Genomic DNA, 111,499 nt, shown 5'->3' on the forward strand with positions numbered 1-111,499 from the left:
CGTCACCGGCGTCCACGCACCCGGCCACCCCGGCGGTGGCGGCGACCGCGAGAACGACGGCGACCAGGGCGCGTACGGTGCCGCGGCGGGTCTCGGCGGTCATGGGCGGTCTCCGTATCCGTTCGGCGGGGCTGCTCGGCGAGGCCCTGCCGACGCTATGGATTCCCGCCTGCCGACGGCATCCGGCGCCCCACCGGGCCCGGGGCGGGGACAGCCCCCGCCCCCGCGTTTGTGGCGCGCACGGTGCGGCACGGTACGCTGTGGGCTCACCCCGGGCGCATAGCTCAGCGGTAGAGCGCTGCCCTTACAAGGCAGATGTCGGCGGTTCGAACCCGTCTGCGCCCACCAGGGAGAAGCCCCCCGGCCCACCAGGGCCGGGGGTCTCCCGCGTCACCCCTGACACCCGGGCTTCCGAGCGGTCCGGGAGCCTGGCGAGTTCCTTCCGCGACAGACCTCTGCACCTGCGGTGGGAGGCGATCCCGCGGCCTGGGGTCTTCTCGTGGTCAGCGCTCATGGCCGATCCGGGGGAAGGCCGAAGACCGTACCGTCCAGCGCCGTCAGCCGCAGATTCCGCCGGAACGCCCGCGGAGTGCGCTCATCGCCCATCGGGGCTGAGACCTCGTCGAACAGGTTCCGCGGCGGCGCCTCACCGAGCCGGTGACGGGCCTGCGAGATCGCCCCGTCCGTGGGCACCCTCCAGCCGTCCCATTGCCGTTACGGGCGGAACCGGGGTCGTGGGCGCCGAGGAGTGCGCCTACCAGGACGAATGAGACCAGGACCGGCACGGGCATGAGTCCACCCGGGCGGTCGACGTCGTCGACGTACGTCAAGGAGACGCCGGTCCACAGCAGTGTGCCGAGGAGGATCTGGAGCCGGGTGCGCCGTTCGCCGAGGACGCGCATCCCGATCCCCAGCACCAGGGGCATGAGTATCCACGTGGCGAGGACGGTGGCACCGAATTCGAGCACACCGGCCCAGTCGTCCGGGTGGTCCGGTTCCTGGCCGCGGGCCCACGCGAACCCGGCGTTCATCGTGAGGTGGCAGGCCGCTGTGGCGATGATCGTGACCGCGGCTGCCTTCAGGGGGCGTGCGTAAACCATGGTCGCTCCAAAGCGAGAGGTCGGGCCTCCAGCGCTGTCGCTGCCCGGTGGAGGCCCGATTCGTGGGTTCGACGGCCGGCCGAGCCGTGGGTGAGCGTACGGTTCGGCCGAGGCCCCCACCAGACGGCGTGCGGTCCGGGCTGTGGCGGAGGTGTCCGCCCAGTCGTCCACAAAGGGCACCCGGTGTGCGGAGCACAGCCGACGGCGCCGTATGCCCCACTCGACGGTACGGCTCAGGTAGTTCCGGTGGCGTGCTGCGCAGCAGGACCTGGCCCCCAGCTCCGCCTCGCTCGGTCCCCCGCGCATCTCGACGAAGCCCGCCCCCAGGGAGGCCGCCACCAGAGGCCCGGGAAGAAACCCCGTTGCCTCGGGCGCGAGTACGGTCGTGATCCCCTCACGTGAGGAGCACAGACCGGCGAGCGCGGGCCCCAGCTCGCCCAGGAGGGACGCGTCGGCCCACCGCTGGGAAACATCCGCGCCCCTCCTCGCTCCGTCAGGTGAACGCCGTTCGGAGACGGTGCCGAAGATCATGATGTTTGTGCTGCTCGCCCACGCGCGGCGTGGTCTCATCGTCTCGGCAGCCACACGGGGGAAGCCGGACGGGCTGAACATCCGTCCGTCGCGCGGATGCGGATCCGGCCTGAAGGCTGGAACACCCTGGAAGATCCCGGTGGCGTGGTGCCGGTCCGGTGTTCACGTCGGGATACCCCCCCGTGCGCCGTAGCCGACGAGGAGCAGGAAGCCACCGAGCGGGCCGCCGGCGGCGAGGGGGCTGGTCCTCCGGCCCGCCGGGAACACGGCGACTCCCGCTGCGAGGATGAGGCGGGCGACTACGGCGAGTGCCGCCGCGAGCAGCGTCTCGCCGACGAATTCGGCCACGTGCTCGCCTGTCCTTCTGGCCGCGTGTGCGACGCGTCCCCCCCGCCACGTGACCGCACCCCTCCCGCTCGGAACGGTGACCCCGTACAGGAGGGCACTGCCGATCGCGTGCCAGGAGTTCCCGCCACGGGCGGGTCAGCTCCGCTGCCGGGGCCGTCGTCCGGACCGGCATCGTCGCCGGCGCCGACGGCCACATCGACCAGCCCGAGCAGCAGGCCGTCCGGGAGGCCTGCGCCGCGCCGGGGCTCCCCGCGGCGGAGTTCGGCGTGCAGGGACCGGCCGGTGTCTAACCCCGCTCCGGGGCGGCGGGGTCCCGGGGGCCGTCGGGGAGGTCGGCGAAGGTGTACGGCGGCCAGGGGCCGAGGAAGCGGATGCGGGCGGCGGGCTGTTCGTCCCGGACGGCCGCCAGCACGGCGCCGACCGCCTCGATGTCCTCCGTGCGCACCAGCAGGGCCGCCGAGAGGACGTCCGCCTCGCCCGGGTCGCGTACGCCGCGCGCCCGCTCCCGCATGTCCTCGGCCACGGCCAGCAGCCTGCGGCGCACATCCGCGTGGAGGACGTCGGCCAGGCGCTCGGAGGACTCCCGGCGCAGCTGTTCGAGCTGCTTGGCCAGCAGACGGCGCAGCCCGGGGGAGCGGCTTGCCATCTCCGCCTCCAGGGCGCGGGCGCGTTCGTCGTCGCGGGCGGACTCCGTGCGGTCGACCGTGATCTCCACCCTCAGCTCCGCGCGGCCGTCCAGCGCCTCCAGCCGGGAGCGGAGCCCGGCCGCGCGGGAGGTGAGCCAGTCGCGCAGGCGCTCCTCGGCGGTGCGGGGGTCCTGCGGCGAGGGGGCGGGGGCGACCAGCATGTTGAACGTCATCGGAAGGAGCGCGCCGGTGCGCTCCCACACGGCCACCACCGCCCGGTCCTGCTCGGCCACCCGGCGCCGCACGTCCTCGTCCGAACCCTGGTAGGGGACCGGTTCCGCGTCGTGGACCAGCGCGGCCAGTCCCGTGCCGGGGGCGGCCGGCAGGCGCAGGGGGCGCCCGTCGATCCCGGTGACGTCGTCGGCGGCGCCGGGCCGGTCGGGCACCACCGCGTACACGTACAGGGCAGGCTCCGTCACCGCCGTGCCTCCTCGGCCCAGCGGGCGGGGTTGACCAGCTTGTCCACCACGTCGTCCACCACCTCGTCCAGGCCCCGGTGCAGGTCGGCGACGGAGTCGGTGATGCCGTGGTCGGACTTGATCTCCTCGATCGCCTCGTCCAGCTCCAGCAGGGCGTCGCCCAGGCGTTCGAGCTCCTCCCCGGTCAGGTCGCCGCCGTTCATCCGGCGCAGCGCCTGCCGCTCCAGGGCCTCCTGGATCACCTCGACCAGGGTGACGACCAGGGAGAGCACCCCCTGTTTGAGGCTCTTCTCGTCGACTGTGATGGCCATGATCTTCTCCGTCCTTCTCTTCCCGCCCGCTTCCCGCCCGCTGTCCTACGGGGGCCGCCGTACGCGTGTGTCAGGCCGAGGCCAGCGGTGCCGCGCCGCGCAGCGAGTCCAGTGCCCCGGCCCAGCGCCGCGGTTCGTCGGCCGTGAGCGTCACCGGTCCCTGCGAGGCCGTCTCCACGGTGATCACCGTCCCCCCGCCGGCCGGTGAGCGCTCCGGCGCGGTGTGGACGGCGGTGATGTCGTCGGCGGGCAGGACCAGGGCGGGACGGGCGTCCAGCGGGGACTTCCACACCAGCCCGTCCGGGGTGAGCCGCCCCTGCCCGCCGCGCCACAGCGGGCCGCCGCGGCGCGGCTCGTGGTACCAGAGGTGGCCTTCGAGGACCGTTCTGCCGTCGTGGCCGTCCTCCTGTTCCGGGCCGGCGGGGGACGTCTCCAGCGGGCCGGGGCACGTACCGGCCAGCAGGGCTCGCAGCCTCTCCGGCTCGGTGCAGGACAGCAGTGCCCGACGGCCGCCGGCCAGGACGACGCGCAGCCTGGTGCGCTGTTCGCCGCCGATGGTCCGCTCGGTCTCCGGCCGCACCGCGCGCACCGCCGCCAGCTCCGTCTCCCACAGCACCTCGCGCGGCTCGCGGCGCAGTACGACCAGCCGCCGGTCGGTGAGGTGGACGGTGCCGGGCCGCCAGGTGGTCTGGAAGCCGTCCTCCAGCAGATGTCCGCCGCGCATGTGGACGACGTGCCTCTCCCCGGCGCGCGGTTCGAGCTCGCGGCGTCCGGTGGAGCGCTCGGCCCAGGCGCGGGTGTCCTCGTCCCACCGGCGCAGCATGCCGTACTCCAGCATGGTCTCCATGCCCGCTATCGCGGCGCGCAGACTGACGCCGATCAGCGGGATGTCGGCCACCGAGACGATGAGGTCCAGGTGGAGGACGGCGCCCTTGTTCAGCAGGACCTCGACGAGGTCGTCCAGCGTCACGCGCGGGTCCCTGGTGGGCTTCATCGGCGGGCGTTCAGCCGTCACGGCCACCGCTCCCGCCGTCCTTTGGGTCTCCGCCGTCTCCGGGGGCACCGTCGCCCGGGCCTGCGTCGTCGGGGAGGGCGCGCGGGTCGGCGCGGCTCCCGGTCAGCCGGGCCTGGGCGCTGCGCCAGCCGCACCACGGGCACATGTCCTCCAGCAGCTGGCGCACCGGCGAACGCTTTCCGCACTCGGGACAGGTGTCCCTCTCCTCGCGGGCCTCGCGCCAGGCGGCCGTCTCGACATCGGTGCCGGAGGGGAACTCCAGGCCGTAGCGCGCGGCGGTCTCGAAGGAGGCCAGCGCCGCCCGCAGCCGGATGCCGAGGAGTTCGACACCGGCCACCGACACCATGATGTCCGCGTTGAGCACCAGCCCCTTGTCGAGGAGGGTCTCCACCACGTGGGCGAGGCTGCCCTCGCCGTCCCGCCGCGGCTCAAGCGGCTGGGGTGTCAGCGTCCGGGCCCGCGGCGCCGCGGGTACGCGCGGCGCCGCGGGCCGGACCGCGTCGGCCTCGGCGGGAACGCCTCTCTCCTGGTAATCGCTCACCCGTTACGCCTATCCGGGTGACCGCTTCCCATGCGTCCGCGGTGCGGGCTCAGCCGGGCGTACGGCCCAACGCCCCTGTCACCCGGGGGTTTCCGCGGCCTTGGCCGCCTTGGCCGCCTTGGCCGCCGCGGCGGCGGCGCGGGCCTCGGCGTAGGCGTCACGGAGGTCGGGCCCCCAGGCGGGCGACCGGTCCGAAGGGCGGACGATCCAGCCCCGATCGCCGATCAGGTCCGGTTCCACGACGTCCGGGTGCGGCAGCAGCACCAGGGTGCCGCGGCACAGGACGGACATGCCGGCGACCTCCCAGCCGTCCGCCGATCCCAGGGCGACGACGAAGTCCGCGCCGAGCGGGGTGGAGAGCACGGGGCCGAGCGGGGCCCGCGCCGCCCGCATCCTGCGGACCGTCTCCCGGGCGAGGGGCAGCGGGACGCGGACCACGTCCCAGGCGATCCCCGTGGGCACTTCGCCCAGTGCGCCGTGCTCCCAGGCGGCCAGGACTGCGGGTACGCGGCCGGTGGGGTCCAGCCAGCCGGTCGGCGGGGGCTGGACGGCGGCGCCGGCCGGTGCGGAGTGCGGGGAGATGGTCACGGGGTCGCCTTCCTGTTCCACTCGGGGGTCTGCCGCAGCAGCCATCGGCAGTCGTGTGCGAGGGACCTCACCTGCTGCCGGGCGGAGTGCAGTCCGCCGTCCAGTCCCCGCCCGGCCTGGTTGGTGATCCAGTCCAGCCGCGCCCGGTAGCGCAGCCACTGGGCGGTGCTGGGGCGCAGGACGGCGGCGCGGGCCCGCGCGATCGGCAGCAGCAGCCGGATGTGGTCGCGTAACTGGGCCTCCAGCTCCACCAGTTCCCCGTGGTGCAGGGGCGCGCTGCCGTGGGCCAGGGCGCGGCCGATGGTGTGCTGGACGGCGGCGGCGTCCACCAGGACGGCCGCCTCCGGCAGGTCGGCATCGGCCGCCGGATCCCGCGGCTCGGTCTCCTCCGGGCCGGCCTGGCCGAACGGGCTGACCCGGCCGGGCGGTTCACCGGTCACGGGCGGGGCCGCAGGTGGGATGGCGTCTGGTGTCGTCTGCACGAGGTCCCCCGGACTTGTTCATGGTCGCTTACGGAGACAGCGTGGCGGCGTGACCGGTCCTCAACTGTCACTCTTCGGTGACAGGTACCGTCGGCGGGTGCGCGCGGACGCACACGTCCCGGCGTCCGCGGTCAGCCGTCACGTGCCGTCACGCGCCGACCCACGCGGCCATTCGGGTCAGGGTGTCCGGCGACCTGCGGCGCAGGTTCAGCAGGCCGCGCACCGTCTCCCGCACCCGGGGGTGGAAGCGGGTCTGCTGGGGCGCCAGCGCGCGCGCCTGCGCCAGTGAGGCCAGTGCCGCCTCGATCCGGCCGGTCTCCATCTCCGCACGGGCCCGGTCGACCAGCAGGGCGGCCCGCCGGGAGGCGGCCCAGCCGCGCGGCGGGTGCACCGCGCGCGCCGCGCCCAGCGCCGCGTCGTACTGGTGCAGCTCCAGCCGGGCGAACACCTCGTGCGCTCCGACGTTCGCCGGGCCGAAGGACAGCCAGTGCACCGCTCCCACCTCGCCGGTGCGCCTGGCGATCTCCCCGGCCCGCGCGAGATGGGACTCCACGGCCGCTCCGTCGCCCGCGCGTGCCGCGATCACGGCCGCGCCCAGATGGAGCTGCCCGGCCACCGCGAGGCTCTCGGTGCTCTCCCCGGTCTGGCGCAGCAGATCGTGCCCGACCGCCACCATGCGCAGGCCGATGCGGTGTTCGGCGTCCCGGCTGCGGTAGGACAGGGCCCGTTTGTACTGGCGGATCGCGCCGAGCAGCGGGTCGCCGGCGTGCTCGGCGGCCCAGCCCATCCGGTCCAGCGCCACGGCGGCCAGGTCGTAGCTGCCGAGTTTCGTCGTCACGTCGTGCGCGCTGCGGTACGCCGACGCCAGGGCGCACCACAGCTCGGTGCTCGGGTGCTCCCGGCAGGAGGCGGTCAGGTCCGTCAGGAGGCCCGGCAGGCCGGCGGCCGCCTGGTACAGCCGGGCGCCGCGTACGTCGCGGCACAGCGTGTCTGCGGCCGCCACCAGTTCGGGCGCGGGCAGGTCGGTGCCGCGGGAGTCGGGCGGCAGGTCGTACAGGTCGAGCGCCTCGCGGATGGGCCGGACCAGGCTGTCGACGCGGTCGGGCCGGGCGGAGTGCGCGGGTTGCCCCGTCAGGGTGGCGACATCGGTGCGCAGCGCTCTGGCCACGGCGGCCACGAACTGCGGGGAGGCACTCTTGTGGCCGCTCTCGACATGGCGCAGAAGGCTGTAGGAGTAGGGGATGCGCTGGGCGAGTCCCTGCTGTGTGAGTCCGGCGCGCTTGCGCTGGGCGGCGATCCGGTTACCGATGTGCTCGTCGTCGGATGCGGGCATACCGGGTCCCTCCGTTTCTCGCGGCATCTGAACGGTACCCGCGACCCGCCGCCCGTCCCAGTGAGTTCGCACTGATCAGGTGTGGTGAACTGCGGAGCATGAGGAACCGAGTCATGTACCTGTTCGGTTGCGCCTCCCCGCCCGTCGTCTACGTCGACCGCGCGATCCGTGACGCGCAGGCGCGGGGGTGGCAGGTGTGCCTGGGGCTGACGCCGAGCGCGCGGGAGTGGCTGGAGGACCGGCTGCCGGAGCTGGAGGAGCTGACCGGCCACCCGGTGCGCAGCGCCTACCGGCCCTACGGCCGGCCCGAGACGTGGCCCAGGACGGATGTCGTGGTGGTGGCACCGGCGACCCTGCACACGGTCAACGCCTTCGCGCTGGGCATCACTTCGACGTTCGTCGTGGGCTTCGCCGCGGAGGCGATGGGCAAGCGCATCCCGCTGGTGGTGATGCCGTGCCTGAACTCCACCTACGCCCGGCATCCGCAGTTCGAGCGCTCGCTGGAGGTGCTGCGCGGGGAGGGCGTGCGGGTGCTGTACGGCCCCGGCGGCTTCGTGCCCAACCCGCCGGGACAGGGGCGCCCCGAGGAGTACCCGTGGCACCTCGCGCTGGACGCGGCGCACGAGGCGGTGGAACGGGGCTGACCGGCGGCGCGCTCCGCCCCGGTGCGCCTGTTCAGCCGGCGCGCCTCCCGCGGTGGTCGCCGGTACCGGGGCAGGTGCGCCTGCGGCTGCACGGGCGCACCTGCCCCGGTACCCCTCCCGGGCCGCCGCGTCCGGGACGGAGCGGTCGGAGGCGAAACCGTGGTGGTGGAGCAGGCGCGCCACGGAACCGCCGTACCGGGCCGCGAGCAGCGCTGCCTCAGCCGTCTTGTCCTGGCCGGGGGCGGAGGAGGAGCCGGAGCCGGCCGGGGTGCCGCAGCCGCACCGGCAGGTGCCGACCGGGGCGAGCCACGGCTGGTCGCCGTTCGTCATACCGCCGAAGGTGGTGCCGGGAGACCGGCCGCGGGGGGAGGAACCGGCGGAAAGATCCCGGGCCGGTGCCGGCCGTCGGGGACTCGTGGGACGAAGGCCGGCAGGGGGAAGGCCCGAGCCGCCCCCACGCGGCTCGGGCCTGGTCCTTTCCGCAGGGCCCGGGTCTCCTCCCCTCGCCGGGAGGGGACCCGGGCCCTTGCGGTCATCCGGCTCCGGACGGCTCAGGGCCGGATGACGGCCCACACGATGTGGCCCAGTCCGAGTCCTGCGGACTCCACCCCCCAGGCCTGTGTGAGCGATTCGATCAGCTGTAGTCCCCGGCCGCGCTCCTCGTCGGCCCGGGGGAAGCACAGGACCGGGGTGCTGGCGTAGCTGCCCTGGTCGCGCACCTCGATGCGTATCTGGCCGTCGGCGACGTACAGCAGGCAGCCGATGCGGTCGCTGTCCGTGTGCAGCACGGCGTTGGTGAACAGTTCGGAGACCACCAGCCGCGCCGTGCGGCAGACCTCCGGGGCGAAGCCCCACTGGAGCAGGCGCTCGAAGGCGCGGTCACGGGCGTCGGCGACGGAGAAGGGCTGGGCCGGCAGCTCGAATGTCTCCTGGCGCAGGTCGTGGCACACGCCGACCGGTCCCGGGAGCGTCATCGTGCCTGGGGAGAGCGCCACGGCCACCCGCCTTTCCGTACTTCTGCCTGTGGGGGCCCTCACTATCCTCGCTGCGGTAGGCAGAAGGCAAGAGGCGTCTTGCAAATTGCAGAATATTCGAGGCAGGCTGCATACGTCATAGACGGTGTGTCAGACTCTCTGTCCGACCAGGGGTTTCGAGGGAGGGAACGTGGCGACCGTCGGGCGGATCGTGCTCGGTCTGCGACTCCGCGACCTGCGGGAAAAGGCCGGGTACTCCTTCGAGGAGGCCGCTGCCGCGCTCAGCGTCAACGCCGCGACGGTACGACGGATGGAGAAGGCCGAAGTCGGCCTGAAACCGCTGTTCGTGGAGAAGCTGCTGGAGACGTACGGCGTCGGACGGCAGGAGACCGACTCCTTCCTGGCGCTGGTGGAGGAGTCGCGCAGGCCGGGATGGTGGCACCGGTTCCGTGACGTACTGCCCGACTGGTTCGGCCTGTACGTCAGCCTGGAGGGCTCCGCCTCCGTCATCCGCGGCTACGAGCCACACTGCGTCCCCGGCCTGCTCCAGACCGAGGACTACGCCCGCGCCCTGCTGCGCACCGGGTTCCCCAACGCGGCCGACGACGAGCTCGAGCGCCGGGTCGCGCTGCGCACGGGCCGGCAGCGGCTCCTGGCCGGACCGGGCGCCCCGCGGTTGTGGGTCGTGGTTGATGAAACGGTCCTTCACCGGCCCGTCGGGGGGCCTCAGATCATGCGGGCGCAGATCGACCGGCTCACGGAGGCGGCCGCGCTGCCGAACGTCACCCTCCAGATCCTGACGTTCGGGGCGGGCCCGCACCCGGGCATGTTCGGGCCCTTCCAGCTGTTCCGCTTCGACATACCGGAACTGCCGGACATCGTCTACACCGAGAGCCTCACAGGGGCCGTCTACCTGGACGAACACCCTGAAACGGCCGTCTACCTGGAGGTCCTGGACCGCATGGGCGCGCAGGCCGTATCAGTACGACACACCGAGGAGCTGCTCGGTGACATTCGCAAGGAGTTCTGACCGATGGGTCACATTTACAACGGGATGCCGGCCAAGGAGCTAGGGACCGAGGGCTGGCACAAGCCGTGGAGCGGGACCAACGGCGGCAACTGCGTGGAGGCGATGAAGCTCGGCGACGGACGGGTGGCCCTGCGGCAGTCCAGCGACCCCGACGGCCCCGCGCTGATCTACACCTACCAGGAGATCGAGTCCTTCATCCGGGGGGCCAAGCTCGGGGAAGCCGACTTCCTGCTCGCCTGAACCGCACCGCCGCCGACCGCGATCACCCCCCACGGGAGACCACATGACCGCCCAGGGCTTCTCCGCCGACGACATCGACACCAGCAGACCGCACTCGGCGCGTATGTACGACTACTTCCTCGGAGGAAAGACCAACTACGAGGCCGACATCCAGGGTGCCGAGGCGGTCATCTCCTTCTGGCCGGGGGTACGCACCGGAGCCCGCGTCAACCGCGCCTTCATGCACCGGGCGTCCCGGTGGCTGGTGCGCGAGGCGGGCATCCGGCAGTTCCTGGACATCGGCACCGGCATACCCACCGAGCCCAACCTGCACCAGGTCGTCCAGGCCATCGCGCCCGAGGCCCGGGTCGTCTACGCCGACAACGACCCCATCGTGCTGCGCTACGCGCAGGCGCTGCTGCGCAGCACCCCCGAGGGCCGCACCGCGTACCTGCACGCGGACGCGACCGACCCCGACTCGCTCCTGAGCCACCCCGAGCTCCACGGGGCCCTGGACCTGAGCCGGCCGGTCGGGCTCTCCCTCAACGCGCTGCTCCACTACATCAGCGACGAGAGCGGGCCGCACGAGATCGTCGCACGGCTGGTGGACGCGATGCCGTCGGGCAGCTACCTCACCCTCACCCACTGCACCCCCGACCTCGCCCCCGAGACCTGGGAGCGCCTCGGCAGCCTCTCCATGTCCGGCTCCGCGGCCTCCGCCAAGGCCCGGACGCGTGAGGAGATCCTGAGGTTCTTCGACGGGCTGGAGCTCGTCGATCCCGGCCTGACCGTGCCGCACCGCTGGCGGCCGGAGCCGGACCAGCCGCTCGCGGACGCCTCCGACGCAGAGGTGTCCCTCTACGCGGCCGTCGCCCGCAAGCCCTGACGGGCGGGCGCCGCACGCCCCGCACCGCACGCCGTCGCCTCCGCCCGGAGGTGGCGTACGCGTACGGCCCGGGCGCCCGGCGGGCCGTCACCTCCGGCTCCGGGGACGTGCGGTCCGTCCCCGGGCGCCGCCCCCGCGTGGGTGGGGGCGCTTCAGGACGACTGTGCCGCCGATGCCGATGCCGATGCCGATGCCGGTGCCGGTGCCGGTCCGCGCCGCACCAGGAAGGCGGCCAGGGCCCCCGCGCCGAAGAGGGCCAGCGCCGAGACCGCCGTCCCCAGCCACGTCGCCCCGAGCCACTGACCGCCCACATAGCCGGCGCCGACCCCGTACCCGGCCCAGGCCAGGCCCGCCAGGGCCGACCACGGCAGGAACTCCCTGGTGCGCCGCTGTTCCACACCGGCGACCAGGCTGATCACCGAGCGCCCGCCCGGAGCGAACCGGGCGAGCACGACCAGGGGACCCCCGCCGTGCGCCAGCGCGTGGCCCAGCCGCTCCCGCGCGCCGGCCAGTTGCCGTGAGCGGGTGACGGCCCGGGCGAAGCGGTCACCGCCGCGCCGGGCCAGCCGGTACACCGCCAGGTCGCCCAGGACCGACGCCGCGGCCGCGCACAGCACCAGCGCGCCCACGGTCGGAAGCGGGGCGTCCGGGGCCGGCGCGGCGATCGCGGCCGCGTCGGCCGCCGTGCCCGCGGCGGTGGCCGCCGCCGCGATCACGATGACGCCGCTGGGCAGGAAGGGGAGGAAGACGTCGAGCAGCACCGACAGCGCTATGAGCACGTAGACCCAGGGGGCGTAGATCAACTCCCCCAGTGTTTCCTGCACGTTCACCCCCCGGTGCGGCCCCTGCCGCGAGGCGGCCTACCGCCGATCAGCGTACGCCCGCGTCACCCGTGAGGATCAGCTGGGGTGCCGCGGCACGTCATCTCCCCACCGTCCGGCCGGAGTCGGCGGAGCATGGGCGGCCGTACGGAACGACACGACGAACCGAGCAGGAGGGGCCGACATGCTCAGGGGCAGGAAACCGGCGGACAGGACGGCGAACAGGGCCGCGGGCAGGAAACCGGTGGGCAGGAAACCGGCGGGCGGGACCGCCGGCAGGGCGGTGGCCGCGGCGGTCGCGACGGCGGCACTGCTGACCGCCGCGGGGCCGGCGGGCGGCGCGGGAGCGGCCGAACCCGCCGAGACGGCGGAGCTCCTCGGCGCCGTCGAGTCGGCCGCCGACATCGGCATCGGCGGTCTCGGGATCGGGGGCAGGCACCGGGTGGCGTGGGCGGGCGCCGAGTTCGCCCCGCCGGGGAAGTCCACCGTGCCGGCCGCGGTGACGTACGACCGGGCCCTCGTCCCCGTCGGAGCCGGGATCTCGGTGGCCCGGTACGACAGCCGCCGGAGCATGACGGTCGCGCTGGGCGTGCGCGGGCTGCCGGAGGAGCGCGGATACGGAGCGCACGTCCACACCGGGCCGTGCGGTGTCCGGCCCGGGGACTCGGGCCCGCGCTACCGGAACGTCCCCGTCCCGCGTGGCTCGTCCGCCGGCCCCCGCCACGTCAACCCCGAGAACGAGGTCTGGCTCGACTTCACCACCGACGAGCACGGCGAGGGCAGAGCACTGTCCAGCCACATGTGGCGCTTCCGCGTCGGCGAGGCGCGGTCCGTGGTGATCTACGAGCACCGCACGCGGCACGAGCCGGGGCGCGCCGGTGACGCGGGCAGGCGGGTGGCCTGCGTCACCGTGGGGCTCGACCCGGAGCCCCGGAGTTAGAGGCGGCGGCTGTGGGCGGGGCCCGGCCGGGGCGTTCGGCCGGGCCCCGCCGACTTCCGGCCGCGGGTTTCAGCCGCGGGTGCCGCGCCCGGTCAGCAGCCGCTCAGCACGCTGCCGAGCCTGCTCTTCTCGGCGGAGTCCACGGACAGGCCGTAGCTGTACTTCACCCAGACCCACATCCGGGCGTAGGTGCAGTGGTAGGTGGAGCGCGGCGGCATCCACTCCGCGGGGTCCTTGTCGCCCTTGGACTGGTTGACGTTGTCGGTCACGGCGATGAGCTGGGCGATGGACAGGTTGTTGGCGAACGACTGCCGCTTGGAGGTGGTCCAGGAGTTCGCGCCCGAGCGCCACGCCTCGGCCAGCGGCACGACGTGGTCGATGTCCACGTCGGAGGCCGCGTACCAGGTGGCGCCGTCGTAGGGCGAGTACCAGCGGCCGCTGACGGCCGCGCACCTGCCGTCCTGCACCACGTTGGTGCCGTCGCGTTCGAGGACGACCTCGCGGGTGTTGCAGGTGCCGCTCTGGGTGATCCAGTGCGGGAACTTGTCGCGGCTGTAGCCGTCCGACGAGCCCTCGGCGCGCACCGTCAGGGAGGCGAGGTAGGAGCGGGCGGTGGACGCGCTCGGCGGGGTGGGAGGCGCGGCCTGGGCGGTGGGAGCGCTCAGGAACAGCAGACCGGCGCAGAGAGCGATGAGCGCGCCGAGGGTGGTGGATCGACGCGCGTAGAAGCTGCGCCGCGAAGCGGGCAGGCGCATGCCGTGCATACGGACTCCCTGGTGATGGGGGAAGTTGAGTGGAAGGAACGCCGTCAGGGTGGCGCCGAAAGGTTTCCTCCCGGCGGGTGCCAGATGACAGGATGACGACATGAGCACGTCAGATCAAGACCGCTGCCCGCACTGGTCGACGCGCTCGAAGCGCCGGGTCCGCGTGCGGAGCCGGCGCGGAGCGCCGGAGCCGCCGGTCGCGGGGCCGTCGCGGCCCGCCCCGGTCGCCGTTCGGCCCGGGGCCGGGCCCGGGTCCGGCGCGGCCGTGGTGCCGGTCACGCCGGCGGCGCGCCGCACCGCCGGGCGGGCGCGGACGTCGTACCGGCGTCCGCGCCGGTCACGGCGGTGCGGCGCGGACCGGGAGACCGTCATGCGCGGGCGGCCCGGCCGGCGGCGGGCGCGGGGGCGCGCGGGGCATCGCGTACGCTGGTCGGCGTCTGAAGGGGAGTAGCTCTTCGCCGGACCGTCGACATACTGGCCGCGCCGTACCCGTACGGCCGGCCCGGCGCCCGGAGCCGGTGTTCGCGCACCGTGCCAGCGAGACCTTCGGCCGCAGTGTCCACGGCTTGACACAAGCCGCCCACGACGCTGCCGTGCCGAAGCGTGCTCGCCCCCGCGGGCCCCTCGGCAGGGCGGCCCGACCGACGAGGGGTTCTTCCCGCATGTTCAGCATCACCGCCGCCGCAGTGACCTTCGGCGTCGTCTTCCTCGCCGAACTGCCCGACAAGACGGCGCTCGCCGGGCTGGTACTCGGCACCCGCTACCGGGCCTCGTACGTCTTCGCCGGAGTCGCGGCCGCCTTCGTGCTGCACGTCGCGCTGGCCGTCGCCGCGGGCAGCGTGCTGACCCTGCTTCCGCGGCAACTGGTGCAGGGGATCACCGGCGCGCTGTTCCTGGCGGGCGCGCTGATGCTGCTGCTGAGGAAGGACGACGGTGACGAGGAGGTCCGCAGGCCCTCCGACCAGTCCTTCTGGAAGGTGGCGGGCAGCGGCTTCATGCTGATCCTGGTCGCGGAGTTCGGTGACCTCACCCAGATCATGACGGCCAACCTCGCCGCCCGCTACGACAACCCGCTCTCGGTCGCCCTCGGTGCGGTGATCGCCCTGTGGTCGGTCGCGGCCATCGGCATCCTGGGCGGGCGCGCGCTGATGCGCCGTGTGCCCCTGCGCCTGATCTCCCGGATCGCGGCGGGCGTGATGCTGGTGCTCTCCGCTCTCAGCTTCTACGAGGCGTTCACCGGCTGACCGGTGGCAGGCCGGGCGGACCGCCCGGCCTGCCACCGCCGGTGCCCCGGCCGGGCGGCCGGGGCACCGTGAGTGACCACGCCCCCGCCCGGAACCGGCGGGGAGGAAGGTTCCAGGCGGAGGGCGTGCGCTCGGGGGGAGGGGAGGCGGTGCGGGCTCAGCGGGCCCCGGACGACAGGTGCAGGCGCAGTCCGCCGCCGGGCAGGGGCTCCACGCGCACTCCCTCCAGCGTCGGCACATGGGCGGTCGGTCCGAAGGCCGCCGCCCGGGGCCCGACGCCGACCACCCGCATCCCGGCCGCGCGGCCCGCCGCGACACCGGCCCCGGAGTCCTCGAAGACCACGCAGTCCTCCGGTGCGAAGCCCAGTTCGGCCGCGGCCTTCAGGAAGCCCTCCGGATGCGGCTTGCCGGCGCCGACCGACTCCGCGGTGACCCGCACCGGCGGCGTCCGCAGGCCCGCCGCGTTCATCCGGGCGGTGGCCAGGGGGGCGCTGGCCGAGGTCACCAGCGCGTGGGGGAGGTCCTCGATCGCCGCGAGGAAGGCGCGGGCGCCCGGCACCGGCACCACGCCCTCGGTGTCGGCGGTCTCCCGCTCCAGCAGGCGCCGGTTCTCGGCGTGGTTGATCTCCATCGGGCGGTCGGGCAGCAGCTCGGCCATCGTGGCGTGGCCCTGCCGGCCGTGCACCACCTTCATGACCTCGTCCCCGTCCAGGCCGTGCCCGGCGGCCCAGTCGCGCCAGACGCGCTCGACGGCGGTGTCGGAGTCGACCAGGGTGCCGTCCATGTCCAGCAGCAGTGCGCGGGCCGCCATCGGCGCGGTGGGCGTGCCGCCGGTGTGCCGGGCGTCCTGGACGTCCTGGACGTCCTGGGCTTTCGGGGAGTCCGGGGTGTCCGAGGGCATGACAGGTGGCTCCAGCGGCTGGGAAGGCAGGACAAGTGGCCCGCCCGCCGGGTCAGGGGCCCCCGTCGCCAGGGACGGGGAACGGGCGGAGCCACTTTGTTCCTCCACGATACAAAGCATTCCGCGTTTGCGCCACTCCGCACGGCGTCAACTTCTCCGCGTGGCCCTCTCCAGGGCGCGCCGGGTGTGCGGCCCGTAGACGCCCTCCGGGTCGCCCCGCACCCCGTACCAGGTCTGGAACGTGGACACCCCTTCGGTGACATCGCGGTCGTACGCGCCGTCCACGCCGTGCTTCTGGGCGTCGTAGGTGCCCACCGCGGCCAGCCGGTACTGCAGCTCGGTGACCTCCGGACCCGAGTCGCCCTCGCGCAGCGTGCGCGGCGGGCCGCCGTCGTCGTCCCAGTCGTCGTCCCAGCCGTCCCCGCCCGGAGTGGTGGGGGCTGAGGACGCCGGGGAGGTGCTCGCGGAGGCCTGTGCGGTACGGGAGGGGGTGGGGGAGGAGGACGGCGTACGGCTCCGCGGGGGACTCGCGGACACGGAGGGGGGCGCCGTGGCCGACGGTGAGGCCGATGGGGACACGGAACCGCCGGGACCGGCGTCGGCCGACTCCCGGCCCTTGCCGTCGGTGGGCACCACCGCTGTCGGGGCGCCGCCGCGATCGCCGAACCTGGCCTCGTCGAAGGGGTCGCCCCCCCGTGTGAACAGCCCGGCCACGAGTACGCCGGAACCCACCACGGCCACCGCGGTGCCGCCCACGGCCAGCGCCATGCCGCGTCCGATGCGGCGGCGCGGGGCGGCCCGGCCACCGGTCACCAGTGGCAGGGGCGCGGTGTCGCCGTCCGCCCGCCGGGCGCCCTCGGGGAACATCGCCAGGTCGGCCGGGTCCGGCCCCCGGTCCGGCTGTGTCACCGGCCGCGGCAGCACCTCGACCCCGGCGCAACGGCAGCTCGCCCGGCCGGAGTCGTCCGCGGGCCTGTGGCATATGGGGCAGATGGGCGTATCCGCCACTGCGAGCTCCCCTCCATCGGAAAGTGCCACAGAGGTTACTGGACGCCCTCCGCCCCCTCTGTACCCGCCGGTCACCTCCGTCCGCCCGGGCCCCGCAGGACCCGCCCGGCACGCTGCCGACGGTCCCGGCCCCGGGCACCCCGCCCGGGGCCGGGACCGGGTCTCAGCCCCCCGCCCCGGGCTTCGGAGCCGCCTGCTGGACGACCTCGAAGGTCCAGACGTCGGAGTCGGACGCCGCCGGGCCCCGGCCCGCGCCGCCGCCCGGGCGGCCTCCGCCCCCGCCCTGGTGCGCCGACTTCATCGGGCCCGACATCCATGCCTGGAACGCGGCCTCGTCGCGCCAGCGGGTGTAGACGAGGTAGCGGTCGGTCCCCTCCAGGGGGCGGAGCAGCTCGAACCACTCGAAACCGTCGGAGGACTCCACCGCTCCCGCCCGGGAGGCGAACCGCCGCTCGAGTTCCTCCCGCTGTTCGGAGGGGACGGTCAGGACGTTGATCTTCACGATGCTCATACCCCCATCGTGCCTCCCGCCCCGGTCCGCGGAGGCCGCGGCACGGCGGCCGGTCCGGCTTGTGGTGCTGTGCGGTGGGCGCTCCGGGGAACGGCCGTCTCCGCGGCCCTTCGCGTACGCGCCCGCGCGGGCGCGTACGGGCACACGGCGGCGGGCCGGCCCCGATCGGGGCCGGCCCGCCGGGTGCGGCTGCCGGATCACGGCCTTCGGGCCACGGTCTCCGGGTCAGAGCCGCAGAAGCCGGTCGGCGGCGTCGCGGTACTCCCGCAGCGCCCTGCGCAGATCCTCCGTGCGCTCCGCGGAGTCCTCGCCGTGCCAGGGCTCGCGAAGTTCGCGGTGGTGTTCGGCGAGCAGTTCGGTGATGCGGCGGGAGATCTCCTCGAACACGGTGTCCGCCTCCTCGACCGAGCGCCGCGGCCCGTCGACGAAACCCGTCACCGCGTCGTGCAGCCGCCTGCCGAACCGCTCGCGCTCCTCGGGGGTCAGCAGGCCGGTGCCGCCGTTCCCGCCTCCCGGGCGGTGTCCGTTCGCGTCACCGTGCGCCGCCGCCCCCGGCCCCGTTTCCGTCCCCGGTCCCGCCGCCGTCCCGGTGTTCCTCTCGGGCGGCCCGTGCGGGGAGGAGGCGGGCGGGGCCTGCCCGTCCGCCCGGTCCGCGGACCCGGCCGGCGTCACCGGTTCCACCGCCGCCATCGGCTCCGTCCGGCCGGCGCGGTCGGCCGGGGGCGCGTCGTCCGTCCACTCGGGCCGGCCGGCGCGGTCGGCCAGTGGGGCCCGGCGTTCCTGGGGGATGTGTCCGTTGTTGCTCATGCCCTGCCTCCGGAGGTGTCGTGGCGGCGCACCGCTCCGGGCAGGTGCAGCCGCTCGGAGAGGCGGCCGTGGTTCCGCGATCCGGAACCGTCGGCGTGCTCGTGCTCACGGCCGTGCTCACGGCCGCGCTCGTGGTCGTGGTCGTGCCGCCCACCGCCGTGGGAGTCGTGCGCGGACTGCTCCATCAAGTCCTCGTACAGGGCGCGGGCGTGCACCAGCGCCTCGCGCAGCCGCTCGGTGTCGGCCTGGCCCTCTCGGGCCAGTACGGCCACGGCGTGCACCTCGCGGTAGCCCTGGACGCGCCGGGGGTGGTGGACGGAGAGCGCGGAGACCTGCTCGTCGTATCCGTCGCCGGGGAAGCCGCGCGCCTCGGCCAGCCGGCTCAGCAGCCGGTCGGCGGAGACGACCGCCTCGACCGGCGCGTCGACGAACCGCTCCTGCACGGCGGCCCACTGGGCCGCGTACTCCTCGCGCTCCTGCGGGGCCAGAGGCTTCGTCCGCAGCTCGCCGTGGCGCTGGAGCCGCTCACTCAGCTCCCGCTCGGCGGCCTTGGTGTCGCCGTTGTGCTGGGCGACGGTCCGCTCGTACTCCGGACCGAACCGCCGCTTGACGGAGCGCGGTCCGCCGCCGCGCCTGGCGAGGAAAGCGGCGATCGCGAGGACGACGACCGCCGCCACGATCAACGTGATGATCAAACCTGTGGACATGGCTCGCCTTCCACGAGTGTCCCCTTGCTCGGGCTGTCAACTCTCCGCGTTGCCGCCCTCGCTGCGCGCAAACGGGGCCCCGGTGAAGGACGCCGGCGCGTCGAACGCCGCCCGACGTGTGGCGCGGCGCAGCGCCCGCAGCACCGTGCCGCCCACGGTGAGGGTGAGCACCACGGTCAGCAGGGCGCGCGGCAGGTCCCAGCCCAGGGAGGTGGCCAGGACGTAGGCGGCGAACTTGGCCAGCTTCACCTCCAGCGGATCCCCGGGGACATGGGAGATCCCACTGGCCAGTCCGCCGATGAACGGCCAGCCCTGGAGGTTCATCACCACGCCGTACAGCACCGAGGCGACGGCCCCGTACGCGGCGAGCAGCGCCAGCTCCCGCCGCCCGCGCAGACTGTGGGGGCCGGGCAGCAGGCCCGCGCCCATCGCCACCCAGCCCATCGACAGCATCTGGAACGGCAGCCACGGCCCGACCCCGCCGGTCAGCAGCGCCGAGGCGAACATCGACACCGCGCCCAGGACGAACCCGAAGCCCGGCCCCAGCACCCGGCCGGAGAGCACCATCAGGAAGAACATCGGCTCCAGGCCCGCCGTGCCCGCCCCCAGCGGGCGCAGCGCGGCGCCCGCGGCGGCCAGCACGCCGAGCATCGCGACGGCCTTGGCGTCCAGCCCGGTGTCGGCGACGGCCGCCACCGCCACGGCCAGCAGCAGTGGCAGCAGCGCCGCGAACAGCCAGGGCGCGTCCCCCGAGTGGGCCAGCCCGGAGGCGGAGTCGGCCAGCAGCGGCCAGCCGAAGGCGGCCACCCCGATGGCCGAGACGATGCCCAGGGCCGCGGCGGAGCGCGGCCCGATCCGTACGGCGCGCACCTGGCGGTCGGTCCGGTCGGTTCGTTCGGCCCGCCCGGTGCCCGGGGTGTCCGGGGCGCCGGTCACACGCCCACCCCCGCTTCCTCCAGCGCGGCCCGCACCTGGCCGACCGTGAGCCAGCGCCGGGGGGCGAGGATCTTCGCGGTCTGCGGGGCGAAGGCGGGGGAGGAGGTGACGACCTCGGTGCTGGGGCCGTCCGCGACGATCTCGCCGTCGGCCAGGATCACCACCCGGCGGGCGAGTTCGGCGGCGAGTTCCACGTCGTGGGTGGCCAGGACGACGGCGTGGCCGTCGTCCGCCAGTGCGCGCAGCACATCCGTCAGCCGCTCCTTGGCCGCGTAGTCCAGGCCGCGCGTCGGCTCGTCCAGGAGCAGCAGGGGAGGAGCCGCGGTGAGGACGACGGCGAGCGCCAGGGCCAGGCGCTGGCCCTCCGACAGATCACGCGGGTGGGTGCCGTCGTGGACGTCCGGCAGCAGGGCGGAGACCAGGGCGCGGCAGGTGCCGGGCTCGGCGCCCGCGTCGCGGTCCGCGCCGGCGCACTCGGCGGCGACGGTGTCCGCGTACAGCAGGTCGCGCGGGTCCTGCGGCACCAGGCCGACTCGGCGCAGCAGTTCGGAGGGCCGGGTGCGGTGCGGCACGGCGCCGGACGCACCGCCCAGGCGCACCGTGCCGCGCGCGGGCTCGTACATGCCGACCAGGGTGTTCAGCAGGGTGGACTTGCCCGCGCCGTTGCGGCCCATCAGCGCGATCGTCTCGCCCGGCCGCACCGTCAGGTCCACCTTCTCCAGGGCGGTGATCCGGCCGCGGCGCACGGACAGCGAGGAGACCTGGGCCAGCGGTTCGGCGCCGTCCGGCCCGCCGCGCCCGTCCGGCCCGCCGCGTTCGGCGGGCTGCTCCAGCGCGTCCAGCCGCTCCCGCAGCACCGACGCCCTGCGGCGCGCGTCCCGCACCGACAGCGGCAGCGGGGACCAGCCGGCCAGCCGCCCCAGGGCGACGACGGGCGGACGGACCGGTGAGAGCGCCATCACCTCGGCCGGCTCGCCCAGCACCGGCGCGGCGCCGGGCGCGGGCAGCAGCAGCACCTGGTCCGCGTACTGCACCACGCGCTCCAGACGGTGCTCGGCCATCAGCACGGTGGTGCCCAGGTCGTGCACCAGCCGCTGGAGGACGGCCAGCACCTCCTCGGCGGCGGCCGGGTCGAGCGCGGAGGTCGGCTCGTCCAGCACCAGCACCCTGGGGTGGGTGGTCAGCACCGAGCCGATGGCGACGCGCTGCATCTGTCCGCCGGAGAGGGCGGCGACGGGGCGGTCGCGCAGATCGGCCAGGCCCAGCAGGTCCAGGGTCTCCTCGACGCGGCGGCGCATGGTGTCCGGCGGCAGGCCCAGGCACTCCATGCCGTAGGCGAGTTCGTCCTCGACGGTGTCGGTGACGAAGTGGGCCAGCGGGTCCTGGCCCACGGTGCCGACGACGTCGGCCAGTTCGCGCGGCCGGTGCGCGCGGGTGTCGCGGCCGTCCACGGTCACCCGGCCGTGCAGGGTGCCGCCGGTGAAGTGCGGCACCAGCCCGCAGACGGTGCCCAGCAGCGTGGACTTGCCCACGCCGGACGGGCCGACGACGAGCACCAGCTCGCCCTCGGGCACGGTGAGGTCCACCCCGTGCACGGCGGGGGCGGCACCGTCCCCGTAGGTGACGGAGACCTGGTCGAATCGGATCATGCGCGGGTCGTCTCCTTCGCCGGCGGGGTCTGCCCGGTGCGGGAGACGGACCCGGCGTCGGTTTCGGTTCGGGGGGCGGGTACGGGGGCGACGAAGGCCGGGAGCAGCCCGGCCAGTACGGCCGCGGCGGGCCACAGCGGCAGTTCGGGCGCGGTCAGCGGCACCGGGGGCGGGGTGAGGGCCTCCGGGGCGAGGCCGGCGGCCCAGGCCACGGCCGCGCCGACCGCCGCGCCGGAGGCCGACACCAGCCAGGCGCGCGTTCCCCAGCGGTCGGGCCGGTAGCGGCTGCGCACCGCGCGGCGCCCGCCCAGCCACAGCCCGCCGAGCGCGGCGGCCAGCCCGAGCAGCAGCACCGGCAGTCCGTAGACCGCGCCCTGGGCGGCCAGCAGCCCGTACGTCCCGGCGCACACGCCCAGCAGCCCGCCCAGGGTGAGGGCGGCGGTGGTGCGGCGCACGGCGGGCGGCACCCGCGCGGTACGGCCGTAGCCGCGCGCGTCCATGGAGGCGGCCAGCGCCACCGAGCGCTCCATCGCGCCCTCCAGGACCGGCAGCCCGATCCGCAGCACCGCCCTGATCCCCTTGTCGTCGCGGCCGCGCAGCCGGCGGGCGGCCCGCAGCCGGCGGACGTCGGCGACCAGATGGGGTGCGAACGTCATCGCCACGACCACGGCCATCCCCGCCTCGTACAGCGCGGCGGGCAGGGACTTGAGCAGCCGGGCGGGGCTGGCCAGGGCGTTGGCCGCGCCGACGCACACCAGCATGGTGGCGAGCTTCAGCCCGTCGCGCAGCGCGAACACCAGCCCCTCGGCCGTGACCCGGCCGCCGATGCGCACGCCCCGCGCCCAGTCGGGCAGCGGTACCTCGGGGAGGGTGAACAGCACGGTGGTGCCGGGGATCGGGGAGCCGAGGAAGACGGCGAAGACCAGCCTGATCACCAGCACCGCCAGGGCGATCTTCAGGAAGGCGCCGTAACCGCGTGCCCAGGGCGCGTCGGTGCGGCGGGCCGCGACGACGTACGCCGTGACCGCGATGATCAGGGTCAGCAGCAGCGGGTTGGTGGTGCGGGAGGCGGCCGTGGCCAGCCCCAGCGCCCACAGCCACCACGCGCCCGCGTGCAGCGCGTTGGAGCGCGTCGCGCGCGGGGCGCGCAGGGCCGACAGGGGCTGCCGGGGGGTCATGACCGTCGCCGGCGGGCCTGCCAGACGGCCGCGGCGGCGAGCACGGCGACGACGGCGCCGCCCCCGATCAGCCCGGCGGAGGGGCCGCCGCCGTCCCCGGAGGCGGTGTCCTCGGGAGCGGAGGAGTCCCCGGAGGCGCCGGCCGTCTTCGCCGCGGAGCCGGAGACCTGCTCACCGCAGCCGGTGCGCGGATAGCCGGCGATGGCGCACAGCAGCGAGTCGGAGTTGTACCGCAGCGGCTTCAGCACGGCGGCCAGCGCTTCGGCGGCGGTCCCGTCCTCGGGCACGCGCGCGCACTCGGTGCGGCCCCGGGGCGGCCCCTCGCCCTCGGGCGCGTCGGCCCGGGTGCCGAAGTCGACGCTCAGCGCGATCCGCTTGCTCCCCTCCCCGGCCTCGGCGTTGCCGCAGATCTCCCCGAAGCCGCCGGCCCCGCGGGGCCTGTCGGCCTCGGCGGAGTCCTCGCTGACGGCGAACCGGAAGCCCAGTACGTCGCCGTCCTCGGGCCGCAGTGTGCCCGGTCCCTGCGTGGCGTACGTCCACCGGTCGCCGTCGTGCTCCCAGAAGGACCAGTAGCGGTAGCCCGCGGCGTGCGCGGGGGCCGAGCCCACCGCCGCCGGCACGGCGGTGAAGACGGTGGCGAGCACGGTGGTGAACACGCCGGCGAGCACGGTGCGCGGCGCGGTCACCGCGCCCGCCTCTTCCGGACGCTGATCAGGAAGCCGACGCCCGCTCCGGCGGCCAGGCCCGCGCCGATGAGGGACCACATCACCGGCGAGCCGCTGCCGCCGTCGCCGTCCTCCGCGGCGTCCTGCCGGCCGCCGTCCTCGCCGCCGTCGGTACCGGAGGGGACGGACACCGGGGCCGGGCCGGTGTCGTTCAGCCGCTCGACGAGGTTCACCCCGCCGAAGTCGGCCGGGTCGCCGCCCGCGGCGCGGGCGGCCAGGACGAGCTGGCCCAGGGCGGCCGGGCTGCCGGTGGTCTTGTCCCAGGAGCCGAGGTTCTTCTCCAGCCAGGCAAGGGACTTCCCGGCGGCGTCGAGGTGGCCGCCCGCGGCCAGGGCGATCACGGCGTCGGCGGTGTTGCCGTAGTCCGGCTGCTCCTCGGCGCCGGGCATGGCGGACTTCAGGTGCCCGCCGCCCGCCTCCAGCACCCGCGTCAGATAGGCGGCGCCGGCGTCCGCGGCCCGGGCCGGGGTGCGCTCCGCGCCGCCCTCGTCGTTCTTCCCGCACTCCAGGGCCTCCGCGGCCCCGCGGTCCCCGCCGCCGGTCCGGACGGCCGGGCCCTCGCCCCGGGCGGCCAGTACGGCGGCGGCCGTCGCGTCGTCGTTCGCGGCGAGGCGGCCCTTCTCGTCGGGCTGGTAGGCGAAGGCGCCGCGCTCGTCCTCCTCGGCGTCGCAGCCGAGCTGGAAGCCGAGCAGGGAGTCGTAGGGGGATCTCTCCTCCTTCGACGAGAGCGTCTTCGCCGGGTCCTCGCCCGCGGCGTCCAGGGCGCCGATCACGACGGAGACGGAGTTGGCGTCGCTGGGGCTGCCGGGGTTGAAGCCCCAGCCGCCGTCGTCGTTCTGGACCAGCCGCAGCCACTCCACGGCCCGCTCCACCCGCTCACCGTGGCCGCCGAGGGCGGCCAGCGCCTGGACGGCGGCGGCCGTGGCGTTGACGTCGGCCACCGTCTTCGCGGTGCACGCCTCGGCGGGGTCGGGGCGGTGGGAGGCGAAGGAGCCGTCCTCGCACTGCTGGCCGGTCAGCCACTCCACGGCCTCGGACGCGGGCTTCACCCCGACCGCGTCCTGGGCCAGCAGGGCCGTCGACTGGCGCCACACACCGTCGTACTGCGGGTCGTCCTTCCCGTACAGCCCGGACGGCAGGTCCCGCTGTGCCGGGGCCTGCGCGGACGGCGACTCGTCGGCGGCGGCGACGGGGGCCGCGACCGCGCAGAGCACGGTGGAGGCGGCCAGGGCCGCGGTGGTGCGGCGCAGGGACATGGGCGGGTGCCTTTCTCGTGGCGCAGCCGTGCACGGACGGCCGGCCGCGCTCACCGCACGGGGCACACCGGGCTCGGCTCCGCATTCCTCGACGGTGCCGGTGCCGGGACCGCGCCCCGCCGTGCGGCGGGGACGGCTCCGGGAGCCTTGCGTGCCCGGGCGGGTGCTCCGGCTGTACGGCGGACGGTTCGGTGTCCGCCTGCTCACGGTTGCGGGTCAGCGCCGGATTCGCACCGGCTTCCCCCACTCGGGCACAGGACGTTTCGCGGTTCACTCTAACGGGCGTGGTTCCGGCCGGGCCGCGGGTGGGAGCGGGATCACACCGGCGACCCGGCCCGTGGCGCGCAACGGGGTGTTCCGGCGCGGTTCTCCCATCCGTTCCGTGGTTCTTTCCAGTGGTTCATACCAAAGAACCCCTGTGCTTCCCTGCGCATTTCGTTGACGCGCGTAGCGCGGGTCCGCCACTCTCGGCGGGGCGCGAATGCCCCCGGCGCGGGGACGGTCGCGCCGGGGGCCGTCCGCCCAGGCCGTGACGGCCGTCCGGGTGGCCGGGTGCTCCTTTCCGGACTTTTCCGGGGTCCTGTGCGGAATTCCTGTCGACGGTGGACGGAATCGCTGGGGAAATCCGGGAAATTATTGACGTGTACATGACTTTCGGGGTAGGAATTCCTTCCGACCACCGGCGTGAGCGAGCAGTCGATGCTCACCCCCACGCACATGCTGACCGGGAGGAAGAATGTTCCGACGCCTCACCACCTGGAGACGGACGGGCACACCCGTGCTCGCCGCACTGGCCGCCGCGGCGCTGATCGCCACGGGCCAGCCCGCGAGCGCCGCCCCCGCCGACCCGGCGCCGCGTGCCCCGGTGAACCGGGCCTTCGAGCGGGCGGCCGACCAGTTCCAGGTCCCGCGCGACCTGCTGGTCGCGGTGGGCTACGGGGAGACCCACCTCGACGGCCACGGCGGCGATCCCAGCCACGCGGGCGGCTACGGCGTGATGCACCTGGTCAGCAACCCCGAGCGCCGCACCCTGGAGAAGGCCGCCGCACTGACCGGCGAGCCGGCCGCCGACCTCAGGAAGGACACCGCCGCCAACATCCTCGGTGGCGCCGCCGTCCTGCGCTCCTACGCCGACGAGCTGGGCCTGGACGCCGCCGACCGCCGCGACGCGGACGCCTGGTACCCGGTGGTGGCCCGCTACGGCGGCGCGGACGACGACCGCACCGCCCGGCTGTACGCCGACACCGTCTACGACTTCCTGGAGGACGGCTTCAGCGCCCTGACCCCGGCCGGCGAGCGGGTCACCGTACGGCCGCGGGAGACCGAGCCGGAACTCGGCCGCTACGCGAAGGTCCGCCCGCCGGGCGCCTCGTCCGGGGCCGGCACGCTGAGCACCGACTACCCGCCCGCGCTGTGGGCGGCGGCGCACTCCAGCAACTACACCCCCGGCCGCTCGTCGGCGATCACCCATGTGGTCGTCCACGTCACCCAGGGCTCCTACGCCGGCTCGATCAGCTGGTTCCAGAACCCCAGCTCCAACGTCAGCGCCCACTACGTGATCCGCTCCTCGGACGGCGAGGTCACCCAGACGGTCCGCGACCGCGACACCGCCTGGCACGCCAGGTCCGGCAACCCGTACTCCATCGGCCTCGAACACGAGGGCTACGTCGACAACCCCTCCTGGTTCACCGACGCCATGTACCGCTCCTCGGCCGCGCTGACCCGGCACCTGTGCGACCGCTACGGCATTCCCAAGGACCGGTCGCACATCGTGGGCCACGTCGAGGTGCCCGGCAACGACCACACCGACCCCGGCCCCAACTGGAACTGGACCTACTACATGCAGCTGGTCCGCGACGGCGACGCCACCGCCCCCGTCCAGCTGAACTTCACCTCCTACAGCACCCTGCGCAGCGGCTCGACCGGCGCCCAGGTGAAGGCCGCCCAGCACCTGCTCAACAGCCACGGCTTCGACGCCGGCACGGTGGACGGCGTCTTCGGCTCCGGCACCGAGAGCGCGGTGCGGGCCTTCCAGAACAACCGCTCCCTGACCGCCGACGGCGTCGTGGGCGCCCGCACCTGGACCGCCCTGCTGTCGGCCGGCACCAAGCCCGTTCTCAAGCAGGGGAGTTCGGGCGCGGACGTGGAGCGGCTGCAGCGCTCCCTGACCGCCGCGCTCGGCCGCACCGTGGACATCGACGGCGCCTTCGGCCCCAACACCGAGACCGCCGTGCGCGACTACCAGAGCAGCCGCGGCCTGGCCGTGGACGGCATCGTCGGCAGCGGCACCTGGGGCGCGCTCCAGGCCGGCCGCTGAGCCCGGGAACCACCGCGGGACCCGTCGACGTCACACCGGTCCGCACCGCCGCCCGGCGGTGCGGACCGGTGCTTTTCCACGGGCCCGCGGCACCCCCACCCGCCACGGGAACCACTCGTGCGTTCCTCACGGCCGACTCGTGACAGGTGTGACTGTTCCGCCCCTCCGGCGCCGTGGAAAGGTCTTCCCCAGACGCCGCCGGTGACCGAGAAGGCCGAAGGGGGAACGATGAGCAAGGGCTACGCCGTCTTCTGCGACGCCGACCGCCACTTCTACGACGCCCCCCACCGCCTCTCGGACGAGGCCGGACGGGCCGGCACCTACGAGGCCGCCCGCCGCCCGGCCCCCGCCGGCTGGCAGCGCCACCGCTTTGGCGACTGGCTGGCCCTGCGCCCGCTGGAGGCCGAACTCCCCGCCCAGGGCTGGAAGATCCACGTCTCGGCCTGCCTGGACAACGCCGAGCGGATCCTGGAGAAGGTGTGGGACTACTGCGTGTCCCGGGGCGTGGCCTTCAAGTTCATGCCCAGCCGCTACCTCCTGCACAACCGCAACGCCAAGTACGCCGACCGCGGCGCCAGCGGGAAGTTCGTCACCGTCTACCCGGCCGGCGACGAGCAGTGCCGCACCATCGCCGGGGACCTCGACGCACTGCTGGCCGGCGAGAGCGGGCCGTACATCCTCAGCGACCTGCGCTGGGGGAACGGTCCGGTGCACGTGCGCTGGGGCAGTTTCACCGAGCGGCACTGCTACGAGGACGGCGAACTGCGCCCCGCCGTCGAGGACGCCGAGGGCCGCCTGGTGCCCGACCGCAGGGACCCGGCCTTCCACGTCCCCGATTGGATCACGCTCCCCGACTTCCTGCGGCCCCATCTGGAGGCCCGCGGCGCGGCGAAGGTCGCCGACATCCCCTACCGCATCGAGAAGGCACTGCACTTCTCCAACGGCGGAGGCGTGTACGTCGGCACCGACACCCGCACCGGCGAGAAGGTCGTCCTCAAGGAGGGCCGCCCCCACGCCGGCCTCGCCGCCGACGGCGCCGACGCCGTGACCCGCCTGCGCCGCGAGAAGGAGGCGCTGGAGAGGCTGTCCGGCCTGCCCCAGACCCCCGAGGTGCGCGACTGGTTCCAGCTCGGCGACCACTGGTTCCTGGTGCTGGAGTACGTCGACGGCCGGCCGCTCAACAGCTTCTTCGCCCTGCGCCACCCGCTGATCGAGGCGGACCCCGGTCCGGAGGGCATCGCCGGGTACACCGAGTGGGCCCTGCGCATCCACCGGCTGGTGGAGGAGGCCGTCGAGGCCGTCCACGCCCGCGGCGTGGTCTTCAACGACCTGCACCTGTTCAACATCATGGTCGCCGAGGACGAGCGGTCGGTGACCCTGCTGGACTTCGAGGCCGCCGCCCACATCGACGAGGGCCGCCGCCAGGTCATCGCCAACCCCGGCTTCGTGGCCCCCGCCGACCGCAGGGGGTTCGACGTCGACCGCTACGCCCTGGCCTGCCTGCGCATCGCGCTCTTCCTGCCGCAGACCAGTCTGCTGGCGATCGACCGGGGCAAGGCGGCGCACCTGGCCGAGCTGGTGGCCGAGGAGTTCCCCGTACCGCGCGAGTTCCTCGACGAGGCCGTGGCGGAGATCCTCCGCGGCTGGGAGCCCCCGGAGCCGGACGGCGCCGGGCGCGGGCCGGGCGGCACGGCCCAGGAGGGGACGGCGGGTGCCGCGACGGGCGCGCCCGGGCGGGGCTACCTGCCCGTCCACCCCGCCGACTGGCCGCGCAGCCGCGACTCGATGGCGCGGGCGGTGCTCGCCTCGGCCACCCCCGAACGTGAGGACCGCTTCTTCCCCGGCGACATAGCCCAGTTCGCCGCCGGCGGCGGCGCGTCCTTCGCCAACGGCGCGGCCGGCGTGCTCCACGCCCTGGCCGAGACCGGCTGCGAGAGGTGCCCGGACGCCGAGGACTGGCTGCTGCGCAGGACCAAGGAGCCCGCCTCCGGCACTCCGCTGGGCTTCTACGACGGGTTGTCCGGCATCGCCTGGACCCTGGAGCGCTTCGGCCACACCGACCGGGCCCTGGAACTGGCCGGGACGGTCGTGGAACAGCCCTGGGAGGACCTGGCCCCCGACCTGCACGGCGGACTGTCCGGCATCGGCCTGGCACTGGACTCCCTGGCCGCCTCCACCGGCGAGAGCACCCTGCGCGAAGCGGCGCTGCGCTGCGCCCGCCTGGTCGCCGACAAGGGCGTGCGGGAGGCCGGACGCGCCGCGGACCGGTCGTCGGCCGGGCGCGGCCCCCGGGCCGGGCTGCTGTACGGCTCGGCCGGCCAGGCCCTGCTCTTCCTGCGGCTGCACGAGCGCACCGGCGAGCCCGGACTGCTCGACCTCGCCGCCGACGCCCTGCGGCGCGACCTCGACCACTGCGTGACGAGCGCCGGCGGCGCCCTCCAGGTGGACGAGGGCTGGCGCACCATGCCCTACCTGGGCGAGGGCAGCGTCGGCATCGGGATGGTGCTGGACGACTACGCCGCCCACCGCGACGACGAGCGGTTCGAGCGGGCGCGGCACGACATCCTCAGGGCCGCCCGCTCCAGGTTCTACGCCCAGCCGGCCCTGTTCCGGGGCACGGCCGGGATGATCCTGCACCTGAGCCGCACCACCGTCGGCGACCCCGTAGCCCACGGGGCCGGCCTGCGCCGCCAGATCGCCTCGCTGACCCGGGCCGCCGTCCCGTACCAGGGCCTGCTGGCCTTCCCCGGCGAGCAGATGATGCGCCTGTCGATGGACCTCGCCACCGGCACGGCCGGCTGTCTGCTGGCCCTGGGCAGCGCGCTGCACGACGACCCCGTGCACCTGCCCTTCCTCCCGCCGCCCTCCGGGCGGCCCCAGAGCCGGTCTCTCGTCAGGGAGGCCGTACCGGAAAATCCCGTCCCCACGGAAACGAAAGGAACAGAGAAATGACGCTTCTCGACCTGCAGACCCTGGAGACCTCCGAGGACAAGGGCACCGTCGCCGGCGGCGGCTCCGAGGCCAGCCTGCTGCTGTGCGGTGACAGCTCCCTGAGCGTCACCACCTGCAACTGACCTCGCCACCGCGGGATCCGGTCCCGCGGTTGTGAAACGGTCGACGCGGTCCCGGGCGGTCACAGCGCCCGGGACCGTGTCGCCGTATCCCGGGTCTACCCCGGCCGCCCCGCGCGTACCCCTGCCGCGCCGCCCACGGACGCGAGGAGCCCACCGCCCATGGCGCCCCAGCCCGCAGCCGATCCCGCTGCCGCAGACGCCGCCGACAGGACCGGTACGGCCGGTACCGGCGTTCCGGCCGGCCGCGTCCTGACGGCCGCCATCCGCCACAGCGCCGGACGCGCCGCGGTGATCTGCCTGCTCGCAGCCGCGTCCGCCGCCGCGGCCGTCGCCCTGCCCGCCGCGCTCGGGCACACCCTCGACCTGGCGCTGGACGGCGCCGGGGAGGCCGCCCGCTGGACGGCGCTGTGCGCGCTGCTGGTCGCGGCCGAGGTGCTGCTGGACGCGGTGAGTGCGCGTCTCACCGGCACCACCGACGCCCGCTCCACCGCCTGGCTGCGCCGCCGCGGACTGGGGCACCTGCTGGCCGTGGGCCCCCGGCGGGCGGCCCGCTTCACCCACGGCGACCTGGTGACCCGGCTGTCGGGCAACGCGGCCGAGGCCGGCGCGGCCCCCACCGCCGCCGCCACCGCCGTCTCCTCGCTCCTCACCCCGCTCGGCGCCCTGGTGGCGCTGGTGCTGGTGGACCCCTGGCCCGCCGCCGCCTTCTGCGCCGGAGTCCCACTGCTGGTGCTGCTGCTGCGCGCCTTCGCCCGCGGCTCCTCCGACAGCGTCTCGCGCTACCAGCGCGTCCAGGGCGAGATCGCCGCGCGCCTGGTCGAGGCCCTCGCCGGCGCCCGTACCCTCGCAGCCGCGGGCACCGCCGACCGCGAGAGCACCCGCGTTCTGGCCCCGCTGCCCGAACTGGCCGCCCATGGACGGCGGATGTGGCATGTCTACGGGCAGGCCATGGTCGGCGGCGGTGTCCTGGTCCCCCTGCTGACGATCGCCGTCGTGGCGGTGGGCGGGGTACGGCTGGCCGCCGGGGAGCTGAGCGTCGGCGAACTGCTGGCCGCCTCCCGCTACGCGGCCCTGGCCGCCGGGATCGGCGCGGTCACCGGCCGGCTCGGCGCCCTGGTGCGCAGCCGCGCCGCGGCCCGCCGCGTCGGCGAGCTGCTGGCCGTGCCCCCGGTCGCGTACGGCTGCCGCGACCTGCCGCCGGACGGCACCGGACGGCTGGAGCTGCGCCGCGTCACCGCCGTGCGCGGCGGGCGCGAGGTGCTGCGCGGCGTCGATCTGGTGGTGCCCGGCGGCGCCACGATGGCCGTGGTGGGGCGGTCCGGTTCGGGCAAGTCCACCCTCGCCGCGCTCGCCGGGCGCCTGGCCGACCCCGACGGGGGGCGGGTGCTGCTCGACGGCGTTCCGCTGGACGGGCTCGACCCCGCCGCACTGCGCCGCGAGGTCGGCTACGCCTTCGAGCGGCCGGCCCTGTTCGGGCGGACCGTGGGCGAGGCCGTCGCCTTCGGCGCGTACGACCCGGGCCCCGGCGCCGTCGAGGACGCCGCGCGGGCGGCCAGCGCGGACGCCTTCGTCCGCCGCCTGCCCGCCGGGTACGGCACCGCGCTCGCGAACGCGCCGCTGTCCGGCGGCGAGTTCCAGCGCCTGGGCCTGGCCCGTGCCTTCGCCCACGCGGGACGGCTGCTGGTGCTGGACGACGCCACCTCCAGCCTGGACAGCGTCACCGAACTCCAGGTGAGCCGGGCGCTGACGGGCCGGGTGCGGGCCGGCACCCGCCTGCTGATCGCGCACCGCGTCTCCTCCGCGGCCCGCGCGGACCTGGTCGCCTGGCTGGAGGACGGCCGGGTGCGGGCCGTCGGACCGCACGAGGCGCTGTGGGAACTGCCGGACTACCGGGCGGTTTTCGCGGCCGGGGAAGGCCCGGAGAGCCGGGAGGTACCGGAGGGCCGGGAGGTCCCGAGGACCCCGGCGGCCCGCGCCGCGGCGGAGGAGGGGCGGTGAGCCCGGTGAGCCGTACCGCCCCGGGCCCGGCCCGCCGCCTCCTGCCGCACGCCGCGCGCTTCCTGCGCCGCCGCCGGCGCGTCCTGGTCCGGCTCGGCGGCTGGTCGCTGCTGGAATCCGCGCAGACCTTCCTGGTCGGCTACGGCGTCGCCCAGGCCCTGGACCGCGGCTTCCTGGCCGGGAACACCGGAACGGGACTGGCCTGGCTGGCGGTGGCCGCCGCGGCGACCGTCGTCGGCGGCCTGGCCGTACGGGGGGTCTTCCGCGGGCTGGCCGACCTCGTGGAGCCGCTGCGCGACGGGCTGCTGCGCCGGGTGGTGACCCGCGCCCTGCACGGGGCGGTGGCCGAGCCCGCCCGGGCGGACAGCTCATCGGTCTCCCGCCTCACCCACCAGACCGAGCTGGCCCGGGACAGCTTCGCCGGGCTGGTGCTGGTGCTGCGCTCCTTCGTCTTCACCGCGGCCGGGGCGCTGGCCGGGCTGGCCTCCCTCCACCCCCTGCTGCTCCTGGTGGTGCTGCCGCCCCTGGTGCTGGGGCTGCTGCTCTTCACGGCCACACTGGTGCCGATGGCATCGCGCCAGCGGGACTTCCTCGACGCGGACGAGGCCCTCTCCACGCGCTACGGAGCCGTCGCCGCCGGGCTGCGGGACGTCGTGGCGTGCGGAGCCGAGCGGCGCACCGCCGGGGAGGCGGACGCGCTGGTGGCCACCGAGGTGGGGGCGGCCCGGTCGCTGGCCCGGTGGGCCGCCGCCCGCACCGTGGCGCTGGGCGTGGCCGGGCATCTGCCGATCGTGCTGCTGCTGTTCGCCACCCCGTGGCTGCTGGACCGGGGGCTCACGGCGGGCGCGCTGCTGGGCGCGTTGACGTATCTGACCCAGTCGCTGCTGCCCGCCCTGCGGACCCTGATGAGCGCTCTGGGGGCGGCGGGCACCCGGCTGCTGGTGATCCTGGACCGGCTCGTCGGCGCGGAACCGCCGCGGGAGAGCGCGCCGGCCGCCGCGGAACCGTCTCCCGCGACCTCCGCCGCGAAGCCCGCCACGCCTCCCGCGCCCCCCGTGCCCGCGCCCGCCGCGCCCGCCTCCGCCCGGTGCGCGGCGGGCTCCCGGGTGGAGCTGCGCTCGGTGACCTTCGCCTACGGCCCCGGCGCCCAGCCGGTGCTGCGCGAGGTGGACCTCACGGTCGAACCCGGCGAGCACCTGGTCGTCGTGGGTCCCAGCGGCATCGGCAAGTCCACGCTCGCCGGGCTGGTGGCGGGCCTGCTCATCCCCGGCCGGGGCGAGGTGCTGGTGGACGGTGCCCCTCCCCGTGCCGCCGGGAGGGGAGCGGGCGAGCCGGCGCGGCGGCGTGTGCTGATCCCGCAGCAGGCGTACGTGTTCACCGGCACCCTCCGCGAGAACCTGCTCTACCTGTGCCCGGACGATCCGCCCGGCGAACCGCCGGAGAGCGGCCCGGAGGAGAGGGTGGCCGCCTCGGTGGCGGCGGTCGGGCTCGGACCGCTGGCCGCCGGGCTGGGCGGGCTGGACGCGGTGGTCGACCCGGCAGCCCTCTCCCAGGGGGAGCGGCAGCTCATCGCGCTGTGCCGGGCCCATCTGTCGCCCGCGCCCCTGGTGCTGCTGGACGAGGCCACCTGCCACCTGGACCCGGAGGCGGAGGCGCGCGCCGAGCGGGCGTTCGCGGACCGGCCCGGCACGCTGGTGGTGATCGCCCACCGGATCAGCTCGGCGCACCGGGCCGACCGGGTACTGGTGATGGACGGCGCCCGCGCCACCGCCGGCAGCCACCGCGAACTGCTCGGCCGCTCACCCCTGTACCGCGATCTGGTGGGGCGCTGGCACGCCGGCCGCGACGGCCGGCCCGCCTCCCGGCCCGGCCGGGAGAGCACCCCGGCCTGAGGCCCCGTCCGGGCCCGGACGGGCGCACGCGTGCCCGCGCACACGTGCGCCCGGCCGGACGGCGGTCCGGTCGGGCCTCGTCCTGCCGGCGCCTACACCCAGCCCGCGCCCTGCGATATCCGTATGGCGTCGATTCTGTTGCGCGCCCCGGTCTTACGGGTGATCGCCGACATGTAGTTGCGTATGGTGCCGTGCGAGAGATGCAGCCGCCCGGCTATCTCGGAGACCGTCGCGCCCCTGGCGGCCAGTGACAGAACGCTCAGCTCCCGTGCGGTCAGGGGCATGTCGGCGGCGCGCAGCAGGTCGTGGGCGAGGGATTCGTCCACATATCTCTTTCCCGCGGCGACGTGCCTGATCCCCTCGAGCAGCCGCTGCGGAGTGGCGTCCTTGTTGACGAAACCCAGCGCTTGCGCGTCATACGCCCGGCGCAGTGCGCCGGGCCGTCCGGGAGTGGCCAGAACCAATAGCCCGCATTTTGCCGATGTCATATGCCGACACAGTTCCGCCATGCCGGCCACATCCGGGGCCCCGGGGCCGTCCATGTCCACGACGCACACGTCCGCCCGCGGGGTCCGGAGCCGGCCGGGGTCGTTCGACCAGGGGGCGTCGCGCACCTCCAGGTCGGGTGCATCGTTGAGCAACGCTGCCAGGCCGGACCGCAGCAGGCCGAGGTGGTGCACCAGCAATACCTGAATCACGTTCGGCTCCTCCAGTGCCCTGATCGGGGGACGTTCGTCGAACACCCGTCAACAGATACCTACAAATGACACCGGTTAACGCAGAGTTTCAGCCAGTACCGGTGAGTAGTAGGAGCGTTGGGGGCATTCGGGGGGCGCGCGGAGCGCAGACCCGGATTACCGGCGCACGCCGTCGATCGTTTCCGAGGCGATCAATATGCAAACCGTTTCGATGTCTTCTTGGACTTGTTCGATCGAAATGCGTCCGGAGAGCCATCCGATCAGTGCCGAATGCCAGGTGTGCGCTATGACGCGGACCGCCGAGAGCCGCTCCGGCGTCGGCGCGCCCCGCGCTCCCACGGCGTCCAGGATGATCTCGGTGGTGAGCCGGGAGACCGCGTCGACCTCCGCGCCGGCCGAGCGGTCGGCGAAGGTGAACGCCCGCAGCATGGCCTCCGCCAGGTTCGGCTCCCGCTGGAGCGCGCGGAAGGCGCGCATCAGCGTCACCGCGACCCGGGCGGCCGGCTCCGGCTCCTGCGGGGGGTGCCGGTGCAGCGTCTCGTGCAGCCGTTCCAGCTGGTCGTACATGGTGGCGACCAGCAGGTGCACCTTGGAGGGGAAGTAGCGGTAGAGCGTGCCCAGCGCGACGCCCGCGGCCTCGGCGACCTCGCGCATCTGCACCGCGCCGAAGCCTCCGCGCCGGGCCAGCCCGGTGCTGGCCGCCAGGATGCGGCGGCGGCGTGCCTCCTGGCGCTCGGTGAGCGCAGGAGCGGAGGGGAAGCCGGTATGTGCCGTCAAGTCTCTCCTGCCGTCTGTCCCGTCGGGTCCGGGCGGCTCCCGCGCGGACCCGGGCCGCGAGAGGGCCCGGGAGACCGCATCCTCGCAGGACGGAGCCGTGGCGTGAATCACCCGGACCGGCTCGGTCCGGGACTTCTACCGGCCGGTAATCTTGCGAGCCGGACCCGCCCGGCCCCCGGAGGCGGACGGGGCCGGGGGCCGGGCCGAGCGTGCCCGGGGCATCATTGAAACTTGTTGCAGAATATCGCCGGCGGTTACGCTCCGGCGGAAATTCGCCGCGAGGACCTTCGAGAAGGGGGCCGTGAGTGACGGCAGAGGCCACCTGGGGCGCCGCGCCCGGACCCCTGGCGGGCGAGGCCGCCGACGGCGGCCGGTCGCTGCGGATCGCGCTGCTCACCTACAAGGGGAACCCGTTCTGCGGCGGCCAGGGCGTCTATGTGCGCCACCTGTCGCGCGAGCTGGCCCGGCTCGGTCACCGCGTCGAGGTGATCGGCGCCCAGCCCTACCCCGTCCTGGACCGGGAGGACGGTCTGCCGGGGGAGATCGCCCTCACCCGCCTGCCCAGCCTCGACCTCTACCGGCAGCCCGACCCCTTCCGCAACCCGGGGCCCGGCGAGTACCGCGACTGGGTCGACGCGCTGGAGGTCGCCACCATGCGGACCGGGGGCTTCCCCGAGCCGCTGACCTTCTCACTGCGCGCCCGCCGCCACCTGGCCGCCCGGCGCGGCGAGTTCGACGTCGTCCACGACAACCAGACCCTCGGCTACGGCCTGCTCGGCCTGGACCGGCTCGGCTTCCCCCTGGTCACCACCGTCCACCACCCCATCACCGTCGACCGCCGCCTGGACCTGGCCGCGGCCGAGGGCTGGAGACGCCGGGTCTCGGTGCGCCGCTGGTACGGCTTCACCCGTATGCAGAAGCGCGTCGCCCGGCGGCTGCCCACCGTGCTGACCGTCTCCGGGTCCTCCCGCCGGGAGATCACCGAGGACCTCGGAGTGCTCCCCGAACGCGTCCACGTCGTGCCCATCGGCGCCGACACCCGGCTGTTCTCGCCCGACGCGGCCGTCCCCGAGATCCCCGGCCGCATCGTCACCACATCCAGCGCCGACGTCCCCCTCAAAGGGCTGGTCCACCTCGTCGAAGCCCTGGCCAAGGTCCGCACCGAGCACCAGAGCGCGCATCTGGTCGTCGTCGGCAAGCGCCCGGAGAAGGGGCCGGTGGCCGAGGCGATGGAGCGCTACGGGCTCGGCGGCGCGGTGGAGTTCGTCAAGGGCATCAGCGACCGGGAACTGGCCGGCCTGGTACGCGGCGCCCAGATCGCCTGCGTGCCCTCCCTCTACGAGGGCTTCTCCCTGCCGGCGGCCGAGGCCATGGCCACCGGCACCCCCCTGGTGGCCACCACCGGCGGCGCCATCCCCGAGGTCGCCGGCCCCGACGGCGAGACATGCCTGGCGGTGGAGCCGGCCGACGCCGGCGCGCTCGCCGCGGCGCTGGGCAGGCTGCTCGGCGACGCGGAACTGCGGGCGCGCCTGGGCGCGGCCGGACGGGAGAGGGTGCTGCGCCGCTTCACCTGGGAACAGGCCGCCCGCGGCACGGTGGAGCACTACCGTGCCGCCGTCGCGGCCCGCACCCTCGCCGCGACCGCCTTCGGCTAGCCGCCGCCCGCCGCTTCCGGCCCGTCACCGCATAGCACCGCACCGAGGAAGGCAGACACCAGTGCTGACCGTGGACTTCTCCCGCTTCCCGCTCGCCCCCGGGGACCGGGTCCTGGACCTGGGGTGCGGCGCCGGACGCCATGCCTTCGAGTGCTACCGGCGCGGCGCCCGCGTCGTCGCGCTGGACCGCAACGCCGAGGAGATCCGCGAGGTCGCCGAGTGGTTCGCCGCCATGAAGGAGGCCTGCGAGGCCCCGGCGGGCGCCGAGGCCACCGCGATGGAGGGCGACGCCCTGGCCCTGCCCTTCCCCGACGGCAGCTTCGACGCCGTGATCATCTCCGAGGTGATGGAGCACATCCCCGACGACAAGGGCGTCCTGGCCGAGATGGTCCGGGTGCTGCGCCCCGGCGGCCGGATCGCGGTGACCGTGCCGCGCTACGGACCGGAGAAGGTGTGCTGGACGCTGTCCGACGCCTACCACGAGGTCGAGGGCGGCCACATCCGCATCTACCGTGCCCGCGAACTGCTGGCGAAGATGCGCGGAGCGGGCCTGAAGCCGTACGGCACCCACCACGCGCACGCCCTGCACTCCCCGTACTGGTGGCTCAAGTGCGCCTTCGGGGTGAACCGGGACGGCGACGACGCCGCGCTGCCGGTGCGCGCATACCACAAACTGCTGGTCTGGGACATCATGAAGAAACCGCTGGCCACCCGCCTCGCCGAGGACCTGCTCAACCCGGTGTTGGGCAAGAGTTTCGTGGCCTACGCCACCAAGCCGCACCTGCCCTCCGGCGCCGTCTCCGGTCAGGAGACGGCGTGACGAGCCCGGGCCGCACCGAACGGCTGGTCCTGCCCGGCGTCCTGACCGCCGAACAGGCCGAGCGGACCGTCGCGGGCATCGCCGCCCTCCAGCGGGAGGACGGCGCGATCCCGTGGTTCCGGGGCCACCACCTCGACCCCTGGGATCACGTCGAGGCCGCCATGGCGCTGGACGCGGCCGGGGAGCACGAGCGGGCCGAGGCCGCCTACCGCTGGCTGGCCGGGCACCAGAACGCGGACGGTTCCTGGTACGCCGCCTACGCCGACGGGGACGCGGCCCGCCCCACCGACCTGGGCAAGGAGACCAACTTCTGCGCCTACGTGGCCGTCGGGGTGTGGCACCACTACCTGGCCACCGGCGACGACACCTTCGTGGACCGCATGTGGCCGGTGGTCCACGCGGCCGTGGAGTTCGTCCTGGAACTCCAGCAGCCCGGCGGGCAGATCGGCTGGAAGCGCAAGGCCGACGGCACCCCCGTCGCCGACGCCCTGCTGACCGGCTGCTCCTCGATCCACCAGGCGCTGCGCTGCGCGCTGGCCCTGGCCGAGCACCGCGAGGAACCGCAGCCGGACTGGGAGCTGGCACTGGGCTGGCTGGGCCACGCGGTGCGCCGCCACCCCGAGCGCTTCCTGGACAAGGACCGCTACTCGATGGACTGGTACTACCCCGTCCTGGGCGGCGCGGTGACCGGAGCCGAGGCCAAGGAGCGCATCGAGTCCGGCTGGGAACGCTTCGTCGTCCCCGGCCTGGGTGTGCGCTGCGTGCTGCCCAACCCCTGGGTGACCGGCGGCGAGAGCGCCGAACTGGCCCTGGCCCTGTGGGTGATGGGGGAGTCCGACCGGGCGCTGGAGATCCTGCGCTGGATGCAGCACCTGCGCGCCGAGGACGGCCTGTACTGGACCGGCTACGTCTTCGACGACGAGGCCTTCTGGCCGGAGGAACTGACCTCCTGGACCGCCGGTTCGCTGCTGCTGGCCGTGGCCGCGCTCGGCGGCGACGAGGCCACGGTGTCGGTCTTCGGCGGCGAGGGGCTGCCGGCCGGACTGGAGCCGGACTGCTGCTGAACCGCTGCTGGGCCGGAGCCGTTCCGCGTGGTGGCGGCCGGACGCGGCGAACGGTCCGCCGGTCGTCCCGCACCGCTTCCCGCCGCACGCATGCGGCAGGCCCCGCCCGGTACCGGGCGGGGCCTGCCGCATGTCTGCTCGGGCGTCCGCCCGCGTGTCCGCCGCGCGACCGCGCGGGGAATCAGCCGCGCTGGATGCCGGAGGTGTCCTGCAGGACGCCGCGGCGGCCGTCCTGCGTCTGCGCCACCAGCGCCTGGCCGCGCTGCTCCACCGCCAGGTACCAGGTGCCCGGGGCCAGTTCGGCCACCGGGGCGGGGGAACCGTCCTCGCCGTACAGCGGCCGGGCGACCGGCACGGCGAACCAGAACGGCTGGAAGTTCGGGTCGGCCGGAGCGCCGCCGCCCGCCGGGGCCGCCTGCTGCTGCGGAGCCGGCCGGCCCCCGCCGTACGGCTGCTGCGGCTGTCCCTGCTGCGGCTGTCCCTGCATGTGCTGACCGGGCTGACCCGGCTGCGGGCCGCCCGGGTAGCCGTAACCGCCCTGCGGCTGCATCGGCTGGCCGGCCTGGCCGGGCTGTCCCTGCATGTGCTGGCCGGGCTGGCCCGGCTGGGCGCCGGGGTAGCCGTAGCCGCCGGTCTGCGGACCCGGGCCGTAGGGGGTCGGGGTCTGCGGGGAGGGGGCCGGCAGCAGTGGGGCCCTGAGCGCGCCCACGGTGCTGCCCAGGACGGCGAAGGCCGCCATGAGCAGGCCGCCGAGGAGGGTCAGCCAGGCGCCCGCGCCCAGGTCGATGCCGCGGTTGAGGTTCTGGCCCTCCGGGTCCGGCGCGATGGTGGCGAACATCGACCACAGTGCCGCCCAGCCGACGAAGACCGCCAGCGCGGTGCCCCACTGGTCGAGGCCGAGCCCCGCCACCTTGCGGTCGCCGGGCAGTATCCGCCCGAAGACGACCAGCGCGGCCGCGATCAGCGCGGCGAGCGTCACGGTCGGCAGCAGCGGGAAGAGCGCGGGCTCCCAGCTGCTGACCGTGCAGTTCTCGGCGCAGTCGTCGGCCTTGAAGAAGGCGAGGAACGAGGCGATGAACAGCAGCACCGCTGCTCCGACAACCGCGCCATCGCTTCGGGTGAGCGAGCGGATGTTCACGTAATATCCTTAATCGGTTTCGTCATGGTCTGGTCAGACGGGGGCGGGCCCCATCGTACGGAAGGACGCTCCGCGCAGTCAGGCGGGTTCTCCGGCCCGGCCCCGGTCCGTCCCGCCGGCTTGCCCACCGGTTCGCGCTCCGCCTCACGCACCGCCCCGGGCACCGCTTCGCGCACCGTCGCGCTCGCCGAGCAGGAAGGCCCTGACGCCCTCGGCGACGCCGCGGGCCGCACGCTGCCGCCACTCGGGGTCGGCCAGCCGCCGGGCCTCCCGCGGATCGCGCATGTTGCCGCACTCCAGGAAGACCTTGGGCACCCGGGAGAGGTTCAGCCCGCCCAGATCGTCGCGGACGGTCAGACCGGTCTCGGCCACCGGGCCCCCCAGATAGTCGGCGGGCCCGGAGCCCGTGGCCTCGGCGAAGGCGCGGACGAGGTGTTCGCCCAGCCGGCGCGAGGGGCCGGTGACCGGCCGGGTGTCCGCGGAGCCCTCGGTCACCCGCGCCGGGAGGATGACGTGGAAACCCCGGTCGCCCTCACCCGATCCGTCGGCGTGTACCGAGACCACCGCGTCGGCCCCCGCCTCGTTCCCGGTCCGGGCGCGTTCGTCCACGCACGGCCCGTACGGGCGGTCGCCGTCGTGGGTGAACTCCACCTTCGCGCCCAGCCCTTGGAGAAGGGTGCGGGCGCGGCGCGCGACATCGAGGGTGAAGGACGCCTCGGCGTAGCCGGATTCGGTGGCCGTGCCGGTGGTGTCGCACTCCTTGCGGTGCGTGCCGGCGTCGACCGGGCGCTCGATCTCGCGGGTGTGCTCGCGGTTGCCCGGGTTGTGCCCGGGATCGAGCACCACCACGGTGCCGTCCAGGGGTCTTTCCTCCCCGTCCGGCTCCATGCTCTCCTCCGGCCTCTCGGGAGAGACGCCGGGAGAGGATGCCCCGGACGCGCCGGGAGCACCGGGCGCGTCGTCGGCGTCCGTCTCCCGCGCCGACCGCCACACCAGCAGGCCCGCCAGGAGGACGGACAGCACGATCACGAGGATCACGGCAGGAGCGGACAGCCGTCGACCGAGGGACATGATCGGATCGTAGCGCCGCGTCCTACAGGCCCGGGCCCGTACGCCGCAGAACGCGCAGTGAGCGGACCGCGCACTCCTCGGCGAAGGCGCCGGACTCCAGCGCGCGGCGGTAGACGCGGCAGGGCGCCTGACCGCCGTCGGCCGGGTCCGGGAAGACGTCGTGGACGGCGAGCAGGCCGCCCTCGGCCAGGTGCGGGACCCAGCCCTCGTAGTCGGCGCTCGCGTGCTCGTCGGTGTGCCCGCCGTCGACGAAGACCAGACCGAGCCGCCCGCCCCACACCGACGCCGCCCGCGGTGAGCGTCCGACGAGCGCGACGACGTACTCCTCCAGCCCGGCGGCGTACAGGGTGCGGCGGAAGAAGGGCAGGGTGTCCATCAGCCCCGCCTCGGGATCCACCAGGGAGGGGTCGTGGTACTCCCAGCCCGGCTGCTGCTCCTCGCTGCCCCGGTGGTGATCGAGGGTCAGGACGGTCACGTCGCCGTCCGCGCGGCGGGCGGCGTCGGCCAGCAGGATGGTGGAGCGGCCGCAGTACGTGCCGATCTCCAGCAGCGGCAGCCCCAGCCGCGCCGCGTCGCGGGCGGCGGCGTACAGAGCCATCCCCTCGTCGGCGGGCATGAAGCCCTTGGCCGCCTCGAAGGCGGCGACGACCTCGGGCGCGGGTCGCGCTGCGGAATCCATGGGCTCGGCCTCCCTGACCTGTGGTGCGGCGCACCATGCTGCCGTACGCGGGTCCCGGCCGGTGAGGCGGGTGGGCGCGGCGCAGGGGGAGCGGTCCCGCCCCCGGCACGGGACCGCCCCGGGCGCCGCGGAAGACCGCGGCACCCGGGGCCGGGGCCCGGAAGGACGTGCCGGAGCGGGGCGGGATCAGTCCTCCCGCGGCTCCTGCCGGGCGGGGCTGCGGTGGCGCCCCCGCACGGGCACCGAGGCCTCCTCGCCGACGGCGGCCGGGCCGCGGTGCCGGCCGTGGTGCTCGCCGGTCTCGGCGCTCGTCTCGCTGCTCGTCTCGGTCTGGGTCTGGGACATCGCGGGAACACTCCGTGGATTCGAGGCTTCTTCCTCCGTACCCGACCAGATCGTAGTAGTTCTACGATCTTCGCTCCGCCTCGTTTCGGGCCAGCGGCGCCTGCTGGAGCGGCACCGGTGTGAAGGCCGCCGCCCGCACCGCCGGCGGACCGCCGCCCTCCGCCGAACCGCTCTCCGCCGGGCCGCCGTCCCCCGCCGGACAGTCCCCCTCCGGGGCGTGCTCCGCGCGCTGCCGGGGCAGCGGTTCGGGCTCCGGCGACGGCGTGATCCGGGCCAGACCGCACTGCGTCCGGCCCGCCCGGCCGCCGGCGCAGGGCAGCCGCAGTTCGCCCCCCGCCGTCCACAGACCCGTCCCCCGCACCCAGCCCACCGGGGCGGGCAGATGCCGCAGCCGCCGCTGGGAGGGGCGCCACACGGCCACCCACGTCCCGTTCGGCCCGTCCGCGCGCAGCGCCACCGCGCAGCCCTCGGGGGTGAGGGCCTGGCCGGGCTGGACGGCGAACGGGGTCAGCGCGACGCCCGGCGGGCGCAGGGCGTCGGGGAAGCGCACGGGCCGCTGGCTGCCGAGCACACCCCAGCCCAGCCGCGCCTCGCCCGGCGCGTCGGAGCGCAGGAGCAGCAGACCGCTGTCCGGGTCGGCCAGCAGTAGCCGGTCGTCGCTGTCGTCGGTGAGCTCCAGCAGCGGGAAGACCTCGCCGCCGCGCCCCAGATCGACGGCGACGGTCTTGGTGCGGCCGGCGGCGTCGGTGCGGTCCAGGGCCAGCAGGCACCCCTCGCGGTCCAGCCAGGCGCCGCCCGAGCACCGGCCGGGCACCTCGGCGACCGGCTCCGGGCCGCGGGCACCGCCGTGCACCAGCCACACCGTCGCGCCGTGCTCGCCGGGAGCGAGCGCGTGGACCTGCGAGCCGTGCGGGGCGGGCGGCAGCAGCCGCAGCCGCTCGCAGTCCACCGAGCCCAGCGGGAGTTCGCCGGTGCCCGGGCCGGTGGGGTAGAGCAGCGCGAGGTGGTGCCGGCCGCCGGCCGCACGGCGGATCAGCACCCGCCCGTCGGGCAGCGGCAGCACCTCGGCGTCCGCCCCCTCCGGGCGGGGCCCCGGCAGCGGGACCGCGTACGGCTCCGGGCCGTCCAGCGTCCAGCGCTCCGGGATCCCGCCGCGCCCGTCCCCGGCCGGCGCGAGCCGGGCCGCGTAGGAGCCGTCCGCGGCGATCGTGAGGCCGGGGTGCGCCGCTCCCGCGCCCTCGCTCCGGGCAGCCTCGACGGTACTGATGGTCATCAGCCCATCACCTCCGGTGAGGACGGTAGTTTTCGCGCCCCCCGACGGACGGTCCGGGCCGGACGCCTTCACACGTACGGGGGACGACGGGTCGTTTCACGGGCAGAAGAGGCGTCCGGTGTGCTCCGCCCGGCCCCGCACACCGGGGCGCACGGCAGGTAACCTCTCACCCGTGCCTGCACTCTCCGATGTAATCGCCGCACTCGACGAACTGTGGCCCCCCGAGCGGGCCGAGCAGTGGGACGCCGTCGGAACGGTCTGCGGAGACCCCGGCGCCGAGGTCGGCCGGGTGCTGGTCGCCGTCGACCCGGTGCAGGAGGTCGCCGACGAGGCGGTCGAGCTCGGCGCCGGGCTGCTGCTGACCCACCACCCCCTCTACCTGCGCGGCACCACCACGGTCTTCGCCGGTGCCTTCAAGGGCCGGGTCGTGCACGACCTGATCCGCGCCGGTACCGCCCTCCACGTGGCGCACACCAACGCCGACCGCGCCGACCCCGGCGTCTCCGACGCCCTCGCCCGGGCCCTCGGCCTGCGGATCACCGGCCCACTGATGCCCGACCACACCGACCCGGCCGGACGGCGGGGCCTGGGCCGGATCTGCGAACTGGACGCCCCCGAGCCGCTGGCCCGCTTCGCCGAGCGGGTGGCCGCACGGCTGCCCGCCACCGCGCAGGGCGTCCGGGCCGCGGGGGACCCGGACCGGCCGGTCCGCACCGTCGCGGTCTGCGGCGGCTCCGGCGACAGCCTCCTCGACCAGGTGCGGGCCGCCGGGGCCGACGCCTACGTCACCGCCGACCTGCGCCACCACCCGGCCTCCGAGGCCGTGCAGCACGGCGGCCCCCACGCGGGGCCGGCGCTGGTGGACGCCGCGCACTGGGCCACCGAATGGCCCTGGTGCGGGCAGGCCGCCGCCCAGCTCGACGCGGTGTCCCAGCGGCACGGCTGGGGGCTGCGCGTCCATGTCTCCCGTACGGTCACCGACCCCTGGACCGTCCACGCGGCGCCCGCCCCCGCCGAGGGCGCCGCCCCCACCACCACCATCACAGGAGCCCCCAACTGAACGCCGAGCCCGCCGACCAGATCCGCCTCCTCGACGTCCAGGCCCTCGACGTCCGGCTCACCCAGCTCGCCCACCGGCGCAAGAACCTGCCGGAGCACGCCGAGATCGAGGGACTGAACGCCGACCTCTCCCAGGTGCGCGACCTGCTGGTCGCCGCCCGGACGGAGGAGAGCGACACCGCCCGCGAGCAGACCAAGGCCGAGCAGGACGTCGACCAGGTGCGCAAGCGCGCCGCCCGAGACCGGCAGCGCCTGGACTCCGGCGCGGTCACCTCGCCCAAGGACCTGGAGAACCTCCAGCGCGAGATCGCCTCCCTCTCGCGGCGCCAGAGCGACCTGGAGGACGTCGTACTGGAGATCATGGAGCGCCGCGAGTCCGCCCAGGAGCGCGCGGCCGAGCTGGCGCAGCGGGTCGACTCCGTCCAGGCCCGGATCGACGACGCGGTGGCGCGGCGCGACGCGGCGCTGACGGAGATCGACGCCGAGACCGCCACCGTCACCAAGGAGCGCCAGGTCGTGGCCGCCTCGATCCCGGCCGACCTGACCAGGCTCTACGACAAGCTGCGCGGGCAGCAGGGCGGCGTCGGCGCGGCCCGCCTCTACCAGCGGCGCTGCGAGGGCTGCCGCCTGGAGCTGAACATCACCGAGCTGAACGATATCCGCCAGGCCCCGGCCGACGCGGTGGTGCGCTGCGAGAACTGCCGCCGGATCCTGGTGCGCACCCCCGAGTCGGGACTGTGATGCCGGACTCCCCGGACTCCCCGGACTCCCCGGACTCCCCGGACTCCCCGGACTCCCGCAGGACCTTCGTCGTCGAGGCCGACGGCGGCTCCCGCGGCAACCCGGGCCCGGCCGGCTACGGCGCGGTCGTCCGCGACGCCGGGACCGGGCGGACGCTGTCGGAGGCGGCCGAGTACATCGGCACCGCCACCAACAACGTCGCCGAGTACCGGGGCCTGGTCGCCGGACTGCGCGCGGCCCACGCGCTCGACCCGCAAGCCCTGGTGCGGGTCCGGATGGACTCCAAGCTGGTCGTCGAGCAGATGTCGGGCCGCTGGAAGATCAAGCACCCCGCCATGCGCCCGCTGGCGCTGGAGGCCGCCTCCGTCTTCCCGCCGGAGTCGGTCACCTACCAGTGGATCCCGCGCGAGGAGAACAAGCACGCCGACCGGCTGGCGAACGAGGCCATGGACGCCGGCCGCCGCGGCGAGGCGTGGCGGCCGGCCGACTCCACCGCCGATCTCGACGCCGGAGCCCACGCCGACACCCTTCCCGGCCTTCCCGCGGCTTCCGGGGCCCCGGCCACCCCCGAGAGCTCCGCCGAGGCGCGGGCGGCGGCGCGTGCCGCCGTACGCCAGGCCGTACGGGAGACCCACCGGACGGCCGCCGCCGCCGAGCGGGGCGCCGGAACGGACGACCCGACGGCCCTGACCGTGGCCGACGAACTGCCCGTGGAACCGGCGGAACCCGCGGATCGGGCGGCGCCCGCCGGGCAGGGGGAGCCGCGCGCCCCGCAGGTGGGCTGGGGCGCCGACATGGGCACCCCCACCACCCTCGTCCTGCTGCGCCACGGCGAGACCCCGCTCACCCCCCTCAAGCGGTTCTCCGGAAGCGGCGGCACCGACCCGGAGCTGTCGGCGACCGGGCTTCGCCAGGCCGAGGCGGCCGCCTCGGCCCTCGCGGCGCGCGGCACCGTCCAGCACGTGGTCAGCTCGCCGCTCATGCGCTGCCGCCAGACCGCGCGGGCGGTCGCCGACCGCCTGGGGCTGGGGGTCGAGGTCGAACACGACCTGCGCGAGGCCGACTTCGGCGCCTGGGAGGGGCTGACCTTCGCGGAGGTCCGCGAGCGGTACCCGGACGACCTGGACGCCTGGCTGGCCTCGACCGGGGCCGGGCCCACCGCGGGCGAGTCCTTCGACTGTGTCATCCGCCGCGTCGGGGCCGCCCGCGACCGGATCCTGGCCCGCCACGCCGGCCGCACGGTGCTGCTGGTCACCCATGTCACGCCGGTCAAGGCGCTGGCGTGCACGGCACTGGGCGCGCCGCCCGAGGCGCTGTTCCGCATGGAGCTGTCGGCGGCCTCGCTGTCGGCGGTGGCGTACTACGCGGACGGCAACGCCTCGCTGCGGCTGCTCAACGACACCGGCCACCTGCGCTGACACCCGCGCCGCCCGCACCGGCGCTCGCGGGGCCGCCCGCGCCCGTACCCGTGCCCGCGGCGGCGCCCAGCCGGGCCGCCTCGCGGGCCAGGCGCTCGATCCGCCCCCAGTCCCGCGCCCGCACCGCCTCCGGCGGCAGCATCCAACTGCCGCCCACACACGGCACGTTGGGCAGCGCCAGATAGTCCGCCGCCGAATCCGGCCCGATGCCGCCCGTCGGGCAGAACCGGGCCCGGGGCAGCGGTGAGGCCAGCGCCCGAAGATACGCCGGGCCGCCCGCCGCCCGGGCCGGGAAGAACTTCATCTCCGTCACCCCGCGCTCCAGCAGCGCCATGACCTCCGAGGCGGTCGAGACCCCCGGCAGCAGCGGTACGCCCGCCTCCCGCGCCGCCGCCAGCAGCCGGTCCGTCCAGCCGGGGCTGACCAGGAAGCGGGCGCCGGCGTCCCGGGCCGCCGCCGCCTGCTCCGGGGTGAGCACCGTGCCCGCGCCGACCACGGCCCGCGGCACCTCCGCCGCGACCCGGCGCACCGCCTCCACCGCGCCCTCCGTCCGCAGCGTGATCTCGACCGCGCGCAGCCCGCCCGCCACCAGCGCCCGCGCCAGGGGTACGGCCTCGGCCGGGCCGGCCCCGCCGCCGAGGACGACGACCGGCAGTACGGGGCCCAGGGCGAGCACGGAGGGCGGGGGCGTGTCTGTCATGGCGGCCATCCTGCCCACCCCGCCCATGCACCGCAACGCCCGTTGCGCATAACGCAACGACCCGGAGTCCGGCCGGAGTCCGGTCAGAGCTCGGTGACCACCACGTCCAGCCGCCACGGCGTCCCGCCCTTCGCCGGAGGCTCCACCTCCACCGTGTACCCCAGACCGCGCAGCGCCTCGGCCAGCTCCGCCGGGCGGCCCGGCTCGACGCCCTCGCGCAGCAGCGCGCGGACCATCCGTCCCTTGGTGGCCTTGTTGAAGTGGCTGACCACCGACCGCTTCTCCACACCGCCGACAATCTTCGAATGGAGCACCCGCACCGTCGCCGTCCGCCCGGCGAGTCCGCCCTTAGGCCTCCACATCGACCCGTACGCCGCCGACCGCAGGTCCAGCACCGGACCCTCGCCCGCCGCCTCGGGCAGCACCGACTCCAGCGGCTCCCGCCAGTACCGGCTTAGCGATCCCAGCGCGGGCAGCCGCACCCCGCCCGGGCAGCGGTAGGGCGGAATCGGGTCACCGGGCCGCACCGCGCCCCACAGCCCCGAGAACACCAGCAGCCACCGCCCGGCCCGCTCCCGCGCCGCCGCGTCCAGCGTGCCCAGGCCCAGCGCGTCGTAGAGCACACCGGTGTAGACCTCGCCCGCGGGGCGCGTCGGGGCCCCGCACAGCGCCGCGTTCCTCGCCACCTCGCCACGCAGGCCCTCGCTCAGCCCGAGCACCTCGCGCGCCTTCTCCTCGTCGGCCGAGCACAGCTCCACCAGCTCCGCCAGCACCGCCTCCCGCGCGGCCGTCAGCCCCGGCAGCGACAGCGCCCCCGGATCGAGCGCGGGACCGGACGCCCCGGCGGCCTTCCCCTCGGACGGTGGCAGCAGTACGAGCACGGCGGTTCTCCTCACAGGCGGTACCCGCGCCGGAGCACGTCCCTGCGCACCGGCGCCACAGCAGCGTATGCGCCCCGCCCACCCGCTCATCCGGCCGCCCCGCCACCCCGCCGCCCGGCCGGGGCATCGGTTCCGGCCGGTGCGGTACCCGGCGAGGCGTGAACCCTTTCCAGCGCAACCGGAAGGCCCGCGCGGCGCCCTCCCGCTCACCGCTGTGGGTGTGGCCGACCGTCGGGGGCACGGGCGCCCTGGCCGCCGCGGTCCTCCTGGACCAGATCAGGCCCCGGCGCGGAACGGGGCCGGCCAACCTCTGGCCGGGCGGCCGCGACGCGGCCTCCTCGATGCTCCAGGTGGTGGCCACCTCCTCGGTCACGGTGGCGACCCTGTCCCTCAGCGTCACCGTGGTGACCCTGCAACTGGCCTCCCAGCAGTTCTCCCCGCGGCTGCTGCGGCGCTACGCCCACGACCCGGTGCTCAAGGCCGTCCTGACGGTGCTGATCGCCACCGTGGTGTTCGCGCTGGCCACCCTGGCCTTCATGAGGTCGGGGCCGTCGCTGCCCGTGGTGGCGCTCTTCCTGGCCTCCGTGCTCGGCGTGGTGTCCCTGGCCTCCGTGCTCGGCTTCCTCAACCACATCATCCGCAGGCTGCGGGTGGACTCCATGATGCTGGACACCCACCGTGAGACCAGCGACGCGATCCGCAGACGCCACCCCGCCCGCGACGACCCCTCCGCACATGTCCCGGACGCCCCGGACCCGGAACCGGCGCGCGGCGCGGTGGTACGCGCCCGCCGGAGCGGCTTCCTGCGGCTGACCGACGCACGGGCGCTGGTGGCGTGCGCGCGCGGCGGCGACACCTTCGTACGGATCGACGTCCGCCCCGGCGACCTGATCGTGGCGGGGAACCCGGTCGCGGTGGTGTGGGCGCGCGACCCTGCCGGGGGGACACCCGACCCCGGGGCCGACGGCACCGCCGAGGAGATCGAAGCGGCCCTGGGGACCGGCTTCGAGCGGACCCCCGACCAGGACGTGGCCTTCGGCTTCCGGCAACTGGAGGACATCGCGGTCAAGGCGATGTCCCCGGGGATCAACGACCCCGTCACCGCGTGCACCGCCGTCGGCCACATGGCGGACCTGCTGGTGCGGCTCGCGAGCCGCCGGCTGGGGGACATCCCGCACGAGGACGACGAAGGCATCGTGCGGGTGGTCGTGCCGGACCGGGACCTGCGCTACTACCTCGACCTCGCCTGCGGGCAGCTCAGGCGCTACTCCTCGGGTGAGCCCACCGTGCTCGCCGCCCTGCTGCGCATGCTCCGCGACCTGGCCGCGGCGGTGCGCGAGGAGGGTGGGGGGGACGGCTGGGAGGACGGCGGGGGAGACGCGGCGGAGGTCCGGCGGGCGGCGGAACTGGTCATGGACACCATGGACTCCTCCGTCGGCCCCGCGGACGCCGCGCAGGTGCACGATCTGCACGGACGTGTTCTGGCGGCGCTGGAGGGGCGCCTTCTCGACGCCTACACCGACCGCGGCGGCGAGACGCGGTCGGTGTGACGTGCTTCGTGTGGCGTGCCCGGTGTGACGGCCGGGCGGCCCCCGGGCGCCTACCGCAGTCCCGTCCCCGTTCCCGCCCCCGCCCGCAGCGCGGCCACCGCCGCACGCGGGTCGTCGGCGTACAGCCGCAGCACCCGAGCCCGCTCCCGGCCGCCGAGCGGACGGACGACCTCCACCGGCGCCTCCAGTTCCACCGTCACCGTGGTCCGCCCGCCCACGGACAGGTCCAGCAGCCCGCCGGCGACCTCCACCGGCCGCCCCGAGGGGAAGCGGTGCTCGACGCGGACGGCGGTCACCGACCCGGCGGGCACCGCCACGTCCACCAGCGCGCCGTAGCGCACCCGCAGCGAGCCGTCCGCGCCCACCACGTGCGGACGCACCGCACAGGCGGCGTGGAAGCCCAGCACCAGCAGCACGCTCCACACGTTCAGCACCAGCACCACCGTGTGCGCCACCGGCCACCCGGCCAGCAGCACCGCCAGCACGGCCGTCTCCACCACGGTCGCGAACAGCAGCCCGTACACCAGCGCCGCCTGCCCGCCCGCGTACGGCACCGGTGTGTCCCCGGCGCCCACCCCGTGCGGCCGCCGGGCCGCCCACCGCACCAGGCTCGCCACCCCCCGCGCCTCGTGCGCCAGCAGCCGCCGCACCGGCACGGGTACGGCCGCCGCGGCCGCCCGCACGGCCTCGCCCGCCGCCGCCCGGCCGCCCAGCCCCCGCCGACGCGCCGCCCGCCAGGCGCGCACCAGCACCGCCGCCCCGGCCACCAGCACACCCGCGACCGCCGCCTCGGCCACCGCGAGCACCGGCCACGGCACCCGCACCCCCGCCAGCAGGCACACCACCAGCGCGACCTCGGCCGGGACCACCGCCAGCGCGCCCCACCGCACCGCACGCCCCCGGCTCGCCGTACGCACCCGGCTCACCGGGCACGCTCCACCAGCAGCCGCATCGCCTGCCGCACCGCCTCCGCCTGGGCCGGTGCGAGGTCGGCGAACACTTCCCCGGCGAAACCGCCCCCGGCCGCCTCGCCGTTCAGGGGGGCTCCGGGAACGCCTCCGACCGCCTCCAGCACCTCGTCCGGCACACACTCCGCCACCGCCCGGGCCGCCCGCGCCACCCGTGGATCGTCCACGTCCGCCTCCGCCATCTCGTCCAGCAGGGTGTACACCTGATACATCCGGTCCATCGCCGCCGGATCGCCGCCCGCGGCACCGAGCGCCGCGACCACCTCCCGGCCGGCCTCCGGCGGCGCGGCCGTCTCCAGCAGGGCCAGCAGCTCCCGCTCCCTCGCGGCCATCACCGGCTCCGGTCCCGGCAGCCGGGCCCCGGCACGGGCCATCTCCCCGAAGAGCGCGGCCAGTTCGGTGGAGACCGGCCCCTCGGCGGGCAGCTCCCCGCGTTCGGCCAGCTCCAGCAGTTCCCGCACCCGGGCCCGGCGTTCGCGCAGCGCCTGCTCCTGCCGGGCCAGGTCCGCGTCCAGCTCGGACAGCACCTCGCACAGCTCGCGCCCCGCGTCCGGGCCCCGTCCGGCCAGGACATCGCCCACCTCCTCCAGGCTCAGCCCCAGCTCGGTCAGCCGCCGCACCCGCGTCAGCGCGACCGCGTCGCGCAGCCCGTACTCCCGGTAGCCGTTCGCCCGCCGCACGGGCTCGGGCAGCAGCCCCAGATGGTGGTAGTGCCGCACGGCGCGGGTGGTGACACCCGCCAGCGCGGCCAGCTCGCCGATCCTCATGACGCGAGTGAACACCTTGACGTCGCGGCAGGGTCAAGGCGATGCCGGGCACGGGCCGGTCGCCCGCCGCGCGTCCGCGCCGCCCGCGGCGGCGGGATAGCATGGGCGGCACGGCAGACGAGTCGTGCGGGCGGTCGCGGCGCTATCCCTCCGGGGTGAACGTCGAGGAACGTCCGGGCTCCACAGGGCAGGGTGGTGGGTAACGCCCACCCGGGGTGACCCGCGGGAAAGTGCCACAGAAAACAGACCGCCGGGGGCCTCACCGCCCCCGGTAAGGGTGAAACGGTGGTGTAAGAGACCACCAGCGCCCAGGGTGACCTGGGCGGCTCGGTAAACCCCACCCGGAGCAAGGTCAAGAGGGGCCACCGCCCCGGCAGGGACGGTGGCCCTGCGCGGATGACCGAGGGCTGCCCGCCCGAGTCCGCGGGTAGACCGCACGAGGCCGGTGGCAACACCGGTCCCAGATGGATGGCCGCCTCCCGGCGGGCCGCGAGGCCCGCCGGAGACAGAACCCGGCGTACAGCACGGCTCGTCTGCCACCGGCCGTTCCGACCTGCCGAAACCCCGGCCCCGCCCCCTCCGCCTCCGGGCGGTTCCGGGGAGTCCCGGCCGGAGGTGCGGGGCCGTCCCGGCCGCCGGGCCCGGCCGGGTGGCTGCGGCCGGAGTTCAGGAGACCGGGTTGAGGGAGGCCGTCTCCGACCGGTTGAGCAGGCCGAGTTGCACGATCTTCATCCCCGCCTGGAAACGCGTGCTGACGTTCAGGTGCTCCATGAGCGCGGCGGTGACACGGCTGAGTGTGCGCACAGAGACGCCCAGATGGCGGGCGATCACCTCGTCCTTGACGCCTTCGGCCAGCATGCGGGCGACGACCAGCTGCTGCGGCGATAACTCGACGGAGCGCGGCTCGTGTGCCGCGGTCAGGGTCTCGATCGGGTCCGCGGTGAACCAGCAGAAGTCGAAGATCGCCTGGAACGACCTGACGAGGTCCTTGCCGTGGACCGCGATGGCCCCCTCCGTGCTGTCCCTGGGGTCGATGGCCGTCAGGGCGGTCGTGCCGTCGAAGACCATCAGACGCAGGGGGAGGACAGGGGTGACCCTCACCTCGGCGCCTTCCGTCGTGGCGTCCAGGAGGTAGTCGCGCATGTAGTCCACCTCGGCGACGTGCCGCATGTAGAGGGCGCGGATCCTGACCCGCCTGCTGATGACCTCCTTGTCGCGCAGGAGCATGTCGTCGAGGAGTTCGAGCGGGGGGACGCCTCCCGGATGCATCACGCACTCGGTCTCGCGAATGAGGGCGATGGCGTCGTCGAGGAAGGCGTTCACCCGCTCCGGGCCCTGGAGGAATTCGATCTCGACGTGTTCGCGCTCGATGTCACGCAGCTCGCGGAAGTCCTGCAGGAGGGCGGTGATCGCCTCGCGGGTGCGGACGGCCTGCCGCTGGTAGCGGGTCGCCTGTGCGGTCTCGGCCGCGAAGAGCCGGGTCAGCGCCACCTCCGGGGCCGTGACGCGGTAGCCGGAGGGGGAGGCGGGGGAGGGGACGAGTAGGCCGAGGAGTTCCAGCTGCTCCAGGGCCTCCTCGATCTCCGCCGGGGACGCCTGCGTGGACTCCGCGAACTCCGCCACCTCCCAGGACGCCTGTACCCGGGCCACGCGGTACAGCTGGCGGGCGATGCCCGATATCGAGTGTCGATGCTTTTCGAGCAACGGATGCCCCCACGTCGTCAAGCACATACGCGTTCCACTTCGTAGTGTAAGCAAACTGTTCCCGCGGTAATTGCCTTGCGTTTTCCCCCCGAACGTTCCGCCCGCTGAGATGAGGGCCCTGCGCTGGCGGTCCGTGGACATGTCCGGTGGACGCGCGCACCACCCATGGACGCCTTCTCGTGAAGACGCGATGATCGGGGCATCGAGGCATCGGGGCGTGGCCCTGCGGACGTCCGACGCATCCGCACCGCTCGGCACTCCACGCAATCACGGTTGGAAGAGACGTCTTCATGGGCATCAACGTCGCGTTGGTCGGGTTCGGAGCCGCCGGGCGTGCGCACGCACGGGCCCTCCGCTCCTGTGCCGGTGTGAGGGTCCGGGGAGTGTGGGACCGCGATCCGGAGGTCGCCACGGAAGGGCTGCCCCGCTTCCCCCACGGGCAGGCGGTCCTTGACGACCCGGACATCCACCTGGTCTCGCTGTGCCTGCCGCCGGGTGAACAGATCGCCATGGCCGTCCCGGCGCTCGAGCGGGGCAAGGCGGTCCTCGTGGAGGAGCCGCCCACGAGCTCCGTCGGCGAGTTCGACGAGCTGGTCGCCCTCTCCCGGCGGTACGCCGCGCCGCTGGGCGTCATGCTGCAGCACCGGATGGCGCTGCCGAAGGACGCCTACGAGCTGGCGTGGAACAGATCCGCGACCGCCGTGCTCGAGGTGTCCGGGTTCAGGCCCACACGGCAGCACTCACGCCCCGCCCGGACGGCGCGGGAACTGTACGGCCTGCACTTCTTCGACCTCGCCTGCCAGCTGCTGGGGGATCCGGCGACGGTGCACTCGGTCGCCAGGCGCCGCGCGGGTGCGCACGGCGAAATGCGCGTCACCGGGGTCGTGGAGTTCGACTCCGGCATCCCGTTGTCCTTCACGTTCACCTCCGAGGCGGCCACGCAGTTCGTCCGGCTGGAGATCCTGGGCCCGGACGCGCGTCTGCTGCTGGCCGACGGAACGGTCTCCGTGGAGTGCCGGGACGGGCGGGACAAGCTCACGAGCCCCACCGAGGCGGACCTGATCCGCGCCGTGTACGAGGACATGGCGCAGGTCCTGCGGGGCGAATCGGCCGCTCCCGTCCTGTGCGGGCTGGACCGCAGCCGCGGTGGTCTCCTGATCCAGGGTGTGCTGGACTCCGCCCCCTGCGCGCCGGCGGTCCTGCACACCTCCCTGGCCGGGATATGAGAGCCGCCTGACCCGCGCGCCGGCGGAAGGGGGGCCGGCACCGGCCCCCCTTCCGCCGTGCTCCCGGGTCAGGCGGCCGCGTCCGGCTCCACCGGCTCCACCTCGATCCGCAGCTCGCGGACGACGCGCTCCACCGTCGCGTCGTACTCCTCCGGTGTGTCCGCGCCGAGCACCACGAAGACGCACCACTCCGAGGGGTGGGAGAAGTCCACCACGTCCCCGACCCGGCGCAGCCGCTGGGCGCTGAGGACGCCGTCGACCGCCACCATCTCCTCGACGGTGGGAATCGAGGTGATGCGGCCGGGGCCACCGGGGCGCAGGTGCAGGCCGCCGAGGTGGCGCCGGGTGGGCCGCGGCGCGGGGAGCGAGCCGTCGACCAGGCCCGCGCCCACCGCCCGGTAGACGTTCCGGCCCAGGTACTCGCTCAGCACACCGCCGATCCAGGCACCCGCGAGGCGCGTGGCGATCTCGGAGAAGACCAGCTCGCCGTCCGGCCGCTCGAAGAGTTCGAGGTGGGTCACCGCCCGCTCGATGCCCAGTGCCCGGTTGACGTCCCGGTGGAGGTCGAGCACGCGCTTGTACAGCTCGGGGGCGTCCTGAGGGTTGATCATCGTGCTGCCGTCGAGGGGAGGGGTCTCCTCACCGGAGCCGGCGATGCCTTCCAGCACCGAGAGCCGGGGCTCGAAGTACGCGCTGACGACGAGGAACAGCGGCTCGTCGCCGTTCCAGATCGCGTCGATGTGGAGCTCCCGCCCGGTGACGAACTCCTCGGCCATGAGCTGCCGCGACTTCACGAACGGTGCCGGGCCGAGCGCGTCGAGCCTGGGTTCCAGTTCCCCGGGGGAGCCGACGGTGACGGTGCCGATGGTCCCGCCGCCGGAGACCGGCTTGACGACGATCGGGAATCGCAGCCGTTCGGCGACCTCGGCCAGGTCCCGCCGGTCGGTCCGGTCGGGCAGTCCGGCCCAGGCCGCGGTGGGGACGCCGGCCGCGGCGACCCGGGCCTTCATCACCCGCTTGTCCCGGTAGGCCACGTGGCGCATCGGGTCGCCCTCGTCCCCGAGCAGCGTGGCGAGATAACCGGCACCGAACTGGCCGAACTCGGTCAGGCTGATGATCCGGTCGCCGGACACCCCGCGCAGGGACAGGTCGGCGGCGACGGCCGCGATCTCCTCCAGCGAGTCGAACTCGCTGACGCGGTAGACCCGGGCAGCCCCGGCCAGCAGATCCCAGTCCGGGTTCATGTACTCGACGTCGAAGTCGTCGAGTACCACGTAGACCTCGGAGCGGAGCTCCAGAAGCGAGCTGATCAGTTCGTGGTTCCACTTGCAGACGACGATCTGCTCCCGCCCTCGCGGGGTCATGTCAGCGGTCATGGGTTTCCTCCGCCATCTCGTATCGGAATGCGGCCCGCACGCGGTCGGCGACCTCACCGAGGCCGGCCACCGTCTCCGCCGTTATCAGGGCTTCGGTGAAGAAGTTCTCCTGGTCCAGCGTGAGGACTTCGAAGCGGTCGAACTGGTAGCCGTCGACCACGCCGGGGATCGCCTTGATCTCCTCGATCGGGGTGGCGCCGGTGACCTGGCCGATCCGGTCGACCTCGAAGGGGAGCAGCGCCAGCAGCTCCGTGTTCCTGGCGGTGTCCGCCAGGCCCTTGGCCTGCTCGCCGCCGAGTGCCGCCTGCACGATCGCGCGCACCGGGTCGACCCCGCAGGTGCGCAGGGTCGCGGTCCGGTGCAGACCTCCGCCGGGGCGCGGGTTGATCTCCACCAGTTCGCTGCGGCCGTCGGGCGGCACCCGGCCCTCCACGTGCAGCCAGCCGCCTGCCAGGTCCAGTGCGGTGCAGAGCGCGCTGATGTCCTCGACCGTCTCCTCGACGCCGCGGCGCACGTGTGCGGAGGGCGGCGGCGAGATCCGGAGGCCCGCGTCGTGGTGCCGGCGCTCGTCGTGCTGGGTCTTCTCCACGCAGAACAGCGCCCGGAAACGTCCGTCGAGGACCGGTCCGTCGATGGAGAACTCGGTCCCCTCGATGTACCGCTCGACGACGACCTCCAGTTCGGGCGTGGTCTTCGCGGCGATGTCGCCCAGGTGCCGGGACAGGTCCCCGGGGCCGTGCGCGAGCCGCACCAGCCGGGAGGCGCCCGAGTCCAGCGACGGCTTCACGATGACGGGGAACTCCGTGACCGAGCCGACGGGGAAGGAGCCGGCCGGCCCGGCGGCGAACGGCAGCGCGGACAGGCCGAGTCGCCGCATCTCGCCGCGCACCAGCGCCTTGCTGGTCAGGACCTCGCGTCCGGGCTCGCCGCCGGGCAGGCCGTAGTGGCGGGCGGTGCGGATCTGCCAGCCGATCAGCGGCTCGACGAGGTTCACGACGGCGGCGGGCACCACACCGGCCGCGTCGACCGCCGCGACCAGCTCGGGCAGACCGGCGCGGTCCCAGTCCACCACCACGTGCGCGTCGCAGGAGTCGCGGTTCATGTCGTCGGGGTCGGCGGACACCAGTACGGGCCGCATGCCCTCCTCCCGGAGCATTCCGGCCAGGATGCGCACACCGCCGGTGGACCGCTTGGAGAAGACGAGGACATCGGACGTGGCTGTCATGGACTCACCTTGTTCGTCTCTGATCTGATGGGGAGCCGCGTCGTCAGCCGGCGGCCGACGTGGGCAGGGACTCCGCGGTGGGGGCCGGCGGAGGGCGGAGGACGGCCAGGCGTATCCAGTAGCAGCTCAGGGCGAGTGTCGCCACGGCGCCGACCACGATCACCGGGCGGACCCCGACGAGTTCGGCCAGCAGTCCTCCGGTCAGGGCCGCGACCACGGCGGCTCCGTAGCCGAGCGCGTAGGTGGTCGCGTGCACCCTGCCCAGCAGGTGGTTGGGCGTCACCCGCTGCTGGTAGGAACCCAGGGCGATCTCCCACATGAAGATCGCCCCGCCGCAGGTGAAGAACGTGGCGATGGCCAGCCAGGGGCCCGACGCGAGCCCTAGCCCCAGCCTGCTGAGACCGGTGACGAGCAGGGTCAGCGCGAGCGTCCAGGGCACCCCGGCGCGGCGGACGAGCGCGGGGACCAGCAGGCCGCCCAGGAGGCTGCCCAGCGCGGCGGCGGTGAAGAGCAGGGCGTACTGGGCGTCGGTGAGACCGAGGTCCCGCTTGGCGAAGACCACCAGCAGCGCGGTGCCGGTCAGCATCAGATAGTTCAGCGCCGCGTCGCTGAGCGCGAGGGCGCGCAGCAGCGGGATGTCGCGGATGGCGCACAGCCCCTCGTGCAGCTCGCGCAGCATGGTGGAGGGCGACGGGGCCACGGAGGGCTCGCGGCCCGGAGGACTCTTGAGCACCGGGATCATCAGGGAGATCACGGCCGCTGCGAGGAACAGCCCGCCCTCGGCGAAGAACGGCGCGCTGACCGCGATCCCGAAGAGCACACCGGCGATCGGGGAGCCCAGCACCTGCTGGGAGAGCAGACGGGCCGCGAAGAAACGGGAGTTGGCCTTCTCCAGCAGTTCGGGGGGGACCGGGGTCGCGATCATGGCGAAGGTGGTGGACTCCGCGAAGAGCTCGGCGATCGAGAGCGCCGCGGTCACCGCGTAGATGTGCCAGAGGCTGACGGAACCGGAGAGCACCAGCAGGGCGAACGCCAGCACGAGCACCGTGCGCAGGGCGTTCGCCGCGGTCAGGATCCACCGGCGGTCGAAGCGGTCGACCAGCACCCCGATCACCGAGCCGAACAGCAGCCCCGGCAGCGCGGCGATCACCATGATCAGCGAGATGTCGACCGCGCTGCCGGTGATCGAGAACGCCAGCAGCGGCATGGCGACGAGCCGGATACCGTCGCCGAGGCTCGAGACGGTCGCCGAGGCGAAGACCGTCCAGTATCCGTGTCCGAACTTCCAGCCGGTCGATGTCCCGGACATGTCGCTCCGTGTCGGTGGGGGGCGGGGGCGTCGTCAGATGCTTCCGCGCAGGACGGCGGAGCAGCGTGCGGAGAGGTGGTCGGCGATCTCGCGGAGCACCCCGCGCAGCGTCGCGGGGTCGAGCGGGGACGGCGAGGTGAGGCTCAGGGTGAGCGTTATGGAGTGCTGTCCCTCGGGGAGCGAGGCCCCCCGCCAGGTGTCGAGCACGTCCGCGTCCATGTGCAGCGACTGCGGCAGGGAGGCCTCCTCGGCGATGCCGCACAGCTTCTCGGCGGACAGCGACGCGTCGCACAGGAAGGACAGGTCCACGGACCGGGTGCTCGTGGACTGGTGCCGCAGGCGGTCCAGATCGGCCCGGAACAGCGCGGCGACGTCCATGCCGGGAGCCTCCACGGCGCCCAGCCGCGCGATCCCGCCGATCAGTTCCTCGTCCGGGACGCCGAGCAGCCCGGACAGCCGCTCGGTGTACACCAGCGCCTTGCGGAGGATGGAGCCCTGCCCCCGGCTGGACGGTGCGATGCCCGCCCGGTAGAGCTGTACGAGCATTCCCACCAGGTCCGCGAGCTTGGCCTGCTCGGGGGTCTCCGGGCGCGATATGCGGCCCTCGGGCATGGAATCGATGACCCAGCGGCCCGCGGTGAGCCCGGCGGCCAGGGTCTCGACGCCGATGCCGAAACCGTAGGCCACGGTGCGGCCCTGCCACTCGAACGCGATCAGGTTGCCGAGGTCACGCCAGCGTCCGTCCGGCTGGACCAGGCAGAACGTCGCTCCCCGGCCGGTCATGCCCGCGTCCCCGAAGGTCCACTCGTAGAAGCCGTCCGGCTCGCTGTCGTAGCCCACCGGTCCGTCCCAGGCCCGGCGCCAGGCCCGGTCCAGATCCTGGTGGGCGGAGTGCACCTTGAAGGCGACGTCGGAGGGTCCGAGGTCGAGCCGCCGGCCGAAGTACCCGGCCACACGGTCGGTGAAGGGGTCCAGATCGGCGGCCGGCGCCATCGCGCCGAGCATCTCGAAGTGCAGGACGAACTCGGTGTGGAAGTCGGCCTCGAAGGTGGCCCGCAGGTTCTGGCTGCGGATGCAGGGCTGCCGGACGGTGACCCACCGGTCCAGGGGGAGGTCGCCCCGGATGTACGGCTTGAACGGCACGACCGCGGAGTTGGTGAACAAGATGGTGCGGTCCGTCCTCGGCACCGCCGGCTCCGGTGCCAGCCGTTCGGCCCCGGCATCGAGGAACCACGCGGCGAACCCGGCGCTCCACTCGTCCAGCCGGGCGCGCGCCGCTTCGGCGTCGGCCACGCGGTCTTCTTCGGTCCTCCGGAACACCTCATGCTCCTTTCGCGCGGGGCGGGGCGGTGCGGTCCCGGCCGGTGAGGCGTCGCAGCGCGGCGCCGCCGAGGCGTCCGAGGACCGCGTCACGCCTGTCGTCGCCGGGAAGCGGGATGACGAACAGCGCCGGATGCAGCCACCACAGGTGCCAGAAGGAGATCCCGAGGTAGCGCTTGGTCAGCAGGTGGAACCCGATGGCCGAGAGGCCGATGAGCCGGCGGTCGTGCCAGCGGGCCACCAGCAGCGGGAGGAAGGCCGTCTCGCCGAGCACGGTGAGGACCGCGATCGCGCGCATCAGCGGGTCGTTCCGGCTGATCTCGGCGCCCGCGGGCGTGCCGAGCACGGCCAGCGAGCCCTTGACCGTGCGGCCGCCGGTCATCCACTCCCCGCCGCCGTGCAGCAGTTTCGACAGCCCCGCCTGGGTGTAGATCGTGGCGGCCCCCAACTGCATCGACGCCAGCGCGACGGACTGCAGTTGGGCGGTGCGCTCCGAGTGCCCTCCCGCGACGGCGCCGGAGGGGGAGGGCCGCACGTCGGCCGCGGCCGCGGCGGCGACGAAGAGGCTGAGGTGGCTGTTGTAGTTCCAGAACCGCGGGTGGAAGTGGGCGACGTACGCCTGGGTGCCGATGAACCCCGCCGCGGCGGCGGCCCGGACCGCCGGGTGGCGGACACCGGCGGTCCACAGCGCCATGCCGACCAGCCCGGTGCCGCGCAGGGCCTCGTAGCCCCGGCGGCTCAGCCGGAACGGCCGCTTCCCCCGTACCTGCGGCGACATCACGGTGTCGTGGTGTTCCTCGAAGAACGAGCCGTCGGGCAGGTGCCAGAGGGTGCGGAGCGCGGCGGCGCCGAGCGCCGTCCTGGTCACCCTGATGCGGGCCGGTGCGTCGGCCTGCCGGAACAGGATGTCCGTGATCCTGCGCAGCATCAGTCCACCTCCCAGCGGTGGAGTGTCCGTTGTTCGTGGAGCGGTGCGTCGTCCGCGCGGGAGTAGTCGGCGATGTCCACCGACACCACCAGCATTTCCAGCCCGGTGAATCCGCGCGGGTCGATGGGCCGCTCGGAGGCGTGCACCTCGTCGAACGCCCTCCACGGCCTGGAGTTCAGCCGTTCCACGACCCGGCGGCAGAACCGGTCGCGCACCTCCCGGTCCTCGTTCTCCACCAGCACGTTCACGCAGATGTCCACCACGCGGAAGAACTCCAGGGGCAGCAGTCCGTAGACCGGGCGGAGCCCGCCCCAGCGCTCCCCGTCCCGCAGCCGTACCCGGAGCTGGGGGAGTCGCTCGGGCAGCACCTGGTTGAACATGTTGTTGGAGCAGACGGGCCAGCGGTTCCGGTCGCGCACGGTGTGCGCGAACTGCACCGCGGTCAGCCCCGCCAGCGCGACGGCGGCCAGTTGCGCGGCCCGTCGGACGGGTGAGCGGTGTGCTGTCGTCCGGAGGGTCATGGCGCCACCGCGCCGTCCAGGACGCTCAGAGTGCACCGCTCGCCCGCCGAGAGCGCCGCCCGTGCCCCGAAGGGGAGGCAGACCATCGGGTCGGTGTGCCCGAAGGGCAGGCCGCCGACGACCGGGCCGCGGAACCCCGCCGTCTCCCGGGCGACCAGCTCGGCCGCCTCCGGGGACCGGTCGAACGCGGGGTCGGGGAAGCGGCCCAGGCCCAGTCCCGAGATCCGCTCCAGCACCCCCGTCTGCCGCAGCTGGGTGAACTGGGCCGCCAGGACGGCCGGGTTGCAGGTGGTGCTCTCCAGCATCAGCAGTGCCCCGTCCAGGTCCGGCCAGTACCGGGTCCCGGCCAGCGACAGCAGCGTCTCGATGGTGCCGCCGATCAGGAAGCCGTGCGCCGCCCCGGGGTTCAGACAGCGGGCCGGCGGGCCGGGCAGAGCCGTCCGCGGGCGGTCGTCGGCCTCGTCCCAGGGCAGGAACTCGACCACCTGGTCGTCCGGTACGGGCACCGGTCCGAGCGGCTCGGGCGAGCCGAGGACCCGCTCGAACATCCGGCGGGTGTAGGGCAGGCTGCCGCCGTACTCGCCCCACTGGGGCAGCAGTTGGGGGCCGAGCACCACACCCAGCCGTGTGCGCTGCCAGACGGCGACCAGCAGCGCGGTGGTGTCGCTGTAGCCGACCAGCGGTTTGGGGTGGGCCCGGATGAGGTCGTAGTCGAGCAGGTCGAGCAACTGGCCGGCGCTGTGCCCTCCGATGGCCGTCATGACGACGCGGACCCGGTCGTCGAGGAACAGCTCGTGGAGGTCGGCGGCCCGCTCCTGCGGCGAACCCGCCGTGTACCCGGTGTCGCGCAGCCAGTTGCGGCCGCCGCGGACCTCGTAGCCGAGCTCCCGCAGATGTGCCAGGGCCCGGTCGCGGCGGCGCGGGTAGCGGGCGGCGTGGGGCATGGAGGGGGAGCAGATGCCGATGGTGTCCCCCGGCCGCAGCGGCGGGGGCCGCAGGACCGGGGGCACCATGGCCGTGGGTTCGAACGACACGACTGCCCGCCTCAGGCCCCGCGCCTGGCGACGAAGAACAGGTTGTTGCCGCGCTCGGCCATCGAGGCCTCGCCCATGAGGTGGAGTTCCAGCTCGCGGATCCGCTCGTAGTGCTCCGGGTCGGAGAGCGTGCGGAGGACTCCTGAGCTGGACCCCTCCAGCTGGGTCTCCTGGTAGCCCGGGTAGACCAGCACGGGGAAGCCGGTGCGGACCTGGGTGTGCAGGCCGGCGCGCGCCAGGTCGCCCTGGAGCTCCACGGGGGTGAACAGGTGCATGGAGGGCATGTCCGGTGTGAAGCGGCCCTTGCGGTCCAGCACCGCCGACCGGGCCTCTTCGAGGTTGCCCACCGTGATGTTGAAGAAGGCGGTGTGGTAGCGGTTGGGCAGCACCAGGGCCATCTGGGCGCCGATGTTCATCAGCGAGCCGAGCTGGCGCAGCACCTCGGTGGGCCGCGCGACGAAGCCCAGCACGTTGTGGAAGCTGATGACCAGGTCGAAGCTCTGCCCGGCGAGATCGGCGGCGACGTTCATCAGGTCGCCGTTGACGATGGTCAGACGGTCCTGGTAGCCGCCGCGCTCGGCCTTCTCGGCCGCGTGCCGGGACATGTCGGGGCTCAGGTCGTACAGCACGCCGGTGAGGTCCGGCCTGGCCCGCAGGATGCGGTCGCTCCAGCGGCCGGTGCCGCCGCCCGCGTCCAGCAGGCGCCCGCCCTGGGGGAGGGAGGGCAGCACATAGCGCTCCAGCGCCTCCCACAGCAGCTCGTCGGAGAGCCGCCAGTAGACCTGCTCGTCGACCAGGTCGTACCCGTCGGCCTTGGCGCGGAAGTATCCGATCACCTCCTCCTCGGCGCCGGGGCTCTCGTGGGGGGCAGTGACCTCGGAGGTCTGGGACATCGGCGGCGTTTTCCTCTCGGATGACGGTGGTGCGGCGGGTCAGGGAAGGATCTGGGAACCGTTGAAACGGAGCAGCAGCGCGAGATCGCGGATGTCGTCGTGCTTCGTCGCCCAGAGGAGGAAGCGCTCGATCCCGAGGCCGAAGCCGGAGGTACGCAGCGGGTGGCGTTCCTTCATGATCGTGTACCACTCGTAGCTGTCGGCGGACACCTCGTGCAGGTCCAGGGCCTCGCGCAGGGACGTGCCGTCCGCGTGGCGTTCTCCGGAACCGACGGTCTCACCGATGCCGAACAGCAGGTCGGCGCTGAGGGCCTTGGTCCGGTCCGAGGCGTCGAAGGCCTGGTAGAAGGGCACGCTCAGGTGGTCGGGGTGGGTCACCCAGACGTATCCGCCGAACCGTTCCATCAGCACCTGCTCACCCGCCCGGGTGAGGCTGCGGCAGCCGGGGAACATCTCCTTCACGTACCGCGGGTCGGCGTTCAGCAGGTCCGCCGCCTCGTCGAAGGTGATGCGCGGCAGGGCCGGGGAGCCGGCCAGCTCCTCCAGGTGCGAGACGGTCCCGGCCATCTCCCGGACCGCGGCGCCGCTGTGCTCCAGGAGCCCGGCGGCCAGGTCGCGCAGGTACTCCTCCACGGTCCGCATGACGTCGTCGAGGCCGCCGACGATCTCGGCCTCGCTGTGGAAGAACTGGCACAGGTGGGTCTTGTCGGCCGGCTCGCCGCGGAAGGACGGCATCAGGTAGTAGGAGCCCTTGGGCGCCAGGCGGCAGCCGAACTCGAGCATGAACTGCATCGAGTCGGCGAGGTAGGTCGGGACGCCCTCGAGTTCCACCATCACGGGGCTGCTGTCACTGCCGCGCCCCATCGGGCTGGAGATGGAGCCCGTGGTGATCGGCAGGTGCAGGCAGCGGGTCCCGCGCTGCGTCCAGAAGGACGTGGTGCGGTGCGTGATGACGTCCTGGAGCAGGGTCAGGTGGCGGTACCACGGGTTCTCCAGAACCGTCAGGAAGTGCTTGTCCGGGTCATTCCAGGAGCCCGGTGCGGAAACAGCGTGAGCGGGCATGGGAGTCCTTTGCTCGTGATGCGACGGACGAGTCGCGGCCTTCCCGCCGGCGCCGGGGCGGACCCCTCCGGGCCGCAGCCGCGTTCCACCATCCTCAGCGGCCGATCAACCAGCGGTCTACAGAGGCGGCTTGCGTTTGGACGCCATGTCCGACCCACGCCGCCCGCCGGGGGGTGTCCGCCATATGGTCGCGAGAGCGGCCGGCGGCCAGGCGGCCGATGTCTCACTTCCCGGGACCAGGCGGGAGGCGGATGGGAACGTGCCAGGGCGTTGACGGGCCACTGTGCGGGTTGGGAACCCCGCGGCCGGGTGTGACAGCATGAATACCGCAGTCGTACAACGCCGTTGGTAAGCTCTTTCGTCGTCGGCCGGCCGGTCGGCCGGGCCCGGTGCCCGCCTCTGGGGCGAGTGCGGGACGAGCGTCGGCCCCGTGCCGCTGTGCGTAACGCGCGACGGCCGACCGGCTCCAGCTCCAATCGGTCTCACACCGCAGACGGCCGGTGGGCTCCGGCCGACGGATCGAGCAATGGAGTGGGTGAGTTGACAGACATCGAGGACCTGCGGCGCTCCTTCCACGAGGAGTTGTCCAAGGCCACACAACGTGTCGAGCTGGAGGCGCTACGCACCGCCTTCCTCGGCCGCCGAAGCGTTCTCAAGGAGGAGTTCCGCCGCCTCTCGCAGATGCCCGAGGACGAGCGCCGGAGTTACGCGGCCGAGCTGAACGAGCTCTCCCGGCACATCAAGAGCGAGATCGACGCCGCCGGCGAGACCGCTCGCAAGGCGGAGACGGCGAAGCAGCTCGAGGCCGAGTGGCTCGACATCACCCTTCCGGGACAGGTGACGCGTACCGGCTCCTGGCACCCGCTCACCCAGGTCGAGCAGCGCTGCCTGACCGTCCTGCGCCGGCTCGGCTTCGAGCGCGGCGACGGGCCGGAGGTCGAGGACGCCTACCACAACTTCGACGCCCTCAACATCCCGAAGCACCACCCGGCCCGCGACATGCAGGACACCTTCTGGCTCGACGCCGAGAAGCTGCTGCGCTCGCACACCACCACGATCCAGGCACGGGTCCTGGGGGAACGGCGGGAACCGCCGATCAAGATCGCGGCAGCGGGCCGCGTCTACCGGAACGAGGCGGTGGACGCCACCCACCTGGCGATGTTCCACCAGCTCGAGGGCTTCTGGCTGGAGCCCGGGCTGAACGTCGGGCACCTGAAGAGCCTGGTCGTCTTCATGGCGACCGCCCTGTACGGCGAGCACGTCAAGTTCCGCTTCAAGCCCAAGTACTACCCGTACACCGAGCCCTCGCTGGGCCTCGACATCGCCTGCACCAACTGCGGCGGGGACGGCTGCGACGCCTGCCACCAGATCGGCTGGGTGACCATCATCGGCGCCGGCATGATCCACCCGGCCGTCCTGCGCGAGTTCGGCTACGACCGGGACGGGATCACCGGCATCGCCTTCGGCTGGGGCACGACCAGGATGACCGCGCAGTGGCTGGGCGTCTCCAAAGTACGACCGCTCTACAGTTCGGACCAGCGCTTGCTGGACTACCTTCACCGAGGCCGCCAGTGAAACTCACGATCACAGGTCTGCGTGCCCTCCTCCCGGGACTCACGGACGACCCCGCCGCCTTCCGCAACGCTCTGGACGAATCCGGCCTGGAGGTCAAGAGCATCGTCGCCGCGGGCGCCGACACCTCGGTGACCCTGGAGTTCCTCGCCAACCGCGGTGACCACCGCTGCTACGCGGGCGTCGCCCGCGAGCTCGCAGCCCGCCTCGGTCTCCCTCTCGCCCCGCTCGACGTCGACCCGCCGGAGGTCGGCGCCGGGCCGCCGGCCTCGGTGTCCTCCCCTCTCTGCCTGGCCTACACGCTCACCCCGCTGGAGGTCTTCGACGCGACGGCGGACCTCCCCCCGGACACCGTCGGGCGGCTGAAGACGTCCGCCGCGCACACCGGGGTCGCCGTGCTCGACGCGGCGGAGGCCGCCAACACCGAACTCGGGCAGCCGGTCCAGGTGTACGACGCCGACCGGGTGGTGGGCGCCGTCGAGGTGCGGGGGAGCCGTCCCGGGGAGTCCTTCCGGCCCGTCGGCGCGGAGGAGGCACGGGAGCTTCCCGAGGCCACGCTGGTGGTCGCCGACGAGGAGAAGATCCTCTCGGTGGCGGGCGTGATCGGCGGCGAGGACTCCCGCGTCACCGCCGGCACCCGGAGGGTGCTGTTGGAGTCGGCCTGCTACGACCCGGTGTCCGTCCGGCTCGCGGCGACCGGGATGGGTCTGTCCAACGCGATGTCCCAGCGCTTCGAGCGCGGCGCCGACCCGACGGCCGTGCACGCCGGGGCAGGACGGGCGCTGGCGCTGCTGGACGCGGTCAAGGCCGCCCGCCGCTCCGGGCCCACCCGCGAGGCGCGGGCGTGGGAGGGCACCCTGCCCACGCTCCCCGTCGACGCGGCGCGGGCCTCGGCGTTCCTGGGCACCGGCCTGGACGCCGCGGAGGTCGCCGAGCGGCTGGCGGCGTACGGTTTCCGTGAGGTCGCGAGGGGAGAGTTCGAGGTCCCCGGCACCCGTGTCTGGGACGTCAGGGAGACCGAGGACCTCTACGAGGAGATCGGCCGGCACATCGGCTTCGACGAGCTGCCGGCCGCGCCGCTGCCGGCGAGCACGGGTGCGGTGCTCACGCCCCGGGAGGCCCTGGTCGCGGCGGTCGGCGGCGTACTGGTCGGCCTGGGCTTCCAGGAGACGTTCACCGACGGCTTCTACGGCAAGGACACGCTGAAGCTGCTCGGCCCGCCGGACGGGCACCCGCTCGCCGCGCACGTGGGCATCGCGAACGCCGAGGACCGCCGTTACTCGATGCTGAAGAACAACTGCCTGGCCCAGGCGGTGGCGGCGGTCGGCGCCAACCTGCGGTTCAAGCAGGAGCGCATCCGCCTGTTCGAGGTCACGAGGGTCTTCGAGCCCGCCGCCGGCGCCGAGAACGGTCTCTGCCGCGAGCGCCCGGTGCTCTGGGCGATCGCCTCCGGCGCGCTCCAGGACGACCTGTGGTCCGGCAAGCCGGCCGTCGCGGACTTCTTCTTCCTGCGCGGCGCGGCCGAGGAGTGCGCGCTGCGGTGCGGTCTGGAGCTGTCCGTCGAGCGGCTGCCGGAGCGGCATCCGCTGGCGGACTTCCTGCATCCGCACCGCAGTGCCCTGCTGCTGGCCGACGGGGTGCCGGCGGGTGTGTGCGGCGAGGTGCATCCCGATGTGCGGCGCCGCGCCGCCCTGGGCGGCAAGCGGCCCGTCTACCTGGAGTTCGACCTCGGCGCCTGGTCGGTGCGGTCCGACCGGGGGCCGCGGGCGCCGTTCCGGGAGGACCCGGCGGTCGAGAAGATGCTGGACTTCGTCCTTCCTCGCCCGGTGCCGAGCGAGGCCGTCCTCGCGGTCATGCGGGAGGCCGCGCCGGACTGGCTGCGTTCCATCGAGGTCACCGACGTGTTCCTGCCGGACCCGGCGGACACCACGCGGCGTTCCGTCACCTACCTGCTCCGGTTCGACAGCGAGCCGGCGCGTCCCGCCGAGAAGTTCGGTGACGTGCTGGACCTGCTGGTCGGCGCCGTGACGGACCGTTTCGGTCCGGACGGCGTCCACCTGCGGACCTGACCCCGCGCCGGTCCCCGAGGTCCTGGCCGTCCCCCGGCGGCCAGGGCCTTCCCGCCGCCGGCGGGGTTGGCGTCTGCCTGCCATGGCCGGAGGGCGCAAGGGGGTACGTCTGGACCGCTTCGTCCACCGGACGCAGGATGAGGCCAGGGGGGATGCGGTAGAACTACCGCTTTCATCAATGGAGTTGATGCCCTCCTTCGTGTGAGGAAACATCATCCGACGGGGGACCGCCATGTCCAAGTGGCTCAGGAACACCTTCACCGCCGCGGCTCTGCTCTCCGGCTCCGCTCTCATCGGTCTCGCGGCGGCCGGTCCGGCCGCGGCCGGGGAGTGCCCGCTCTCCGCCGGGGCGCCGACGGCGCAGGAGCACACATCGGCCGCCTCCATCAACGGCTGGTGGTGACAGGCCCGTTCCGGACGCCTCCGGGGCGGCTCCACCGCCCGGCGTCGTTCCGGGCGAGGTGACCGCCCACGCCCGTACGGCCCGGCGGCGGAGCCCCGGCCCCGGTCGCTCACGCGCCTCCCGGGAGGCGCCTGAGCGACCGGGGCCGGGCCGTGTCCGGGTGCCGGAGGCCCCGGGGGCGCGGCGCCCGCGGCCGCCCGGAGGGGCTCCCCCGAGGCGGGCCGGGGGCCGCCACGCTCGGTGAGCGGCCCGTGCGCGCCGGAACGGCGGTCCCCGCCCGGGCGCCGGTCGGCGCCGATAATGCCGGTACGCGACGGAAGGACTACCCCCATGAGCTCCGAGGCGTTCAGGGACCACGGGCCGCGCCCCCACGCGCTGGACATCGAGCAGGCGACCCTGACCAACGACCGCTTCCGCACCACGCTGTGGACCGGCACCAACCTCCAGCTGACGGTGATGAGCCTCGGGCCGGGCGGCGAGACCGGCCCGGAGACGCACATCGACCGCGACCGGTTCCTGCGGGTGGAGGCCGGGCGGGGCCGGGTGCTGATGGGGCCGGACAGGGACCGGATGTCCTTCGACCGGGAGGTCGTCGACGACTGGGTGGTCCTTGTTCCGGCCGGGACCTGGCACAACGTGGTCAACACCGGCGACGAGCCACTGAAGCTGTACTCCCTCCACGCCCCGCCCGGGCACCCGCACGGCGCCGTGCACCGCACGAAGGCCGACGCGGAGGCCGCCGAGGAGGCGGAGCGGGCCGGGGGGCCCGGCGAGTACGCCGGAGAGTGACCGAAGGACACCCTTGGCCGGTGTGACGGCGCGTGTCATGCTCGCGGCACAGTGAGGCCGGGCAGCCGCCGGGGCGCCCGGGCGGGAGGGCGGGGAGGGGCTGCATGGTGGCGGTACGCGGGGTGCTGTTCGACATCGACGACACGCTGTTCGACTACTCGGGTTCGGACGAGGCCGGGCTGCTGGCCCACCTCCGGGCCGAGGGCCTGCTGCACCGCTTCCCCGAGCCCGCCGCGGCCGTCCGGCTCTGGCGGGAGGTCACCCGGGCCGAGTACGCCCGCTACACCGCCGGCGAGATCACCTTCGCCGCCCACCGGTGCGCCCGGGTGCGCCGGTTCCTGGCCCGCCTCGGGCAGCCGGACGCGCAGGGCATGCCGGACCAGGAGGCCGGCGCGTGGTTCGCCGGCTACACGGACCGCCGGGACGCCGCCCGCAGGGCCGTGGACGGCGCCTCGGCCGTCCTGACCGATTTCGCGCCCCGCTACCGCCTCGGAGCGGTCTCCAACTCCTCACTGCCGCACCAGCGCGAGAAGCTGGAGGCCATCGGCCTGCTGGGGTACTTCGGGGACGCGCTGGTCTGCTCGGTGGAGCACGGTGAGGCCAAGCCCGCGCCGGGCATCTTCCTGGCGGGCTGCGCCCTGCTGGGCCTTGAGCCGTGCGAGGTGGCCTACGTCGGCAACGACCACGAGGTCGACGCGGTGGGGGCGCGGGACGCGGGCCTGCACGCGTACTGGCTGGACCGCGGGGACACCGGCTGGGGCGGCACCCGGCAGGGGGCGCCCGCCGAGGGCGTGCGCGTCATCCGCTCCCTGGCCGAGCTGCCCGCCGCCCTCGCCGCCCCCGCCGGCTGAGGCTTACCGTCTCAGGCGCGCCGCAGCGAATCCGGCGACAGCTCCGACGGCGTGCGGTGGCCGGACAGCCCCAGCGTCAGGTCCAGATCGGCCAGCAGGGAGCGCAGCACATGCCGTACGCCCTCCTCGCCGCCGTGCGCCAGGCCGTAGGCGTACGGGCGGCCGATCAGCACCGCCCGCGCGCCCAGCGCCAGTGCCTTGAGGGCGTCCGCGCCGGTGCGCACCCCGGAGTCGAACAGCACCTCGATCCGGTCGCCGACCGCCGCGGCGATCTCCGGCAGCATCTCCAGCGAGGCCACCGCGCCGTCCACCTGCCGGCCGCCGTGGTTGGAGACCACGACGCCGTCCATGCCGGCGTCGGCCGCCCGCCGGGCGTCGTCCGGGTGCTGGACGCCCTTGAGGACGATGGGACCGTCCCAGTGCTCGCGCAGGAACGGCAGCCGGTCCCAGGACTTGTCGGTGCCGGTGAACATCGGCACCCAGCGCAGCACCGCGGAGATCAGGTCCTCTTCCGGCGACTTGTCCAGCCCGGCGAGGAAGGCCGGGTCGGAGAAGGGGATCGCCGTGCCCACGCCCCGGATGAACGGCAGGTAGGACAGGTCCAGGTCGTGCGGGCGCCAGGCCAGGGTCCAGGTGTCGAGGGTGACCACGAGCGTGGTGAAGCCCGCCGCCTTCGCCCGCCGCAGGATGCTGACGCAGACGTCGTCCTCGTTCGGCCAGTAGAGCTGGTACCAGCGCGGCCCGTCGCCGCCCGCCCGCGCGACCTCCTCGACGGTGTGGGAGGAGGCGGTGGACAGGATCATGGGCACGCCCAGGGCGGACGCGGCCCGCGCGGTGGCCAGTTCGCCGTCGGGGTGGACGATCGACTGCACACCGATGGGCGCCAGCAGCACGGGCGCGGGCATCTCGGTGCCCAGCACGGTGGTGCCCAGGTCGCGCACCGTGGCGTCGCGCAGCATGCGCGGGACGATCCGCCACCGGTCGAACGCCTCCCGGTTGGCGCGGTCCGTGGCGCCGGACCCGGCGGCCCCGGCCACGTACCGGAACGGCCCGTCCTCCAGCCGCTCGCGGGCCGAGGCCTCCAGGGCGGTGAGGTCGGTGGTGAACGGCGGGAGCTGTCCGCCCAGGCCGTTCAGGTAGATCTCGCTCTGGTACGCGCCGAAGTTCGCGCCCGGCACGCCCCGGGCATCCTGTGCGCCCCGGGCATCCTGTGCCGCGCCCGGTATCCCGGCCGGTCCGCCCGACTCGTCCATGTTCCGTCCGTCCCTTCCCTCGGTTCCCCGCATCACCCGATGCGGGCCGCCGCTCCCGACACCCGCACGCGCGGGTCGTCCTCGCGCAGCCCGACCTCCAGCAGTCCGGGCCGGCCCATGTCGTGCCCCTGGTGGAGGGTGAGGACCGCCGGCGCGGTGACCAGGCCCAGGGCGCGAAGATACCCGCCGAAAGCCGCCGCGGCCGCCCCCGTGGCGGGATCCTCCACCACGCCTCCGACCGGGAACGGGTCGCGGACGTGGAAGACCGTGCCCGGTCCCGCCCCCGTCCCGCCGCCCGGCTCCCCCTCGCGCCAGACCAGTTGGAGGGTGGTCAGGTCCAGCCGCAGCATCAGCGCCCGCAGCCGCCCGAAGTCGTAGTCCAGTGCGGCCAGCCGCTCGCGGGTCGCGGCGGCGAGCACCAGGTGCCGGGCTCCGGCGTAGGCGATGCGGGCGGGCAGCAGGGGGTCCAGCTCGCCGGCCTGCCAGCCGAGCGCGGCCAGCGCCTCGGCCAGGTCGTCCCCGCCGATCTCGGCCACGTACGGCTCGACGCTGGTCAGCGTGGCGCGCAGGGCGCCGCCGTCCTCGGCGACCGTGACGGGCACGGTCCCGGCCGGGGTGGCGAAGACCAGCTCGCCCGGCCCGATCCGCTCGGCGAGCGCGACGGCGGCGGCCACCGTGGCATGCCCGCAGAAGGGCACCTCGGCGGCCGGGCTGAAGTAGCGCACGGTGAAGCCGCGCCCCGGGTCCGCGCCCGGGTCCCCGTCCGAGGGCGGGGGAGTGAGGAAGGCCGTCTCCGAGTAGCCGACCCCGGCGGCGATCGCGAGCATCCGCGCCTCGTCCAGGCCGCGCGCGTCGAGGACGACTCCGGCCGGGTTGCCGCCGTCCGGGTCGGATGAGAAAGCCGTGTAGCGCAGTACGTCCGGGGCCCCGGACCCCGTCTCCGTGGTGGTCATGTCCGGCCCAACCCCGCGCCGCCCGGCCCGTATTCCGGCCCCGCGCCGGAGGGCGGAACGCGTCCCGCCGCACGGTTCGCGTCACCCGCCCGCCATAAAAGCGTCGTGTACGCGCCAACGTGTTGCCGTCGCGCCGCCGCCCCGGAACGCTGCAATCATGTGCATGACGCACTCGCCGAGCGCCGACGCAGAACTCAGAGCCGCCGCACGCCACCCGGGCCGCCGCCGCTTCCTGACCGTCACCGCAGCGGCCGCCGCCCTGGCCCTGAGCACCAACCTGCCCTCCACCGCCCACGCCGCCCCCGCCCTCGACCCCGCCCGGATCACCGGCGACCCCTTCACCCTGGGCGTCGCCTCCGGAGACCCGCGCCACGACTCCGTGGTGCTGTGGACCCGCCTGGCCCCCAGGCCGTACGAGCCGGACGGCGGGCTGCCCGCCGAGCGCGTCACCGTCTTCTGGGAGATCGCCCGCGACGAGCGCTTCCGCCACGTGGCCGCGCGCGGCGCGGCCGTCGCCCACCCCGAGTTCCACCACACCGTGCACGTGGAGGCCGGCGGCCTCGCCCCCGGCCGCGACTACCACTACCGCTTCCGCGCCGGCCGCTGGATCAGCCCCGCCGGCCGCACCCGCACCGCCCCCGCGCCCGGTGCGGTGCCGGCCTCGCTGAACTTCGCCCTCGCCTCCTGCCAGGCCTACCACCACGGCTACTACACCGCCTTCGGCCACCTGGCCCGCGAGGAGGACGTCGACGCCGTCCTCCACCTGGGCGACTACCTCTACGAGTACGCCGTCGACTCCGCCGGCGGCGACCGCAAGTACACCGGCCGCACGCTGCCGGAGGTGTTCGCCCGGGAGACGGTGACGCTGGAGGACTACCGGCTGCGGTACGCCCTCTACAAGACCGACCCCGACCTCATGGCCGCCCACGCCGCCCACCCGTGGATCGTCACCTGGGACGACCACGAGACGGAGAACAACTACGCGGGCGGCATACCGGAGAACAACGTGCCGCCGGAGGAGTTCCTCGTCCGCCGCGCCGCCGCCTACCGCGCGTACTACGAGAACATGCCGCTGCGCCGCCCCCAGCGCCCCCGGGGTCCCGACCTGAGGCTCTACCGGCGCCTGCACTACGGCCGCCTGGCGCAGCTCGACGTGCTCGACACCCGCCAGTACCGCGACAACCAGGCCAACGGCGACGGCTGGAAGGTGCCCACGCCCGAGTCCCAGGACCCCTCGCGCACCATGCTCGGCGCCACCCAGGAGCGCTGGCTGGCAGACGGCTGGCGCCGCTCGCGGGCGCTGTGGAACGTGGTGCCGCAGCAGGTCGTCCTCTCCCGCCGCCGCAACCGGACCGAGGGCCCCTGGCCGGTCTCCATGGACGCCTGGGACGGCTACCCCGGCGCCCGCGAGCGCTTCCTGGCGGACGCGGAGGCGGCCGGCGCGGACAACCTCGTCGTCCTCACCGGCGACGTCCACGTCCACTACGGGCTGGACGTCAAGCGGGACTTCGACGACCCGGACTCGCGCACCGCCGGTGTGGAGATCGTCACATCCTCCATCACCAGCGGCCGGGACGGCGCGGAGCGGCCCGCCAACTGGCAGACGCTGATGACCGCCAACCCGCACCTGCGCTACTACAACGGGCGGCGCGGCTACGTGATGCTCGGCCTGGACCGCGAGCGGCTGCGCGCCGACTACCGCACGGTGCCGGCCGTGACCACCCCGGGCGCGCCGGTCACCACCGCGGCGTCCTTCGTCTCGCCCGCCGGGGAGCCGGGGCTGCTGCCGGCCTGACCCGGCCTGACCCGGCCTGACCCGGGCGCCCCGGGCGGGTCGGCCGGGCGGTTTGTCCGGGTACTGGACAAAGGCGGTGCGCCGGAGCCGGGAAACCTGGGATGATCGGACGGTTCCGTCGAATCTGGAGAGGTGAATGACCGACCCCGGCCCGTCCCCGGCCGCCGCCGAGCCCGAGATACCCCAGCAGCTCCCCGCGCCCCCGGCCCCCGGCCCCCGGGAGCCCGGGCCGCCGGGGTCCGGCCCCCTGAAGGCCGGTCGGGGAGCGGACCGCAGCCCGCGGCCGGCCCGGCCCACCGGCCCCGCCCGCGCCGGACTGCTGATCACCCTCATCCTCGGCAGCCTCACCGCCCTTCCCGCGCTGTCGATGGACATGTACCTCCCGGCGCTGCCCGACGTCGGCACCGCCTACGGCAGCCCGGCCGCCCAGGTGCAGCTCACCCTCACCGCCTGCCTGCTGGGCCTGGCCGTCGGCCAGCTCGTCATCGGCCCCATGAGCGACCGCTTCGGCCGCCGCCGCCCGCTGCTGGCGGGCATGGCCGGTTACGTCCTGGCCAGCACCGCCTGCGCACTGGCGCCGGGCATCCACTCCCTGACCGCCTTCCGGCTGCTGCAGGGCCTGGCGGGGGCGGCGGGCATCGTGATCGCCCGGGCGGTCGTGCGCGACCTGTACGACGGGCTGGCCATGGCCCGCTTCTTCTCCACCCTGATGCTGATCTCCGGCGCCGCCCCGGTCCTGGCACCGGTCTTCGGCGGGCAGGTGCTGCGGTTCACCGACTGGCGCGGCGTCTTCCTCGTGCTCGCCGCCTTCGGTCTCGTCCTCGCCCTCGTCACCGCCTGGCGGCTGCCGGAGACCCTGCCCCCGGCGCGGCGGCACGGCGGCGGCGTGGCCGACGCCCTGCGCACCATGCGCGGCCTCTTCGCCGACCGGACGTTCACCGGCTATCTGCTGGTGGGCAGCTTCGGCTTCGCGGCCCTGTTCGCCTACGTGGCGGCCTCGCCGTTCGTCATCCAGGAGATCTACGGCGCCTCGCCGCAGACGTTCAGCCTGCTGTTCATGGTCAACTCCATCGGCCTGGTGGCCTCCGGCCAGATCAACGGCAGGATCCTGGTCGGCCGCGTCTGCCTGGACCGCGTCATCGCCGTCGGCCTGGGCGTGGTCCTGCTCTCGGCCATCGCCCTGCTGGTGATGACCTCCGGCCTGCTGGGGAAGGCCGGGCTCCTCCCCGTCTCCGCCGGCCTGTTCGCCCTGATGTCCGCCATGGCGCTGGTGCTGCCCAACGCCAACTCCCAGGGCCTGATGCGCACTCCGCACGCTGCGGGCTCCGCCTCCGCCCTGCTGGGCACCTCCCACTTCCTCGTCGGCGCGATCGCCTCCCCGCTGGTGGGCGTCGCGGGCGAGGACACCGCCGTGCCGATGGCGGTGGTGCAACTGGTGTGCGCGCTCGTCGCGATTGCCTGTTTCGCCGCGCTGTGCCGGCCCAGGCGCGGGCGGGGACGCGTACGGGCCTGACGGTGACTCAGGCGACGCCCGCCGAACCTGCCCCGGGTACGGCGGGGTTGAAGCGTGAGAACTCCGGCGGGCTCCATCCGGCGGGCAGGGTGCCGGGGAGCTCGGCGACGCCGGTGACGGTGAACTCCACCGTGCGGCCGGTCTCCGCGTCCCCGGCCCTTCCGGAGTCCCCGGAGCCTGTGGGGCCCCTGGAGTCCTCGGCGGTCCCCGCGCCCCAGACGATCTCCGCGGTGCCGGTGAGATGGAGGGTGGCGCCGGTCGCGTAGTCGGGCACCACCAGGCCCGCCCTCGGATTGACCAGTAGGTTTCCCAAAGTCAGGAGCATCGCGTTGCCCGTGTAGTCGGGCCAGCGCAGCCGGGTGGGCGCAAGGACCTGGAGGAAGCCCGGGTTGCCGCCCCGGTGGGAGGCGTCGGCGCGGCCGTGCTCGTCGGCGGTGGCGACGAAGAAGGTGTCGGCGCGGGCCAGGAGACGCAGCTGCCCGTCGTCGAGGCGGTCGCCGCGGCGGACCCCGGCCGGCCGTGCGGCGGGGGGCACCGAGGGCTTACCCGGATCCTCCGCCAAAGGGGTGCGCCGCTGGATGTACTTGGGGCAGTTGGCCACCACCTGGTCGAGGTCGACGAGCAGCCCGTCGCCTCGCGGGCGCGCCGTGCCGTTCATCCGCATCCGCCGCCGGGAGGCGGCGTCGATGGCGAGCATCCCCAGGCGGGCCGGGCGCTCCAGGACGGACGCCAGGGGGTCGTCCGGGGCCGGGCGTGCCGCGACGGACAGGCTGCGCTCGCCCTCGGCGCACAGGAACCCCGCGGGGCCGGTGAGCACGGTGGCCCACACCTCCCCACGCTCGTCGGCGGCTCCGGCGACCAGCAGGCGCTGCTCGGTGAGGAAGGCGGCCGCCACGGGCGGCACGGTGTCACGGATCGCGCGCCCGGAGATCTCGGCCTTCCTCCGCAGGCCCGCGCGCTCCTGGGCCTCGCGCTCGCCGCGGTGGTAGGGGCTGGTCACGGTGGTCACTCCTCGGTGCGTGCGGTTCGGCGGGACGGGGGCGGACGGTTCGGCCGGACGGACGCCGCCGGGCCAGGAAGCGGCGGCCGTCCGGCCGGGCTGGGGGATCAGAAGAAGCCGCAGGTGGGAGCGGAGGCGACGGGGGCCGCAACGGAGTCGGCACCGGTCGGGGCGTAGATCTCCAGCCGGATCCCGTCGGGGTCGGTGAAGAAGACCCCGCCCGAGGCGGCGCTCTCGCCGTGGGGGACGACGCCGTCGTACTTGAACTCCGCTCCCAGGCCGCGCAGCACCTCCTCGGCCGCGCGCACCTCCTGGACCGTCTCCACCTGGAAGGACAGGTGGTGCAGACCGGGCAGGCCGGGTGCGAACGCGCCCTCGCTCTGCTGCCACAGGGTCACCATCAGGCGGCCCTCGCGGCCGAGGAAGGCGAAGGCGCGGCCGGGCTCGCGGCCCTCTCCCTGGACCTCGAACCCGAAGACCTTCCGGTAGAAGTCCAGCGAACGGTCCAGGTCGGTGACGTTCAGGCCGATGTGTCCGGTCTGCAGTGCGGCGGGGGCGGCGGTAGCGGACATGGCGAAGCACCTCCAGCGCGGAGCCCGGGGCCATCCCGGGTCAACCGTTGAAAGTGACTTTAAAGGTTAGGTCCAAGAAGGGGCAACCTCTTAAAGCCCGATAGCCGGTTAGGGTGGTGTGGCGAACAGCCGACGGAAGGAACGCGTATGGGTACCGGCGTGGAAGACCCGGTCCCGCCGGCCGGACCGGCCGGCGCCGACCCCAGGCCGCTCCTGGGCGAGCCGCTCAGCCTGGACCTGCTCAACACCCGGTGGATCGACAACGGCGTCCGGCACGACCTGCTGGAAAGCCTCGAAGGACTCGGCGTGTGGCTGGCCGGTCACGGCCTGCTGGAGAGGGCCGGCGCCGTCCCGGCCGCCCTGGCCGCCACCCTCGCCGCCCGCGAGGCGCTTGAGGCCGTCGTCGCCGACCCCGGCGACGGCCGGGCCCGGGAAGGGCTCAACGCCGTCCTGGCGCGGGGGCGCGTCCTGCGCACCCTCGGCCCCGAAGGCCCGGCCGAACGGGCCGAGACCGACGATCCCGCCTGGCTGGCGCCCTGGCTGGCCGCCGACGACTACCTGCGCCTGGTGAGCGCCGCCCCCGACCGCATCCGGGCCTGCGCCAACGACGAGTGCGTCCTGCACTTCTACGACGTCTCCAGGAACGGCACCCGCCGCTGGTGCTCCATGTCCGGCTGCGGCAACCGCGCCAAGGCCTCACGCCACTACGCCCGCACCCGCCGCCGCGAGGACCGCTAGCGGCCGGCGGGCCCGGGGCGCCGGCGGATCAGGGGCGCCGCTGCCTGTTGTGGCGGGCGACCCGCACCCGGTTGCCGCAGGCCGGAGTGCACCACTCCCGGCGCCGGTGGGTCCTGACGAAGTACAGGACGCAGCCCGGGGCCGCGCAGGCGCGCACGTCGTGCCGCCCCGGACCCGCCAGCAGCTCCACGCCGGAGACGGCCACCGCGCCCAGCAGGACCAGGCGGGGATCGGACTCGGCCCCGTCCCCGTCTTCGGCCAGGTCCGCTGCTTGTCCCGGATCTCAGGCCGACAGGACCCGGTGGTCGGCGCGCTCAGCGCCATTCGAGGAACAGCGTGCGACCCTCGAGGCTGTCAACCGGCAGTTTCTCGGGCTGTTCGCCCGGAGCTGTGCCGGACGCGTAGAAGCCTTGGAATCCCTCGTAAGGGTCACCGGGCGGGTGCTTGACGAAGACGAACCGGCGGCCGTCAGGGGAGACGACCATGCCTTCGTTCACCGTGCCGTTGGCAGGCACCAGGACGGGGCCGGGGGCTGCGCTGGCGCTGGTGCCGAAGGTCCTGATGTCGCCCTCCGCCGTACGGCACAGCACAGTGTCCGACCCAGTCCAACCGACTGCGTGGTAGCACCCCTCCAGTTCCCGGGCTCCCTTGGCGGTGCCAGGAGTCAGTGCGGTGGATGCGGCGGGGACCTCGAAGAGGACTTTTCCGTTCAGCTCGTCGGTCCGCGCCGTCATCAGGCGTCCGTCCGGCGACAAGCGCACCATCTCCGCCTGGATGCCGCGCTGCGGTTCGCCCACTACGAAGAGCGGCAGATTCCGGTCGGTGGCCGGCCCTTCGTCCTTCAGAGAGGAGTCGCCGGTGACCGACCGGCTGCCAATCCGCCGACGGCCGTCGGATGCCCGGTACGTGAACCAGATCCGGGCTCCGTCCGGCGAGAAGACCGCGTTCTCCTCCCTCGGGGCTTGCCCGCCGTCCCCGCCCCGCTCGGTGAGATCGGTGATCAGGTCGCCAGCGCCGTCCTCCTGCACGTCGACGAATCCGACGTGCGACTCCTCTCTGCCGCCGTCCGGTCCGTACAGGACCACGGCCATCCTGGTGAAGTTCCGGTCAAACACGGCACGGGCCCGGGGCACCACTCGCTCCAGGGCATCGGACTGGTAGGCGGCCTTGAGCGGGTCAGTCCGGCACAGGTCGAACAAGGGGGTGAGGAAGGCGTCCGGCCCCGAGCCGAAGGCGATCTTGCCGGTCACAGCGAACGACCTCTCCCAGAGCCGCTTCCAGGTGTGCGGGTTCCAGCCTCTGACCGTAACTGAGCCGAGTCGGGCGCCCATCCCGCACTCAGCAGTCACCACCCGCTCCCATCCCCGGGGCCGGTTGCCGCCGTCCCGCGTACCCCCGGCGGTCGCCGCCGTCGGTTGGGGCGAGGCGGAGTCACCGGTTTCCGGCCCGGCGCGGCTGCTGGAGCCGACGCACCCGACCACGCTGGTGAGGAGGAGGGCGGTGGCCAGCAGGCCCGCCCCGGACCGCGACAAGCGCATCATGCGTCCCTTCCTGGAAGATGCGGGAGCCAGCCCGATCACCGGGACGGCGTGGAGCCCTCCTGCGAGCGGTGTTCCACTCATGACTGGCAGAAGGGGTCCTCGGTGTCATCGCCGCAGGACAGCCACATGTCCTCGCCGGCCTGTGCGCCGATGTTCATATACCAGAGTTGCTGCGGGCGGGCGGGGATTCCCTCGGCATAGAAGGGTTTGTCGCCGTGCCTCAGCCTGACGGTACCGAAATTCTGGTACGCGTCGCGGTAGTGGGCCTCCAACTCCCATGTGCAGGACTGCCTCTGGGTGACTGCCTCGACCCTGAGGCCGCCGGGCGACTCGCCGCCGCCGAGGTTGATCTTCCGACGGCTGAAGTAGTGCTCCCCCTGGTACTTCTCGTCAGTGATGATGGGCCCAAGGTCTGGTTTGGCCAGGTTGTAGAGGATCCCCTCGTAGGCGGCACCTCCTTGCGGGGGAAAGACGATGACCGCCTTGGCCGTGGGCTCCCGGCAAGAGACGTCGACGGCCTTCAGGTCGGTGATCGAGAGCTGGGTGTCCCGTTTGCTGAACAGGTTCATCTTGAACACTGTTGAGTTTCCTCCTGCCTGGGGGACGAGGTCCATGGGGTCGCTGTTGAGGAGAGACGTGTACCGGATGGTGCGTCCGCCCAGCGACGTGAGGTACTTCCTCGCCTCCTCGGAGACGCGGAACGCTGAGAGTCTCTTCTGCTCCGCCTCCGTCAAGGTGCGGTCCAGTACGATCTTCCAGACCTCCGGCGGGCTGTCGTCGTACTCGACGGTGGCAGTGAACGGCTCTTCCTTCCGGTCTTCCACCTCCTCCGCCCGCTTCTCGTTCGCCGTCCGGTCCTGCTGGGTCTGCGAGTCCCCTACGTAGCCGATCGCGTAGCCGACGACCGCCGCGCCGATGAACAGGATGAGAGAGAGGGCCATGACTCCACCCCATACTTTCCATCTCCTGCGGGGCGGCAGGCCGGCCGTGCCGGGTACGCGGGCGTCGCCGATCAGGGTGAGCACAGATGGTTCGGGCGGCCCGCCGCCCGCGGAGGTCGTCTGCCGGGGTGCGCTCGAGTACTCCGGTGGCGAGGGAGGGGAAGCGGGTGGAGTCGGCGGCGGAGGAGTCTGGGGTAACGGTTGTGGTTCCTGACCGGCGGTGTCGGGGCCTTGAGGTGCCCCGGGTGGCGTGTTCGCTGGCATCTGCGTCCCTCACGAGGATGAAGTGGCAGGCTCGACGTGACCCGCCCCTGCGTCACCGACTGGTGACGCAGGGTCCCAGAATCAGCCTAGAGGCCGCCGACGGGGAACGCACGGGATCCTGCCGAAGGACGTCGGCACGGCCGCCCGGTCAGCGCAGGTGGTCGAGGAAGGCGCCCCAGGCGCCCGGGCTGATGCCGAGCATGGGGCCGGTGGGGCGCTTGCTGTCGCGGACGGGGACTGTGCCGGGTGCGTCGTCGGCCACCTCGACGCAGTTGCCCTGCCCGCCGCTGTGGCTGCTCACGCGCCATGTGATTTCCGCGGAGACAGAAGGTGTGTGGCGTTCACGGTCCATGAGCGGCACTCCTCTGTGACGTGGTGGACCGGCCGGCCCGGACGCTCTCGCGGACGTTCGCCGGTTCGGTCTGGTCGCGCTACGGGGCACAGGCCGTGGACCGGTACCGACGTCAACGGCCTTGCCGCAGCCGGGAGTCACTGCTCGTGCGGTACCACCGGGCGGGTCACGGGAACCACGGTGAGGAGGTCGTCCAGCCCTTTGAAGTCATCGGGGTTGGTGGTGAAGAGCGGCAGGTTCTCGGCCACCGCCACGGAGGCGATCATCAGGTCGGCCACGCGACGCCTGGGCTTGCGGCCGACGGAGATCACGGCGGCGCAGACCCGGCCGTAGGCGCGGGCCGCTTCGACGCCGAACGGGATGGGGTCGAACTCGTTCTCCGCACGCTGGAGCACGTCGAGCCTTCTGGCGCGCTCGGCGTGCTCGTCGTAGTCGCTCTGCTCCTCGTTCCGCCGCACCTCGTGGGGACCGGCGGACAGTTCCGCCAGGGTGATACCGCTGATCGCCATCTCGACGGGCAACTCATCAGGGTCCACCCACCTGCGCAGGATCATGATGTTGGTGTCGATCAGGCCCTGACGGTGCTCAGCGGGCATAGGGGTCGTCCGCCTCCTGCTCGGCCGTGCGGTCCTGGTCCGCGCGGAAGGCGTCCAGGGAGATGCCCGGGGCGGTGCGGGACATCGCCGCGAACTCCGCCCGGGGGACGAACCGCCTGCGCCGCCGCAGCGGGACCAGCTCGCCGATCTCGTGGCCGTCCCGGGTGACGGTGAACGACTGTCCGGCCTGGACGGCGTCCATGATCTCTTTGGACCTGCTGCGCAGGTCGCGCTGGGTGATCTCGGGCTGTGCGGTCATACGGCTCAGGATACGCCGGATGTGCCGCACCGTGCTACCTGGTGGCACGGTGGTATGCCGACATCGCGGTGCAAGAAGCCCACGGCCGATGAGCTCCCGTGACGCTCGTGACATCCGGTTCTGCGGGGGCGGGCAGCCTGCTGATGACAAGGCGGCCCCTCGCCGGTTTCGAGCCGGTGGGCGCGGGGGTGTGCGGGCAGCGCAAGAGCGCCCCCGGCGCTCTTGCGCTGCCCGGAGAGTGACCCCCGCTTGACTGGCGGTCAGCGCCCTGATGCGCTTGGGTGACCGGAGAACACGTGAGTCGGGGGTGTCTGGGTGTCTCGGTCGGATCTGCGGGCGCTGTTCCGGTCCAACGACCACGAGGTGAAGGCGGTCGACTTCTTCGCCGACCGGCGGGACGAGTGGGACACGGTGGCGGAGAGCCTGATACGCCACAACCGGCGGGTACGGGAGCCCGGGTTCGACGTGGAGGACCTGGAGTCACCCCGCCGCAACGTGCTCGTCTTCTACGGGGTGGGCGGCATCGGCAAGTCCACGCTGTCGCGCGGCATCGCCGAGCACCTGGCGGACGGCGAGGGAGGCCGGGGCGACTGGCCCGCGCTCGGCCCGGAGGCGGGCCGGGTGGTGCCGGTCCGGGTGGACCTGTCCCGGGACTCGGGCGGGGACTTCGAGTCGCTGATGCTGGCGCTCCGGCTGGCCGCCGCGGAACTCGGACAGCCCATGCCGACGTTCGACATCGCCCTCCAGCGTTACTGGGAGCGCAACCACCCCGGTGAGCCGCTGGAGGAGTACCTGCGGCGCCGCACCTGGTTCAGCCGCTTCCCCGGCACGCGGACGATGTCGGGGCAGATGCAGTCGGCCCTGGCCGACGTGGCGCAGGCGGTGGCACTGCCCGGCACGGCGGGTGCGCTGGTCGGCCAGGGGCTGCGCTCACTGGTACGGGCGCTGCGGGAACGCCGGCACCAGGTGCGGGCGCTGGCCGAGTGCCGGCGGCTGGCCGACCTGCTGGAGGCCGACGCGGACCTGGAGGCGCTCAGCTACTACGCCCACCTGCTGGCGTGGGACCTGAGCCGGGTGCCGGACAAGCACCGGGCGACACTGGTGGTCCTGCTGGACACCTTCGAGGACGTCGGCGACCGCGTCCACCGCGATCTGGAGCGACTGATCCAGCGCGTGGTGTGGCTGATGCCCAACACACTGTTCGTCGTCACCGGCCGCAACCGGCTCCAGTGGGACGACCCGAAGCTCGAGGGCCAGCTCGACTGGGCGGGGGCGCATTTCTGGCCCCAGCTCGCGGGCGGCGCGAGCGGGGAGCCGCGCCAGCACACCGTGGGGTACCTGTCGGCGGAGGACTGCGAGACGTATCTGTGCGAACGGCTCACCGTCGAGGGCCGTCCGCTGATGGACGAGCGGACCCGGCATCTGGTGACCGCCAACTCCCATGGCCTGCCGCTGTATTTAGACCTCGCGGTGATGCGCTTTCTGGACCTGTACCGACGGTACGGGCGGGCCCCGCAGCCGAGCGAGTTCAACCTCGACTTCCCCGCCCTGGTCGCGCGGACCTTCCGCGACCTGAGCCCGGGCGTGCGGCACGTGCTGCGCGCGGTGAGCCTGCTGGACTGCTTCTCCGTGGAACTGGCCTCGGCCGCCGCCGGACTCGACCACGACGCCCCCGCGCTGGAACTGGTCGAGCGCCCGTTCGTGGACGACGACCCGGGCGCGCCCTGGCCGTACCGGATTCACGAGCTGGTCCGGGAAGCGGTCCGGGAGGCCGACTCCACCAGTGAGGACCGCTGGAGCGCGGCCGACTGGCGGCGGGCCGCGCAGCGCACCTTCGACGCCCTGGGCCGCGAGGCGGCGGCAGACCGCACCCGCCTGGTGGCCGCTCTGCGGCAGGGCATGCGTCTGGCGCGCGACCACGGCCTGGACCTGGGGTGGCTGACGGACGCGGCCTTCCGCTACGTCGACGATTTCGTCTGGGAGCCCGTCGAGATCCCCGGCTCCCCCGAGGCCGCAGCGGACCCGGACGTGATCGGGAGCGCGGCCGAGGCGCTGGCCACGGCACTGTCCGCCATCGCCCGGCGCCAGAGGCAGCACCGCGGCCTGACCGCCGGGCGGCTGCGCGCGGTCCTGGACTCCGGGCGGCTGCCCGGGCCGCTGCTCGAACTGCCTCGGTACTTCCTCGCCGAGTGCGACCGGGACCTGGGGAACTTCGACCGCTCCCTGGAGGGGATGAGGCAGGTCGCCGACTCCGGGGGGCGGCTCGCCCCCACCGCCGCACGCGGCCTGGTGCACCTGGCCCGCCGGGTGGGCCGCTTCCCCCAGGTACGGGAGGCCGCCGAGACCCTCGGGACGGAGGGCCGCCGCGACCGGGTCCTGGGCGATCTGTGGTGGACCCAGGGGAACACCGCCCTGGCCTGCTCCTCGTACGCCGCGGGACGCGACGAGGCGCTGCGGCTCGGTCAGCCGGGCGAGGCCGCGCTCTCCCAGGCGTGCCTGGCCTTCGCCGCCGCCTTCCAGGACCGCCCCCGCGCGGCCGAGCAGATCGCCCGCGCCGAGGAGATGCTTCAGGGGGTGTCGATCCGGTGGGCGGAGATCCAGACCCGCATCGCCGCCCTCGTGCGGGACGCGGGCGCCGCCCCCGACCTGCCGCAGCGGGCTGAGGAGACGGCCGTGCAGGCACGCGAGGCCGGACTGACGTCCTCGGCCGCCTACGCCCGGTTCGCCGCGTGCCTGCACGCGGCGGTCCTCGGCTCGCCCGACCTGCTGGCCGAGGCGCGTATCCGGCTGGGGGAGTGCGTACGCGGCGAGGAGTTCGCGTACCTGGCGGAGCTGTCCCACCTCATGACGGGGCAGGAGCCCCCACCCGGCCTGCCCCAGGCGCGCTGGCTGGACGGGCGGGAGCGGGTCCGGGCCCGCTGGACGGCCATCGTCGAGGACCGCCGCCGGGAAACCGGCACGACCACAGGAGAGTAGAACGGGCGGCGAAAACGCGCCGGATGCCCGGCCCCGCCGGGCGCCGGGCGGGCGGCGGCCCGGCGAACCGGGCGCTCCTCCCGTAACCCCCTGAGCACCGGATTCCCGTGGCCGCCCCGCCACGGCCCCGCCGGCCGCCGCCTCGCGCGCAGCCCCCGCACCCTGGCCGAATCCCCACGGTGGTGCGGGCGGAAGCGAAGGAGACTTTTGACGCTTCGTCAAGTGCCTTGCTGCAATTGCGTTTTGAACAATCAGCAGAACGTGGGGAAGACGGCGTGGCGCTCGACAGTCCGAAGCTCAAGGACGTCCTCAGGGACGTCGCCTCCGGGGTCCTCCAGCTCCCCGACTTCCAGCGCGACTGGAAGTGGGACGACGAGCGCATCCGGGCGCTCATCGCCACCGTGACGCTCGACTACCCGCTCGGCGTGGTGATGGCCCTGGAGACCGGCGGCAAGTCCCCCTTCAAGGCCCGCGCCCTCAAGGGGGCCGAGGGCATGGAGGAGAGGGTGCCCGACCTGCTCCTGCTGGACGGCCAGCAGCGCATGACCTCCCTCTTCCAGGCCCTGCACCGCGGCGACCCGGTCGAGACGGTCGACACCCGGGGCAAGCAGCTCAGGCGCTGGTACTACGTCGACATCGCCAAGGCGATCGGCGCGCCCTCCGAGCGCGACGAGGCGGTGGTCTCCGTCCCCGAGGACCGGATGCTGAAGACGGGCTTCCCCCGCCGGGAGACGGTCGACCTGACCACGCCCGAGCTGGAGTGCGCGGCCGGCCACTTCCCGATCCACCTGGTGTTCGACACCCAGAAGGTCAACGCCTGGAAGAGGATCTTCGTCGGGATCGCCGACGAGAACTGGGACCGCTGGTCGCAGTTCGAGGAGAACGTCCTCAACAACGTGAAGTCCTTCCAGGTCCCGATGATCAAGCTCGCGGCCTCCACCACCATGGACGCGGTCTGCGCCGTCTTCGAGCGCGTCAACACCGGCGGCGTCCCCCTCAACGTCTTCGAGCTCCTCACCGCCACCTACGCCGGCGACCAGCAGCACGTCGCCGGGCACGGCGACTACTACCGACTGCCGGACGTGTGGTCCGCGATCAAGCGGAAGCTCACCTCCGCCCACCCAGTCTTCGGCCGCCCGGAGGCAGGCGTCGAGGACGGCCTGAGCAGCAGCGACTTCCTCCAGGCCGTCGCCCTGGTGCGCACCTGGGAGCGCAAGCAGGAGGAGCCGCGCGCCGCGGTCTCCTGCAAGCGCCGCGACCTGCTGGACCTGCCGCTGGCCGACTTCGACCGCCTGGCGCCCCGTCTGGCCGACGCCTTCCACTGGGTGGGCGCCTTCCTCCAGCGGCAGGCCATCGTCCGCACCACCGACCTGCCCTACCGCACCCAGCTCGTCCCGCTGGCCGCCGTGCGGGCCATCGTCGGCGCCGAGACGGACGCGCCCGGTGCCGAGGAGCGCATCGACCGGTGGTACTGGTGCGGGGTGCTGGGTGAGATGTACGGCGGCGGTGTCGAGAGCCGCTTCCCGCGCGATGTGGAGCAGCTCATCGCCTGGATCCGCGACGCGGACGCCCCCGCCCCCGACACGGTGGCCGAGGCGGCCTTCCTCGACGACCGCCTGGACAGCCTGGCCACGCGCAACAGCGCCGCCTACAAGGGCGTCTACGCCCTGCTGGTCAAGCAGGGCGCGGTGGACTGGTACTTCACCGAGGCGCCGCTGACCCCGGCCCGCCTGGTGGAGCAGAACGTGGACGTGCGCCAGATCTTCCCCCGCAACTGGGTCGAGAAGAACGCCCCCGGCGAGTACGCCCGCCGCGTCAACTCGATCGTCAACAAGACCCCGCTGTCCCTGCGGGCCGGACGCAGCATGGTGGGCCCCCCGCACTCCTATCTGAAGACGCTGGTGCAGGAGTCGGGCATGCGCCCGGAGTGGTTCGACGACGTGCTCGCCACCCATCTCATCGACCCCGCCGCCCTCCACGAGGGCGACTTCGAGCGCTTCTACGACGGCCGCGCCAAGCAGCTCCTGGAGCTGGTGAAGGCCGCGATGGGCAAGCAGACCGTCTTCCGTGAGGCGCAGACCCGGTGAACGCCGTGCCCCACACCCCCTCGGAGGAGGAGCTGCGCGCCCTCGGCGGCCGGACGCTGACGGTCTCCGGCCTGCTGGAGGTCTTCGGCGTGCGCACGCGCGACGACCAGACCGTCCTGCACATCACCCAGGCCCTCAAGGACGCCGGCCTGACCACGGACCCGGACTTCGCCTCCCGCCGGCTGCGGGAGGAGTTCCGGGTGGTGTTCCTGCGGTCCGCCTCGGGGACGGTCCCCGACAGCGAGGTCGAGGAGGAGGACGAGGGCCTGCCCTGGGGCGCGCTGCCCCAGCAGCCCTTCACCATCGGCGACATCCCGGCCGCCCGCCGCGGCGTCGAGTGCGTCGCGCCCGGGGCCCCGCTGACCCGGGCGATGTACCTGATGCAGACCAAGAACTACTCGCAGGTGCCCGTCCTGGACGGCGACTCCGCCCTCAAGGGCGTCGTCACCTGGCGCTCGGTCGCCATGCTCCTCGCGAGGGGGAAGGACCTGGAGCCGGACGACGCCGTCGAGCCCGACCCGCCGGTCGCCCAGACCTACCAGGAGTTCTTCTCCCTGCTGCCCACCATCCGGGAGCACGGCTACGTGCTGGTGCGGGAGAACGACGGCACGGTCACCGGCATCGTCACGGCGGCCGACATCACCGAGCGCTTCGACGACACCGCGCACCCGTTCTTCCTCGTCGGCGAGATCGAGTACCGGCTGCGCAGGTGCCTGGGCCCGAAGATTCCCGCCGAGGCCGTCAGGGCCGTCCAGATGCGGGAGAAGACCGGCCGGATCACGGACCTGATGTTCGGCGACTACGTCAAGCTCCTCGACGGCGACCAGCGCAACAAGCACGGCGCCCGCAAGGAGGCGGCCTGTGCCGCCGCCGACCGCAACTGGGCGGCGCTCGGCTGGGACAGGGCGGTGGACCGCGACGAGTTCGTCCGCCAGCTCGACCGGGTGCGCCGCATCCGCAACAAGATCGCCCACTTCGACCCCGAACCGCTGCCACCGGGCAAGACCGAGGAACTGCTCCAGTTCGTCACCCTGCTCCGCCGCCTCACCTGAGCCGGTCCCCCTGCCGGGGGCGGGCAGCTCCCGCCCCCGGCGGGGACCGGCCGGCTCCGAGAGCGTGCGCCGACACGGTCCGCGTACCCGCGACGGGCCTACCGCCGGCCGCCATGCCCTCGCTGACGCCGGCGCCCCTCCCCTCCGGCGGCCCGCCGCGCCGGCACCGCTCCCCGCCGCGCGGCCGCACGGCGGGCATCGGGCCGATAACCGGTTGCCGCCCGCTGCCCGGGGCCACCAGACTGCTGCCTTCGTGTGCCGGGACGGAGGAGGACCTGATGGCGGAGGAGGGCCTGGTGACGGAGGACGCCCCGGCCGGGACGGGGCTGTGGGCGATGGCGAACCTGGTGACGCCGATGGCGCTGCGCGTGGCGGCGACCCTGCGGCTCGCCGACCACATCACGGCGGGACTGCGGACGGCACCGGAACTGGCCGCCGCCACGGACAGCGACACCGACGCGCTCGACCGGACGATGCGCCACCTCGTCTCCGTGGGCGTGCTCGGGCAGGACCCCTCGGGCGGCTACACCCTGACGGCACGGGGCCGGGAACTGCGCGGCGACCACCCCTCCGGCCTCCGTGACGTGCTGGACCTCGACGGCGCCATCGGCCGCGCCGACCTGGCGTTCGTCCAACTGCCGCACAGCGTGCGCACCGGCGAAGCCGCCTTCCCCGCGCACTTCGGCAAGCCCTTCTGGGAGGACCTGGCGGCGGACCCCGCGCTCACCGCCTCCTACGACGCCCGGATGGGCACCGACGTGGCCACCTGGGCCGAGGACATCGTTGCCGCCTACGACTGGGAGTCGCTGGGCAGCGTGGTCGACGTCGGCGGCGGCAACGGCACCCTGCTCACCGCCCTGCTGCGCGCGTATCCCGCACTGCGGGGCACCGTCCTCGACCAGCCCGACACCGCGGCCACCGCCCGCAGGACCCTGGAGGCGGCCGGTCTGACCGACCGGGGCGACGCCGTACCCGGCGACTTCTTCGAGGCACTGCCGCCGGGCGCCGGGGGCTACCTGCTGTGCGCGATCCTCCACGACTGGGACGACGACGCGGCCCGTGCCATCCTGCGGCGTTGCGGACAGGCGGCGGGGGAGCACGGCCGTGTCCTCGTCATCGAGATGACCGGCCCCGACGGCGGGTCACCCAGTACCCAGATGGACCTGCGGATGCTCGCCTACTTCGGCGGCCGGGAGCGCGGCGTCGGCGAACTCACCGCACTCGCCGCCCGTGCGGGTCTGCGCACCGTGGCGGTACACCACGCCGGCCGCCTGGCCGTCATCGAACTCGCCACCGGCTGAACGCCGCCCGGGGGACCGGGGTCGTGCGTGGGTCCGGCCCATGTTCCGCGATCCGTGACACCGGGTCACCGGTCAGACAACGAGCGGTGCTTCCTCGCGGGGACCGGATTCGGGCGCGAGGACGGCGCGGAGGCGGCCGATGCTCTCCCGCCACTTCGGGCCGTTGGACGTCTCGTCCCAGAGTTCGGCGAGCTCGGACTCCCCGGCGACCACCCGGTCGAGCGCTTCGACGGCGAGCGGCCGGAGGTCGCCGGAGAAAGCGGGAAGGGCCTCCTTGGGCCCGTAGCCGGTGCCGACCGGCTCACCGCCCGGGCACTGCGCCGCGACGAGAGCGGCGGCCGCGACGGCCTTCTCGCCCTCCGAGCCGTCGAGGTAGTCGCGGGCCCGGACGGCGCGGCCGAGCGTCGCGCGTACGAGGTTCTCGCGTTCGTCCGGGGCCGTCCCGTCCAGGGCGCCGGCGAAGTCCGCGGCCATGTCGTTCTCGAAGGGGCCGATGTCCCAGGTTCCCATGTTGATCTCCTCGCGTTGGCGTGCGGCGATCATCGCAGCGGCCGGTGACAGCGGCCGTCATGAGGAAGCGGGACGCGCTTTCCGAGGGAGGGCGGAGCCGGCGCGGCCGGACATCCGGCGCCCGGGCGTTCCGACCCGGCCGGCACGGCTTTCGACGACGCCCGGGTTCCAGGGCGGCTGAGACCGGCGGCGACGGCGTCGCGGTCTCGGCCGGTGCCGAGCCAACGGCCCTGCCGGGGCTGGGACTCACCGCTCGGGCGGCACCACCGGGCGGGTCACGGGGACCACGGCGAGGAGGCCGTCCGGCCCGTTGAGGTCATTCGTGCCGGTGGTGAGGAGCGGCGGATTCCCGGGCACGGCCACGGAGGCGCCCGTCCTGCTCGGCCGTACGGTCCTGGTCCGCGCGGAAAGCCTTCAGGGAGACGTCGGGAGCGGTGCGGGACATCGCCGCGAACTCCGCCCGGGTGACGAACCGCCTGCGCCGCCGCAGCGGGACCGGCCCGCCGGTCCCGTGGCCGTCGCGGGCGACGGCGAACGGCTGCCCGGCCCGGACGGCGTCCATGAACTCTCCCGGCCTGCCGCACAGTTCGGGTTCGGTGATCTCGGGCTGTTCGGTCATACCGTTCACGGTAGGCCGAGCACGCCGTTCCTCCCGGGCGGGGCCACCGCCCGGGAGGAACGGTCGGCTCAGCGCAGGTGGTCGAGGAACGCGCCCCAGGCGTCCGGCCCGAAGCCGAGCACCGGGCCGGTGGGGCGCTTGCTGTCGCGGACGGGGACTATGCCGGGTACGTCGTCGGCCACCTCGACGCACTCCCCCTGCCCGCCGCTGTGGCTGCTCACGCGCCATACGGCTTCGGTGAGGTCGGACGGGGTGAGACGGTTCTGAGTCATGGTCTGTGCTCCTTGGCGATGCGACGGATCAGCCTGAGCGATTCCGTTGGCGGCAATGCCGAGGTGCGAGCGTCGTCGAAGAGCTTGCGGTAGCGCGTGACTTCGGACTCCTGCTCCATCCAGATGTTGCCGGTCGGAGTCTCCGTCAGTACCAGATCCAGGGCCGACACCTGCGGAAAGCTCAGCAGCAAGTACGGGCCGAACATACCCGAGTGCGCTCCACGCGAGAACGGCAGCACCTGGACGGTGACGTTGGGCCGTTCCGCCAGGCTCGCCATGTGCTGCAACTGGTCGCGCATCACCGCTGGTCCTCCCACCTGCTGATGGAGGACTCCCTCGGCGAGCACGGCCCAGAGTTCCAGCGGATCGTCGCCGGTGAGTCGTTCCTGCCGAGCGATCCGAACCTGTACGAACTGCTCGATCTCCTCCGGGGTCTGCCATGCGCGAGAGGCGACCGTGACAGCTCTGCCGTACTCGGGTGTCTGGAGGAGTCCTGGGATCAACTGAGCCTGGAAGGTCCGGATGCCGTCGCAGATGGTCTCCATCTCGATGTAGTCGCGATAGGTGTCGCCGAGAACGGAACCGTACTGATGCCACCAGCCTTCGCGACGACGCCGGTTGGCTCTACGGGCCAGGGCTCCGAGGCGTTCGCGCAGTTCCGGTGCCTCGACCCTGTACGCCTCCATGAGGGCGGTCAGGTCTGGCATGCGAACTGCCACCCTGCCGTTCTCGATTCGGCTGATCTTGCCCTTGGTGCAGTCGAGAGCGTCAGCCGCCTGGACGGTAGTCAGTCCTGCTGCTTCCCGCAACCGGCGCAGCTCGTCTCCGAGCTGGCGGCCGAGGACGGTTGATGGGTTCGGGGTGGCGTTCTGCATGCCAACACCTTTAGCAGAGCCAGGGCCCTTGTAGACCAGCAGTAACTCGAAAGAGCGAATAGTTCCCTGAATTTATCCAGCAACGTTGCAGATTCGCGTGAGGTGCACTCATCCTGCTGGCCATGGACACCGGCGTCCCACGGCCAACTGGTCGCTTCTGCAGGGGGCTCCGGTCGAGCATCGACTCCCTGGGGGCTGCCATGGCCGCACCGCATCACGTCACCTTCCGGCTGTCTCGCCGTCGTAGCAGCGTGCCCAGAGCGCGGGCACTGCTGGGGTCGGTGCTCGGGGAGTGGCGGGTCGGACAGGATGTGCTGGAGACGGCGGAGCTGGTGCTGTCGGAGCTGGTCACCAACGCCGTGCGCGTACGGGTGCCGAACGACCGGCAGGTGGGGGTGAAGATCGTGCACTCGCAGGCGGACGGCCTGCTGCGGCTGGAGGTGAGTGACGCGGGGGACGGCTGGCCCAAGGTGCGCGACCCCGGCGAGGACGAGACCGGCGGACGCGGCCTGATGCTCGTGGAGTCGCTGGCCCACCGCTGGGGGGTGCGCAAGCGCGCGTGCGGTATCGGGAAGACGGTGTGGGCCGAGCTGAAGGCCCCGGACCTCGTATCCGCACCCGTCGAGAGGGAGATCGCGGCGGTGACGGTCCAAGCCGGGCAGCAGGTCAAGCTCTGGGGGCTGTGGAAGACGATCCGCAGCGTCAAGGGCGAACGGTCGCCGCTGGGCGGACTCGCCATGGTGCTGGAGCTGGACGACGGCCCGGCGATGCGCGTGGACGCCGCCGAACCGCTGATCGTCAAGGACGGCGAGGAGGCCGTGACGGCCGACACGAAGGAGTCGGCGGACGGGAGCGGGCAGGCTGACCACGTCGTGCCCGGAGTCCCTGTCCAACCCCGGAGCGGCAATGACGACCGGTCCGACGAGCAGGCCGACGGCTGATGCGCGACAGTGGGTTCAGCACGATCACTCGCATCGAGATCGACGGATACAGGTCCTTCGAAGGCTTCGTCCTCGATCTGCAACCATTCGTGCTGCTGCTGGGAGCCAACGCCTCCGGGAAGTCGAACCTGCTCGAAGCCGTGGACCTGCTGGGTCGGCTGATCCGAGAACCCACCGGGCAGACCTTGGTCGACCACGCCCACCGAGGCGGTCCCAAGGAACTCTTCCGGCGAGGCCCGGACGGCCATCCGGCCAGGACCATGCGGATCGCAGCCGATGTCATCGTGGGTGGGCAATCGGGGCCGCGTTTCCTCAGAGCCGTCGCACGGGTCCTGTACGCGGATCCCCCCGAGCCGCTGCATGTCGAGGTGGAGGTCGGCAACGTCCGCGATCACCTCACCGACGCCGAGATGCGCGAGTACGCGCTCTCTCTCGGGCTCCCCTCCGCAGTGTGGGGGCCCGGCATCGGGGAGGCGCATGTCACCGGAGTCCCCGTACAGGAGAGCAGGTACGGCAAGGAGCTTGCCACGGCGACCGGGAACTGGCGGATCATCGAACCGTCTCCCAAGGCCATGCGTGTCGCTTCCTCCACATACGACACCGCGCCTCTCGCCGAGGACGGCAGGAACCTGGGCGCCGTTCTGGGGCGGCTCTCGCGGGACCCCGAGAACTGGTACGACTTCAAGGCCGATGTGGCGGCACTGCTTCCGGACCTCGCGGACATCACCGTGGAGGCCAATGCCGAGCGGGGGCAGTGGGACATCTGGTTGCGGCACAGGCATGAGCACCGCATGACTCCCGTCACGGCGTCAGCGGGCACCCTGCGAGTGTTGGCACTGCTCGCTGCGGCCCACGACTCCGCTCATGAAGGCGTCCTCATGTTCGAGGAACCGGAGAACGGTCTTCACCCCAGCAGGGTCCCGCAGTTGCTGTCGAGGTTGCGGGGGAGGACCAGCGATGCCGCGTCCCTCACGTCAGGGCACGGTCGCCAGACCCTGGTCACATCGCACTCGCCCGTCGCGCTCGCCGCCGCTCTGGAGGAGGTCCGGGAGTCGGTCGTCTTCCTGGACACGGTGACCCGGTTCGGCGACGGACTTCCGCCTAGGAAACTGGCACGGGCCAGGAAGGTCGCCGAGAGCGGAGAGCGGGGGACGTTCGTGACGCCTCTGGAAGTACGCAAGTACCTGGATCCGGTGGGACGGTTCACGCGTGGGGCGTAGGTACCGAAGGCCGCCGATCCGAGGGGCCTGCTGGATACGGCGCTCGGCAGGCGGCGCGACGCCGAGCGGGACTTCGACCGGCCGGCACAGACGGTGGCGCTGGAGATGGTGTTGAAGGTCTGTGACGCCGGTTCCTCCTTCCCCTGACCACGTGAGGGGAAGGAGGAACCGGCGCTGCTGTCACGCCTTGGCGGCGCGGCGGCCTCGGGTGGCGGCCGGGGGCCGCCAGGCGCGCAGGCCGTCGTCGGTCAGGCCGTGCTCGCCCTGCTTCTGTTGCCGGTAGCCGGCGAAGAAGTCGGCCGGGGAGCCGCTGTAGAGCATGTCGAACTCGTTGTGCCACTGGTTCAGCCACGGCTGGAGCTCCAGCAGGCCCGCGAGGAACGGGGTGATCTCCTCGGTGGACAGCGCGGTGTTGGTGAAGTAGGTGGCCAGCGCCTGGGCCTGCTCGCGGTGGTCCCACCCGGCCCAGCCGTACAGCTCCGGGGTGGCGGCGTTGGTCTGCCCATAGGAGATGAACCGCTCCTTGGGCACGTCCAGCTTGCCCCGCGCCTTCCAGTAGGAGGGGCGCAGGAAGTCGGCCGAGGTGTACTTCGGCGGGACTGGGATCGTGTCGCGGATCCTGCGCCTGGCGGGCTCGTCGGGGGCGGCGTCCTCCTGTCGCTGGAGGTCCCACACATGCTCCCAGTCCGCGCGCTTCTTCAGGCCGCTGGGCTTGTAGCGCAGCGCGGCCAGGAACGGCACATGCTCGCCGCTGACCAGCTCCGCCACCACGACCGGCAGCTCCTTGCGGGGGGCGTACAGCTTGGCGACGGCGGTGAAGTCCTCATCGCGGGAGAGGGCGTCGGTCAGCCGGGCCAGGGTGAGGATGGTCGGCTGGCCGTTCTCGTCGAACCACAGCTCTCTGGCTTCGATCCGGTCCAGCAGCCAGGACCGCAGCGCCTTCTCCTGCAGCGCCTCCCAGCCCTCGGTCTTCCATCGACGCTTGCACTCCGGCCGCTCGACCATCCCGATGGCCCGGGAGGAACCGATGGCGTCGATTCGCTTCTGAACCACCTCGCGGTAGGCGGCCGGCCAGTGGGCCGGGATCTCCGTGATCGGGGTGGAGCCGTGTCGTGTGAACCACTCGCCAGACGCCTCCCCCTTCTCGACGCGCCGCGCCAGCACGATCTCGAACGCTCGCTGACCGAGCGCGACCTCCGGGATGGCCGGGTCATCGGGGTCCTCGGAGACCCGCAGATCCTCGTCATGCAGGCCGTAGAGAGCATAGACCTGCCAGTCCAGCTCTTCCTGCAACGCGATCATTCGCGCCCGCGTGGCCTCCCACCGCGCCCGTGCCTCCCGCAGCACCCCGGCAGTCGGCACCGCCTCAGCGGCCACGGCCGACGGGCTGGCGGCGGAGAGCCGCTGGGCGAGGTCGTCGAGGGCCGTGGCGAGAGCAGTGGGGTACTCAGCGGGGAGCGGAAACTCCTGAAGCTTGGTTCCGGTGAACTCGAAAGAGTTCTTCCAAGCCTCGCTCCCCATAGCCGCATATCCGGCATCAACGCGGGCCCCACCTCCTTCTCCCTTGTTGTGGGAGACCTGCTGAAGCCAGAAGCAGGCAGTGGAACTGTTAAGCAGCCCGAGCAGTCGCAGGTAATCCTCCTCACTCGCCCCCTCCCGCAACTTGATCACAGGTGCGGACTGTTTGAACACCTTGCCGCCTCGATCCAGTACGAAGTGATTGTGTGTGGCGACAAAGGCGAAGGGGATTTTCAGTGGAGCCTTGTATCGTCCCTTGAAAAACATTGAATACTCGAACCAGGTCAACCCGCGTGCAAGTTGGGACTTGCCAAAGGCGACCCGACTCCGCAGTAGTGCTCGAAAAGGCCAGAGGGCGCGCTTGATAGAATCAGAGTACTCGGCCTCCAGAGTTGAAGGCGAGTAGGGCCAGATTGACATGGTGGCTTCATCGGTGATGTAGTCACGCAACTCGGTGCCCTCGACGATGTAGCGTCTGTGCTCATTTTCCACTCCGGCCCGACGCAAGTAGCCCTCGCCAACCATATAGGCGCTGTCTTCTCGCGTCACCGCTCCGGTTCCAATTTCGCCGCTAACTTCCCCTAGTTTGCGGTCGGCGGCGTGAGTGAGCTGCTCAACCATCTCGAGGCCGCCGTCAGTCAAAATCCATGGCTGCTTGCCGAAATGCTGCTCGCGCTCCAATTCGTCCACCGAAACCCACTGGCTGGACGAACCAGGTTCATCGATCTGGTTGGTAATAGCTTTCCATACCAGGCCGTTCTCTGCTGCATCCGGCGCTGTGGGTTCCCCTTGGACGCTCCGCACTGTACGAATGGTCCGCGAGCGCGTACTGCCGCTGCGGCGCTTACCGATCAAGATAACAGTTGGTGTTCCGTGTCCTGGGATGTAAGCCCCAGAGGTGTCGATGACCTCGGTCAATTCCACTTTGTGGGCAAAGTACTCCTCGATCAGCTTGGTGCCGAACTCGCGCTTCATGAAGGAGTTCGCGGTGATCTGGCCTGCCATGCCGTAGCCGCTGCCATCGGGTGTCCCGACCTTGGCCAGCTCAAAGAACCGTTCAGCAAACGGCACAGACAGTGCATATGTCCCCGCGCACGACTTGTACAGCTCCCGATACAGCGCGTTGAGCTTCTTGTCCTTGACCGTGATGTACGGCGGGTTTCCCACCACCACGTCGTAGCGGCCCGGCTCCAGAATCCCGGGGTGCTCGTGCACGTCCTCCGTGGCGTAGGAGAACTCCACCAGCGGGTCGCCGGACTCCTCGCCGATCAGCGTGAATTCGAGCTGTCGCTCTTTGATGAGGGAGTCGCCCACCGCCAGGTGCATCGGCCACTTGTACCGTGCCGCCTTATCCAGCGTCCGTACACCCGCCGCCGCCATGGCGGCGATCAGCAGACGGAAGCGGGCGATGGCGACCGCGAAGGGGTTGATGTCCACGCCGTGCACGGAGTTCAGCGCGGCCCGGACCCGCTCGTAGGCGTCCATGCCCGGCCGCCTCTCGGCCCACAGCCGGACCAGCCGCCGGAACGCGCCGAGTACGAAGTGCCCGGAACCGCAGGTCGGGTCGATCATCTTCAGCTCGCCGAAGCGGTCGCCCATCTCCCGCACGACCGGGTTCATGGTGCGGTCGAGGATGAACTCCTCCACGAACTCCGGCGTCTGTAGCAGCGCGTACGTCTTCCGGGCCGCCTCGCTGAGGTCCTGGTAGAGGTCGCCCAGGAAGCGGGTGTCCCAGCCTTCCGTGCCGTCCTCGCTGAGCGGGTCGGTGAAGTCGTGGACGAGGGCGCCCGTCTCGTCGCGCTCGCGCCAGAACTCGATCAGCTCGCGCGCCCCGTCGTGGGAGAGCGGGATCTGGTACAGCGGGTTGCGCCGCCGGTCGAACAGCAGCCGTCCGGCCTGGCCCGAGCCGATGTCGGCGAACGCCTTCTCCAGCCAGCCCCGGTAGGTGGGGTCGGCGTCCGTCTCCGCGTAGTGGTCGTAGCGGGCCTCGGCCAGCTCGCGCCGGTCGATGTCCGGGCCCGTGACGTAGGGCTCGGGGATCAGGCGGTTGTCCTCGCAGAACCGCACGAAGACCGTGCCCAGCACCCACGCCACCGCGACCTGCGTGACCCGCTCGCCCAGCCACTGGCTCCAGGGCGCGCCGGTGCGGCCGATCCCGAAGGCCTGGTCGTACTCGTCCCGCAGCCTGCCCGCGACCGCCTGCGCCGCCCGTACCCGCTGCGCGCGCTCCTCGGGCAGCTCGGCCGCCCGCTCCTCCACCCAGGCCGCCCACTTCGGGGTGCCCTTCGGGTCGGCCTTCTTCTCCTTGCCGTACTCGGTGCGCAGCGGCTTCAGGACGGCCTCGCCGTCCCGCACCTGCCGGTCGAGATCCGCCTCGGCGGCCCTGACCCGCTTGATCAGGTCGGCCAGCAGTGCCTTGCGGTCGATCATGTGACCCCGTCTCCCGTCGTGCCTGTCACCCCGTGGGCGCCCCTCGGATCCCTCGCGCCCGTCCCGCAAGCCGCGGCCGTCCGTCCGCGCGCACAGCGCGCGCCGGTCCCCGGCGGAACCGGCCAAAGGAGGACATGCGGCTTCGAAACCCCTGGCAGATCGTAGTCCCCGGCCGCTTCCCGGGTGGGGGAGTCGTACGGATCACCCCGTTCCGCCGGGCTCGGCGGACGGCCGCCGGGGGGCCGGGTCGCGCGCCTCCGCCCGGGGCGCGGGGGGCTGCGGGGGGACGTGGGGGCCGCCGGCCTCCGCCCGGCCGCGCCAGTAGGCGAGATCGGTGCGGGTGGCGGCGATGCTGGGATGGTGGGGGCCGAGGATGTGGAGCCGGTCGGCGAGGAGGTCGGTGAGCGCGGCCACGGCCGCCGCGGGGTCGCCTGCCGCGCCGCGCCAGCGGGCCAGGTTGTGCCGGACGCCCAGGGTGCCCGGGTGGTCCGGGCCCAGCACCGTCAGGTAGTCGGTGAGCAGGCCGGTGAAGGTCTCGACGGCTCCGGCGCGGTCGCCCGCCTTCCCCCGCAGGTGGGCCAGTTCGTGGCGGGTGGCGAGGGTGTCGGGGTGGTCGGGGCCGATGATGCGCAGGCGGTCGGTGAGCAGCTCGGCGAAAGCCGCCCTGGCGCCCGCGATGTCGCCCGACGCGCCGCGCCACCGGGCCAGCTCGTGCCGGGCGGCGAGGGTGCGGGGGTGGTCCGGGTCGAGGAGGCGCAGGCAGTCGGCGAGGAGATCGGTGAAGGTGGCGATGGCCCCGGCGTGGTCGCCCGTCCTCCCCCGCAGGCGGGCGAGTTCGTGGCGGGTGGCGAGGGTGTCGGGGTGGTCGGGGCCGATGACGCGCAGGCGGTCGGTGAGCAGTTCCGCGAAGGCGCTCCTGGCGCCGGTGGTGTCGCCGGCCGCGCCGCGCCAGCGGGCCAGGTTGTGCCGGACGCCCAGGGTGCCCGGATGGTCCGGGCCCAGCACCCTCAGATAGTCGGCGAGGATCCCGGTGAGCGCCGTCTCGGCGTACTCCACCTTCCCCGCCATGCCGTGCCAGTGGGCGAGCCGGTGACGGGCGTTGAGGGTGTCGGGGTGGCCGGGGCCGAACCGGGCGCCCACGGAGTCGGCCAGGTGCTGGAAGTGGGTCAGGGCGGCGGCGACCTGGCCGGCGTTGCCCAGGCTGCGGCCGGAGCGGAAGAGCAGCGGGTGGGTCTCGGGCCGGTACAGGGCCTCTCCCGCGTACCGGGTCAGGGCGTCGGTGTTGGCGCGCAGCGCCTGGGCGAGGGCGGTGTCGCGCTCCACCTCCGGCCAGGCGGCCATCAGCGCGTCGGCGGCGGTGCGGGCCAGGGCGTCGCGCCGCCCGGGGCCGAGGGAGTCGCGGGCGATGCGCTGGATGAGCTGGTGGACGCGCACCGCTCTGCGGGGGGTGCCGGGGGAGTGTTCGATCAGGCTCAGGCGGTGCAGGGCCCGCAGCGCGCCGACGGCCTCCTCGGCGGTGACCGTCCGGGTGGGCGGGGCGGGCCGGCCGGGCGGGCCGAACCGGCCCGGGGTGCGGCCGGCGGGACGGCCGGCGGCCTGTGCGGTGGTCCGGGCGGCGAGGTGGCCGGCGAGATGGGCCAGGGCGGGTCCGCAGGTCAGGACGGAGGCCGGGATGCCGTTGGGGTCGAGCATCGCCGCCAGGCGCAGCATGGGGCGGGCCAGGCCGTAGGGGCGCAGCCGGTCGGCGCGGTCCGCCGACAGCGACCAGGCCGCGTCCAGCGGGGCGGCCTGGTCGTCGGGCAGGGCCCCGGGGTCGGGCAGGGCGTCGGCCAGGTCGCGGGCGCGGTCGGCCAGCAGGGCGCGGTAGGCGGCGCAGTCCAGACCGGAGTCGATCAGGTAGGCGGCGGCCTGGGACAGGGCCAGCGGCAGGTAGCCCAACTCGCGGGCCAGGGATGTCAGTTCCTCCTCCGGCTCGTGGCGGCCGCGGGAGGCCAGGGACGCGGCCAGGTACGCCCTGGCCTCCCGCGGGCTGAAAAGGCCGACCGGCACCAGGCGGCGTCCCGGCCCGGTCAGGGCCGCGTCCCGGCGGCGGGTGGTGACCAGGGTGCGGCCCAGCGGGCTCGCCGGCGGCCACAGGCCGCGCAGGTCGGCCGGGTCGGCCACGTCGTCCAGCACCACCATCCAGCGGCGCTGCTCCGGGCCGGGCCGGTGCTCCAGCCAGGCCAGGAACTCCCGCGCCGCAGTCTCGGGCAGATCCGGGTCGGAGTACAGGATCCCGGCGGCGGCCTGGGCGTAGGCGGCGACGACCGCCTCGCGCGTCGCGGCGGTGGCCCACACCAGCAGGTCCACGCCGCCCGCCGCCAGGACCCGGCGGGCGTGGTGGGCGGCGAGCTGGGTCTTGCCGACCCCGCCCATGCCGGACAGCACCTGGCACAGCACCGCCGTGCCGCCGCCGTCCAGCGCGCGTTCCAGCTCGCGCACGGCGGCGCGGTCCTGGAAGCAGTCGGCCTCCCTGGGCGGCACCCCGACCAGGTGCGGCCAGGAGACGCCGGGGCGGGGGCGGGGATCGGAGTGGTAGTGGGTGTGGAGGCTGGCCCGGTCGATGTGCCCGGCGCCGATGCCGCCCGGGGCCTGGACGTACGCCTCGGCGGACAGAGGCGTGCCGTCCGCGCCCGGTCCGTTCAGCCCTGGGCCGGACCGGGCGGCAGAGGGTGCACACGGGCGCCGCCGTGGATCACCCCGCCGGCGACGCCGCCGTCCGCGCGGACGTGGACGTCCCCGCCCACGGCCATCCCGTCCCGGCCGACGGACGGGCCGCCGGAAGCAGGGCCACCGGCGGGGGAGTGGCGCTTCAGCAGGGCGCGCAGCTCACCGGCGAGGCGGGCGCGCTCGTCGCCGTCCACGCTCTCCAGCAGGCTCTCGAAGCGGGCCTGCCAGGCCGCCTCCTGGCGGATGCGCGCCTGCTCGGCCCCGGCGGACCCGGCGGCGCCGGGCTCCCGGTCCCGGTCCCGGTCCCGGCCCTCGCCCGGTTCCGGCCCGCCCGGCTCCAGTTCGGCGGCGGTGCGGTCCAGGCGCTCCAGCTCGGCGCGCTCGCGCCGCTCGTCGCCCCGGCCGAACCAGCGGGCCACCGCCTCCCGCACCGCCGTCCACGCCTCCGTGCCCGCGGCCTGCACCACCGCCGTGCCCCCGGCGGAGGCCAGTGCCGCCAAAGCCTGCTCCAGCATTCCCCGTCCCCCTCGCGACGCGCGGCCCGCGCGGCGCGCCGGCGCCGTCCGTGGCACCACGCCGCATCTTCATCGGAGACGTTCTACCCCCGTCGCCCGGTTCCGGTGCGGAGTTTTCCCGGGAAACGTGAACGACCCTTCCCGCCGGCCGGGTCGGGGAAGAAGCCGGCTGCCGTCAGGGTTTCGCGCGGGAACGGCGAGGTGTCGTGGGGAGTGTCCCCCTCCGGGGTTCGCGTTCCGCCGTTCCCGGGGGCGGGGAGAGGGGCATACCGGCGCCGGCGCCGGGCCTGTGCGTCAGGCGGCCCGGAGTGCGGCCGGGCTATACTTGGTCCATCGCTTAGTCCACCTGGTGACCGGATTGTGGGGCAGCCGTGGAAGCAGCTCGGCAGTACAACGTGCACGAAGCCAAGACACACCTCTCCCGGATCCTCGAGCAGGTCGCCACGGGCGAGGAAGTGGTGATCAGCAAAGCGGGGGAGCCGGTGGCCAAGGTGGTGCCCCTGCGGTCCAGGGTGAGGCGGACCGGCCGCGGCTCACTCAGGGGCCTCGTCCACATCCCGGACGACTTCGACGAACTGCCCGACGACGTCGCCGACGCCTTCGGGATGCGCTGATGCGACTCCTGCTCGACACCCATGTGGTCCTGTGGTGGCTGGACGACTCCCCCGAACTCTCCGGTGAGGTCAAGGACCTGCTCGACACGGAGCCCGCCGTGTACGTGAGCGCCGTGACACCGTGGGAGATCTCGATCAAGCAGTCCGTCGGCAAGCTCGAAGGCCCGGTGGACCTGGCCGAGCGGGTACGCGACAGCCAGTTCACCGGCCTGCCCGTCACCGCCGGGCACGGAGTCCGGGCAGGCCGGCTTCCCGAGCACCACGGGGACCCCTTCGACCGGATGCTGGTCGCCCAGGCGCAGATCGAGGGTATGACCCTGATGACCCGCGACAAGTGGATCCCGCAGTACGACGTGCGGGTCATGTCCGTCTGAGACGCGGGGCGGACGCGGACGGCCGGACCGGCGCCGGGCCCGTGCGTCAGGCGGCGGGCCGGAGCGGGAAGGACGCCCGGATCGCCTTGCCCTCGCCCGGACGGAGGGTGACGGTGACGTCGGTGGCCAGCTCGCGCACCAGCAGCCAGCCGAAGCCGCCGGGGACGGAGGGGTTTATCTGGACCGTCCTGGGCCGCCGGACGCTGGCGTCCGAGACCTCCACCAGCACGCCGCCGTCCCGCGAGTCCAGGCGGAAGTCCGTCACCCCGCCGGCGTGGCGGACCGCGTTGGACACCAGCTCCGAGACGCCCAGCAGCACGGCGTCCACGTCCGTCTTGGAGGCGTCCGGCTCGGTCGCCCGCAGGAAACCGCGCGTTATCTCCCGCGCCCGGTCCCCGGACTGAGGTGAGCGGTTCGTCAATCGCTCCGGTGGTCTGCCTTCCCTGTGCATCGGTCCTCCTCGCCTCGGAGCTGTTTTCCCAACTCCACTGCATCGTCTGCCCCCGAGTGCGCAGCCGAACACAATCGAATCCGGTGATCCGGATTCCCTCGTGGAAGGGGAGTGGAATGCCACGAAAGTATGCAACGGCCTGTGGCATATGCGTGAAGAGAGCAGGCGGCCGGTGACCGTCAGGCGCGAGCATGATCGAATTTCGGGGAATCCACCGGAAGGAAGATCCACCACCGGGCGGCGGTGCGCAGGTGGCCGCCCGCCTACACTTGGCCCGGTGTTCGCCCCCCTCCACATCGACGACGAGCTGCGCGGCGCGCTCGCCCGCCTCCTCGACGGGCTGCCGCCCCGGCAGGCCGCCGCGGCCGTCGAGCGGCTGATCAGCGGCTACCGGGGGAAGGGCGCCGCCGGCGCCCCCGTCCTGCGCGACCGCGGCGACGTCGCCGCCTACGCCGCCTACCGGATGCCCGCCACCTTCGAGGCCGTCCGCGCCGCCCTGGACGCCCTCGCCGAGCGGGCCCCGGAGCTGGACCCGGCCACCCACCTGGACGTGGGCGGGGGAACGGGCGCGGCCGTGTGGGCCGCCGCCGCGGTCTGGGGCGACGGCGCCGAACGGACCGGGGAAACCCGGGCCACCACCGTGCTGGACCGCTCCGAGCCCGCCCTCGCCCTCGGCCGCGAGCTGGCCGCCGGCTCCGGCTCGGCCGCCCTGCGCGGGGCCGCGTGGCGGCAGGAGCGCATCGGCGCCGCGCCGGGGCTGGACGCGGCCGATCTGGTCACCGTCTCCTACGTGCTGAACGAACTGCCCGAGGACGCCCGGCACGCGCTGGTCGACGCCGCCGCCGCGGGGGCCCGGCGGGCGGTGGTGGTCGTCGAGCCGGGCACCCCGGACGGCTACCGGCGGATCATCGAGGCGCGCGGCCGGCTGACCGGCGCCGGACTGCGCGTCCTGGCCCCCTGCCCGCACAGCGGCGCCTGCCCGATAGAGCCCGGCTCGGACTGGTGCCACTTCGCCGCCCGCGTCAGCCGCTCCTCCCTCCACCGGCGGGTGAAGGGAGGGACGCTGGCGTACGAGGACGAGAAGTTCTCCTACGTGGCCGCCGTCCGCCCCGGCGCGGACGGCGGCGATCCGGACGGCGACGGCCCGGACGGGACGCCCGCCGCGGCGCGGATCGTGCGCAGGCCGCAGATCCGCAAGGGCCAGGTCCTGCTCGACCTGTGCACCGGGCCGGACGGCGAACGCGGCGGGCTGCGGCGCGAGACCGTCACCAAGCGCCGCGGGCCGGCGTACCGCGCCGCCCGGGACGCGCACTGGGGCGACACCTGGGACGGCGGGCAGGACGGCGGGCAGGACGGCGGCGGGGACTGACGGCCCCGAGCCGGCCCGCCCGCCCCCGGCGGCCCGGATCAGCCGCGCAGCTCCGCTGTGCAGCACTTCACACTGCCGCCACCCTTGAGCAGCTCCCCCAGATCGACGCCGACCGGCTCGTAACCGCGCTCGCGCAGCGGCCCGAACAGCCCCACCGCCGCCTGGGGCAGCAGCACATGGTGCCCGTCGCTGACCGCGTTCAGGCCGAAGGCGCGGGCGTCGGCCTCCCCGGCGGTGACCGCGTCGGGGAAGAGCCGGGCCAGCACCGCCCGGCTGCCGGGCGAGAAAGCCTGCGGGTAGTACATGACGGCGTCGTCGCGGGAGTCGTCCAGCACGCACAGCGCCGTGTCCAGGTGGTAGAAGCGCGGGTCCACCAGATCCAGGCCGACGACCGGGCGGCCGAAGAACTCCTGGGCCTCCGGGTGGGACAGCGGACTGCTGCGGAAGCCGCGCCCGGCCAGCAGCCAGGAGGCGGTGACGGCGAAGTCCCCCTCGCCCTCGTTGACGTGCTCCGGCTCGCGCACCCGGGTGAAGCCGTGCGCCCGGTACCACTCCCGGTGCACCGCGGCCTCCCGTGCCCGCTCCGGATGGGCGAATCGGGCGCCCAGCACCCGGCCGTCGACGACGAGCGCGCCGTTGGCGGCGTACACCATGTCGGGCAGCTCCGGGTCGGGCACCAGTTCCTCGACGGTGTGGCCGAGCGAGCGGTAGGTGTCGCGCAGGGACTCCCACTGGGCCACGGCCAGCGGGAGGTCCACGGGCTTGGCGGGGTCCATCCACGGGTTGATGGAGTAGGTGACCGCGAAGTGCGCCGGTGGGCACATCAGGTAGCGGCGGGGTGTGTGCACGGAGGGCTCCTCACAGGATCGCTGTGTGCCGGAGGTGTCGCACTGTGTCAGCACATGGTCCACCCGGCCGGGCCTCCCTGTCCTGCCCGGGAGGAGGATTTCCACTGCACGGAGCAGGACCGTCCACCGGCGGGCCGGGCTGTGACCATCGCGACCACCGTTCGATTACTCATCGGGGTCGCGGAAGGAGCAGGATGGAGACGGCCGTTCGGGATCCTCGGATTCCGCCCGGCCGAAGGCGCTCGGTTTCGTACCCTCGAAACCCACGGCTCCGGTCGCGCGTGGTGCGGTACGCGATCTCCGCTCCCCTCCCGCGAGGAGGGGCTCTCCGAGTCGGAGGTCGCCGCCCGGCCCGCCCCGACGCCCCGCGAGACCGGCCGAGCACCGCAAACCAGGGAAGTGATTCCCCCACAGGCCGAGGCCGGTGGTTCCAGCGCTAGGAGTCCGATGGAACGCGAAAGCAGATTCTCCCGGTGGCTGCGCCGACGCTCCCGCGGCGGCGCGCACGCGAGCGCCGCGCAGGAAGCGGCCCGCGTCCGGGAGGACCTGCTGCTGACGGCCGCCGCCGCGGGCTTCCCCCTGGCACCGGCCGCGCACCCCGAGGGCTACGGCTGCTCCTGCGACCGGATCGGCTGCCCCACCCCCGGCCGCCACCCGGTCTCCTTCGCCTGGCGGACACAGGCCACCACCGACCCCGAGCAGATCGCCCGCTGGGCCGCCGGCCAGCCGTCGGCCAGCTTCGTCACCGCCACCGGCCGCACCCACGACGTGCTGGACGTGCCCGTGGGCGCGGGGCGGGCCGCGCTGGAGCGGCTGGAGGCCGAGGGCGTCGAGGTCGGGCCGGTGGCGGTGTGCGGCACCGGCTCCCGGACGGGGCGGATGCTGTTCTTCACCGCCACCCGCGGCACCCCGGACGACGAGGACGAGTGGTGGCCGTGCGAGCTGGACTGCCACCCCGAGACCCTGGAGGACCATCCGGGCCTGCGGTGGCACTGCCGCGGCAGCTACGTGCTCGTACCCCCCGCCCGGCTGCCCGGCGAAGGCTCCGAGCCGGCGGTGGGCTGGCTGCGCGCCCCCGAGCGCCCGCTGCCCGACCCGCTGACGATGCTGGAGGCGCTGACGGACGCGTGCGCCGCGCACGCGCAGGAGGAGCCGGACCACAGCGCCCCGTGGCCGGTGCGCTGACACGCCGGGGAGCATGCCACCACCGGGCCGCCGGGGCCGCCGCCGGGCTCACCCGCCCCTGGCGCCCGTCAGGCGCTGGAGGCGGTACACCAGTGCGACCCGCGGATCGCCGGCGCCGGCCGGAGGCACGGCCGCCGCCTGGAGGCCGAGGCGGACGTACGTCACCGACTGCCGCGGCGTGCCCTCCATCAGGGCCTTGACGTAGGGGTCCTTGACCTGCGGCTTGTAGCCCTGGGGCACGGTCTGCCGCATCTGGTGGTGGGTGGTGAAGAAGACCAGCGCCCCGCCGTCCTCGGTGCGCAGCCCCACCGGCGCGAACCGCGCGTCCCGGGCCGGGAGGTCGGCCCACTGGGTGCGGGCGCCCGGGTTCGCCGCCGTCTTCCTCCGCTCCTGGCGCAGGCCGCTGGTGGCCGGGCCGTCGGCGAAGGCGTCGCCGCCCTCGCGCAGATAGTCCGTGTACGCCTCGCCCAGGTCCTCCGGCGCGACGGCCAGCCGGGCCGACGCGCCGGCGGGGACGGCCTCGACGTGGCCCTCGCCGTCCTCGGTGAACTCCGGCACGGCGGAGGCGTCCAGCACCGACAGGTACGACGCCTTCCACCTCTCCTCGACACCGTCGCGGGTGAAGACCAGCAGCCAGCGCCTGCCGGGGCTCTGGCTGGAGGCGGTGTCGGCGACGAAGAACTTCGGCCAGCCCGCCTGCCGCGGTATCAGGAAGCGGGCGTCGGTCAGCTCCAGGTCCCGGTGGTCCGGGTCGCCGTCCGGGTGGACGACGCGGCGGGCCCGCAGCCCGGCCTGGTCGACGGCGCCCAGCGCGCCCGTCTCGATGGTGGTGTTCAGGGTGGCGTCATGGGTGCGGTTGGCCTCGTTGTTGGTCTCGGCGAAGTGGTCGAGGACCTTCGCAGCCTCCGCCTCGGTCACCGCCGGGACCACGGCCCTCTCACCGTGCACCGTGACGCAGCCCGGCAGTGCCGCCAGAGCGGCCAGCGCCGCCGCGAGCACCAATGCACCCCTGAGCCCACGCGCCTTCGTCCGCACTCTCCTCGACCCCTCCCGGACCATCACGCGGCTTCTCCGGCCCGAACCCTACCGGTGCCCCGCGGAGGCCGGGCGACGGGATGGGCCGGGGGCGGGGCGGACCCGGCGCACGCCGAACCCGGCCCCGCCCCGGGCCGGGCTCGGGCCGGCTCGGGGCGGGGCCGGGAGCGGTCACACCGGCCGCGTCACGGCACGCGTCACGGCCGGTGCTCAGGACACCGCGCAGGCGGCGCCGTCGAGCGTGAACGCGTCGGGGGCGGTGTTGGAGCCGTTCCAGGTGCCGGTGAAACCGATGGTCACCGAGCCGCCCGCCGGGATGTGCGCGGTGTACGAGGCGGGCTCGACGGTGACGGCCGCCCCGCTCTGGCCGGGGACGCCGCCCCACATGTTGGTGACGGTCTGGCCGTCGGCGAACCGCCAGCCCAGCGTCCAGCCGCTGATCGCGGAGGTGCCGGTGTTGCGGAGGACCACCTCGCCCTGGAAGCCGCCCTGCCACTGGCCGACGACCTTGTAGCCGACCGAGCAGGCGCCCGGCGCGGGATCGCCGCCCCGGCTCGTGGTGACGTCCACCGCCGCCGAGCGCTCGGAGCGGTTGCCGGCCGCGTCCCGCGCGTACACGGCGAAGGTGTAGGAGGTCTCGGCCGTCAGACCGGTGATCTGCGCCGAGGTGCCGGTGACGCTGCGCACGGCGGTCTCGGAGGTGCCCTCGACGCGCACCACGTCGTAACCGGTCACCCCGGTGTCGTCGAAGGAGGCCGCCCAGGACAGGGTGACGCCGCCGGAGGTCACACCGGAGGCCACCGGGGTGCCCGGCCGGGTGGGCGCGGTGGTGTCGTCCGGGTCGCCGGGGCCGCCGTAGACGGTGGCCTCCCGCGCGGTCGCGGCGATGCCGTTCGCGCCGTTGAACAGGCGCTCGCCCCAGCTCGTCATGGCGTCCGGGTCGAAGCCCTCGACCATGTCCAGGTACTCCACGCCGCCACCGTTGCCGCTCCAGGACCAGCCCAGGTAGCCCAGGCCGAGCTGCTCGGTGGTGGCCAGGATCGCGTCCTCGTCCGGGTTGCCGTCGCTGTGGTCGTGACCGAACTCGCCCACCAGGACCGGCAGTCCGGCGTCGGTGAAGCGGCCCAGGTAGTCGCGCACCTCGGCGGCGGTGTCGAAGACGCCGTACATGTGGACGGAGAACACCGTGTTGCGGTCGGGGTCGGCGGCGAAGACCGACGCGGCGTTGTCGCGCATGGTGAACGACCAGTCCTGGCCCCAGTTGGGGGCGTCGACCATCAGCGCGTGGTCGAACCCGGCGTCACGCAGCTTGCGGATGGCGGCGCTGGTGTCGTCGGCCCAGCTCTGGTAGCCGCTGTTGCCGTGCGGCTCGTTGCCGATGTTGACGACGATGTAGTCCTCCTGGCCCTCCAGCGCGCTCTTGACGCTGATCCAGTAGTCGGCCGCCTGGTCCAGGGAGGCCGCACCGCTCTGCTCGCCGTAGCCGGTGGTGTCGTGCACCTCCAGCACGCAGATGAGGCGGTTCGCCCTGCACTCGGAGACGACGTTCGCCACGTCGGAGGCGTCGTTGCGGGTCCAGCGGTCGCCGCTGCTGAGCACGACCCGGACGGTGTTGGCGCCCTTGGCCTTGATGTGGGCCAGGGAGTCGAGCTCGCCGGTGTACCAGGTGTGGGCGTGGTTGACGCCCCGCATCACGAAGTCGTTCCCGTTGCCCTCCAGCAGGCGCCCGCCGCCGACGTGGAGGCCGGTGGCGGCAGTGCTCCCGGTGGTCCCGGACGCGGCCTGCGCGGACTGGCCCAGGCCGGACAGCGGCAGCAGTAAGCCGAGCAGGGCGCCCGAGACGGCGGCCCTGCGGGTGGTGCGTTGTCTCATCTGTCACTCCAGTGAACCGTATGTCCGACAACGATGTCAGACCGGCTGGGCGCGAGCGCCCGCGGTCTGGCGTGGAAGCGCTCCCAATCAACCGCCGCCGCCGATGCCGCGTCAAGGGGTGTGACACGGATCGGTTCCGGAACCGTCACGCGCTGAGCGGGAACTCCTCGCCCAGCTCGCGGAAGACGGCGGTGTTCAGCGCGAAGGCGCGCCGGCACTCCTCGGCGATCCGCTGCTTCTCCAGATCGTCCGCCGGCACCGCGTCCAGCGCCGCCCGGTACTCGCGCTTGAACGCGGCCGGGTTGTCGATCCCCTCGAAGACGTAGAAGCGCACACCGTCGCCCTTGCGCGCGAAGCCCCAGGTCTTCTCGGCCTTCCCCCGGATGATCTGGCCACCGGACAGATCGCCCAGATAACGCGTGTAGTGGTGGGCCACGTAACCGCCCGGCCACCGGCCGGCCAGCTCGGCGATCCGCCCGGCGTACGCGGCCGTCGCCGGCAGCGGGGCCGGCGACCCGCGCCAGCCCTCCCCGCCGTGCAGATGGGTCAGATCGCGCTCCAGAGCGGCGGTACGGGCCAGCTCGGGCCACAGGAACGGTCCCGCCACCGGATCGCCGGCCAGCCCCCGGGCCCCGTCCTCCAGGGCGCGGTAGACGAACCAGAGCTGCTCGGTGTAGCGCCGGTACGCCTCCACCCCCAGCCTGCCGTCCAGCAGGGCGCCCATGAACGCGGAACCCTCCGCCTCCGTGTGCTGCTGCCGGGAGGCCTCGCGGATGAGGACGGAGAACGGAGTCGTGGCGGACGCGACCAAGGCGGGCCTCCGGGGGGCAGAGGGGGAGGGGGCGGCACCACCGGGACGCCGCCGGACCCGACCGATTCTCGCCGACCGGGCACGCAAGTCAACATCTTGCCGACGGCTTGTCGGAAAACCGTCAGGGCAGGGTCAGGATCTCCGCCCCCGAGCCGGTGACGACGAGCGTGTGCTCGAACTGCGCCGTCCGCCTGCGGTCCTTGGTCACCACCGTCCAGCCGTCCTCCCACATCTCCCACTCGTGGGTGCCCAGCGTCAGCATCGGCTCGATGGTGAACGTCATGCCCGGCTTCATCACCGCCGTCGCCCGCGGGTCGTCGTAGTGGGGGATGATCAGCCCGGAGTGGAACGAGCTGTTGATGCCGTGCCCGGTGAAGTCGCGCACCACCCCGTAGCCGAAGCGCTTGGCGTACGACTCGATGACCCGGCCGATGACGTTGATCTGCCGGCCCGGCCGCACCGCCTTGATCGCGCGGTTCAGCGACTCGCGCGTCCGCTCCACCAGCAGCCGCGACTCCTCGTCCACCTCCCCGCACAGGTAGGTGGCGTTGTTGTCGCCGTGCACACCGTGGATGTACGCCGTCACGTCCAGGTTCACGATGTCGCCGTCGCGCAGGACGGTGGAGTCCGGGATGCCGTGGCAGATGACCTCGTTGACCGAGGTGCACAGCGACTTGGGGAACTTCCGGTACCCCAGCGTCGAGGGGTAGGCGCCGTGGTCGCACAGGTACTCGTGCGCGACCTCGTCCAGCTTGTCGGTGGTCACGCCGGGAGCGATGTGCTTCGCGGCCTCCGCCATGGCGCGGGCGGCGATCCGCCCCGCGATCCGCATCTTCTCGATCGTCCCGGAGTCCTGTACCTCGGGACCGGTGTACGGCGTCGGGGCGTCCTTGCCCACGTACTCCGGACGGGGGATCGAAGCGGGCACGCCGCGGTGCGGGGAGAGGGTGCCGGGAACGAGAAGCGACTGGCCAGACATGTGCGCGAGTCTAACCGTGATAGGCGACGCCCCGGCGGGGCAGCATGGATCACATGGCACTGTTCAAGCGCAAGGCGACCGGCAAGTCCGGCGAGTGGTTCTACTGCCTCACGCACCACACGGTCGAGGAGGGCCCCCAGTGCCCGGCCAGGGAACGCCTGGGCCCGTACGCGTCCCGCGCCGAGGCCGAGCAGGCGATGGACACGGCCCGCGAGCGCAACGAGCGGTGGGAGAACGATCCGCGCTGGAACGAACCCGCCCCGCGGGACGAGACGGAGTGAGCGGCGCGCGGCGCCGCCCCCGTCCACCGGCGTGACCCGCCACCGCGCCTGTGCGGGCCACAGGCCCGCACCCGGGGCGCGCCACTGTTCCGCCCGCAGCCGGGCGACGGCGGGAGGGGACGGGGAGGGGCGGACGTTCCGGACACTAAAGCGTGATTTGCGGCCAATCGCTGGTCCAGGCAACGGTGTGCGGCAACGGCCGTAAATCATGCCGTCCGGAATGTTCGCCCCGGACCGGCCCCGACCCCCGCACGCACCCGGCCCCCACCGCACCCGCACCCGTACCAAGCTCAGATGTCGGTGAGCCGCACCCCCGCGTGCGCCCTGTACCGCCGGTTGACCGAGATCAGGTTGGCGACCAGCGACTCCACCTGGTGCGCGTTGCGCAGCCGGCCGGCGAACACGCCGCGCATCCCCGGGATGCGCCCCGCCAGCGCCTGGACGACCTCGCAGTCGGCCCGCACCTCCCCGAGCACCATCACGTCGGTCTCGATCTCCCCGACCTCCGGGTCCCGGAGCAGAACGGCCGACAGATGGTGGAAGGCCGCGGTCACCCGTGAGTCCGGCAGCAGGGCGGCGGCCTGCTCCGCGGCGCTGCCCTCCTCGGGCTTCAGCGCGTAGGCGCCCTTCCTGTCGAATCCGAGCGGGTTGACGCAGTCCACGACGAGCTTGCCCGCCAGCTCCTCGCGCAGGCTCTCCAGGGTGGCGGCGTGCCCTTCCCACGGCACCGCGACGATCACCACGTCGCTGCGGCGCGCGCACTCGGCGTTGTCGGTGCCCTCCACGCCCAGGCCCAGCTCCCCGGCCGCGGCCCGTGCGCGCTCGGCGGTCCGCGAACCGAGGACCACCTTCTGGCCGGCCCGGGCCAGCCGGTACGCCAGGCCGCGGCCCTGGTCGCCGGTGCCGCCCAGCACGCCGACCACCAGGCCGGAGACGTCCGGCAGCTCCCAGGGGTCCTTGGCGGGTGCCTTCTTCGGGGCGTCTGCGGAAGCATCGTTCGAGGTCATGATCCGATCCTGCCAGGGTTTACGGGGTGCGGTGCGGTGGGGGCCGGGTGCGTGCGGGGGTCGGGGCCGGTCCGGGGCGAACATTCCGGACGGCATGATTTACGGCCGTTGCCGCACACCGTTGCCTGGACCAGCGATTGGCCGCAAATC

107 protein-coding genes, 1 tRNA gene, 1 other RNA gene and 1 riboswitch (1 of these 110 running past the window's edge) are annotated in these 111,499 nt (G+C 73.8%); of the genes, 41 read left to right on the plus strand and 68 right to left on the minus strand.

All coding sequences use genetic code 11. The features are described from left to right. On the minus strand, nucleotides 1-103 hold the start of the coding sequence (locus ACGRHY_RS19395) for a hypothetical protein (RefSeq protein ID WP_394636579.1). It extends 119 nt beyond the left edge of the window; 103 of the gene's 222 nt are visible here — the first part of the coding sequence; it begins with the start codon at nucleotides 101-103; its stop codon lies off the left edge, out of view. A 170-nt stretch (nucleotides 104-273) separates the two neighbouring features. On the opposite strand from ACGRHY_RS19395, the gene ACGRHY_RS19400 reads away from it, so the two are divergent. Next, a tRNA-Val gene (locus tag ACGRHY_RS19400) sits at nucleotides 274-348 on the plus strand. A gap of 209 nt (nucleotides 349-557) precedes the next feature. On the opposite strand, the gene ACGRHY_RS19405 is transcribed toward ACGRHY_RS19400, so the two are convergent. The 9 genes from ACGRHY_RS19405 to ACGRHY_RS19445 all read right to left on the minus strand — a co-directional run bounded on the left by ACGRHY_RS19405 (nucleotide 558) and on the right by ACGRHY_RS19445 (nucleotide 7,354). Continuing rightward, nucleotides 558-1,100, minus strand: a complete 543-nt coding sequence (locus ACGRHY_RS19405; protein ID WP_394636580.1) for a hypothetical protein — start codon at nucleotides 1,098-1,100, stop codon at nucleotides 558-560. 693 nt (nucleotides 1,101-1,793) lie between these two features. Beyond that, nucleotides 1,794-1,979 (minus strand): hypothetical protein, encoded by a 186-nt coding sequence (locus ACGRHY_RS19410; RefSeq protein WP_394636581.1) that lies wholly within the window; start codon nucleotides 1,977-1,979, stop codon nucleotides 1,794-1,796. A gap of 286 nt (nucleotides 1,980-2,265) precedes the next feature. Continuing rightward, a complete protein-coding gene (locus ACGRHY_RS19415) occupies nucleotides 2,266-3,084 on the minus strand; it encodes a GvpL/GvpF family gas vesicle protein (RefSeq protein ID WP_394636582.1) in 819 nt (272 codons plus the stop codon). Beyond that, nucleotides 3,081-3,395 (minus strand): gas vesicle protein K, encoded by a 315-nt coding sequence (locus tag ACGRHY_RS19420; protein WP_394636583.1) that lies wholly within the window; start codon nucleotides 3,393-3,395, stop codon nucleotides 3,081-3,083. The genes ACGRHY_RS19415 and ACGRHY_RS19420 overlap by 4 nt, the downstream gene beginning before the upstream one ends. A gap of 70 nt (nucleotides 3,396-3,465) precedes the next feature. After that, nucleotides 3,466-4,410 (minus strand): gas vesicle protein, encoded by a 945-nt coding sequence (locus tag ACGRHY_RS19425; RefSeq protein WP_394636584.1) that lies wholly within the window; start codon nucleotides 4,408-4,410, stop codon nucleotides 3,466-3,468. Beyond that, nucleotides 4,400-4,951 (minus strand): gas vesicle protein, encoded by a 552-nt coding sequence (locus ACGRHY_RS19430; RefSeq protein WP_394636585.1) that lies wholly within the window; start codon nucleotides 4,949-4,951, stop codon nucleotides 4,400-4,402. The genes ACGRHY_RS19425 and ACGRHY_RS19430 overlap by 11 nt, the downstream gene beginning before the upstream one ends. Nucleotides 4,952-5,029: 78 nt before the next feature. Continuing rightward, nucleotides 5,030-5,539, minus strand: a complete 510-nt coding sequence (locus ACGRHY_RS19435; RefSeq protein ID WP_394636586.1) for a hypothetical protein — start codon at nucleotides 5,537-5,539, stop codon at nucleotides 5,030-5,032. Continuing rightward, nucleotides 5,536-5,979, minus strand: coding sequence for a DUF6415 family natural product biosynthesis protein (locus ACGRHY_RS19440; RefSeq protein ID WP_394636587.1), 444 nt, complete (start codon nucleotides 5,977-5,979; stop codon nucleotides 5,536-5,538). The genes ACGRHY_RS19435 and ACGRHY_RS19440 overlap by 4 nt, the downstream gene beginning before the upstream one ends. Nucleotides 5,980-6,169: 190 nt before the next feature. Then, nucleotides 6,170-7,354 carry a helix-turn-helix domain-containing protein gene (locus tag ACGRHY_RS19445; protein WP_394636588.1) on the minus strand — a complete coding sequence of 395 codons (1,185 nt, stop codon included), beginning with the start codon at nucleotides 7,352-7,354 and terminating at the stop codon, nucleotides 6,170-6,172. Nucleotides 7,355-7,467: 113 nt separating this feature from the next. Here ACGRHY_RS19445 and ACGRHY_RS19450 point away from each other — a divergent pair, with 113 nt between their 5' ends. Beyond that, a complete protein-coding gene (locus tag ACGRHY_RS19450) occupies nucleotides 7,468-7,998 on the plus strand; it encodes a flavoprotein (RefSeq protein WP_394636589.1) in 531 nt (176 codons plus the stop codon). 551 nt (nucleotides 7,999-8,549) lie between these two features. Here the strand turns inward: ACGRHY_RS19450 and ACGRHY_RS19455 are convergent. Beyond that, nucleotides 8,550-8,993, minus strand: a complete 444-nt coding sequence (locus ACGRHY_RS19455; protein WP_394636590.1) for an ATP-binding protein — start codon at nucleotides 8,991-8,993, stop codon at nucleotides 8,550-8,552. A gap of 169 nt (nucleotides 8,994-9,162) precedes the next feature. Between ACGRHY_RS19455 and ACGRHY_RS19460 the strand changes: the two genes are divergently transcribed. The 3 genes from ACGRHY_RS19460 to ACGRHY_RS19470 are packed head-to-tail and all read left to right on the plus strand — an operon-like array spanning nucleotide 9,163 to nucleotide 11,107. Beyond that, nucleotides 9,163-10,002 carry a Sco1979 family transcriptional regulator gene (locus tag ACGRHY_RS19460; RefSeq protein WP_394636591.1) on the plus strand — a complete coding sequence of 280 codons (840 nt, stop codon included), beginning with the start codon at nucleotides 9,163-9,165 and terminating at the stop codon, nucleotides 10,000-10,002. Between the two features lie 3 nt (nucleotides 10,003-10,005). Continuing rightward, nucleotides 10,006-10,242, plus strand: coding sequence for a DUF397 domain-containing protein (locus ACGRHY_RS19465; protein WP_093654814.1), 237 nt, complete (start codon nucleotides 10,006-10,008; stop codon nucleotides 10,240-10,242). A gap of 43 nt (nucleotides 10,243-10,285) precedes the next feature. Then, entirely contained in the window at nucleotides 10,286-11,107 is an 822-nt protein-coding gene (locus ACGRHY_RS19470; RefSeq protein ID WP_394636592.1) for an SAM-dependent methyltransferase, read from the plus strand. Between the two features lie 152 nt (nucleotides 11,108-11,259). Here ACGRHY_RS19470 and ACGRHY_RS19475 read toward each other — a convergent pair whose 3' ends face one another. Then, nucleotides 11,260-11,931, minus strand: coding sequence for a DedA family protein (locus tag ACGRHY_RS19475; protein WP_394636593.1), 672 nt, complete (start codon nucleotides 11,929-11,931; stop codon nucleotides 11,260-11,262). 181 nt (nucleotides 11,932-12,112) lie between these two features. Between ACGRHY_RS19475 and ACGRHY_RS19480 the strand changes: the two genes are divergently transcribed. Beyond that, nucleotides 12,113-12,868 (plus strand): superoxide dismutase family protein, encoded by a 756-nt coding sequence (locus tag ACGRHY_RS19480; protein ID WP_394636594.1) that lies wholly within the window; start codon nucleotides 12,113-12,115, stop codon nucleotides 12,866-12,868. 92 nt (nucleotides 12,869-12,960) lie between these two features. Here the strand turns inward: ACGRHY_RS19480 and ACGRHY_RS19485 are convergent, their stop codons facing one another. Beyond that, nucleotides 12,961-13,632 carry an HNH endonuclease family protein gene (locus ACGRHY_RS19485; RefSeq protein ID WP_394636595.1) on the minus strand — a complete coding sequence of 224 codons (672 nt, stop codon included), beginning with the start codon at nucleotides 13,630-13,632 and terminating at the stop codon, nucleotides 12,961-12,963. A 662-nt stretch (nucleotides 13,633-14,294) separates the two neighbouring features. Between ACGRHY_RS19485 and ACGRHY_RS19490 the strand changes: the two genes are divergently transcribed. After that, complete coding sequence (locus tag ACGRHY_RS19490; protein WP_394636596.1) at nucleotides 14,295-14,876, plus strand: TMEM165/GDT1 family protein; 582 nt, start codon at nucleotides 14,295-14,297, stop codon at nucleotides 14,874-14,876. 157 nt (nucleotides 14,877-15,033) lie between these two features. Here ACGRHY_RS19490 and ACGRHY_RS19495 read toward each other — a convergent pair whose 3' ends face one another. The 10 genes from ACGRHY_RS19495 to ACGRHY_RS19540 all read right to left on the minus strand — a co-directional run bounded on the left by ACGRHY_RS19495 (nucleotide 15,034) and on the right by ACGRHY_RS19540 (nucleotide 24,554). Then, entirely contained in the window at nucleotides 15,034-15,687 is a 654-nt protein-coding gene (locus tag ACGRHY_RS19495; RefSeq protein WP_394638123.1) for an HAD-IA family hydrolase, read from the minus strand. A gap of 237 nt (nucleotides 15,688-15,924) precedes the next feature. Continuing rightward, nucleotides 15,925-16,686, minus strand: coding sequence for a peptidoglycan-binding domain-containing protein (locus ACGRHY_RS19500; RefSeq protein WP_394636597.1), 762 nt, complete (start codon nucleotides 16,684-16,686; stop codon nucleotides 15,925-15,927). A 262-nt stretch (nucleotides 16,687-16,948) separates the two neighbouring features. After that, on the minus strand, nucleotides 16,949-17,296 hold the full coding sequence (locus ACGRHY_RS19505) for an antibiotic biosynthesis monooxygenase family protein (RefSeq protein WP_394636598.1): 348 nt from the start codon (nucleotides 17,294-17,296) through the stop codon (nucleotides 16,949-16,951). A gap of 225 nt (nucleotides 17,297-17,521) precedes the next feature. Then, nucleotides 17,522-18,103, minus strand: a complete 582-nt coding sequence (locus ACGRHY_RS19510) for a hypothetical protein (RefSeq protein ID WP_394636599.1) — start codon at nucleotides 18,101-18,103, stop codon at nucleotides 17,522-17,524. Next, nucleotides 18,100-18,810, minus strand: coding sequence for a GAT domain-containing protein (locus ACGRHY_RS19515; RefSeq protein ID WP_394636600.1), 711 nt, complete (start codon nucleotides 18,808-18,810; stop codon nucleotides 18,100-18,102). Before ACGRHY_RS19515 ends, ACGRHY_RS19510 begins: the two co-directional genes overlap by 4 nt. A gap of 36 nt (nucleotides 18,811-18,846) precedes the next feature. Further along, complete coding sequence (locus tag ACGRHY_RS19520; RefSeq protein WP_394636601.1) at nucleotides 18,847-19,746, minus strand: ECF transporter S component; 900 nt, start codon at nucleotides 19,744-19,746, stop codon at nucleotides 18,847-18,849. Next, the gene (locus ACGRHY_RS19525) at nucleotides 19,743-21,395 is read right to left on the minus strand and encodes an ABC transporter ATP-binding protein (protein WP_394636602.1); all 1,653 of its coding nucleotides are present in this window, start codon (nucleotides 21,393-21,395) and stop codon (nucleotides 19,743-19,745) included. Before ACGRHY_RS19525 ends, ACGRHY_RS19520 begins: the two co-directional genes overlap by 4 nt. Further along, entirely contained in the window at nucleotides 21,392-22,573 is a 1,182-nt protein-coding gene (locus tag ACGRHY_RS19530) for an energy-coupling factor transporter transmembrane component T (RefSeq protein ID WP_394636603.1), read from the minus strand. The genes ACGRHY_RS19525 and ACGRHY_RS19530 overlap by 4 nt, the downstream gene beginning before the upstream one ends. Continuing rightward, nucleotides 22,570-23,259, minus strand: a complete 690-nt coding sequence (locus ACGRHY_RS19535; RefSeq protein ID WP_394636604.1) for an SCO2322 family protein — start codon at nucleotides 23,257-23,259, stop codon at nucleotides 22,570-22,572. Before ACGRHY_RS19535 ends, ACGRHY_RS19530 begins: the two co-directional genes overlap by 4 nt. Further along, on the minus strand, nucleotides 23,256-24,554 hold the full coding sequence (locus ACGRHY_RS19540; RefSeq protein ID WP_394636605.1) for an SCO2321 family membrane protein: 1,299 nt from the start codon (nucleotides 24,552-24,554) through the stop codon (nucleotides 23,256-23,258). The genes ACGRHY_RS19535 and ACGRHY_RS19540 overlap by 4 nt, the downstream gene beginning before the upstream one ends. 190 nt (nucleotides 24,555-24,744) lie before the next feature. Then, a riboswitch (cobalamin riboswitch) is annotated at nucleotides 24,745-24,797 on the minus strand. Between the two features lie 493 nt (nucleotides 24,798-25,290). Between ACGRHY_RS19540 and ACGRHY_RS19545 the strand changes: the two genes are divergently transcribed. The 5 genes from ACGRHY_RS19545 to ACGRHY_RS19565 all read left to right on the plus strand — a co-directional run bounded on the left by ACGRHY_RS19545 (nucleotide 25,291) and on the right by ACGRHY_RS19565 (nucleotide 33,835). Then, complete coding sequence (locus ACGRHY_RS19545; protein ID WP_394636606.1) at nucleotides 25,291-26,871, plus strand: peptidoglycan-binding protein; 1,581 nt, start codon at nucleotides 25,291-25,293, stop codon at nucleotides 26,869-26,871. Nucleotides 26,872-27,099: 228 nt separating this feature from the next. After that, entirely contained in the window at nucleotides 27,100-29,823 is a 2,724-nt protein-coding gene (lanKC, locus tag ACGRHY_RS19550; RefSeq protein ID WP_394636607.1) for a class III lanthionine synthetase LanKC, read from the plus strand. After that, nucleotides 29,820-29,945 (plus strand): SapB/AmfS family lanthipeptide, encoded by a 126-nt coding sequence (locus ACGRHY_RS19555; protein ID WP_206346249.1) that lies wholly within the window; start codon nucleotides 29,820-29,822, stop codon nucleotides 29,943-29,945. Before lanKC ends, ACGRHY_RS19555 begins: the two co-directional genes overlap by 4 nt. Nucleotides 29,946-30,104: 159 nt before the next feature. Continuing rightward, nucleotides 30,105-31,943 (plus strand): ABC transporter ATP-binding protein, encoded by a 1,839-nt coding sequence (locus ACGRHY_RS19560; protein WP_394636608.1) that lies wholly within the window; start codon nucleotides 30,105-30,107, stop codon nucleotides 31,941-31,943. Nucleotides 31,944-31,948: 5 nt separating this feature from the next. Beyond that, nucleotides 31,949-33,835, plus strand: coding sequence for an ATP-binding cassette domain-containing protein (locus ACGRHY_RS19565; protein WP_394638124.1), 1,887 nt, complete (start codon nucleotides 31,949-31,951; stop codon nucleotides 33,833-33,835). A gap of 92 nt (nucleotides 33,836-33,927) precedes the next feature. Here ACGRHY_RS19565 and ACGRHY_RS19570 read toward each other — a convergent pair whose 3' ends face one another. Both ACGRHY_RS19570 and ACGRHY_RS19575 read right to left on the minus strand, forming a co-directional pair. Continuing rightward, a complete protein-coding gene (locus ACGRHY_RS19570; protein ID WP_394636609.1) occupies nucleotides 33,928-34,533 on the minus strand; it encodes a LuxR C-terminal-related transcriptional regulator in 606 nt (201 codons plus the stop codon). Nucleotides 34,534-34,689: 156 nt separating this feature from the next. Further along, nucleotides 34,690-35,310 carry a TetR family transcriptional regulator gene (locus ACGRHY_RS19575; RefSeq protein ID WP_394636610.1) on the minus strand — a complete coding sequence of 207 codons (621 nt, stop codon included), beginning with the start codon at nucleotides 35,308-35,310 and terminating at the stop codon, nucleotides 34,690-34,692. A 305-nt stretch (nucleotides 35,311-35,615) separates the two neighbouring features. On the opposite strand from ACGRHY_RS19575, the gene ACGRHY_RS19580 reads away from it, so the two are divergent. The 3 genes from ACGRHY_RS19580 (at nucleotide 35,616) to ACGRHY_RS19590 (ending at nucleotide 38,849) form a co-directional block, all read left to right on the plus strand. Continuing rightward, nucleotides 35,616-36,965 (plus strand): glycosyltransferase family 4 protein, encoded by a 1,350-nt coding sequence (locus ACGRHY_RS19580; RefSeq protein ID WP_394636611.1) that lies wholly within the window; start codon nucleotides 35,616-35,618, stop codon nucleotides 36,963-36,965. 61 nt (nucleotides 36,966-37,026) lie between these two features. Continuing rightward, complete coding sequence (locus tag ACGRHY_RS19585) at nucleotides 37,027-37,785, plus strand: class I SAM-dependent methyltransferase (protein WP_394636612.1); 759 nt, start codon at nucleotides 37,027-37,029, stop codon at nucleotides 37,783-37,785. Further along, the gene (locus tag ACGRHY_RS19590) at nucleotides 37,782-38,849 is read left to right on the plus strand and encodes a prenyltransferase/squalene oxidase repeat-containing protein (RefSeq protein ID WP_394636613.1); all 1,068 of its coding nucleotides are present in this window, start codon (nucleotides 37,782-37,784) and stop codon (nucleotides 38,847-38,849) included. The genes ACGRHY_RS19585 and ACGRHY_RS19590 overlap by 4 nt, the downstream gene beginning before the upstream one ends. A gap of 181 nt (nucleotides 38,850-39,030) precedes the next feature. Here the strand turns inward: ACGRHY_RS19590 and ACGRHY_RS19595 are convergent, their stop codons facing one another. The 5 genes from ACGRHY_RS19595 to ACGRHY_RS19615 form a co-directional block, all read right to left on the minus strand. Then, entirely contained in the window at nucleotides 39,031-39,987 is a 957-nt protein-coding gene (locus ACGRHY_RS19595) for a DUF5336 domain-containing protein (protein ID WP_394636614.1), read from the minus strand. 144 nt (nucleotides 39,988-40,131) lie between these two features. Further along, nucleotides 40,132-41,058: an N-acetylmuramoyl-L-alanine amidase gene (locus ACGRHY_RS19600; RefSeq protein WP_394636615.1), complete on the minus strand. Its 927-nt coding sequence runs from the start codon at nucleotides 41,056-41,058 to the stop codon at nucleotides 40,132-40,134. Between the two features lie 22 nt (nucleotides 41,059-41,080). After that, nucleotides 41,081-41,737, minus strand: coding sequence for a class I SAM-dependent methyltransferase (locus tag ACGRHY_RS19605; RefSeq protein ID WP_394636616.1), 657 nt, complete (start codon nucleotides 41,735-41,737; stop codon nucleotides 41,081-41,083). Nucleotides 41,738-41,923: 186 nt separating this feature from the next. Continuing rightward, nucleotides 41,924-42,082, minus strand: coding sequence for a hypothetical protein (locus ACGRHY_RS19610; RefSeq protein ID WP_394636617.1), 159 nt, complete (start codon nucleotides 42,080-42,082; stop codon nucleotides 41,924-41,926). 61 nt (nucleotides 42,083-42,143) lie between these two features. After that, entirely contained in the window at nucleotides 42,144-43,355 is a 1,212-nt protein-coding gene (locus ACGRHY_RS19615) for a hypothetical protein (protein WP_394636618.1), read from the minus strand. A gap of 172 nt (nucleotides 43,356-43,527) precedes the next feature. Between ACGRHY_RS19615 and ACGRHY_RS19620 the strand changes: the two genes are divergently transcribed. Genes ACGRHY_RS19620 through ACGRHY_RS19630 form a run of 3 tightly spaced genes read left to right on the plus strand, consistent with a single transcriptional unit; the run spans nucleotide 43,528 to nucleotide 46,573 of the window. Further along, the gene (locus ACGRHY_RS19620) at nucleotides 43,528-44,415 is read left to right on the plus strand and encodes a Nif3-like dinuclear metal center hexameric protein (RefSeq protein ID WP_394636619.1); all 888 of its coding nucleotides are present in this window, start codon (nucleotides 43,528-43,530) and stop codon (nucleotides 44,413-44,415) included. Further along, nucleotides 44,412-45,155 (plus strand): zinc ribbon domain-containing protein, encoded by a 744-nt coding sequence (locus ACGRHY_RS19625; RefSeq protein ID WP_394638125.1) that lies wholly within the window; start codon nucleotides 44,412-44,414, stop codon nucleotides 45,153-45,155. Before ACGRHY_RS19620 ends, ACGRHY_RS19625 begins: the two co-directional genes overlap by 4 nt. After that, nucleotides 45,155-46,573 (plus strand): bifunctional RNase H/acid phosphatase, encoded by a 1,419-nt coding sequence (locus tag ACGRHY_RS19630; protein WP_394636620.1) that lies wholly within the window; start codon nucleotides 45,155-45,157, stop codon nucleotides 46,571-46,573. The genes ACGRHY_RS19625 and ACGRHY_RS19630 overlap by 1 nt, the downstream gene beginning before the upstream one ends. On the opposite strand, the gene eda is transcribed toward ACGRHY_RS19630, so the two are convergent. Together eda and yaaA are read right to left on the minus strand one after the other, a co-directional pair. Continuing rightward, nucleotides 46,548-47,273 (minus strand): bifunctional 4-hydroxy-2-oxoglutarate aldolase/2-dehydro-3-deoxy-phosphogluconate aldolase, encoded by a 726-nt coding sequence (gene eda, locus ACGRHY_RS19635; protein ID WP_394636621.1) that lies wholly within the window; start codon nucleotides 47,271-47,273, stop codon nucleotides 46,548-46,550. The genes ACGRHY_RS19630 and eda overlap by 26 nt on opposite strands. Nucleotides 47,274-47,356: 83 nt before the next feature. Further along, entirely contained in the window at nucleotides 47,357-48,154 is a 798-nt protein-coding gene (gene yaaA / locus ACGRHY_RS19640; RefSeq protein ID WP_394636622.1) for a peroxide stress protein YaaA, read from the minus strand. Between the two features lie 158 nt (nucleotides 48,155-48,312). Here yaaA and ACGRHY_RS19645 point away from each other — a divergent pair, with 158 nt between their 5' ends. Beyond that, nucleotides 48,313-49,704 carry a DUF2254 domain-containing protein gene (locus ACGRHY_RS19645; RefSeq protein ID WP_394636623.1) on the plus strand — a complete coding sequence of 464 codons (1,392 nt, stop codon included), beginning with the start codon at nucleotides 48,313-48,315 and terminating at the stop codon, nucleotides 49,702-49,704. Nucleotides 49,705-49,754: 50 nt separating this feature from the next. Here ACGRHY_RS19645 and ACGRHY_RS19650 read toward each other — a convergent pair whose 3' ends face one another. Beyond that, nucleotides 49,755-50,630: a hypothetical protein gene (locus ACGRHY_RS19650; RefSeq protein ID WP_394636624.1), complete on the minus strand. Its 876-nt coding sequence runs from the start codon at nucleotides 50,628-50,630 to the stop codon at nucleotides 49,755-49,757. Continuing rightward, nucleotides 50,627-51,439: a MerR family transcriptional regulator gene (locus ACGRHY_RS19655; RefSeq protein ID WP_394636625.1), complete on the minus strand. Its 813-nt coding sequence runs from the start codon at nucleotides 51,437-51,439 to the stop codon at nucleotides 50,627-50,629. The genes ACGRHY_RS19650 and ACGRHY_RS19655 overlap by 4 nt, the downstream gene beginning before the upstream one ends. Before the next feature lie 118 nt (nucleotides 51,440-51,557). Between ACGRHY_RS19655 and rnpB the strand changes: the two genes are divergently transcribed. Then, nucleotides 51,558-51,975, plus strand: an RNA gene (gene rnpB, locus ACGRHY_RS19660) — RNase P RNA component class A. A gap of 130 nt (nucleotides 51,976-52,105) precedes the next feature. Here rnpB and ACGRHY_RS19665 read toward each other — a convergent pair. Next, complete coding sequence (locus ACGRHY_RS19665; RefSeq protein WP_394636626.1) at nucleotides 52,106-53,089, minus strand: helix-turn-helix transcriptional regulator; 984 nt, start codon at nucleotides 53,087-53,089, stop codon at nucleotides 52,106-52,108. A gap of 344 nt (nucleotides 53,090-53,433) precedes the next feature. On the opposite strand from ACGRHY_RS19665, the gene ACGRHY_RS19670 reads away from it, so the two are divergent. Then, complete coding sequence (locus ACGRHY_RS19670) at nucleotides 53,434-54,369, plus strand: Gfo/Idh/MocA family protein (protein WP_394636627.1); 936 nt, start codon at nucleotides 53,434-53,436, stop codon at nucleotides 54,367-54,369. 68 nt (nucleotides 54,370-54,437) lie between these two features. On the opposite strand, the gene ACGRHY_RS19675 is transcribed toward ACGRHY_RS19670, so the two are convergent. Genes ACGRHY_RS19675 through ACGRHY_RS19715 form a run of 9 tightly spaced genes read right to left on the minus strand, consistent with a single transcriptional unit; the run spans nucleotide 54,438 to nucleotide 64,037 of the window. After that, a complete protein-coding gene (locus ACGRHY_RS19675) occupies nucleotides 54,438-55,745 on the minus strand; it encodes an ATP-grasp domain-containing protein (protein WP_394636628.1) in 1,308 nt (435 codons plus the stop codon). After that, nucleotides 55,735-56,970: an ATP-grasp domain-containing protein gene (locus ACGRHY_RS19680; RefSeq protein ID WP_394636629.1), complete on the minus strand. Its 1,236-nt coding sequence runs from the start codon at nucleotides 56,968-56,970 to the stop codon at nucleotides 55,735-55,737. Before ACGRHY_RS19680 ends, ACGRHY_RS19675 begins: the two co-directional genes overlap by 11 nt. A gap of 43 nt (nucleotides 56,971-57,013) precedes the next feature. After that, on the minus strand, nucleotides 57,014-58,279 hold the full coding sequence (locus ACGRHY_RS19685; RefSeq protein WP_394636630.1) for an MFS transporter: 1,266 nt from the start codon (nucleotides 58,277-58,279) through the stop codon (nucleotides 57,014-57,016). Nucleotides 58,280-58,312: 33 nt separating this feature from the next. Further along, complete coding sequence (locus tag ACGRHY_RS19690) at nucleotides 58,313-59,572, minus strand: alanine--tRNA ligase-related protein (protein WP_394636631.1); 1,260 nt, start codon at nucleotides 59,570-59,572, stop codon at nucleotides 58,313-58,315. A gap of 28 nt (nucleotides 59,573-59,600) precedes the next feature. Then, nucleotides 59,601-60,527, minus strand: a complete 927-nt coding sequence (locus ACGRHY_RS19695) for a hypothetical protein (RefSeq protein WP_394636632.1) — start codon at nucleotides 60,525-60,527, stop codon at nucleotides 59,601-59,603. Next, on the minus strand, nucleotides 60,527-61,048 hold the full coding sequence (locus ACGRHY_RS19700; protein WP_394636633.1) for a hypothetical protein: 522 nt from the start codon (nucleotides 61,046-61,048) through the stop codon (nucleotides 60,527-60,529). The genes ACGRHY_RS19695 and ACGRHY_RS19700 overlap by 1 nt, the downstream gene beginning before the upstream one ends. Continuing rightward, complete coding sequence (locus ACGRHY_RS19705; RefSeq protein WP_394636634.1) at nucleotides 61,045-62,082, minus strand: S66 family peptidase; 1,038 nt, start codon at nucleotides 62,080-62,082, stop codon at nucleotides 61,045-61,047. The genes ACGRHY_RS19700 and ACGRHY_RS19705 overlap by 4 nt, the downstream gene beginning before the upstream one ends. 11 nt (nucleotides 62,083-62,093) lie before the next feature. Beyond that, nucleotides 62,094-62,975 (minus strand): class I SAM-dependent methyltransferase, encoded by an 882-nt coding sequence (locus tag ACGRHY_RS19710; protein WP_394636635.1) that lies wholly within the window; start codon nucleotides 62,973-62,975, stop codon nucleotides 62,094-62,096. A gap of 39 nt (nucleotides 62,976-63,014) precedes the next feature. Beyond that, on the minus strand, nucleotides 63,015-64,037 hold the full coding sequence (locus ACGRHY_RS19715; protein WP_394636636.1) for an amino acid--tRNA ligase-related protein: 1,023 nt from the start codon (nucleotides 64,035-64,037) through the stop codon (nucleotides 63,015-63,017). Between the two features lie 540 nt (nucleotides 64,038-64,577). Here ACGRHY_RS19715 and pheS point away from each other — a divergent pair. The 5 genes from pheS to ACGRHY_RS19740 all read left to right on the plus strand — a co-directional run bounded on the left by pheS (nucleotide 64,578) and on the right by ACGRHY_RS19740 (nucleotide 69,721). After that, complete coding sequence (gene pheS / locus ACGRHY_RS19720) at nucleotides 64,578-65,612, plus strand: phenylalanine--tRNA ligase subunit alpha (protein WP_394636637.1); 1,035 nt, start codon at nucleotides 64,578-64,580, stop codon at nucleotides 65,610-65,612. Further along, nucleotides 65,609-67,678, plus strand: coding sequence for a phenylalanine--tRNA ligase beta subunit-related protein (locus tag ACGRHY_RS19725; protein WP_394636638.1), 2,070 nt, complete (start codon nucleotides 65,609-65,611; stop codon nucleotides 67,676-67,678). The genes pheS and ACGRHY_RS19725 overlap by 4 nt, the downstream gene beginning before the upstream one ends. Nucleotides 67,679-67,910: 232 nt before the next feature. Continuing rightward, nucleotides 67,911-68,081: a hypothetical protein gene (locus tag ACGRHY_RS19730; protein ID WP_394636639.1), complete on the plus strand. Its 171-nt coding sequence runs from the start codon at nucleotides 67,911-67,913 to the stop codon at nucleotides 68,079-68,081. A 330-nt stretch (nucleotides 68,082-68,411) separates the two neighbouring features. Next, nucleotides 68,412-68,870: a cupin domain-containing protein gene (locus ACGRHY_RS19735; RefSeq protein WP_394636640.1), complete on the plus strand. Its 459-nt coding sequence runs from the start codon at nucleotides 68,412-68,414 to the stop codon at nucleotides 68,868-68,870. A 104-nt stretch (nucleotides 68,871-68,974) separates the two neighbouring features. Further along, nucleotides 68,975-69,721 carry an HAD family hydrolase gene (locus ACGRHY_RS19740; protein WP_394636641.1) on the plus strand — a complete coding sequence of 249 codons (747 nt, stop codon included), beginning with the start codon at nucleotides 68,975-68,977 and terminating at the stop codon, nucleotides 69,719-69,721. Between the two features lie 11 nt (nucleotides 69,722-69,732). Here ACGRHY_RS19740 and ACGRHY_RS19745 read toward each other — a convergent pair whose 3' ends face one another. Continuing rightward, nucleotides 69,733-70,899: a lactate 2-monooxygenase gene (locus ACGRHY_RS19745; RefSeq protein ID WP_394636642.1), complete on the minus strand. Its 1,167-nt coding sequence runs from the start codon at nucleotides 70,897-70,899 to the stop codon at nucleotides 69,733-69,735. A gap of 107 nt (nucleotides 70,900-71,006) precedes the next feature. Then, a complete protein-coding gene (locus ACGRHY_RS19750; protein ID WP_394636643.1) occupies nucleotides 71,007-71,927 on the minus strand; it encodes a PhzF family phenazine biosynthesis protein in 921 nt (306 codons plus the stop codon). 163 nt (nucleotides 71,928-72,090) lie between these two features. Between ACGRHY_RS19750 and ACGRHY_RS19755 the strand changes: the two genes are divergently transcribed. Next, complete coding sequence (locus ACGRHY_RS19755) at nucleotides 72,091-73,722, plus strand: alkaline phosphatase D family protein (RefSeq protein ID WP_394636644.1); 1,632 nt, start codon at nucleotides 72,091-72,093, stop codon at nucleotides 73,720-73,722. A 136-nt stretch (nucleotides 73,723-73,858) separates the two neighbouring features. Beyond that, nucleotides 73,859-75,235 carry a multidrug effflux MFS transporter gene (locus tag ACGRHY_RS19760; protein ID WP_394636645.1) on the plus strand — a complete coding sequence of 459 codons (1,377 nt, stop codon included), beginning with the start codon at nucleotides 73,859-73,861 and terminating at the stop codon, nucleotides 75,233-75,235. Nucleotides 75,236-75,242: 7 nt separating this feature from the next. On the opposite strand, the gene ACGRHY_RS19765 is transcribed toward ACGRHY_RS19760, so the two are convergent. Next, complete coding sequence (locus ACGRHY_RS19765) at nucleotides 75,243-76,235, minus strand: pyridoxamine 5'-phosphate oxidase family protein (RefSeq protein WP_394636646.1); 993 nt, start codon at nucleotides 76,233-76,235, stop codon at nucleotides 75,243-75,245. Nucleotides 76,236-76,342: 107 nt separating this feature from the next. Continuing rightward, a complete protein-coding gene (locus ACGRHY_RS19770) occupies nucleotides 76,343-76,807 on the minus strand; it encodes a VOC family protein (protein WP_394636647.1) in 465 nt (154 codons plus the stop codon). Between the two features lie 147 nt (nucleotides 76,808-76,954). Here ACGRHY_RS19770 and ACGRHY_RS19775 point away from each other — a divergent pair, with 147 nt between their 5' ends. Beyond that, entirely contained in the window at nucleotides 76,955-77,545 is a 591-nt protein-coding gene (locus ACGRHY_RS19775) for a CGNR zinc finger domain-containing protein (RefSeq protein WP_394636648.1), read from the plus strand. 28 nt (nucleotides 77,546-77,573) lie between these two features. Here the strand turns inward: ACGRHY_RS19775 and ACGRHY_RS19780 are convergent, their stop codons facing one another. From ACGRHY_RS19780 to ACGRHY_RS19805, 6 genes are all read right to left on the minus strand, one after another. Next, a complete protein-coding gene (locus tag ACGRHY_RS19780) occupies nucleotides 77,574-77,750 on the minus strand; it encodes a CGNR zinc finger domain-containing protein (RefSeq protein ID WP_394636649.1) in 177 nt (58 codons plus the stop codon). A gap of 109 nt (nucleotides 77,751-77,859) precedes the next feature. Then, the gene (locus tag ACGRHY_RS19785; RefSeq protein ID WP_394636650.1) at nucleotides 77,860-79,086 is read right to left on the minus strand and encodes a hypothetical protein; all 1,227 of its coding nucleotides are present in this window, start codon (nucleotides 79,084-79,086) and stop codon (nucleotides 77,860-77,862) included. A 77-nt stretch (nucleotides 79,087-79,163) separates the two neighbouring features. Beyond that, nucleotides 79,164-80,027, minus strand: coding sequence for a hypothetical protein (locus ACGRHY_RS19790; protein ID WP_394636651.1), 864 nt, complete (start codon nucleotides 80,025-80,027; stop codon nucleotides 79,164-79,166). A gap of 412 nt (nucleotides 80,028-80,439) precedes the next feature. After that, complete coding sequence (locus tag ACGRHY_RS19795) at nucleotides 80,440-80,592, minus strand: DUF397 domain-containing protein (RefSeq protein WP_394636652.1); 153 nt, start codon at nucleotides 80,590-80,592, stop codon at nucleotides 80,440-80,442. A 188-nt stretch (nucleotides 80,593-80,780) separates the two neighbouring features. Beyond that, nucleotides 80,781-81,239 (minus strand): type II toxin-antitoxin system VapC family toxin, encoded by a 459-nt coding sequence (locus ACGRHY_RS19800; protein WP_394636653.1) that lies wholly within the window; start codon nucleotides 81,237-81,239, stop codon nucleotides 80,781-80,783. After that, complete coding sequence (locus ACGRHY_RS19805) at nucleotides 81,229-81,498, minus strand: type II toxin-antitoxin system prevent-host-death family antitoxin (RefSeq protein ID WP_394636654.1); 270 nt, start codon at nucleotides 81,496-81,498, stop codon at nucleotides 81,229-81,231. The genes ACGRHY_RS19800 and ACGRHY_RS19805 overlap by 11 nt, the downstream gene beginning before the upstream one ends. Nucleotides 81,499-81,596: 98 nt before the next feature. Here ACGRHY_RS19805 and ACGRHY_RS19810 point away from each other — a divergent pair, with 98 nt between their 5' ends. From ACGRHY_RS19810 to ACGRHY_RS19830, 5 genes are all read left to right on the plus strand, one after another. After that, nucleotides 81,597-81,740 (plus strand): hypothetical protein, encoded by a 144-nt coding sequence (locus tag ACGRHY_RS19810; RefSeq protein WP_394636655.1) that lies wholly within the window; start codon nucleotides 81,597-81,599, stop codon nucleotides 81,738-81,740. Nucleotides 81,741-81,813: 73 nt separating this feature from the next. Further along, on the plus strand, nucleotides 81,814-84,474 hold the full coding sequence (locus tag ACGRHY_RS19815) for a winged helix-turn-helix domain-containing protein (protein ID WP_394636656.1): 2,661 nt from the start codon (nucleotides 81,814-81,816) through the stop codon (nucleotides 84,472-84,474). 275 nt (nucleotides 84,475-84,749) lie between these two features. Next, nucleotides 84,750-86,561 (plus strand): GmrSD restriction endonuclease domain-containing protein, encoded by a 1,812-nt coding sequence (locus ACGRHY_RS19820; protein ID WP_394636657.1) that lies wholly within the window; start codon nucleotides 84,750-84,752, stop codon nucleotides 86,559-86,561. Further along, complete coding sequence (locus tag ACGRHY_RS19825) at nucleotides 86,558-87,613, plus strand: CBS domain-containing protein (RefSeq protein ID WP_394636658.1); 1,056 nt, start codon at nucleotides 86,558-86,560, stop codon at nucleotides 87,611-87,613. Before ACGRHY_RS19820 ends, ACGRHY_RS19825 begins: the two co-directional genes overlap by 4 nt. A 278-nt stretch (nucleotides 87,614-87,891) precedes the next feature. Next, nucleotides 87,892-88,914 carry a methyltransferase gene (locus tag ACGRHY_RS19830; protein WP_394636659.1) on the plus strand — a complete coding sequence of 341 codons (1,023 nt, stop codon included), beginning with the start codon at nucleotides 87,892-87,894 and terminating at the stop codon, nucleotides 88,912-88,914. Nucleotides 88,915-88,986: 72 nt separating this feature from the next. On the opposite strand, the gene ACGRHY_RS19835 is transcribed toward ACGRHY_RS19830, so the two are convergent. From ACGRHY_RS19835 to ACGRHY_RS19850, 4 genes are all read right to left on the minus strand, one after another. Beyond that, complete coding sequence (locus ACGRHY_RS19835; protein ID WP_394636660.1) at nucleotides 88,987-89,424, minus strand: DUF4259 domain-containing protein; 438 nt, start codon at nucleotides 89,422-89,424, stop codon at nucleotides 88,987-88,989. A gap of 316 nt (nucleotides 89,425-89,740) precedes the next feature. Continuing rightward, nucleotides 89,741-90,043, minus strand: a complete 303-nt coding sequence (locus tag ACGRHY_RS19840) for a prevent-host-death protein (protein WP_394636661.1) — start codon at nucleotides 90,041-90,043, stop codon at nucleotides 89,741-89,743. Between the two features lie 68 nt (nucleotides 90,044-90,111). After that, on the minus strand, nucleotides 90,112-90,315 hold the full coding sequence (locus ACGRHY_RS19845; RefSeq protein WP_394636662.1) for a DUF397 domain-containing protein: 204 nt from the start codon (nucleotides 90,313-90,315) through the stop codon (nucleotides 90,112-90,114). Continuing rightward, nucleotides 90,312-91,190 carry a helix-turn-helix domain-containing protein gene (locus tag ACGRHY_RS19850; RefSeq protein ID WP_394636663.1) on the minus strand — a complete coding sequence of 293 codons (879 nt, stop codon included), beginning with the start codon at nucleotides 91,188-91,190 and terminating at the stop codon, nucleotides 90,312-90,314. The genes ACGRHY_RS19845 and ACGRHY_RS19850 overlap by 4 nt, the downstream gene beginning before the upstream one ends. A gap of 200 nt (nucleotides 91,191-91,390) precedes the next feature. Between ACGRHY_RS19850 and ACGRHY_RS19855 the strand changes: the two genes are divergently transcribed. Both ACGRHY_RS19855 and ACGRHY_RS19860 read left to right on the plus strand, forming a co-directional pair. Further along, on the plus strand, nucleotides 91,391-92,131 hold the full coding sequence (locus ACGRHY_RS19855) for an ATP-binding protein (RefSeq protein ID WP_394636664.1): 741 nt from the start codon (nucleotides 91,391-91,393) through the stop codon (nucleotides 92,129-92,131). Further along, entirely contained in the window at nucleotides 92,131-93,351 is a 1,221-nt protein-coding gene (locus ACGRHY_RS19860) for an AAA family ATPase (RefSeq protein ID WP_394636665.1), read from the plus strand. The genes ACGRHY_RS19855 and ACGRHY_RS19860 overlap by 1 nt, the downstream gene beginning before the upstream one ends. A gap of 180 nt (nucleotides 93,352-93,531) precedes the next feature. Here ACGRHY_RS19860 and pglX read toward each other — a convergent pair whose 3' ends face one another. From pglX to ACGRHY_RS19875, 3 genes are all read right to left on the minus strand, one after another. Continuing rightward, nucleotides 93,532-97,299 carry a BREX-2 system adenine-specific DNA-methyltransferase PglX gene (gene pglX, locus ACGRHY_RS19865; protein ID WP_394636666.1) on the minus strand — a complete coding sequence of 1,256 codons (3,768 nt, stop codon included), beginning with the start codon at nucleotides 97,297-97,299 and terminating at the stop codon, nucleotides 93,532-93,534. Between the two features lie 201 nt (nucleotides 97,300-97,500). Next, entirely contained in the window at nucleotides 97,501-99,822 is a 2,322-nt protein-coding gene (locus ACGRHY_RS19870; RefSeq protein WP_394636667.1) for a tetratricopeptide repeat protein, read from the minus strand. A 158-nt stretch (nucleotides 99,823-99,980) separates the two neighbouring features. Continuing rightward, complete coding sequence (locus ACGRHY_RS19875) at nucleotides 99,981-100,523, minus strand: hypothetical protein (RefSeq protein WP_394636668.1); 543 nt, start codon at nucleotides 100,521-100,523, stop codon at nucleotides 99,981-99,983. A 371-nt stretch (nucleotides 100,524-100,894) separates the two neighbouring features. Here ACGRHY_RS19875 and ACGRHY_RS19880 point away from each other — a divergent pair, with 371 nt between their 5' ends. Continuing rightward, entirely contained in the window at nucleotides 100,895-101,137 is a 243-nt protein-coding gene (locus ACGRHY_RS19880; RefSeq protein ID WP_394636669.1) for a type II toxin-antitoxin system Phd/YefM family antitoxin, read from the plus strand. Continuing rightward, nucleotides 101,137-101,511 (plus strand): type II toxin-antitoxin system VapC family toxin, encoded by a 375-nt coding sequence (locus tag ACGRHY_RS19885; protein ID WP_394636670.1) that lies wholly within the window; start codon nucleotides 101,137-101,139, stop codon nucleotides 101,509-101,511. Before ACGRHY_RS19880 ends, ACGRHY_RS19885 begins: the two co-directional genes overlap by 1 nt. A gap of 46 nt (nucleotides 101,512-101,557) precedes the next feature. Here the strand turns inward: ACGRHY_RS19885 and ACGRHY_RS19890 are convergent, their stop codons facing one another. After that, a complete protein-coding gene (locus ACGRHY_RS19890; RefSeq protein WP_394636671.1) occupies nucleotides 101,558-101,932 on the minus strand; it encodes an ATP-binding protein in 375 nt (124 codons plus the stop codon). A gap of 307 nt (nucleotides 101,933-102,239) precedes the next feature. On the opposite strand from ACGRHY_RS19890, the gene ACGRHY_RS19895 reads away from it, so the two are divergent. After that, nucleotides 102,240-103,331 (plus strand): small ribosomal subunit Rsm22 family protein, encoded by a 1,092-nt coding sequence (locus tag ACGRHY_RS19895; protein WP_394636672.1) that lies wholly within the window; start codon nucleotides 102,240-102,242, stop codon nucleotides 103,329-103,331. A gap of 38 nt (nucleotides 103,332-103,369) precedes the next feature. On the opposite strand, the gene ddaH is transcribed toward ACGRHY_RS19895, so the two are convergent. Continuing rightward, a complete protein-coding gene (gene ddaH, locus ACGRHY_RS19900) occupies nucleotides 103,370-104,230 on the minus strand; it encodes a dimethylargininase (RefSeq protein WP_394638126.1) in 861 nt (286 codons plus the stop codon). 396 nt (nucleotides 104,231-104,626) lie between these two features. Between ddaH and ACGRHY_RS19905 the strand changes: the two genes are divergently transcribed. Then, nucleotides 104,627-105,364 carry a bifunctional DNA primase/polymerase gene (locus ACGRHY_RS19905; RefSeq protein WP_394636673.1) on the plus strand — a complete coding sequence of 246 codons (738 nt, stop codon included), beginning with the start codon at nucleotides 104,627-104,629 and terminating at the stop codon, nucleotides 105,362-105,364. A 48-nt stretch (nucleotides 105,365-105,412) separates the two neighbouring features. Here ACGRHY_RS19905 and ACGRHY_RS19910 read toward each other — a convergent pair whose 3' ends face one another. From ACGRHY_RS19910 to map, 4 genes are all read right to left on the minus strand, one after another. After that, on the minus strand, nucleotides 105,413-106,399 hold the full coding sequence (locus ACGRHY_RS19910; RefSeq protein ID WP_491630966.1) for an SCO2278 family lipoprotein: 987 nt from the start codon (nucleotides 106,397-106,399) through the stop codon (nucleotides 105,413-105,415). A 210-nt stretch (nucleotides 106,400-106,609) separates the two neighbouring features. Further along, nucleotides 106,610-108,271, minus strand: a complete 1,662-nt coding sequence (locus ACGRHY_RS19915; RefSeq protein ID WP_394636675.1) for a cellulase family glycosylhydrolase — start codon at nucleotides 108,269-108,271, stop codon at nucleotides 106,610-106,612. A gap of 145 nt (nucleotides 108,272-108,416) precedes the next feature. Next, nucleotides 108,417-109,082 carry a biliverdin-producing heme oxygenase gene (locus ACGRHY_RS19920; protein ID WP_394636676.1) on the minus strand — a complete coding sequence of 222 codons (666 nt, stop codon included), beginning with the start codon at nucleotides 109,080-109,082 and terminating at the stop codon, nucleotides 108,417-108,419. A gap of 121 nt (nucleotides 109,083-109,203) precedes the next feature. Beyond that, nucleotides 109,204-110,061, minus strand: a complete 858-nt coding sequence (gene map, locus ACGRHY_RS19925) for a type I methionyl aminopeptidase (RefSeq protein ID WP_394636677.1) — start codon at nucleotides 110,059-110,061, stop codon at nucleotides 109,204-109,206. A 53-nt stretch (nucleotides 110,062-110,114) separates the two neighbouring features. Here map and ACGRHY_RS19930 point away from each other — a divergent pair, with 53 nt between their 5' ends. Then, a complete protein-coding gene (locus tag ACGRHY_RS19930) occupies nucleotides 110,115-110,342 on the plus strand; it encodes a hypothetical protein (RefSeq protein ID WP_394636678.1) in 228 nt (75 codons plus the stop codon). Between the two features lie 290 nt (nucleotides 110,343-110,632). On the opposite strand, the gene npdG is transcribed toward ACGRHY_RS19930, so the two are convergent. Then, nucleotides 110,633-111,349 (minus strand): NADPH-dependent F420 reductase, encoded by a 717-nt coding sequence (gene npdG, locus ACGRHY_RS19935; protein ID WP_394636679.1) that lies wholly within the window; start codon nucleotides 111,347-111,349, stop codon nucleotides 110,633-110,635. Nucleotides 111,350-111,499: the final 150 nt, after the last annotated feature.

Origin of the sequence: Streptomyces shinuiensis (genome assembly GCF_043660855.1) — a bacterium.
Classification (GTDB): Bacteria; Actinomycetota; Actinomycetes; order Streptomycetales; family Streptomycetaceae; genus Streptomyces.

Coding starts and splice junctions, on each gene's coding strand:
- ACGRHY_RS19735 (WP_394636640.1), top strand. CDS start 68,412: ATGAGCTCCGAGGCGTTCAGGGACCACGGGCCGCGCCCCCACGCGCTG.
- npdG (WP_394636679.1), bottom strand. CDS start 111,349: ATGACCTCGAACGATGCTTCCGCAGACGCCCCGAAGAAGGCACCCGCC.
- ACGRHY_RS19675 (WP_394636628.1), bottom strand. CDS start 55,745: ATGACCGCTGACATGACCCCGCGAGGGCGGGAGCAGATCGTCGTCTGC.
- ACGRHY_RS19930 (WP_394636678.1), top strand. CDS start 110,115: ATGGCACTGTTCAAGCGCAAGGCGACCGGCAAGTCCGGCGAGTGGTTC.
- ACGRHY_RS19615 (WP_394636618.1), bottom strand. CDS start 43,355: ATGACCATCAGTACCGTCGAGGCTGCCCGGAGCGAGGGCGCGGGAGCG.
- ACGRHY_RS19790 (WP_394636651.1), bottom strand. CDS start 80,027: ATGGCCCTCTCTCTCATCCTGTTCATCGGCGCGGCGGTCGTCGGCTAC.
- ACGRHY_RS19600 (WP_394636615.1), bottom strand. CDS start 41,058: ATGTCCCTCGGTCGACGGCTGTCCGCTCCTGCCGTGATCCTCGTGATC.
- ACGRHY_RS19785 (WP_394636650.1), bottom strand. CDS start 79,086: ATGATGCGCTTGTCGCGGTCCGGGGCGGGCCTGCTGGCCACCGCCCTC.
- ACGRHY_RS19755 (WP_394636644.1), top strand. CDS start 72,091: ATGACGCACTCGCCGAGCGCCGACGCAGAACTCAGAGCCGCCGCACGC.
- ACGRHY_RS19775 (WP_394636648.1), top strand. CDS start 76,955: ATGGGTACCGGCGTGGAAGACCCGGTCCCGCCGGCCGGACCGGCCGGC.
- lanKC (WP_394636607.1), top strand. CDS start 27,100: ATGAGCAAGGGCTACGCCGTCTTCTGCGACGCCGACCGCCACTTCTAC.
- ACGRHY_RS19445 (WP_394636588.1), bottom strand. CDS start 7,354: ATGCCCGCATCCGACGACGAGCACATCGGTAACCGGATCGCCGCCCAG.
- ACGRHY_RS19405 (WP_394636580.1), bottom strand. CDS start 1,100: ATGGTTTACGCACGCCCCCTGAAGGCAGCCGCGGTCACGATCATCGCC.
- ACGRHY_RS19845 (WP_394636662.1), bottom strand. CDS start 90,315: ATGACTCAGAACCGTCTCACCCCGTCCGACCTCACCGAAGCCGTATGG.
- ACGRHY_RS19490 (WP_394636596.1), top strand. CDS start 14,295: ATGTTCAGCATCACCGCCGCCGCAGTGACCTTCGGCGTCGTCTTCCTC.
- ACGRHY_RS19610 (WP_394636617.1), bottom strand. CDS start 42,082: ATGTCCCAGACCCAGACCGAGACGAGCAGCGAGACGAGCGCCGAGACC.
- ACGRHY_RS19835 (WP_394636660.1), bottom strand. CDS start 89,424: ATGGGAACCTGGGACATCGGCCCCTTCGAGAACGACATGGCCGCGGAC.
- ACGRHY_RS19805 (WP_394636654.1), bottom strand. CDS start 81,498: ATGACCGCACAGCCCGAGATCACCCAGCGCGACCTGCGCAGCAGGTCC.
- ACGRHY_RS19505 (WP_394636598.1), bottom strand. CDS start 17,296: ATGAGCATCGTGAAGATCAACGTCCTGACCGTCCCCTCCGAACAGCGG.
- ACGRHY_RS19905 (WP_394636673.1), top strand. CDS start 104,627: ATGGAACGCGAAAGCAGATTCTCCCGGTGGCTGCGCCGACGCTCCCGC.
- ACGRHY_RS19760 (WP_394636645.1), top strand. CDS start 73,859: ATGACCGACCCCGGCCCGTCCCCGGCCGCCGCCGAGCCCGAGATACCC.
- pglX (WP_394636666.1), bottom strand. CDS start 97,299: ATGATCGACCGCAAGGCACTGCTGGCCGACCTGATCAAGCGGGTCAGG.
- ACGRHY_RS19730 (WP_394636639.1), top strand. CDS start 67,911: ATGTCCAAGTGGCTCAGGAACACCTTCACCGCCGCGGCTCTGCTCTCC.
- map (WP_394636677.1), bottom strand. CDS start 110,061: ATGTCTGGCCAGTCGCTTCTCGTTCCCGGCACCCTCTCCCCGCACCGC.
- ACGRHY_RS19545 (WP_394636606.1), top strand. CDS start 25,291: ATGTTCCGACGCCTCACCACCTGGAGACGGACGGGCACACCCGTGCTC.
- ACGRHY_RS19715 (WP_394636636.1), bottom strand. CDS start 64,037: ATGCCCGCTCACGCTGTTTCCGCACCGGGCTCCTGGAATGACCCGGAC.
- ACGRHY_RS19740 (WP_394636641.1), top strand. CDS start 68,975: ATGGTGGCGGTACGCGGGGTGCTGTTCGACATCGACGACACGCTGTTC.
- ACGRHY_RS19420 (WP_394636583.1), bottom strand. CDS start 3,395: ATGGCCATCACAGTCGACGAGAAGAGCCTCAAACAGGGGGTGCTCTCC.
- ACGRHY_RS19470 (WP_394636592.1), top strand. CDS start 10,286: ATGACCGCCCAGGGCTTCTCCGCCGACGACATCGACACCAGCAGACCG.
- ACGRHY_RS19510 (WP_394636599.1), bottom strand. CDS start 18,103: ATGAGCAACAACGGACACATCCCCCAGGAACGCCGGGCCCCACTGGCC.
- ACGRHY_RS19630 (WP_394636620.1), top strand. CDS start 45,155: ATGCCGGACTCCCCGGACTCCCCGGACTCCCCGGACTCCCCGGACTCC.
- ACGRHY_RS19515 (WP_394636600.1), bottom strand. CDS start 18,810: ATGTCCACAGGTTTGATCATCACGTTGATCGTGGCGGCGGTCGTCGTC.
- ACGRHY_RS19530 (WP_394636603.1), bottom strand. CDS start 22,573: ATGACCCCCCGGCAGCCCCTGTCGGCCCTGCGCGCCCCGCGCGCGACG.
- ACGRHY_RS19540 (WP_394636605.1), bottom strand. CDS start 24,554: ATGTCCCTGCGCCGCACCACCGCGGCCCTGGCCGCCTCCACCGTGCTC.
- ACGRHY_RS19855 (WP_394636664.1), top strand. CDS start 91,391: ATGGCCGCACCGCATCACGTCACCTTCCGGCTGTCTCGCCGTCGTAGC.
- ACGRHY_RS19875 (WP_394636668.1), bottom strand. CDS start 100,523: ATGCTGGAGCAGGCTTTGGCGGCACTGGCCTCCGCCGGGGGCACGGCG.
- eda (WP_394636621.1), bottom strand. CDS start 47,273: ATGACAGACACGCCCCCGCCCTCCGTGCTCGCCCTGGGCCCCGTACTG.
- ACGRHY_RS19555 (WP_206346249.1), top strand. CDS start 29,820: ATGACGCTTCTCGACCTGCAGACCCTGGAGACCTCCGAGGACAAGGGC.
- ACGRHY_RS19680 (WP_394636629.1), bottom strand. CDS start 56,970: ATGACAGCCACGTCCGATGTCCTCGTCTTCTCCAAGCGGTCCACCGGC.
- ACGRHY_RS19860 (WP_394636665.1), top strand. CDS start 92,131: ATGCGCGACAGTGGGTTCAGCACGATCACTCGCATCGAGATCGACGGA.
- ACGRHY_RS19495 (WP_394638123.1), bottom strand. CDS start 15,687: ATGGCGGCCCGCGCACTGCTGCTGGACATGGACGGCACCCTGGTCGAC.
- ACGRHY_RS19830 (WP_394636659.1), top strand. CDS start 87,892: ATGGCGGAGGAGGGCCTGGTGACGGAGGACGCCCCGGCCGGGACGGGG.
- ACGRHY_RS19915 (WP_394636675.1), bottom strand. CDS start 108,271: ATGAGACAACGCACCACCCGCAGGGCCGCCGTCTCGGGCGCCCTGCTC.
- ACGRHY_RS19840 (WP_394636661.1), bottom strand. CDS start 90,043: ATGACCGAACAGCCCGAGATCACCGAACCCGAACTGTGCGGCAGGCCG.
- ACGRHY_RS19685 (WP_394636630.1), bottom strand. CDS start 58,279: ATGTCCGGGACATCGACCGGCTGGAAGTTCGGACACGGATACTGGACG.
- ACGRHY_RS19655 (WP_394636625.1), bottom strand. CDS start 51,439: ATGAGGATCGGCGAGCTGGCCGCGCTGGCGGGTGTCACCACCCGCGCC.
- ACGRHY_RS19480 (WP_394636594.1), top strand. CDS start 12,113: ATGCTCAGGGGCAGGAAACCGGCGGACAGGACGGCGAACAGGGCCGCG.
- ACGRHY_RS19700 (WP_394636633.1), bottom strand. CDS start 61,048: ATGACCCTCCGGACGACAGCACACCGCTCACCCGTCCGACGGGCCGCG.
- ACGRHY_RS19525 (WP_394636602.1), bottom strand. CDS start 21,395: ATGATCCGATTCGACCAGGTCTCCGTCACCTACGGGGACGGTGCCGCC.
- ACGRHY_RS19850 (WP_394636663.1), bottom strand. CDS start 91,190: ATGCAGAACGCCACCCCGAACCCATCAACCGTCCTCGGCCGCCAGCTC.
- ACGRHY_RS19800 (WP_394636653.1), bottom strand. CDS start 81,239: ATGCCCGCTGAGCACCGTCAGGGCCTGATCGACACCAACATCATGATC.
- ACGRHY_RS19695 (WP_394636632.1), bottom strand. CDS start 60,527: ATGCTGCGCAGGATCACGGACATCCTGTTCCGGCAGGCCGACGCACCG.
- ACGRHY_RS19670 (WP_394636627.1), top strand. CDS start 53,434: ATGGGCATCAACGTCGCGTTGGTCGGGTTCGGAGCCGCCGGGCGTGCG.
- ACGRHY_RS19560 (WP_394636608.1), top strand. CDS start 30,105: ATGGCGCCCCAGCCCGCAGCCGATCCCGCTGCCGCAGACGCCGCCGAC.
- ACGRHY_RS19885 (WP_394636670.1), top strand. CDS start 101,137: ATGCGACTCCTGCTCGACACCCATGTGGTCCTGTGGTGGCTGGACGAC.
- ACGRHY_RS19710 (WP_394636635.1), bottom strand. CDS start 62,975: ATGTCCCAGACCTCCGAGGTCACTGCCCCCCACGAGAGCCCCGGCGCC.
- ACGRHY_RS19605 (WP_394636616.1), bottom strand. CDS start 41,737: ATGGATTCCGCAGCGCGACCCGCGCCCGAGGTCGTCGCCGCCTTCGAG.
- ACGRHY_RS19450 (WP_394636589.1), top strand. CDS start 7,468: ATGTACCTGTTCGGTTGCGCCTCCCCGCCCGTCGTCTACGTCGACCGC.
- ACGRHY_RS19485 (WP_394636595.1), bottom strand. CDS start 13,632: ATGCACGGCATGCGCCTGCCCGCTTCGCGGCGCAGCTTCTACGCGCGT.
- ACGRHY_RS19750 (WP_394636643.1), bottom strand. CDS start 71,927: ATGACCACCACGGAGACGGGGTCCGGGGCCCCGGACGTACTGCGCTAC.
- ACGRHY_RS19770 (WP_394636647.1), bottom strand. CDS start 76,807: ATGTCCGCTACCGCCGCCCCCGCCGCACTGCAGACCGGACACATCGGC.
- ACGRHY_RS19465 (WP_093654814.1), top strand. CDS start 10,006: ATGGGTCACATTTACAACGGGATGCCGGCCAAGGAGCTAGGGACCGAG.